Consider the following 109,978-nt stretch of genomic DNA (forward strand, 5'->3'; position numbering starts at 1 on the left):
GGGGACGACCCGAGGTGTTCTACACATCAGCTGCTTTGATTCACGATCCGCTAATTGGCTATGGCTATAAGCCCGAGCTAACTGATGATCTGTCGCAGTCGGCGCGTGATTCGATGCTGGATCTCGGATACCGATCCCTGGCCCTGCGGAGTCCGCATCCGGGCGTTGACCTCCCCACACATTCGTATATCTTCGGTGCGTGGGTCATGTTTGGCTTAGCAGGACTCGTCTTTTGGCTAGGCATCATGAAACATTTGGCCAGGAATTTGCAGACCGTGGTGCGTTCGAGGAGGGGCTCTATGCCTCTTTGCGTCCTGCTCGCCGGCTTGACCTCGTGGAACGTCTTTTTCTCACCTTTTGGTTCTACTTCCCGCATGCTTGCAGCCATGGCCATAGTCGTAATAGGTATATCCGCCGCTAGGGCGGAAGGGGAGGAGAAAAATGATCATTATTTCTAATGGGCTTGGGCACTTTCACCTAAGGCAGGCTGCTGAAGCGGCGTTTGAGTCAAACGCTTTACGAATCTTCGTTACCGGAGCTTATCCGAAGGGTCCTCTCTGGGGAAACGTTGCCAAGCTGCCGGCAGCACGCCTCCAACGGCTGGCCGGGAGGGGGGCAAGTTTGCCCGATCAGTTGGTCAGCACAAGCTCCGTACCTGATGTTTTTAATCAGTTGGCGGGCCAAGCCATGAGGCGACCTTGGCTCCGGCCGGCCTACGAAAGTATCTCGGCTAATGTGCTTCGCGCCTATCAACGACGCCTAGTGGGAGTGCTTCGCGCTCATGGTCGGCCTTGTGATGTGTTCCACTACCGGGCCGGTTACAGCGGCAAGGCTGCTCTGGAGGTCGCTCGTTCGAAAGGAATGTTCTTGCTCTGCGACCACTCGATTGCCCATCCACAGGTGCTTAGTTCCTTGGCGCGTGGAAATGGTATGACCGAGGTCGCAGCCAAGGATCAACTCGGCCCGTTCTGGGAGCAAGTCATGGGAGACATTGATCTTGCTGACCATGTTGTAGTCAACAGTCATTTCGTGCGTGACACCTTTGCAAGGGTGGGTGAGAGCACTGAACGAGTATCGGTCGTCTACACGTTACCCGAAGACAATTTCGTCACACCCAAGGAGCTTGCGCGCGGAAGCTCGGCAGGAGCAAAGCTCCGTGTGCTATTTGCGGGTACTTTGAATGAGCGAAAAGGTTTGCATGATCTAGAGAAAATTATTAAGGCCTCGTCCTCAGAAATTCTTTTTGAGCTTGTCGGACTGGTTGACGTGCAGCTCGCCTCCGTCGTCGGAGGCCTAGAGAAGATGGGTAACGTTCAGGTGCTAGGCGTTAGACCGCGGAGCGAGCTTTCGCGCAGGATGCGGGATGCTGACGTCTTTCTGTTTCCATCAAGGGCTGAGGGCAGCGCCAGGGTTGTAGCGGAGGCCATGAGTTCAAACTGCGCGGTCCTGACCACGGTGGAATCCGGGTCGCTGCTTCCAAAAGATGATTGGCAAGTATCCGGATCCGGTGATTGGTCCTTGATGGCGGGAAAGCTAAGACAGCTGAGCGAGGACAAGAAGTTGGTTCAGCAACTGGCAACGCGGAATGCCCTTGTGCTCGAGCAGTACCGCGAAACATCCTATGGCGATAGATTGCGGGACGTCTATGACCTGGTTCGCGAACTGCAGCGTTGAGAAACTGGCCAACGCTCACGTGTGTTACTCGTGATTATTCCACCGATTGCCCGAGGTGCGGCTGGAACGATTCGTTGATGCTGAGGGCAGTGCAGTACAAAGCACTATCCCGACCTGCATGATTCTCTGCATGTCGTTAGAGCAGAGACAACAAGGTTCTCGTCGGATCCGCCATCTAGATGGGCTTCGGGGAATGGCCGTTCTGATGGTGCTCGCTTGTCACGCCAGTGGAACCTTGGCAGGGGAGCTCGGAGGAACAGGCGTTACAGTGTTTTTCGTGTTGTCTGGCTACCTGATCACGACGTTGTTGATCAGGGATCTATCTCGGGGTTCGATCGATTTCCGACAGTTTTATCTGCGTCGTACTTTGCGGTTAGTGCCAGCGCTACTTCTTGTCGTAGCTCTTGTGCCATTCTTGTATTGGGTAGTTGACGATCCTGCTCTTACTGGAGTCTCGACCGGCTTGTTGGTCGCTGTGACCTACTGTATGAATTACGCCGTCTTTTTCATGGACTTCGATACTGTCTTATATCAGACTTGGTCCTTGGCCGTCGAGGAGCAGTTCTACCTCGTTTGGCCCGTTGCATTAATGGGTCTTGCCAGTCGGCAGCGGTCGCCTCTCGCGCGCGAACGAATAGTATTGCTGGCAACGGTCGTTGCGTTAGCGTGGCGTCTCCTCGCGGCTTTCATTATTTCTCCGAAGTGGGCCCACGATACGTTTGACTCAAACGCAGGGCTCCTATTGCTGGGCTGCTGGCTTGCGTTACGCCTGAATCGAACTGGATATGACATCCGGGCCTCTCATCGAGGCGCGCGTAACACCATTGCTTGGATTGCTCTAGCCGTGATGATAGTAGCGCCGCTAGCGGTCACGCATCTGTTTGACCTCCCTCCGTATGGGGGGAGCTTTATTCTTGCGGTACCAATCGCGCTTCTTTCGCTTGTGTTGATTGTCTACGGTCAACATATTTGGGTCTTGACCAACCCGGTACTGATGTGGTTCGGCACTATTTCATATGGTCTCTATCTGTGGCATGCCCCCTTGCTTGGCCTGGCTCCAGGAGGCGAAGGGTTTGTTGGTTGGGAGCGCATCGCGGCCACGCTAGCCGCTGTTCCCGTGGCCGCAGCTTCTTGGTATCTGTACGAGCGTCGTATTCTCAGTTGGCGTCAGCCTCAGCATGGACCAGTCGGACTAGAAATCGATTTGAGGTCCGAGGGGCAGAGTTTGAGCGAGTCGCGTCATCGGACCTGATTCCCGGCCGATCGGTCCTGGGGGCACGTTTGCTCGCTGTTCTCGGTCTAGGTGAGTTGCCCGCAGATGCGGACGCTGCCCCCGCACAGTCAGATCGGGCCGGCCAATGTGGCCGGCTCAGACGGGCAGGTGGGCATATAGACGAAGCACTCTCCGGGCTGGAGCGCGGGTGGCTGATCGGGAGCGGTTGCTGGGACTTGAGCACCTGCACGCGTTGAACACCCAGGCGGATCTGGCCAGCTCTTAACGGCCGGCAGGGCGTTTGGGTGACGCAATCGCCCTGCTGGAGCGGGCGTTGGCCGCTCAGGAACGGCTATCGAGTATAGAGGGCCCGCACATCGATGCTTTCCGTGCGGCCCTGGACGAGTGGAAATCGGCGTCCTGATCAAATGGGCCCACGTCCCTGCAACAAGATGGACAATAGTGGATGGCAAGGTGTGCGTTCGCTGGAGGGCGTCGTTGGCCCCCGGGTAGGAGACCCTCCCGGGGGCTAGTCGCTGGACCTCAGCGGCCCAAGTCGTCGTACTCGCCCAGCTTGGCGCCCTGGACGAAGGCGGCCAGGCCGGAACGGCCCAGGGCCAGGACCGGGCCCTGCTTGTTCTTGCTGTCGCGCAGGTAGACCACGCTGGCCTGGCCAGCTTCGACGCCCAGCTCGACGCAGTTGCCGGAGTCAGCGGACTTGGTGGCCTTGAGCCAGGTGATGCCGTCGGTGCTCATCGCTCGTACTCCTTGAGGTCGATCGCCTGAGCCATCAGACTCGCATATCGGCCCCTCAGCTCGTCGAGGACGGTCGGTTTCACTGAGTACTGCCCGGCAAGATACGTCTCGACGTAGGCGAGGTCTGGCTCTTTCACGTTGTCGAACTCCAGAATCGTGAAACTTCCCTTATGGGCGGCAGTGGCTCCTTCGTCGAACGGCAGCACCCGGATCCTGACGTTGGGGTGACTGTCGATGGCGCGCAGATGAGCGACCTGCTCGGCCATGGTCTTTGCCCCGCCGATCTGACGCAGTAGTGCGGCCTCGTCGAGGATGATGAACACCTCGTTCGTCCGGCGACCGAACACGTTCTGCGCTCGACGCCCGCGGATCTCGGCGACCCTGCGCGCGTAGTCCGGATCGTCCACGTGCTTGGGGTTCTTGGAGGCCAGGGCAGCGGCGTACGCCGGCGTCTGGCAGACCCCCGGGACAAGTGATTCGACGATGTGGATCCGGTCGGCGACGGCCTCTAGGTCGAGGAGCTGCACCAGCCAGGGAGCGATGTCTTGGCGGTACTTCTCGTGCCACTCGTCCTCATCGGCCTGGTCGACCATCTCGAGGATGCGCGCTGCGGACTCGGGTGGGATGCCGTACAGGCGGCAAGCGCTCTCTACGAGGGTGTAGTTCGGTTTGACTTCGCCGTTCTCCAGACGGCGGATCGTACGGGGATTGACGCGCAGGGCGGCGGCTGCGTCGGCGACAGGCATCTCTTTGTTGCGGCGGTCAGCGTAGTGAAGCTCCCTTGCAGCCTTCAGCTGCCGTCCCACTGATCTGCGCTGGGTAGCAGCGCTCGCCCTTTGGGTCATACACCCATTGTAATGGCGCATAGGGGAGGACATTTCGAGTAGGACTTCGTGTCCACGGCAGTCGGCCCCAGACGGATTGCCGAGTTGTTCTGGACGGAACCAGCCACTGATGCTGGAGCCACTCACCTCGGTGAGTCCGGCGTCCAAACGCCGGTTTCCAGACCCGCCCACCGCGCTGCGAATCCCTCCCGCCCGCGCGGTGGGCGGCTGGAAGGTCGGATGGTTTCAGACGGGGAACAGCCGGCCGCAATGGGCGGAGTCGGTGCCCAGCCGATTCAGGGCACCGACTCCGTCCTAAGTCCGACGAACACGAAAGCACGGGGGTATGAGCATGCGCGAGGTGCAGCATCCGGAAGATCATCCGTGGGTGACGACATCTGTGGTGGACGAGGAAGCGATCGATCACGAGCGCATCGTCGGCATCGTTGCTGTCACTGGGGAGACGGTGAGCGTGCGCATCGCCCAGCGAGTCGACTTTGACCTGCTCACCGAGCCCATCGGTATCCGCGTCAGCCCGCCTCGGATCACGTTGGGCGGCACGTTCGAGATGACGGTTGCCCAGGCTGCGGAGATGGCCGAACGCCTGGGAGAAGCGGTGTCTCGGGCGGAGCGACTGCCCGGGACGGTTCAGAGGCCCCGCCTGGTGGCCACAACATGATTGATCAGGCTCCGAACGAGATCCTTGCCGTCTGCCCGCATGTTGGCCGGAAACCTCACTGCGGTGTTCGTCTCCAGGTGGTCAGCATCGGGCGATAGCCCGCCTCCGCCCACAGTGGCCCGGCTAGTGGATTGTGCACGGTGTGGTGCAGCATTGCGGCCCGGATGGCGTTCTTGTTCAGTACGTCATGTGCCGCCGCGATCAAACTGCGCCCCACCGACTGGCCTCGGGCCTCAGGGTCGACGTAAAGCCGCGAGAGGTACCCCGACGGTCCTACGGATGTCTGGCTCTCGATCCAGGCATTGTGCGGCAACTGCCCATGTATGAAGCCAACCGGCCGGCTGGCGCTTTCCGCGACCAAGACGAAGTCTGTCTCGCTGCCCAGTACTAGGGTCAGCTCAGCCAGTAGATGAGTGCGCAGATTCGCTCGGTCAGGCAGAGCTCCCAGCTGTACCTCGAACTGATGCAAGCGCTCGGCCCGGTCGGTCAGCCAGTCCACGTCGTCCAGGCCAGCGGGTCGCACCCGGTGCCGGGTCGCCTGGTCGTCTCGCCGGCCCGCAAGCGCTGTCCGCATGACCAGGGAGGTCACGGGAGCGAATCCGAGCCGCAGCAGCGGCGCGGCGCACATGATGTCCCGGCTGGGCCACGTAAGCAGGAGAGCCACGTCGTGATCTGAGCTTGGGATCGGCTGGATGTCACTCAGGAGTTGCTCGACAACTTCGCCGAACACCCTGGCCGGAGCTGGCCCGGCAACGCGCACGTCGAGGATGTAGCGATGTAGGGCACCCCAGATGGCTTCGTAGGAGTCGGCCCCGAAGTGGAGCTGTTTGTATGTCCCAACCGCGTGATTGCCAGACTCATCCTGCACGTAGAGCGTGTGCTGCTGCGACGGCTTCTGCCCAGACGCTGTTCGGGCGTCGATGTGCTGCATTCGGTCGTTGTGGGCGCTTACCAGCTCGGTCAGTTCAGTCACGTCGATCACTCTTGTGCTGAGCGGGTTATCGATCATCGGATGAGAGCATGCGCTTCCGCGCGCAGGTTCAGGGCGCGCGGATCATGGAAATTGTCCAGCAGTTCCACGGCATCATTGATGTGCGTACGGGCTTCCACCTGTTGCCCGTCAGCAACCCGCTCGCGGGCGAGGTGAACGAGGGCGCCGGCCAAGGCCCATCGGTCCTGGCTCTCGCGATAGAGGGCGATCGCCATACGGAGAAACTTGCTGGCATCCTGTGGCCGCTCCAGGGCGGAGTACGCCTCCCCGGCGCAGACGTACGCTGCTGCCTCTCGGGTGCGGTCACCGATCTGCCGCTGTATGACCGCTGACTGCTGGGCCACCACCAAGGCCTGCCCGGGATCGCCGAGTGCGACTTGAATGCGGGCCATTTCGAGCTGCCAGAAGGCTCCCCAGGCGACGAGTCCGTCCTCGTGGGCGATGTCGAGAGCCTGCTGAACGGTGCCCAGAGCTGTTTCCGTCTGACCGAGTTCCCGCTGCGTCATGGCCAGGAAAAACAGTGCATTGCCCTCGTAGGGGCGGTCTTGCACTTCGCGGCTGATCCGCACCGCTTCGGTAAGGTGCTCGGCCGCCGCTTCCAGGTCGCCTCGGTCCTGCAGCGCCATCCCTAGATTTGCCAACTGCAGAGACTCGCGCCGACGATCGTTCAGACCTCGGAAAATTTCTCGCGCGTCGTCGAACCACCTGCTTGCCTCGGAAAGGCTGCGGCGGCGCCATGCCAGCAGCCCCAGGGCGTTGGCTGCGACCCCCTCACCGTAGGAGTCGCCGATCTGGCGGCGCAGGTCGAGCGCCTGACGGTGGTGCAGTTCCGCCTTTTCCAGCCGATGCGATTGCAGATACGCCTTGCCCAGGCTGTCGTGCATCTCAGCCTGGGCGTTCCGGTCCTGCAGGGTCACGGCCGAGGTCAGGCCGATGGTTGCGGTAGCAATCCAGTCCTGGAAAGGATTTCGGGTCACATAGACGCTGCGCAGCAGTGCTGCGGTACGCCAGGCCACGTCGTGGTGGCCGCTGGCTGCTGCTGCGCGCACGACGGCGACCAGGTTGGTCTTCTCCCGCTCGAACCACTGCGTCGCCGCGTCGCGGTCTGCCGGTGTTTCGCGGACCAGATCGGCCGGAGGCTCTGGCAGGACGACCGGCCGGTCGAACGGGGCGAGAACCGTGACGACGTGCGCCAAGGTGAACTGGTAATAGTTCAGCACTCGCGCCACAGCGTCATCCCTGGCCTCCTCGTCCTCGTAGTGAATGGCCTGCTGAGCTGCGTAGATACGCAGGAGATCGTGGAACTGGAACCGACCGTGGGTCGGTTGCTCAAGGACGTGGGATCCGGTGAGAACGTCGAGAAGTTGCCGGGCCTGCGACAGACTGATCGCTGCGAGTGCGGATGCAGCCGCTGCGGAGAAGTCCGGTCCCGGGTGCAGACCCAACAGGCGGAAGAGTCTTGCCGCTGCCTCGGAAAGGCCCCGATAGGACCATGCGAAGACCGTGCGTACGGCGTCGGATTCCTCGTCCGATTCGGCGGTCAGTGCGTCCCAGAGGCCCGAGTCGTCACGCAGGTCGGCGATCAGCTCGTCCAAAGGCATCATGGGCCGGCTGGCTGCCCGCTCGGCGGCGATCCGTAGAGCCAATGGCAGGCGGGCACACAGGCCGGCCAACTCGGCCAGAGCCTGCTCGCTGTCGGGCGTTCGGTACCCCGAGGTGACGACCCGGAGAAGACGGACGGCATCGTGTTCTGCGAGGACGTCCAGAGCCAGCCGTTGCGCCCCGTCGCGGGCAACCAGGCCCGAGAATCGATGGCGGCTGGTGACCAGGACCAGGCACTGAGTATTGCCCGGTAGTAGAGGGCGTACCTGCCCGACAGTAGCCGCGTTGTCCAGGACGATCAGTACACGCCGTTCTGCCAGCGTTGTGCGGAACAGAGCCGCGCGATCTTCGAGATGGACCGGAATGCTGGCAGGAGGAACAGATAGCGCTCTCAGGAAATTCTCGAGCGCCTGTTCTGCGGTGACCGGCTGGCCCGGGTCGTACCCGCGCAGGTTCACGTAGAGCTGGCCGTCGGGAAAATGACTGCGAACGCTGTGAGCCCAGTGCAAAGCCAAGGAAGTTTTTCCGACCCCTGCGGTGCCCGTGATCACATAGAGCCCGCTGGTGGACGAACTGCTGAGCTCTTGCCGTAGGACCGCGTCCAGCACACGTACTTCGCTCGTGCGGTTGACGAATCCAGCGACGTCACCCGGCAGCTGCCGAGGGACCGTTCGCTGTGATTCTCGCTCTGCGTGGAAATGGATGCCGCCATGAACATTGCGGGCCTGCACCACGTCGTGGGCCGAGCCGGAGAGGTGTGCAGCACTTTCCCCATGATGGGGCTGATCGGGCGGACGCGTCATCAGGGCTGCCGACGGGCCGCCAGGGCTGGGTGACGGGCCGCGTACTGCGCAATGTCTTCGCCCATGCTGTAAAGCTCCTGGATGAGATCACGCGCCGATGCGACCTGGTCCGGCTGGGAGTAGCGGATCCCGCCCTCCTGAAGGCCGTCGTCGTTGTAGAGCAGTTCGTACATCACGTCGTCACCCAAGGTGACCAACTCGGGAAGCACCTGGCCCGTCTCGTACTCGGCAAGGTCGCCTGCATCGATGACCCTGGTGTGACCGCCCAGTTCATGGCGCAGACGCAGCAGTTGCAGCTCCCAGCGCATGTAGTCGCTCAGCGGTTCCTGTACGACGCGAATACGCCAGGTCTCGAAACCGTGGGCGCGCATCTTGCTGTAGTGCTGAGTCAGCGCTTCACGCCGCTGGTCGAGCAGGGCCATGGCCTCCTGCCAGTTCCCGCGGGAGAACGCAACCCAGCTGTCGTCGCCAGGCTCCTGAAAATGCTGTAGGCGCTCAAGCTTCCAGAAGCCCTCAGTGCCGATACGCCAGAAATGATCGTCGAAGTCGGACCAGTAGGCGTCTCCCAGAAGTCTTTCGCCCGCAGTTATTTTGGACAGATCAAGCATCCGGGATGTCCGCCTTCGCTGCCCTGGCCATCCCCCTGGGAATCACGACCAGCCGCTCGCCCGCGCCTACACTCACGCCGTCCGGCAGACGCGCAGCGTAGTGGTCGGTCAGATCGCGACCGATGACCACCACATCGCCGTTGTCCAGTTCCCAGAGATCCGGGCAACCGCCTTCACCACCGCTGCCTGTTTCGCCTGGTCCTCGGCCGCTACCCGGATCGGTCGGAGCGATTCCCAGTCGGCGGGAGAATGAGGCATCTGGGTCTGGCCGCCACACGTTTTCCACGATGAACCCCCGGGCGCGTCAGTAGGCGAGTGCCGGGACAAGGTTAACGGCCGGTCCGGGGAAAGGTCCATCACGATGCAGCGAGCTGGTGCTTGCTTGAGATTCCCAGGTAACTGCCGCAGATGACTGTTCAGCAACCCTTCGGCCCTGGCGAGCGTCGAGGTAACCTCAGCCTGGACGCAGGAGGCTACTGGCCAGGAGGTGGGCGCATGCTGGAGGTCCTGAACCCGGAGCAGGCTTTGCCACTGCTGCAGGGATTGGCCAATGGAGCCCTCGGAGAAGCCGGTAGGCAAGCCTGGCAGGCGCTGGGGCAGCTCATTCGAGGTAAACGACCTGCCGCAGAAGACGGGGCAAGCACCGAGGTGGCTCTGCCCGAAGGTGCGGAACTTCCGTCGCTCGTCGACCACCTGAACACCTGGGCCGCGCAGGATCCGTCTTTTGCAGCGGCGCTGCACTCTTGGTGGCAGAATACAGCCCCACTGCGTGTTTCCCAGGACAGCGTCACGAACACAGTGGACGGCACTGTCTCAGGTCATGTGGTTCAGGCCCGTGACATCTCAGGCGGGATCTCGTTCTGATCTTGGGCCTCTTCGCCTCGCCGTAGTGCCAGGGCCTGACTCACCCCTGAGACGTACCGGCGGCCCACCCCCGACGAGACGGATGTCCGCCGGGCCAGTAGCGATGTGTCCGGACCGCTTCCGGCGCAGGCTCGGCTCAGCCATCATGAGGCGTGCACCGCTCGGTGCCACCCAGCGTCTGAAAGGCCCTCACGTGCGTCGTCCCGCTTCCCTCGTCCTCGCACTGGCGGCCGTCCTCGCGTCCTCGACGATCGGCATGAGTTCGGCCCAGGCCAGCCAGGCCAGCAGCAAGTCTCCGGAAGTGACCAGCGCGGCCGCTCGCACGACCACCGGCAAGGCGTTGCTGGGCAAGCTCAAGGTGCGGGCCGTGCACCGGGGCGGCTACAAGCGGGACAAGTTCGGCGAGGACTGGCTCGACGTGAACGACGACTGTCAGAACACCCGGTCCGAGGTGTTGCAGCGCGACTCCAAGGTCAAGGTCACCTTCTACTCCGCCAGCCAGTGCGCGGTGCTGACCGGGCGCTGGACGTCCCCGTACGACGGCCGCACCTGGACCGATGCCCGGAAGCTGGAAATCGACCACGTGGTGGCCCTCAGCGAGGCCTGGAAGTCCGGCGCCTCGAAGTGGAAGAAGGCCAAGCGTCTCAGCTACGCCAACGACCTGGGCTACGGCTGGACGCTCAAGCCGGTCACTCGCAGCGTCAACCAAGAGAAGGTCGACCAGGATCCCGCCGAGTGGATGCCGGACAAGAACCAGTGCACGTACGCCCGGCAGTGGGTGGCGATCAAGTACCGGTGGGGCCTGAGTGTCGACACCGGCGAGAAGCGCAAGCTGGCGAAGCTCCTGTCCGGAGATTGTGGGCGCATGAAGATGAAGGCTCCGGCCCGGGTTAAGTAGTTAATCTGCAGCTGGCCAGCTCGGTCTGTTCAGCAGCGGCTGCGTCTCGCTCACCAGGCTTCGGCGGCTTCGTGCGCTCTGCAAGCGTGCAGTGTCGTACCTGCCAACTGAGCACGCCGGGTCGGCGGCGAAGTTCACCGTCGTGGCGAAGAAGTCATGACCTCAAGCACCAACTGCGAACGGCGCACCCTCCGACGGGAGGGTGCGCCGTTCGTGCGAGCCCTGAGCTGAGGGCACCTCAGTGGTGCGTGCCCGCCGCCCATTTCACGCGCCAGTTGCGGTCGTAGATGACGACGTTACCGTCAGCCTGAACGGCCAGGCGGAAGCCCGGGTTCGGGCGTTGCCGCGTGTTCGAGGCCCACAACGGCTGGTGGTAGATGGCTCCCGCGCCGTAGTGGAAGGCGTACACCACGAGATTACCGTCAGGCTGGAAACGCAGGTGATTGCTTCGCGCAAGCCAGGGTACCTTGGTCTTGGAAGCCCAGCGCGGCCGGTTGTTCTCGTCGTAGATGACCAGGTTCCCGTCTCGCTGCATGCGCAAAGAAGCCTTGCCGATCTGGCAGGCCTGGCCTTCATGAAGATAGAAGTCCGGCGAGATCAGGAACATGCGCACGCCACGCCAGGTTGTTGTCGGTTGTCTGTGGCAGCTTGCCGAGTAGCCGGCGGCGACCCGGGCCGGCGCAGCCTGAGCTGAACTCGACACCCCCAGCCCTCCGGCCAGAGCCACGGCCAGGAGCACTGCGGAAATACCCCGCATGCGTGGGAAACGCCCTGCCAAGCCTTGCATTCCGAGTTTCACTGTAGCCCTCTCGTTGATCGGTTGGTGCCGTGACTTCAAGGTGACGGAGTCGGCCACCGATCGGTTAACAAGAGGTCTGAGGTAGGCGGTCAAGCGTCGAGCAGGCGCAGGTCATCCCACTGCACAACGCCGAATCGCATTGCGTACTTGACGATCTTGAGCCGCTTCTGGCCGTCGAACTTGACCCGCTCGCCGGCGTTGGGGTCCTTGCCGCACTTGACCGCCAGGTACTCGATCTGGGCGTTCACCGAGCTCACGGTCGCGTCGCTGTAGCGGACCGAGCCCTGAAGTCGCGCCACCAGAGCGTCGATGCCCGGCACCTCGACGCAGTCCTCGTTGCGCAGCTGCGGTTCGCACAGCGCCGTGAGCACGAGGAAGTGCTTGGACTCCTTGCTCCAGTTGAAGGCCACAGTGTTCGAGGGGTTCCGCGTGACCTGGTCGCGAAAGCCGGCGTCCATCGAAAATGCCTCGAAAAGCACGATCTCACCGCCCTTGCAAGGCCACATGAGCCGCGAGATTTCGAATGGCACGGGTGCGTCCAGACGCCCCGGCGGGATGCGGGCGAACGCGCCGCCCTCGTCTACGGAGACAACGCTGACCCAGCGGTCGGTGTGATTGCTGATCGTCCAGTGGTCCCCAGCGGTCGAGATGATCCCGAGGTCTCTCGAGACGTCGTGACGATTGCTGACCGGGATGTCGACCGGTGAGTCCGGCGTGGGGCGTCCAAAAGTGAGACGGTCGCCCGGCAGAAGCTTCCACTCGGACCGCCACGTCTTCGGAACGTCGGCGACCTTCAGAACAACGACCATCATGAAACTCCCTCACTGGGCGCGAGTCGCCGGACCCTCAGAGGTCATGGGTTGTACTCCGACGGAGTAGGGAAAATTATGCATGGCATTGGTTTTCACAAAAACTAGGGGGAGCAGTGAAGAAGCAGAGCATGGCCAGGATCGCCGCAGTACTCATGATTGCTGCCGCCTCGACGGGTTCGACTGCTGTGACGGCACAAGCAGCAACCACGCGTTGTGGTAGCTCCGCCAACGGCTTCGACTCCTACTGGGCGGCCCGGGACGCGAGCCGCGACAACCGAACCGTCACCCTGCAGAGCGGGCGCGTCTTCGACGAAAGTCACTCCAGTATCACGAGAGGGTATTACCGGGGGCGATGGGACTGGCGCAGTTGGAGGTATGTCGGCGGTGATCGGGCCTGGGTCGATCGGCGTTCCCCTCGGGCCTCCAGCTGGTTCCAGTGCGGCCCATTCGTCGGTTGGAAGTCCAACGAGATGCCCAATATCGGCTACGAGATGCGGGCCTGTATGGACTACAGCTGGGGTAGCGGGCGGCGCGTGCTCTGTACGGGTTGGTACGAGGATCATGCGCAGTGAACCGGTGAGGAACAGTGGGCATTGGAAGGTGCACCTATAGCGGGCATGCTGAGCCGTCCATCGACCTGAACGGCGCGCTGGCCGGCGACCGGTCAGCGTCCGGAGTACTGGGATCCCAGACGTGCAGGGCCAGGCAGATGCCGTCTTCCTGCGAGGGCCAGCGCTGGTACGGAGCAGCGATCGAGTACGGATTCGTAGGTCCCAACGGGGGTATTTGCAGCGCCTGATCGGCAATGGTGGTGTGCTGCGACTGGCCGGAACGGACCGCGAGCAGCTTGAAGTGGACAGCGGACGCCGGGGACTGTCGGGCGCCCACATTGCGTACCAGGACTCCCGCGTTCCACAGATTGGGGTTGTCGGTCCGGTGGTAGAGACAGGGGCGGAACTGCAGGCCCGTTCCCGGCTGTCCGGTGACCCAGTCATTGCCGCAGTCGCGAGCGGTGAAGCCACCCGGGATCACGGTGCCTATTCCCTTCGGCGGTGCATCGTCGTTGGTCGCGACATCCCAGCCGGTGGGATGGGTGCAGGGGGTCGAGGTGAAGGTCAGCAATGGTGAGCGAGCTACTCTGTCGGGCATCGACTGCAGGAATCCGCTGGTGCCGACGCATCGTAGGTCGCGCATGACCTTTGGCGTGGTCAGGACCGTGACCGTGTCCCCGGGGCCGAGGATCAGTTCCTGCTTCCACTGCGAATCAAGTTTCGGACGCTCACCGGCGTTCGACGTCACGTAGTCACCCCAGGCGGCCTCGACCCGCTGGGTTGAGTCCGAGGCCGAGTGGATCACCATCCCGCCGTAGTAGCTGCCCTCGCTGTGATGCACGCAGCTCTTGAACTGGAAAGCGCCCACCGTGCGGAACTTGCTGCACAGATCCCGTCCGCCAAAACCAGAATTGCTCTGGACGCGGCCGTAGGCAGCCTTGTCCACCGCCATTTTCGGCACGTCGGGACGGGCCAGTCGGAAGGTTGTAGCGCCGGCGCCACCACCGATCAGAAGGCTCAGAAGACAGCCGACGACAACGGTCAGGTAGCCGAGGGACCGCGGCACCGGTCTGGGGCTGATGCGCTCGGGCTCTACGGCCAAGCCAGCCCCAGGCGGAGGGGGTGTGGTCGGACGTCTGGGCATCGGGGCCGGCGGTTGTCTGCTGCCCCGGCTCGCCGCCTCTACGCGCCGGACGAGCTCCTGCGCCGTGACCAGACCTCGTCGTTGTCGGTCCGGGTCGAGGCAGTCCCGTACGACGTCACTCCAGACCTGCGGGAAGCGGGCCAGGTTCTCGTCCAGCTCGAGCGCCCGCTGGCCATCGGCATACTCCCGCAGGGCCTTGGCGCGCTCACCGGTCTCTACCGGGAACGGGTGCCTGCCTCCGGAGAGAAGCTTGTGGGTGATGACCCCCAGGGCCCAGATGTCGTGGGTGGCACGGATCAACGGCTCGTCGTCGAGTGTTTCTGGAGGGAGATAGTCGAGGGTCCCGGGGTGCCCACCGAAGGTTTCCAGATGGGTGTCCTCGGTGGTCTGGATGAGGTCGAGGTCTCCGATGCGGACCGAGCCGTTCTCCAGGACCAGGACGTTGCTGGGTTTGAGGTCTCCGTGAAAGATCGAGCCCTCACCCTCGACAAACTCGTGCATCCCCGCGACGGCGCGGTAGGTGTCGACGAGCAGGCGCTCGACGTTGATTCCCGGGATGCCCATGAGTTCGTCGAGGTTGCACTCGGCCAGTTCCATGACGACAGCTGCGGCCCCGTCCAGCCGTGGCATGTGCTCGTCGCGGATGTCCAGCACGTCGTAGATCCCGATCGACCAGGGGATCTCGCCCCGGTCCCGGATCGCCCGGTCGCGGTCCATGCACAGATGGAGACCGCGGCGCCCCTGCTCGCTGAGTGAGCGGGTGAACTTGAGCGCAACCCGGTCAGGACCTGCCGAGCGGGTGCCGGTCGGCGTGGAGACGGTGAGATCGGCGTGCTCGCGGTAGGCCGCATAGACCGTGCCGTACTGGCCCGACGCGATCAGCCTGCCCACCGTCCACGGCCCGATCCGGTATCGGGCGGGAACGTCCAGTGCTGCGGGCGTCATAAAACGCGTTCTGCCATCGGTCACCATGTGAGGCCCCCTGTCCACTTGGCAACTGAGCGTTGTCCAACTTGGGCGTGACCCGGCAGTAAGGCAAGAGCGAACAACGAATACGGACACCATCAAACTCTGCTGAAGTCCGACGGTGCGGTTCTGTAGACGGTGTAGGTGGCACGATTGGCCTTCTACGTGAAAATTCTTGTCTAGGATGAATTTAGAGGCGTCCTGTCATCGGAATTCCGCTTTTGGCCGGGTCGTCGTCACAGCTCCAGCGGTTGAGCACCGTGTCACTTCGCGTGGTCTTCCACGAAGGCATGCGCCCGCATCGTCCCCTGCCTGCCCGGCGGCAACTGCGTAATCACGAGCATCGCCCAACGCCCCTCACTGGTCTGCACGCAGATCCGTGTCCCCGCGCGCATTTCCGCCACCTTCACATTGCCGCCTGCCCCCGGCGCCAGTTCTCGGCACGCCTCGGGATCGGCGTCCCAGCCGACCTCTTCGACCCGGTTGTAGCGCTCGGTTTGCGTGGGGTCCCAGCCGCCGACGAAGTCTGGGCCGGTCCGTGTGCGGTAAAGGTCGGGGCGGGCGTAGTCGGGGGAGTCGGTGGGCATACCTATGCCCATTTCGGTCTGCTGCACGGCGGGGAGGTCCAGGTCATGAGCGAAGCCGGCGCGTAGGTCCAAGTCGAGCTCGCGGAACCCGTCGTCGGCTGGCTGCCGGGCGGCATTGATGGCCAGCGTGCGGTTGGGGTCGCCGGGGAGGACCAGGGCAAGAGCAACGCCGCACACGGCGGTCAAGGCGAGCGCGCCGCTGACCAAGGCGGCCGGTCTCCAATAACGTACGTTTGTGGGTGCGGCGGTCGGTGAGGTCGCCGCCGGGGTGGCTGGGTCTGCCCTCGGCGGGTGGGAGACGGCGGTAGGGGTGGGGTCGGCCAGCACCTTTCGGTGCGCTTCCCAGAGCGCGGGGCCGGGGTCTACGCCGAGTTCGTCGCGCAGTCGTCGGGCCGTGGCGTCGTACAACTGCAGAGCTTGGGCGGTGTGGCCGGCCTGGTGCAGCGCGCTCACGCCCAGCTCGGCGAGTTCCTCGTCCAGGGGGTGGCGGGACAGCAGGGGCTGGAGATTGCCCACCACTTCGTGAGCCCGCCCGTCGCGCAGCTGCGCCCGCAAGCGGGCCTTGCTCACCGACGTCCATTGTTGGTGCAGTTCGTGGGCGCGCTCGCGGACGCAGGCAATGTCGGGGACGTCGGCGAACGCCTCTTCGCCTCGCCACAGTGCGAGGGCCTGGGCCAGACGGGTTTCGGCGGCTTCGTGCTCGCCCTCGGGCAACAAGGACAGGCCCCAACGGCTGATGTCGTCGAAGCGGTAAAACGCCGGGGTCAGTGTCGTCGAGGGTGAGGCGGTAGCCCTGGGGTTCGGTGCGCAGGATCTGCCAGGGCTGGCCCGGCAGGCGTTCGGGTTCGAGCAGGTCGCGCAGGTGCCCCACGTAGGTCTGAATTGTGATTGCGGCACGTGCGGGGGTGCCTTGCCTGCGCGCATAGGCAAGCGCCTATAGATGCACCGATTCGTTAGATACACATATCAGTTTCCCAACGCAACTAAACTATTTGAGACACTCGCCACAAGGTCAATGGGCTATGTGTCGAGTTGGCTTGTCGCCATATGTGCGACCTGCTAGGTTTCAACCCGCTTGCATGAATTACGGCCGGGGCGAATTCGCGACAGCAAGGTTCTATACGCACCCCCGTTTCGATCGCCCGGCTGTATGCATGCGCTCTCATTGAGCGTCAAGCGCTTAGCACTACGAATGGCCTGTAGTTGCAGGCCAATCCGACAAGGGGTAAGGCACGTGGCAAGAACCAGAATCGCAGCCGTGCTGTCACTGATGGTGATCCCGTTTGCAGCGCTGCCGGCGTCTGCTGGCTCAACGGGAGACTCGCCTTCGTCTTCGTTCCAAGGCTTGGAAGCCTCGACTGAGGTCGACACTTTTAACCGACGAAGACTGTCTGCGAACGCTACCCAAAAATATGGATGACGCTGTCTGTCAGGCAAAGATGATCACCGAAGTCTCGGAACCCGAGGCAGTCACTGCGGCTCAAGCCAAGGGGCAGAGTGAATCGGTCATGCGGGCGGCGGCTGAGGGTACGCTCAAGAGTCGCCAATGGTCACAGAGCTCCAAATCCAATCTTGGTGGCATCGCCTGGACGGAAAAGCATGAGGGCGTCTTCTGGTACAGCGGTCAGTACGCCTGGATCAAGAAGTACAAGAACAAGACAGGCTGGCACGAGTGCGATCTTGGGCAGTCCGTCGGCTACAGCATCAGCGTGAAGAAATGCAGTCAGCCTGCGGGGCATGAACGTGGATTCGATCTGTACGACCGGTTTCAGGTTCACCTGATCCTCAAGCAGATTCCGCTGAAGACAAGTCAGTGCATGCTGGTTCACCCGAACGGTGATGGCACTCTGGCGCGAACGGCCGACTGCCGCTAAGGAGATCGATGAACATGGCTGTGCGATCACGGAATGAGACGTTGGCCCTCGTTGCCATCGTTCTCGTTGGACTTGTGGTGCCTCTGGGAGGCATCCTCACCGCCGTCATTCTCAGTTTGACTATGTTTCGGGACAATCCCGCGATGAAGCGAAGCGCTCTGATCGTCGGCCTGGGCGTCACCGTAGTGGAACTCGTGCTGTTCGGACTGGCCGTTTGGGGGCTTCAACCACAGTGAGTCACGCTCGGATCGCGGATCGCGCCGGTTGCTGCGAAAGCAGGTAAGCCGAAGGCACGTCAGTGCCCACCGCGGGCAGCGCACGGTGGAGAACAGCCCGGTCTCGGACTGCTGCCCCAGGTTCGGTATCGGCGCGCGGACCACGCCGTGCTACACCGAGACCCCAGCTTGGGCTGCCCTGAGATTCTTCCGAACTTTTCCTGGGGCCGGTGCATCGAAGTGGTTGGAAGCAAGAGCCAGTCCCTTCGCTGCACCCCCCTGGAGGAAGCAATGTTCAGCGCCCGTCTCTCCCGCCGTACCAAGGTCGCGACCGCCGTCGCCGGCGTGCCCGCCGTTGCTGCAGGGCTGTGGCTGAGCACCGGCGTTGCCGCTGCCGACGACAAGCCTGCTGTTCAGAGCGTGTCGGCCGCGGTGGCCGCGCCGAACACCGACGACCCGGTGCTGATCAAGGCCCCGAAGTACAAGGGCAAGGACCGGATCCTCACCGTGAACAAGGGCGGCACGATCTCGCTGAAGCGCTCCAAGCCCACCGCCTCGAACGGGCTGTCCACCGAGGGCACCTGGATGGGGCTGACCAAGGTGGGCAAGAAGTACCAGATCATGAGCCTGAACGACAGCCACGAGATCGACGCCTACTGCATCCAGCAGAAGCAGAACGGCACGATGAACCTGGCGCTGTGCGACAGCCAGAAGAAGAACCAGCTGTTCTCGTTCAAGCCCACCGGCAAGCAGTACACGATCCACGGCAAGTGGGGGCACCTGGAGACCTACAAGCGCCAGGTGACGTACCTGCCGGCTGAGCACGCTGGGCCGGCGGCGAAGTTCACTGTGGTGGCGAAGAAGCAGTAGCAGTTCTCAGCTCGCCGGTGGAGTGCCGAGGAGGATGGCGTAGCCATCGTCCCGGCACTCCAGCCGGTTTGTACGTAGGGCTGCGATCCGCTCGCGTTGTACGGCGGTGGGCTGGCTGCGCAGCGCGGTCCAGGCCGTCTCGGTCAGCTTCTGCACCTCGGGAAAGCCGGTGTCGAGCGGTTGCTCGCGGTTGAGCAGCCAGGAGGCGGCGATCGTGCGGGCTGCGTACTCCTGGTCCAGGGTGCGCGAGTCGTCAGCTTCGGCGCACCACATCGCGCCGGCACCGTCGAGAATGCTTTCTTTCAGGCTGGTTCCGCCAGTTACCAGGTGGCCGTCGCGGTCTAGGACCAGGTCTACGAGAACGGTTTCCGGCGGCTGACGTTCGCTTGTGCGGGGATCGCGAGAGTCTTGAAGGACGGCTGTGGGCGCGTTGGGTAGTTGAGCCAGCGCTCGCAACGCGGCCCGGGCCGGAGCGGCCAGCTCGGGCAGGGATTTGGCGTAGGGGCGGGCGACGCAGACCCGGGGCAGTCCTTCGGCGCAGACCAGCTTCGTTGCGCTGGCGTCCTGTATCTGCGCCTGATTCGGCGACGGGAACAGCAGCAGGGCGGCGGTGAGGCCAGTGATGAGGACGGCGCCGGTGACGCTGAGAGTCCGCCGCCGGTCCCACTTCGTGACCGAGCAGAGCAGCAGGCCGGCGATGCCGAGGGCCAGGAACCAGGTGGCTTGACCGGCGTTCGTGCGGGCGGCGGTGGTGGCGAACTGGCCTGCGTCCGGTCCCAGGTACGAGGGGAAGAGGAGCCAGGCTCGGGACGGGTGGTACTCGGCCAGGAACAGTCCGAGCCCGATCGTGGCCATGGCTACCACCCCGACCACCGGTACCAGCAGGCGAGAGGGCAGCGACCGGCCCAGGGCCAGTCCGAGCAGTGCGGCTGCGGCGATGGCGAGCGCCCCGGCCAGCAGTGACCAGGCCCAGCCTTTTGGCCAGTACGTGTCTGTCTGGGCCGCAGCGATCAGTTGGTCGGCCGGTGCCACGAGGTAGGCCGCAGCCAGGCCGAGGGTGAGCAGGGCTGCCCGCGGCACGATCCGGGTCCAATGGCGGGTTGTGGTGCTGAGTAGTTCGCTCACTCCCGCGGCTCTGTCCCGCCCGCCGATCGCGGTGCCGATCGCCAGGGCCAGCGGCCAGAGCAGGAAAAGGTTGTTCTGGTGGCCGGAAAGGACCGGCATCACCAGGCCGGGCCAGCTTCCGGACATCGGGTCTTGGGCGAGGAAGTTGGCCATCACGAGGAAGCCCACGCCGAACGGCAGAATCATGGTGCGGCGCACCTCGCGCCAGAGGATCCGGGCGATCACTGGATCACCCGCTCCAGCAGGACGGCCAGGCCGTGCTCGAGGCTGCTCCCGGCTTCCCGCACCTGTGCGATGCCGCCCCGGAACGCGAATCGCCCGGTGTTCATGATGAGGACCTCCGCCGAATCGGTGGCCACGTCCTCGATCAGATGGGTCGCCATGACTACGCAGGTGGATTCAGCCAGACCCCAGAGCAGCTCGCGGATCTTCTGCCGGGTCTGCGGGTCCAGCCCGGTGGTGGGCTCGTCTAGGAGCAGGATCGGCGGGTCACCGACCAGGGCCTGAGCCAGCCCGGCCCGGCGCACCATTCCGCCGGACAGTGTGCGCAGGCGGGCGTCGGCCTGCTCGGACAGGCCGACCAGGTCGATCGCGCGTTGACTGGCGGCCGGAACATCACTGGTGGAGACGCCTTTCAGCCAGGCCAGGTACTCCACGAACTCGCGCACGGTGTAGCTGCGGTAGTACCCGAAGTTCTGCGGCAGGTATCCCAGCGAACGGCGGACCGCTCGCAGGTCGCCCCCGTCGTGCACCGCCTGGCCCACCAGTTCGAGGCGCCCACCGGTCGGTCGCTGCGCAGTGGCGAGAGCACGCAGCAGCGTTGTCTTTCCCGCTCCGTTGGGCCCGAGAATGCCGTAGACGCCGTTGGTCAGGGCCAGATCCACGCCGGAAACTGCGACCTTGCGTCCGGCCCGGACGGTCAGGTTCTCGGCCCAGACCGGCCAGGCGTAGCTGATCGGTTCCATGTCCTGCTGGGATACGCCCTGGACCACCAGTTCCTCCAACGTGCGTCGCGACTCAGAAATGACGTGGGTCCTGCTGGTATCCGTCCCGCAGCCGGGTCAGCGCCGCTGCTGACACCAGCGCGACGGCAGCCCAGAACGGGGCTGCCGCGGGCTCGAGCGGCACCGGCGTGGAGCCCTGGGCGAGCACCGGCAGGATCACCGCCAGAGTCCACAGTCCGACCAGGGCCGCGGTTGCCCGGCCCACTCCGATCACCGCGCCGAGCGTGAGCGCGGCCGTGGTCATGGCCAGGCCGGGCAACAGCCAGAGCGCCGGTGAAGCACCGACCAGAAGTCCGGCCAGTGTCAGCGGAGGCAGGATGACGATCAGCGCGGCAAGCGTGCGGCGTAACACCAGGCTCAGCCCGGCCTGGGCGGTGACCGAGACCAGCGCGTGCGCCCGGTCGGTGAACCGGTTCCATGAGGCCGCCACCCCCAAAGCAGGGACGATTGGCGCCACTAGGAGGAGCAGTGGCGTTTGGTCAGTGCTCGCGTTGAGGTCCAACAGCATCGCGGCCAGGGGGATGGCCAGCACACACAGCAGCCAGGGCATCGCTGCCGGGGCGGCCCACCGGGCCATCTGGCGGCGGAACCGATGCCTCAGCCCCCACCACCGGCCGTGGCCGGGACCGAGGCGAGGCTCCAGGGCCGTTCTTACTGATTGGACGAGTTCGGTCACCCTGGGATCGGTCGTTACCTGCCCCACCTGCTCCCGGCAGGCCGGGCAACTGTCCAGGTGCGCCTCCAGCACCCAGAGCGCCTCGCTGGGCAGGTCCTCACCCGAGGCGTAACGGGTCAGCATGGTTGCGGACACGTGAGTGGTCATGACAGCGCCCTCCGCAGGTGCAGTCGGGCCCGGCGCACGCGCGTCCTGACCGTTGCCTCCGGAACCCCGAGCAGGCCCGCCGTCTCCCTGGCGGTCAGCCCGTCCAGGACCATCAGTTTCAGCGCCGTGTGAAGTTCGGGGCTCAGCCCGGCCAGCGCGTCGGTGAGCGCGGCGTCCGGGATGCCCACGAGGACCTCGTCCTCTGCCGCGGGCTCGGACCGAACGGGCTCAGCGATCACTGCCTCCCGCTGCCGGGCCCGGCGGCGGAAGGCGTCGATCAGTCGGCGGGAAGCGATGGTCCACAGCCATCCGCCGGCGCCCCCTTTACCGGCGGGTGCGCCCACGTAGCTGGCTGCGGCCTGCCACACCGCCAGGTACGACTCCTGCATGACCTCGGCCACGATGTCGTCATCGGCGCAGCGTCGGTGCAGGCGGACGGCGAGCCACGGCGCGGTGCGCCGGTAGAACTCGTCGAAGGCGTGGCGGTCGCCGCGAGCAATCCGCCGCAGCAGTTGCTCCTCGTCGACCTCGCCCAACCCCGCACTCTGGTTCACACAGCGCCTGACGCCCTACCCCTGGCCGAATGATTCACTTGGCGTTGTGACCTGGCTCACTTGCCTTGAGCAGGTGCTGTTCGGTGCGGGCGACGATGCCGAGGAACGTTGCGTTGTCGCCGTACGCGCGGGCCAGGATCAGCCCGCCCTGGATTGCCGCGACCGCGTCGAGCGCACGATCGGCCGCCTCCTGAGCGGGGAGCCCGCCGGTCCGCAGTGCCTGCGCGAGCGCGTCGACCCAGTCGGTGAAGTAGGCCCGCACTGCTTCGGCGAAGGTGTCCTGTTCCTGCCCCAACGTCATCGCGGCGAACAGGCACACGCTCTCGCGGGAGGTGAAGTAGTCGGCCACCTCCCGCGACATCGCCTCGATCGCCTGCGGGACGTCATGGGCCGTGCGCAGGGGCGTGAAGATCTGTTCTTCGAACCATTCGCCCACCTGCTCGAGGACGGCCCGAGCCATGTCCGTCTTCCCGTCGGGGAAGAAGTGGTAGAGGCTCCCGCGCCCCAGGCCGGCCTCCCGCTGGATCACCGACAGGGAGGCGCTTTCGAAGCCCCTCTTGCGGAAGACGCCGGCCAGGGCCCGGACCGCGTCCGAGCGGTCGAGAACAGTTCGTGCCATTACAGTCCGAGTTCGCTCAGGCCGGGGTGATCCGCCGGACGGGGGCCTGAAGTGTCCCAGAAGAACTTGCGCTCGGACTCCTCAATGGCCACATCGTTGATGCTCGCGTGGCGGTGGGTCATCAGCCCGTCCTGGTCGAAGCGCCAGTTCTCGTTGCCGTAGGCGCGGAACCACTGGCCTTCCGCGTTGTGGTATTCGTACGCGAAGCGCACCGCGATCACGTCGCCGGTGTAGGCCCACAGCTCCTTGATCAGCCGGTAGTCGAGTTCGCGCTCCCACTTGCCGGTGAGGAACTCGACGATGGCGGCGCGGCCCTGCGCGAAGGTCGAACGGTTACGCCACCAGCTGTCCTCGCTGTACGCGAGGGAGATGCGCTCGGGGTCACAGGTGTTCCAGGCGTCTTCGGCGATGCGGGCCTTCTGGATGGCGCTGGCCTCGGTGAAGGGCGGGAGGGGAGGACGAGACATGATCTTGCCTTTCGAGAGTCTGTACCGATCGGTTCGGCCTGTACTGAAAGGTACAGACGCGCTGGTGGAGGTGTCAATCGCGGGCGGCTCGGGCAGACGCAAAAGTTTTTTCGGTCGAAACCCATCCGAAGCGGGGTGGGCACCGAACCCAGCCCGCAACGTCAGTCCATCGATCACTCGGAGGAACAAAAATGCGTCTGCGTCGCCGCGTTCTTGGGGTTGCCACCGCTGTCACGGCCACCATCGGCGTGTCCTCGGTTGCCCTCATGGCCTCCCCGGCATCCGCTGACACGACCGGCAAGGCCGCCGCCCCGGGCGAGAAGGCCCTGGCCTCGGTGCTTCTCGCCGACAAGGGCAAGTTCGACCACAACAGCAAGGACTTCGACGTCCTGCGCTCGGCCGTGCTGGCCGTGCTGAAGGAGAAGCCGAAGTCCCCGGTGGGCGTGCTGACCAAGGGCGACACCGCCCTGACCGCGTTCCTGCCCAACGACCACGCCTTCAGGGTCCTGGTCAAGGACATCACCAAGGCGCACAAGCTGCCCTCGGAGAAGGCCGCCTTCAAGGCCGTGGCCGGCCTCGGAATCGACACTGTCGAAACGGTTCTGCTCTACCACGTCGTGCCCGGCGCCACCCTCAGCTCCAAGGCCGCGCTGAAGTCCGACGACGCGGTGCTGAAGACCGCCCAGGGCGGCACGGTCAAGCTCAACGTGTCCCTGCGCTACCCCAAGGTCGGCTTCCACCTGATCGACGCCGACAAGAGCGACAAGAACGCCCGCGTGATCGGGGTCGACGTGAACAAGGGCAACAAGCAGATCGGCCACGTCGTGGACCGCGTGCTGCGCCCGGTCGACCTTCCCTAAAGACGCCTGTCTGGGGCCGGAGCTGAAGTGTGCTCCTCACACTGAAGTTCCGGCCCCGGCCGGGTCTGCCGTCTATTCGGGTGTGCTCAGCTCTGCCATGTGCCAAAGCATGCGTTGGGTCTGCTTATTCGTTCCCTTGGCCCAGATGATCGTGTCGTGTGCGGGGTCACCCTTGACGACGCTGTACCCCCGTTGCTCCGCGATGGAGTGGAGCTTTCGGGTGGACATGTTGAGGTAGTACTCCGTGGGATCGCCGTTGCCCGACCCGTTGCCCCAGAGCACGCCCGTCCTGGTCAGCGACAGGTTCCTCTGGCCCGCCACTTCGTCGGCCGCGATGACGGTGCCCACTTCATGGGTGGCCAGATCCAAGACGAAGATCTGCCCAGGCTCAGACTTGGACGACCACCCCGCTTCGCCGACCTTGGGGGCGCTCACGCCCCAGGCGACGTAGGAGTCCGAGGCCACCAGATCAACGATTTCCGTTTCCCCGTAGGGGATGCCGCGAACGATTGTCTTTTCGGTGCCACCGTCCGACACCGCCCTACGGCGGATCTCGTAGCCCTTGGATGCCCCTGGGGTTCGCGTAACGTAGACCAGGTCACCACCAGCGGCCGCAGGCAACACCGAGTTCTTGGCCACAGTCTCCACCTTGGACCTGCCCGACAGCTTGGTCCGGAGAATATTGAACTCCCAGTCCTTCTCGGCTGCCGGATCGGGCGTCAAGGTGGTAGCGACGGTCGCCGCCCAGTACACCCAGTCCCCGATGACCACCGGATCGGTGCCCCCGAACACGGGGAGCGGGCGCGCCGGGGGCTTCAAGGGCTGGCTGTGCGCCAACTCGCGTACGCCCGATCCGTCCGTCTCGGCCGTTCGCAGACTCCATTCTTGGAACATCAGATCCGTGCTTGGGGTCTCCATCCAGACCAGGCGATCCCCAACGCGCTTCATCCCGTCCGACTGCCGTTCAGCGCCCTTCAACACGCCCCTGGCCTCCCGCCCGGTCTTGGCCGCAGGAACGAAGCCCTTGGTCTGACTCCACAAGCCCACCCTGCTGAAGGTGTTCAGCGTGTGGCCGGCCCCGTCCAAAGACCTGAGGCTGCTCTCCTCAACGAGAAGATCCTTCTCGGCGGAGATACCCCCGGGCGCAAGCATGCGATCGGCAGAATCAGCCTTCAGCCGCACACGGGCCGCCGGTTCTTTGAACTGCACCGGCGTGGCCTCGGCAACGTCAAGGACGAACGACAGCTCCCGGTCAACTTCGATCCGACCGCCAGTCGGTGACGGGTCGGCGCTCGATGACTCCACCCGAGATGGCCGGGTCGCCTTCGCTGTCTGCGGATCGCCTGTGCAACCGATCAGGCCCGCAACGCAGGGCAGCACCAACAACAGCGTCAGGTTCCGAGACCTCATGACTGCTCGAACGCTCCATCACTCTGTGGTCAAGACGGGCTCGCGCCACTCCGGCCGGATCCCCACGGTCATTCCTGTTTCGATGCGCCCAAGTTCGCAACCCCCATCGTCCCTGATGACCGTCGTCGTATTCTCGCGCGTATGAACGTTGACGGTCTGCCTCTTTCGGAGTTCGCGTTCCCCGGGCCGCTGCGCGACCAACTGGTGGCGGCGATCCTCTCCGGGGCGAAGACCTCGACCTCCGGCCTCGTGCTCTTCTACGAGCGGGAGAACGAGCCCTTGCCGCAGGTCGGGCGACGGTCGGCGGTGGTGGACTCGCAGGGCCGGCCGGTCGCGGTGATCGAGCTGACCGAGGTGCGCGTGGTTCGGCTCGCCGACGTCGACCTGCAGCACGCGGTGGACGAGGGGGAGGGGTTTGCGAGCGTGGCGCAGTGGCGGGCCGGGCATGAGGAGTTCTGGCACAGCGCCGAGGTACGGGCCGAGCTCGGTGATCCCGGGTTCACGGTGAACGACGACACTCTGGTGCTGGCTCAGCGCTTCCGGCTGGTGAGCGCGGTGACCAAGCTGTGACCCCGTTCGGAGGCGGAAAGTCGCATACTCACGTCCATGGAGAACGGCCGCCCGCGGGCGCGATCAGACTGGATCATCGAAAGCGTCCTCGCTGTGCCCGGTGTGGTCGGCGTGATCTTCTTCCTGATCCAGGCGGTCATCTGGGCGGGTTCGGGGGATCAGACACACATGGCGCCGGTCGGGGTCATGGGGGCGCTCATGATGGCCGGCATCTCGGCTGCGTTCGTCGCTCCGCTGGCCAGCAGCCTCTACCAGCACAGGCAGTCACGGCCACAGCGGTAGGGCTTCACTGCCCCTCGCGGGCGGCCCGGACCGCCTTGACGTTGTCCGACGACGAGGAAAGTTCCCACTTTCTGCCGAAGTTCACGTACAGCCCGCGCAGCTGGATGTGCACCATCAGGGGGCGCGGGGTTGCGGTCAGCACCGATTTCAGGTGGGCGAGCAGGAGCAGGTAGGCGCCCCGGTCGCCGGTCTCGTCGGGGAACAGATACTGGCCCTGTTCGTACACGTAGTCGAGGTAGCGGGCGAGCTCGTGGGCGTCCATTACCATCGCGACCGGTGGGCGGAACTCGTTCAGCCCCCAGCTGTGGATGCGCACGAACGGCTGGCGGCGCATGATCAGCCGCTTCAGCCCCCGGTCCACGATCAGCTCGACTTCCCCACGTTCTTGCAGGTCGAGCAGCAGGCCGTTGATGCCGGGCATGGCGGACCCTCCTGAAGCCGTCAGTTAAAGGTCATTTTAGACATTCACTGGGCTCGTGGGCCGAGAGCTCACTCCACGAGCGCCCGGGCATACCGACGCCGGTACGCGGGCTGGAGCAGGAGGGCAGCGGGGAAGGCCAGGCGCCACAGCCCCTGGGGAGCCCGGGTGAGCGAACGCAGTGTCAGGTGCACCGAACCGTCGGCCTCGCGGTGCAGAACGAAGGCCTCTTCGCCGCTCACGGGATGCCCGTGTGCGGTGCCGTAGGCAAATCCCCGCCGGTCCGGCTCGTCGGCCACCGCCACGATCTGCACCGGTTCCCGCACTCGGAGCGGCCCGAGGTGGGCTGTGAGCTGGTACTTCTGGCCAGCCTCGACGACAGTCGTGGGCTGGGGATCGACGGTGAAGCCGCTGCGGGTCTTCACGCCCCAGCGAAGCAGAATTGAAGACGTCGTTGCCCAGTAAGCGTCTCCCTCACCGAGGCGCACGGTGCGTTCGAAGTCGCGGTAGCCGTCTTGGCGGCGCGAAGCCCACTCGGGGTCGGCCGGCTGGGTCGCCCCGACCACGTCGTAGTTCAGCACCAGCCGCCCCCACCCAATCTGGGCTCACAAACGTCCATAGGTAGTAATGCTTTTCGATCAGATGGAGCGGGCGACCCACTCGGCCACCGGCAGCCCGTACACCTCGCCGGCGCCGCCGACGCTGCCGATCGACAGCACCGAGCCGACCGAACCGACCGAGAGCACTGAGCCGACCGAGAAGGCCGAGGCCAGGCTGCCGACGCTGGCGAAGGAAGTGGCGCTCAGGAGTGACGCGGCCGAGAAACTGCCCCCGATCGACGCCCAGCTGAACGCCGACAGCGCCGAGTGGGCCGAGGCGAAGGACATCAGGGAACGGTGCGACTTCGGCAGCTGCTTGTGGGGCCCCGGGCGGGTAGGCGGCTGCGAGGCTGCGGCGGCCTCGGGCGACCCGTACTCGGGCTGGGGTGTGCTGGCGTCGGGCATCGGGTCTCCTCCGTGAGTCGCCGAACCGGATCAGGCGAGGTAGCCAGGCTACTGCGTCCCTCCCACAGGCCGACCGGGTGACTGCCGCCTATAACGTTCTAGTCGCCGAGGGCCTAGAACGTTATAGTCGAAGAGCGCCCCCGTCTGGCGGGCCCACATCACCCGTCACCGGAGGAACAGTGGAACAGCTCACTCCACTGCGTCGTTTTGGCGCCCTTTTCGCCCTCGCGCTCGGCGGTTTCGCGGTGGGCCTGACCGAGTTCGTGGTCATGGGCCTGCTGCCCGACATTGCCCGCGACCTGCTGCCCGAGCAATACGCCACCGACCGGGAAGCGGCCATTGCCCGGACCGGCTGGCTGATCAGCGCCTACGCCCTGGGCGTGGTGGCCGGCGCACCCACGATCGCCGCGCTCACGGCCCGGGTGCAGCGCAAGCCCCTGGTTCTGGGGCTGCTGGGCCTGTTCGTGGTGGGTACGGCGGCCTCCGCGCTGGCCCCCAGCTTCGAGTGGGCGTTGCTGGCCCGGTTCATCGGCGGTATCCCGCACGGCGCCTACTTCGGCGCGGCCGGTCTGCTGGCCTCCCGGCTGCTCGGACCGGGCGCCCACGCCAAGGGGTTCTCGCTGGTCATCGCCGGGCTGACGGTCTCCAACGTGGTCGGTGTCCCGGCCATCACCTACCTGGGCCAGGCCACTGACTGGCGGGTTGCCTACCTGGCGGTGGCCGCCGCGTTCGCCCTCACGCTGTTCGCTGTGCTGGCGATCGTGCCGCCGGTGACCAGCACCGTCATCGGCTCCCCACGCGCCGAGCTGGGTTCGCTGCGCTCCGGTCAGGTCTGGCTGACGGCGCTCGCCGCGGCTATCGGGTTCTCTGCGTTCATGGCGATCTACACCTACGCAGCCCCGATGACCACGTCGGTTGCCGGGCTCTCGGAGTCAGCGGTGCCCTGGGTGCTGGCGACGGCCGGTCTGGGGATGACCGTGGGCAATGTCCTGGGGGGATACTCGGCCGACCGTGACCTGCCGCGCTCCATGACCGGCGGCTTCGTCGCTCTGCTCCTGGCCGGGGCCGTGTTCTGGGTGATCGCGCGGAACCCGGTGGGCCTGTTCGTCGGGGTCTTCCTGGTCAGCGCCTGCGGCCTGTTCCTGGCTCCCGCTCTGCAGGCCCGGCTCATCCAGGTCGCTCCCGGCGCCCTGCTGATGGGTGCGGCGCTCAGCCAGTCGGCGATGAACACGGCCAACAGCCTCGGCGCCTGGCTCGGCGGTCTGGTCATCGCCGGCGGCTTCGGTTACCTGTCCCCGGCCGTCGTGGCCGTGGTCCTGTCTGCGGTCGGGCTCGGGCTCACGGTGTTCACCTTCAACAGCCAGAAGAACAATGGACGGGTCGGTCACCAGGCGTACGAATCGGTCCAGTAAGGCATTGGTACGGTTCTGCGATGCGGCCCCAGCGCAGCGGCGCCTCCCGAGTCACGCTGGCCGATGTGGCGGCCCGGGCCGAGGTCTCCACCGCGCTGGTGTCGATCGTGATGCGCGATGCACCCGGAGCCAGTCCGGCCACGCGCGAGCGGGTGCGCAAGGCCGCCAGCGATCTGGGCTACCAGCCGGACCGCCGGGCGCGGCTGCTGCGTAGTGGGCGCACCCGGCTGCTGGGCGTGGTGTTCAGCGTGCGGCACGCCTTTCACGGTGATCTGGTCACTGGTCTGTACGAGGCCGCCGAACGGGCCGGTTACGAGCTGACGCTGAGCGCGATCACCCCCAGCCGCAGCGAGGCTCAGGCGATTCGGGGCCTGCTGGCCGAACGCTGCGACGCCGTCATCGTGCTCAGCCTGCAGGGCGCCTCGGCACAGCTTTCGGAGCTGGCCGCGCAGGTCCCGGTCGTGGTGTTGGGCCGCCCGGTCCGCGAATCCGCGGTGGATGTGGTGCGTAACGACGACCGGGCGGGCCTGCACCTGGCGGTGGATCATCTGGTCTCTCTCGGCCACGAGCGGATCGCCCACGTGGACGGCGGGCGCCATCCCGGCTCGGCGGAACGCCGGCGGGGGTACCGGGAGGCCATGGAACGCAACGGACTGGCGTCTCAAATTCGGGTTGTCACCGGCGGAGTCAGCGAGGCGGAGGGCGCCGAGGCAGCCCGCGCCCTGCTCGACGAACCGCCCACCGCCGTCGCAATGTTCAACGACCGCAGCGCCACCGGCCTGCTGGAGGTGGCGCGCGGCGCCGGCCTGGCCGTGCCGGAAGACCTGAGCGTGGTCGGCTTCGACGACGACCGGCTGGCCCGCCTGGGCTACATCAACCTGACCACGATCGGCCAGGACGCCACCGCGATGACGACGCTGGCGATCGAGCGGGCGATCGACCGGATCGAGGGCCGTGAGGTGGAGCAGCGGGCCGTCGTCATTGCGCCGCATCTGGTGGTGCGGGCGACGACGGGGGAGCGGGGGAATGACTAGCTGAGCGCAGCTTTGTCCTCAGCGGGAGGGACGATCGCGGGGTAGTTCTTCTCCAGGAACTCGCGGTAGCCGGTGGGACGGTAGCCGATGAGCCGCTCCAGGTCGTCGGTGCTCTTGCTGAACGCGCCCAGGCCGACGCCCGCGACCCAAGCCGTCAGGAACTCGGCGACCGGCTGAGGGGTGCCGTTCTGAAGGTAACTTTGGAGGTGGGCCTCCCGCTCGACGGGTTCGTAGGGAACCGGCTTGCCGTGGATTTCGCTCAGCACGGCCGCGATCTCGCGGAACGACGCCGCCTGGCTTCCGTTCAGGGTGTAGGTCTGGTTCTCGTGGCCCTCCTGGGTGAGCACGGCCACGTTGCCAGCTGCGAGGTCGCGGAGCAGCGCGGGCGCCATCGTGCCCTCGCCTGAGGGAACGCGCAGGCCCTTCTCGTACGTGCCGGGCGGGATGTAGAGCTCCAGGTGGTCGAGGTACATCGGGTTTCGGAGAATGGTGTAGGTCAGACCGGACGCACGCAGCGCCTGCTCGGTGAACACGTCGGACTCGGTGACCCCCACCTGAACGATGCCGAGTTCCTCGTCGCGTTGGATTGACGTGTAGATCACGTGCTTGACCCCGGCCTGCTTCGCGGCCGCAATGGCGTTGAAGTGCTGAGCGCTGCGGTCCGTGAAGGCCAGGGCCGAAACGAGCAGCAGCTTGTCCACACCTTCAAAAGCCCTCACGAGTGAGGCGTAGTCGAGGTAGTCACCCTGGCGGATGTCCACACCCCGCTCGGCCAGATCGGATGCTCGCTCGGGGGCGCGCGAGAGCCCAGCCAGTTGCTCAGCGGGCACGCGCTCGAGCAGGAGTTCCAGGGTCAGGTGGCCGAGGTTTCCCGTGGCGCCGGTGACGAGTAGCTTTCCCATGTTCTTGTTCCTGTTCTGTGGTTCGGTCAGACGGTGATGACGGTCTTGCCGATCGTGCGGCCACTTTCGGCCAGTCGGTGGGCTTCTTGCATGGATTCCACCGACAGGCCGTGCAGTTCCGTTGTCACGATGGGCCGCGCATGTTCCGCCAGTTCGGCGAGGACCTCGCCCTGGCGGTGGAGGTTGTGGTCGGCGATGATGCTGCTGAAAACCATCTCCGTGTGCACGGATATGGACTTCTGAATCAGTGGTTCGATGTCGGTGGAGCCGGCCAGGTCGGTGGTGGCCAGGTGGCCGAACGGTTTGAGGACGTCCGCGAGCCAGTTGATGTTCGCGGCTGTGCCTTTGGTGGAGAGCACCAGATCGATCCGTTCGACTCCGGCGGTGCGCAGCTGCCCGGGCACGTCTGCGCTGTGGTCAACCACCAGGTCAGCTCCCATGGCGGTGCACCACTCGCGGGATTCCGGGCGCGACGCGGTGCTGATCACCAGGGCGGATGTCTTGGCCTTGAGCAGTTGAGTCCCCAGCGAGCCCACGCCACCGGCGCCGCCCACGACCAGCACGTTCTCCACGCCGGGCGGCAGCTCGCTCCGATCGCGGAACAGGGCTTCCCAGGCGGTCAGGCCGCCGATCGGCAAGGATGCGGCGTCGGTGAAGGAGAGCCGATCCGGGATCCTGGTGACCACTCGATAGTCAACCGCCAGGCGTTCGGCCCAACAACCGTCTCTAGTTATGTCTCCGGTGCCCATCACCCGGTCGCCGACGGCAAAGCCATTGCCTGCCTTGGCCACCACCCCGGCGAACTCCCAACCAAGGATGACCCGCCCACCCGGGGGTGCGCTACGCATCTGCCGGATCGACGCCTCGCCCGGGTTCACGCCCACGGCCCGAACTTCAATCAGCAGATCGGTCTCGCGCAGCTGGGGCTCGTCCACCTCCCTGAGTTCCAGGGCAAACGCTTCGAGCGGATGCGCCTTCTCGTAGGCCAGTGCCTTCACTCAGCACTCCTCTCGCAGTCTCTGGGGTCAGTCTTGTTTCAGGGCGTGCAGGGCAGACAACAGGCCTCCTCCGACCTGCATCAGCCGTCCGCCTTCGCCGAGCGGTCCCGCGTCCACCGGCGCAAAGCCGACGCCCGCAAACGTCCTCTGGAAAATGGTTTTCGCCTCGGCGTCATCGCCTGCGTAGAAGAGAAGCTGACGCCCCTCGGCATGCCGCGGGTCCGCTGCGATGTACTGCCCGTACAAGGTGCTGAACGCCTTCACCACCCGTGCGCCAGGCGCGTGCCGAGCAACGATCTCGCTGCTGCTCTCCCCACCGAGATCGGCCAATTCCGACGGTGTTTGGCCCACAATGTGGTTAGTGGGGTCCACCAAGATGCGCCCGTTCCAGTCAGGCAGATCCTCCAGCGCCGCCGGCACATCCCTCCACCTGACCGCCAGAATTACCATGTCAGCCGCCGCAGCCTCGGCCGCCGTACCTGCACTGGCCAACGGCCCCAACCGAGCGACCACGTCCTCGAGCGACGCCGGCCCCCGACTGTTGCTCAGCACCACCCGGTGCCCCGCCGCCACGAGATGACCCGCGACGGCCTGCGCCACCGTGCCCGCCCCGATCGTTCCCACATCCATACCCAGACCTCTTCCGGCTTCGATGACGCCCGTCATCGATAAAACAATGATGGCCGTCATCGTTCGCTGTCAAGCCGGGGCTCGGGCGCGACGGTGCTGAATGATGACGGGTATCATCAAGGGTTGAAGCGGCGTTGGACCTGGTCAGACGCCCGCCCGGGAAGGAGACGCACATGCCCCGCCTCACGCAGGAGCAGAAGAAGCTCAACCACGACAAGATCATCGAGGCCGCGGGCCGGGGCTTCCGGACCCACGGCGTCAACGGCATCGGCATCGCCGACCTGATGAAGGCCGCCGAGATGACCCACGGCGGCTTCTACAACCACTTCGACTCCAAGGACGACCTCGCCCTGGCCGTCATCCGCGAGGGCTTCACCAGCTCCCTCACCGCCTTGGCCGGCATCCGCGAACAACACCCCGGCTCAGCCCGCGACGCCCTGGACCACATGTTCAACCAGTACCTCGACCCCGAGCACCGCGACCACCCCGAATTCGGCTGCGCCTCAGCCGCCCTGGTCACCGACGCCGGCCGCGAAGGCGTTGCTGCGCAGTCCGAGTACCAGCACGGCCTCGAGGGCTTCTTCACCGCCATCACCGAGATGGTGCTCGAGTCTGATGCTGATCTCACCGCCGAGCAGGCCCGAGAGCAGGCGATCGCCCTGTTCAGCCAGATGGTCGGGGCGATGCTCCTCTCGCGCGCTGTCGCTCAGTCCTCCCCTGGGCTGGCGGACGAAGTTCTGAAGGCGAACAACGCGCGGCTCAAGCAGGTGTGATGGAGGGCCCGAGCCCTGAGCAGGGCGACACAGAAGCGGGGCTGCTACCCGGCCGTCCCGCCCGTCGGCTGCGCTCCGCGGTGATCGGCGGTTCGGCCGCGCTCGTTGTGCTCGCGGTCAGTGCCGGGGCGCTGGCCGGGCTCGTTCCGGGTGTGCCGCTACGCAGTGGCCCGCTGGACGGGGGGAGCTCCACGGAGATCCTGGCCCCCGTCCGCGAAGGAGACGCTGGGGTGTTCTGGGGTGTGCTGGAGCTGCGTGGTCCCTCGGACGGATCGATGGTTCTGGACGGCGTGAAGATAGATGAGAACCCTGACAAGGTTGGGCTACTCACGGCTCCGTACGTCTGGGACGAGTCACGTTTCGAAATTCTGACGGACGGCGGCGTCAGCGCCTACCCGATTCCTTTCCCCGAAGACATGACACTTCCGCCAAGGCAGAAGGTGAACGGGTTCGCCATGAAGCCGGGGGAGTCAGCGCAGGTTGCGTTCGAGTTGGCAACGCCTGAGAAGGCCGCCACAGTAGAAGGAATCAAGGTTCGCTATCACGTCGGCTGGATGGCCTACGAGAAAACCTTTGACATGTCCCTCACGCTCTGCCCGCCAGTGGATCCGGAACTCTGCCAGTAGGGCGTATCTTTCGGGTCCAGGAGGATGGTGGTGAGCCCGATACCTTGTGGCTCGGCGAAGCCGGCCACCTTGGGTGCTGGCCGGCCAGACCGCAGGTCAGCACCGTCAAGGCCACACGAGAACCCTCACGATCCATCTTTCTCACGGGCGGCCTGCTCGCGCGCTGCAGAGATGAGGGGCTGAAGCTTCTGGGCCTGCTCGGCGGCTGGTGCGTACAGCGCTTCGCATTCCTCTTTGGTCAGGTAGTCGTTGCCGAGAACTATCAGTGCCTCGAGCTGGACCTCGCCGATGACGTCGCCCGGGATTCCGACGAGGTAGTCGGCGCCGTCGGTCTCGGCGGCTCGCAGGCAGGCCTCCACCATCCAGATCTGTGCCTTCGTTTCCAGCCGGCCCGCCAGGTCGCGGCACAAGTCGTGCCGCTGAGTCTCGTTCATCTTGGGGAGCTGGCGGCGTGCGGCCAAGGCAAAGCACGCAACCATGGCGGAGATGAAGTCGGCCTCGGGCAGTTCGTCGAGGACGCCTTCCGGGAGGTCCGGATCAAAAGGAAGGAAGTGAGGAACGATGGCTGCGAAATCGGTCGCCTGGTCAGGCATCAGTCCTCGTCCTCCATCTCCTCCAGTTGCCTCAGAGCGTCTTCTACGAACTGCTCCAAGGCGTCTCCAGTGATTTTCAAGTCGTTCACCAGGGCGTACGTCAGCAAGTTCTGCGTGTCTGTCAATTCGGGGATAGGAACGTCGTCGACCAGGCCATCGTTACCCATGGCATCAAGGAGTACTTTTTCGGCAAGCACCGGGTTCAATGCTTCCGGCTTGATCCAGGCGCCTCGCGCCCGCCTGACGAAATCTTGTAGCTCCGTAGTCGTAGCGCCGTCTTCAAAGCGCTTACTGAGAGCGAGATGAAAAGCAGAGAAGCTGTAATTGACCGCGTTCTGCAGTCCGAGGTCGGCGATCCGCACGCCAGGAACGTTGTCCATCCCGACAATCCGGCGTAGGTAGTTCTTGGCATCCTCTGACATTCGTTCCTCATTTCAGCGCGGTCCAGATGCGCAGATCCTACCCGCGCGGTGGCTACTCTTTAGGGAACTGCTTTGGCGTCCTGACCATTCGTCGCCCGCGGCGGCGTATTTCATCGAAGCCGAAAGTCGCGACGAGGAGAGCAATCAGACCTCCGGCCAACGAAGACCCCTCAACGCCGTGCGCAGACGCAGGCGTACCCGCAGTCGAACTGGGGGCTTGTGTGCTGGTCGACGCCACGTCCGTGGGGTCGGGAGGGCGCGTCTCCCGTCCGGTCAGGGTGTCGAAGCGTTCCTGCGCGGTGTCAACCTGATCTTGAACATCTTCGACCCGCTTGGCGGTTTTCGTGGTCCACCTGCGGACTGAGCCAACCTTGTTCTTCTTCTCTGGTGGGGCGTCGTCCGACCGTACGTTCGAGGGGACGCCTGCGGGGTCTGCGGTGGCGGGCGGTACCTGAGGCGCCCCGGCGCCGGGTGCCTTCTTCGAGTCACCGACCTGTAGCGCCAGAGCCTGGACCGCTGCTGCCTGGTCCGAAGCGTTCCTGAGGGCTGCTTCCACCGCCTCCAGTTCGTCCTTGACCTGCAGCATGCCGTCCGCGAGCGACTCCGAACCGATCATCTCCGCGACTGCTGCCACATCCTCGGCCTGCTGAGCAGCGCCGACCGCTTCGGAGGCAGCCGCGTCGATCTTGCTGGCTACCTCGCCGATGCTCTGGGCGAGGTCATCGATGTCGGACATCAGGACGTCCTTGGGAGGAGGCGGCGGGGCAGCACGGTCGGCATAGGGGGTCGACCAAGCCGTCAGCCGTTGTCGGCCAAGCTGAGCGTCAGGGTCTGGATCTCTGCGGCCTGCTGCGAGATGCCCTGTAGGAGTTCGGTCAACTCGTCGAGTTGGGCCTTGACCTGGGCCAAGCCTTCGACCACGTTCCGCGCGCCCAGGTCGGCCGCGACGGCGCCGGCCTCTTCGGCTCCCTGCGCAGAGCCGCCGCTCGCGGTGCTGGCCTCGTCGATCTTCAGCGTCAGGCCGCTGATTGCTTCCGCCAGCTCGTCGATCTTGGACACCCGTTGGCCCCTCCGCCGCGAACGATGTCTTCTCGACGGTGAAGCTACCGAAGGGCAGCGTTAGCCGCTACCAAACGTCATTAATTGTGGCTTTTCGTGCGCATCTGATTGGGATGAAGCCGATGGGAGCGCCAGAAGAACGAGCCAGTTGGGAAGTGTGTCCCTGAGGTCCATTCTCCGGCGACATCCCTTGGGTGAAGATGATCAGCGTGGACTATCTGGCCGTGATCGAACAGGGCACTCGGGACTTCGCCGAACTGCTGGAGCGCAGTGATCAGGAGGCGTTGGTGCCCTCGTGCCCGGGGTGGACGCTGCGCAACCTGGCCGAGCATCTTGGCGAGGTGCATCAGTGGGCGGCGCACGCGATTGTTGCGGGGAACCTGGATGCGAGCCCGACGGTGGCTCCGGAGGGCGCGGTGTGTGGGTGGTATCGCGACTCGGCGCGTCTGCTGGTGGAGACGTTGAGGGCTACGCCGGTGGATGCGCCGGCCTGGCATTTCGGGGCGAAGCCGCAGGTGGCGGGGTGGTGGCGTCGGAGGCAGGCGCACGAGGTGACGATTCACCTGCACGATGCTCAGTCGGCGGTGGGGAAGGTGCTTGCGATTGATGCGGCGCTGGCTGCGGACGGGGTGGCGGAGGTGCGCAGCGTCTTCTTTCCTCGGCAGGTGAGGCTGGGGCGGATTCCGGCCCTGGAGCACGCGATGGCGCTGGTGGTAGGCGAGACCGGGGAGCGGTTCGTCTTCGCCGGTGATGGGCTGAGTCCTGACGCTGAAGTTGAAGCAACCGTGGCGGGTCCGGCGGAGGCGCTGTATCTCCTTATCTGGGGCAGGCTTTCGGTGGAAGATCCCCGTCTGCAGGTTTCGGGGGACGGCGCTGCGGCGCGAGCGGTTTTGGCAGCGGGCCTGGTGCCTTGATGCGTTGGGTTGGCCGCCTGGGTTTACGTCTCAGGCGGCCAACCACTAACAACTAAGGACGTCGGTACGCCCGGATCGAGGGAAGCGCACGACCGCTGAAGTCGAACTGGGTGAGGTTGTCGTTGGGTGCGCCGGCTCCCGGTTCCCAGCCAACACCGGGCACCCACGCCGGTTCCCAGGCCAGGAAGCCCAGGCCGTTGCCGCCGGGGATGCCGGCCAGGATCTCGCGCAGCGCCTCGTAGTAGCCGGCCTGCCCGGCCGGGGTGGCGGGGAAGCGGGCTACGTCGGGCAGGGCCGAGGCGTCTTTGATCAGGTTCTCGTAGCCGTCGCCGTCTTCGATGGTCCACGGATAGCTGGTCTCGGCCAGCAGCACCGGCTTGCCGTAGCGGCTCACCGAGTCTTCGAGGTTGGCCTTGAGGTCGGCCAGGGAGCCGTGCCACATCGGGTAGTACGACTGCCCGATGATGTCGAAAGGCACGCCCTGGGCGGTGATCTGGTCGAAGAACCAGCGGGTGTCGCCGAGCTTGCCGCCCCGGTCGATGTGCAGCATGACCTTCAGCGGACGTTTGCCGGCCCCCTGCCGGGCACCTTCGATCCCGGCCTTGAGCAGCGTGGCGAACTCGCTCCAGCGCTGCGGGCCCTCTTCCGGGTAGAGCTTGCCCACCGGCCAGAGGATGCCGGCGGTGATCTCGTTGCCCATCTGGAACATGTCGATCGGCGTGCCCTGGGCGGCGAAAGCCCGCACCAGGTCACGGGTGTAGGTGCGCACCTTCTCGGTCAGCGCAGGCAGCTCGGTGGGCCAGCCGGCCGGGATCGGCTGCTTGCTCGGGTCTGCCCAGAAGTCGGCGTAGTGCGGGTCGAGCAGGATCTTCAGCCCGGCCTGCTTCGCACGACGAGCCAGGCCCAGCGCCCGCTTCTTGTCGGTGTAGCCCTTGGGCGGGTTCACCCACACCCGAATGCGCTGGTAGTTGGCGCCCGCGTCGGCCAGGATCCGCTCGGCCGGACGCACCCGGCCCTTCAGGTCGCGGTACTTGACCCCGGCTTCTTCGAGCTGAGGCAGGAACGACAGGTCGGCGCCGCGAACGCTCAGCGCGCCACCCGATCCGCGGGCCGCGGTCGAGGCGGCGTGGGCGGGGGTGGCGGCGAAGCCGGCCAGGGCCAGGCCACCGGCAGCAGCGAAGACGGAACGACGGCTGAGGCCGGGACTCTGCTCTTCAGCGGTGCGGGAACTACGTGAGGGCATCAGTGACCTCCGGAGGGAACGAGCGGGACCGTGAGCGCTCACAGTCCACGGTGTCCTGTCCGGATTGTCAAGAGTGGGTAGCTCGGGCTCCGCGCCGAGCGGCTAGGGTGCAGCCGAGGACGTCGGTAAAGGGTTGGGTGCATGTCGGACGAGGCGAGTGTTCACCCCAAGTCCCGGGGCGCGGCCCGCCGCGCCCAGCGCCGAGGGCCCACGATGGAAGACGTCGCTGAGGTCGCCGGAGTCTCTCGGGGAACGGTCTCGCGGGTCCTGAACGGGGCCCACCACGTCAGCGCCGAATCGCTGGCCGCCGTCGAAGCAGCCATGCAGCAGACCGGTTACGTGGTCAACCAGAGTGCCCGCAGCCTGGTCACCCGCCGCGCTGACGCCGTGGCCTTCGTCCTGTCCGAGCCCCACGAGCGCCTCTTCGAAGACCCGGTGTTCGACGTGCTCCTGCGCTCGTGCACCCAGATCCTCGGCGAGCAGGACTGCAGCCTCGTCCTCATGCTGGCCTCAACGGCGCAGGAACGAGCCCGGGTCATGCGCTTCGTCCGAGGCGGGCACGTAGACGGAGTTCTGCTGGTCTCGACCCACCACGGAGACCCGCTCGCTGCCGAACTGGACGAAGCCTCAGTCCCCGTAGTCGTCTGCGGCCGTCCGCCCAACCCGGCCTTGCGCATGCCTTACGTCACCGCCGACGACCGCGGCGGCGCCCGCCTGATCACCGAGCATCTGCTCCAGCAAGGCCGCTCCTGCATCGCCACCGTGGCCGGCCCCCAAGACACGGCCGGCGGCGCCGAACGCCTGGCCGGCTACCGCGACGTGCTGGGGGAGCGGACGCCGGAGCACGGCATCGCCCGAGCCCGCGACTTCAGCATCGCCGCCGGCCACCAGGCCATGACCCAGCTGCTGACCGACTGCCCGCAGCTGGACGCCGTTTTCGTGGCCTCAGACCTGCTCGCCGTAGGCGCCCTGGAAGCCCTCGCCGACGCCGGCCACCGCGTGCCCGAAGACGTCCTCGTCGGCGGCTTCGACGACTCCGTCATCGCCGCCGCCACCCACCCACCCCTCACCACCGTGCGCCAACCCCTCGACCAGGTCGCCGCCGAACTCGTCGAGGTGCTCATGCAGCTCATCGCCGGACGGCCGGCCTCGTCCCGCGTGCTGCCGACCACCCTCGTTCGTCGCCGTTCGGCCTAGACGCACTGGGAGCGCTCACAGCGAGGTCGGTCGGCGTGCGAGCTGTTGGCCCCTCCTGGCCACCCCTCACCCTTTGTGGGATCAGAGTTCCGATGGGTGATCGTGGCGGAGGGAACGATGCGGGTTTGCGACGTCGATACGATCCATAACGCGCAGGCCCAAATTGTTTACGCATAGTCCAGTCCTCGGTCGACTAGTCACGTCTGATGGCGCTCCAGGCGTGGGTCGGTAGCTGTAAGCACTCATTTGGTCACGCGGGGAAGATCGCCCTTCTGTTGCGGCTCACGGAGATCTGCCAGGACGCGCACGTGGGTGGTCGTTGCTTCGGTGTGCCTGAACCGGGCGCCCTGTGCCTCGCACCCCATTCGATAGAGTGCCCTCTAGTCAAAAGTGATGGCTCTACCGGAGGTGAGATCATGCAGGCGGTGTGGTTGAAGGAGTTCGGCTCGCCCGAGGTTCTGCACGTGCAGGAGACGCCCGACCCGCGCCCCGGGGCCGGGCAGGTTCTGGTGGAGATCGAGTTCGCGGGGATCACCTGGATCGAGACCATGTTCCGGGCGAACGGGTTTGGGCCGTTCCCGGCTCCGCCGATGATCCCGGGCAATGGTGTGGGGGGCACGGTCGTCGAGGTGGGGTCGGTCGAACACGAACACCTCAGAGGACGTCGGGTGGTCACCGGAACCGGTGGCTCGGGTGGGTATGCCCAGCGGGTGGTGGTCGGGGCCGAGCAGGTGATCCCGATTCCGGACGGCGTGGGCACGGCCGACGCTACGGCTCTGTTGGCCGACGGGCGTACAGCTCTGATGATCCTGGCCGCAGCGAATGTGCAGCCGGGCGAACGGGTTCTGGTTGAGGCTGCGGCCGGTGGGGTGGGCTCGCTGCTGGTGCAGCTGGCGCGGTCGGCGGGTGCGCAGGTGACAGGTGCGGCGGGTGGTTCGGCCAAGGTGCAGGTGGCGAGCGAGCTGGGTGCCCATCTGGCCGTCGACTACCGAGAGGCTGGCTGGGCCGAAGCCGTTCGAAGCGAAGTCGGAGGGGTGGACGTGGTGCTGGACGGGGTTGGGGGTGATGTTGCCTTGTCTGCTGCGACTTTGCTGGGGCGGGGCGGAAGGCTGATCAGCTTTGGGTTCAGCTCGGCCTCCGGCTGGCCTGACATCTCCGACGAGAACGCTGAGCGCCGCGGTATTCGGGTGCAGCGAGGAGTGTTCGGCCCGCCCGAGGAGCAGACCCGGCGTGCTGCAGAGGCTCTCGCGCTGGCTGAGAGCGGTCTTCTGAAGCCGCTCATCGGTCAGCAACTTCCGCTAGAGCAGGCCGCTGAGGCCCATGCTGCGATGGAAGCGCGCACCGTGCTGGGTAAGACACTCCTGGTGCCCTGAAGGCCGTTTGGGTGTGACTTATGGCCACTTTGACGCGGCCGGGCGTCCAAGATCGCTATAAGAGAGCTATGAAGCGCAAAACCCTGACTGCCGCGGGGGCGGGTCTGCTGGCGGTGGTCGGCCTGACGTCGTTCTTCGCCACCCAGTCGGCCACCGCCACCCCGGCCACCACCACTTCGGCCGCCGTCAAGGCCACGCCCACCAAGTCGGGCAACGGCGCCTCGATCGCCACCGCCCCGCCGGTCAGTGCCTCGACGGCCACTTTGCGCAAGGCGATCGACCAGGGCTTCTACGTCGACCCGAAGTCGCAGTCGGCCCTGTGGACGGCGGCGAACCCGAACGACAGCCGCACCCCGGCGATCAGCGCCAGCCTGGCCAAGCAGCCGATGGCGCGCTGGTTCGGTGACTGGTTCACCAGCATCAGCAAGTCGGTCGGTGACTATGTCGATGCGTCGGAGAAGGCCGGCAAGGTGCCGATCCTGGTGGCGTACAGCATCCCGAACCGCGATGTGTGCAGCGGACATTCGGGTGGTGGCGAGAGCAGCGCGGCCGCGTACCGCACCTGGATCTCGTCCTACGCCGGGGCGATCAAGAGCCGGCCTGCCGTGGTGGTGCTGGAGCCCGACGCCCTGGCCGACTACTCGTGCCTGAGCGCGGCTCAGATCACCGAGCGCGAGAGCCTGCTCAAATACGCCACCGAGCAGTTCCGCAGCAAGGCGCCGAACACCGTGGTCTACCTCGACGCGGGCAACTCGAAGTACGCCAAGGCCACCGACATCGCCGCCCGCCTGTCCAAGGCCGGGGTCGACAACGTGCGCGGGTTCGCGCTCAACGTGTCCAACTTCCACACCGAGGCCGAGGAGAAGGCGTTCGGCACCGCGGTCAACAACGCGCTGGCGGCCAAGGGCAAGGCCAAGAAGCCCTACATGATGGACACGAGCCGTAACGGCAACGGCTGGAACGGTAACTGGTGCAACCCGGTCGGCCGGAAGATCGGCGTGACGTCACGGGTGGACAGCACCACCGGCACCGGGCTGGAGGCGCGTCTGTGGATCAAGACGGCGGGCAACTCCGACGGCGAGTGCGGCAACGCGCCCACCATCAAGGCCGGCACCTTCAGCCCGCAGATCGCCTACAACCTGATCTACGGCAAGTGACCGCCGGCTGAGGGCGGCCGGCCGCCGACGTGGCTGCGGGTGGGTTATTCGTCCATATTGTGTGAATGATCCCCCGCCCCGAACCCGCGCAACCGTTCGCCGAGCTCCTGCGCCGGCACCGGCTCGCGGCCCGGCTCACCCAGGAGCAACTGGCCGCGAAGGCCGGTCTGAACGTGCGTTCGGTGAGTCAGCTCGAGCGGGGCAAGGTGCGTTACCCGAGGCCAGAGTCGGTGCGGCTGCTCGGGCAGGCGCTCGAGCTGGCCGACGACGAGCTGGCCGCGTTCACCGAACTGGCCCGCTCGGAGTGGTGGGCCGACCACAACGCCCACGCCGACGTCCTCAATTGGTCCCGCCCCACCCAGTTGCCGGGGAGCATCCCCGGCTTCACCGGGCGCAAGACCGAGCTGCAACAGCTCGACCAGCTGCTCGAACGAGTGGCAGAAACTACGGACGTCCCCGAGGCCCCAGCCGTCATAGGTGTGGTTTCAGGGGCGGCCGGGGTCGGGAAGACCACGATGGCGTTGCAGTGGGCGCGTACGGTGGCCGCTCGTTTTCCGGATGGGCAGCTGTATGCCGACCTGCGCGGCTTCGACCGCTCGGGCGCGGTGGCTGACCCTGCAGATGTGCTGCGGGGGTTTCTGCAGGCGCTTGGGGTAGAGGCCGGATCGGTGCCCGTGTCGTTGGAGCAGCGGGCGGCGCTGTACCGCAGTCTTCTGTCGAACCGTCGGATCCTGGTGGTGCTGGACAACGCGCGCGACAGTGATCAGGTCAGGCCGCTGCTGCAGGGGTGGGCCGGTTGCCTGACCCTGGTCACGAGTCGGAACCAGCTGACCTCGCTGGCGGCCACGAGCGGCGCACAGTTGCTTACCCTCGAGCCGCTGCCCTCCGTAGAGGCGCAGGAGCTGCTCACGGCTCGGCTGGGTGTGCAGCGCATTGCGGCTGAGCCCAGTGCGGTAGAGAAAATTGTGGACGCTTGTGGCGGGCTACCGCTGGCACTGGCCGTTGCGGCGGCGCGGGCTCAGCAGAGCAGCTTTCCGCTGGCCGTACTCGCGGCCGACCTCGGGGAGGCCGCGCAACGGCTCACCGTGCTGGAAGCCGGGGACGAGGTCACGGACGTACGGGCGGTCTTCTCCTGGTCGTTCGAAGCGATCTCGGCCCAGGCGGCGGATCTGTTCCGACTGCTGGGTCTGCACCCCGGTCCCGAAATCTCTCTCCCCGCCGCAGCCGCACTCAGCGGCCAGCCCGTGACCGACGTCCGTAAGCTCTTGATCGAATTAGTTCGCGCCAGCCTGCTCAGCGAACGCGCACCCGGCCGCTACCACCAGCACGATCTGTTGCGTGTGTACGCCGCCGAACTGGCCGCCACGCTGGACCAGGGCGAGCGCCGCAGCGCGATCATCCGCCTGCTGCAGCACTACGCGCACACCGCATACAACGCTGCACGGCTGATCGACCCTACCCACGACCCCATCGAGATACCCCTGGGGCCGGTGCTTCCGGGTACGAGCGCAATCACCGTCGCCGACGACCGACAGGCCCTGAACTGGATCGGCGGCGAGCTCCCCTCCCTGCTCGCCGCCGTCCATCTGTCGGCCGAGGCCGGTCTGGATGATCTGGCCTGGCAGCTGGCCTGGACCCTGGAGTCCTACCTACGGCGACAGGCCCGGTGGAGCGATCTGCGTGACGTCACCGCAGTCGGGCTGCGCGCCGCCGAACGCCTGGGCACCCCCGCCGCCCAGGGCTACTCGCAGCTGGTCATGGCCACCGCCGCAGCCGAAGTCAGCCAGCTCGCCACCGCTCATGCTCACGCGGCCGAAGCCCTGGAGCACTACGCCCGGGCTGGAGGAGGCTCGGCCCAGCTCGGCCAGGCTCGCACTCACCGCATGATCGGCTGGCTCTACGAACTGCAGAACCAACATACGGACGCCCTCGCGCACGTCCGTATGAGCCTGGCCGGCTATCGGGCGGTGGGACATCGTGACGGGGAGATGTTCGCGCTGAACGCCGTGGGCTGGGGACTGACGCTGACCGGCGAGCACGCTGAGGCCGTGATCAGCTGCCGGCAGGCGCTGGCGCTTGCCGAGGAGGCCGGTGATCGTAATGCGCAGGCGATGATCCTGGACAGCATCGCGTTGGCCGAGCATCACCTCGGCCACTACGGCACCGCCATCGACTGCTACAGACGGGCTGCTGACCTCTTCCGGGAGCTGGCCAGCCCTCGGGGAGAGGGATCCACCCTCGCCCGCCTGGCCGACTCCCAGGTCGCTGCCGGAAGCCTGACCGCCGCGCACGCCACCTACCAGCAGGCGTTGCACCTTCTTCGCGCCCAGAATCATCCCGACACCACAGCCGTCCTCAAACGATTCACCGACCTCCCTCCGGCCCCCACCGAAGCGCCCCCGGGGTGAAATGGTGGACGCGGGGGAGCCGGGTGAACAGGACGAACGACTTGACGTTCGGCCGGAGGTTCGCTGCTTCTCGTCGGGGGAGTGGTACTCAGGTACCACGTCGGGCCGGTACCCCGAGGTGGCGACAGCAGGGGGCGGGATTCGCCAGGGTCGTAGTCACGCACGCAGTCAGGCCTCTGACCAGCCTTGGCAGGAGAATCATGATTGAGACCCGGATCGAAGCCGCCCTCATGCCGCTCTACCTGCGCCTGCGCACCCTTGGGCCGTGGGACCTGGCCGCGACCGCATTAATCCTCGGCGTCGGCGTCTTCCTCGCCCAGTCCTTCTCGCCCGCGTTCGCGCTGACGTGCTGCCTGCTACCCCTGGTGCGCGTCTTCCCCACGGCTCTGGGGCCGGTGGCCGCCCTGCTCAGTGGGCTCGGCTACTCCTGGTGGCAGAACCAGGGCCAGGGAGGCCTGTTCAGCGAAGCCGGGATCTGGTGCCTGGTCGCGGGCGTGGCGGCCTGGCACGTGGGGCGTCGAGGGGTGGCCGGGTGGATTCTGCCCCTGCTCGCTGTGGCCGCTCTGATCGGCACAACCCCCTGGCAGCTGTCCGCGACCCCCGTGGGCGTGATCGCTTTCGCCTACGTCGCCGGGCGGATCCATGCGTTCCACGATCGTGTGGGCCTGCTGAACCAGGAGCTGCACGAGGCCCGCGACGAGGTCACGGTGGTACGCAGCGAGAACCGCAGCCTGGAAGAGCGCTCGGCCCTGGCCCGCGAACTGCACGACGTGGTGGGGCATCATCTTTCGGTGATCTCACTGGCTGCCGAGGGCGCGAACCTGAACCCGGACACCACTTCGGAATCGCTGCAGCGCATCCGCATTGCCTCGACCGCCGCTATGAGCGACCTCGACGTGCTGCTGCGCTCGCTGCGGGCAGACGGCGAGAGCGCTCCCCTTGAGCCGTACAAGGGGCTGGCCAACATCGAGGAACTGACCGGTGTGCTGCGCGAGGCCGGCATCCAGGTCGAGTCCCGCATCCTGGTCACCATTCCCGTGCCCGAGGGCCTGCAGCTCACGGCCTACCGGATCGTCCAGGAGGGCGTCACCAACATCGTCCGCCACTCCCAGGCCGGCCGCGCTGCCCTCAGCATCACCACCGCCGGCAACGACCTGCTGATCTCAATTGGAGACGACGGCGTCGGCTTCAGCGGTGGGCCCGACGAGCAGGGACGAGGGTTGGTGGGGATCGGCGAACGCGTGGCCAGTTTCGGAGGCATCTGGTCGACCGGTACCTCCGAGGCCGGCGGCAGCGTGCTCGACGTCAGACTCCCGATCGCCCTCGAACAGATCACCTCATGATCAGCGTCGCCGTCGTCGACGACCAGGAGCTCGTGCGCGCCGGTCTGCGCAGCGTGTTGTCGTCGGCGGCGGACCTGGACGTGGTGGCCGAAGCCGAGAACGGCCGCCAAGCCGTACGCCTCGCCCACGAACTCGAGCAGCTGGACGTGATGCTGCTTGACATCCGCATGCCCGTGCTCGACGGTCTGACCGCCCTCCCGCAGATCCTGGAAATCCGCCCCGACCTCGCCGTCCTGATCCTGACCACGTTCCAGGACGACGAGTACGTGGCCGCTGCCCTGGCCCAAGGCGCATCAGGATTCCTGCTCAAGCGCGCCTCCGGCACCGAGCTCATCACAGCAGTGCGGGCCGGAGCCGCCGGCGACGCCGTCCTGGCCCCCGAGGTCACCCGGGCCGTCATCCACCGCAGCACCCAGCCCGCCCCCGCTCCCGTCCAGACCCCCGCCGAACTCACCGCCCGCGAGCTCGACGTGTTCCGCATGATCACCGCCGGCGCCAACAACGCCGAGATCGCGGCCCAGCTCTTCCTGAGCGACAGCACCGTGAAAACCCATGTTTCCCGGGTGCTGCAGAAACTGGGCTGCCGTGACCGGGTGCAGGTGGCGCTGCTGGGGGTGCGGATGAACATCCTGGCTACTTAGAGGCGCTGACGGTTCCCGGTGCGTCCCGACTCGGCCACGGCCGCGATCAGTGCGGCGTTGTGGGTGGCCAGGGCGAAGTCGGGGGTGGTGCGGGAGCCGGTGCGCAGGTCGGTGGTGATGCAGGTGTACACCTGGGACACATTGAGGGCCGGGCCCTGAAGAGCCGATGCCTCGGGCGCGGCGAACTCGGCGCTGGAGGTGAGGGTGAGGTCGCCGCCCTGAACGCCGAACATCGTCCCGCCGCGCAGCCGCAGCCAGCCTTCCGTTCCTCGGACGGTGAAGTCGAACTTGGCGTCCTCGGCCGCCACGCCCCCGATGACCGACACGTTGAAGGCCGTGCCTGAGCCGGCGGTGCCGAGGATGTCGGCGTGGTCGGGCACTTCGCGGGTGGTGCTCTGCTGGGTGTCGAAGACCTGGGGGTTCGGGAAGAGGGTGGGGGTGTGGGCTTGCAGTTCGCTGACCTCGCCCAGGACCGACTCCATCAGATCCAGGGTGTGCCCGGCCGTGATGGTGAGCAGGTTGGCGCCGGACGAGGCCTGCTCGAAGTACAGGTAGCCCGACGCCGTCACCGGCCCGAAGGCGCCCGACGTCGAAACCACCCGCGCGCTGACCGGACGCCCGATCGCCCCGTCAGCGACCAGTTGTGCAGCCCGCCGAACTGACGGGTTGAGCCGACCCTGCAGCCCGATCGCGGTCACCGCGTCCTTGCCCGCGGCCTGCAGGTACTGGGCCTCGGCCAGATCGACCCCGAGCGGCGCCTCGCAGTACACCGCCTTGCCGGCCTTGAGCGCGGCCTCCACCAGGGCCCGGTGCGCCGGAACTCGCACGGCGACCGTGACGATGTCGATCTCGTCGCTGGCGATCATCTCCAGCGGGTCTGCGTACCAGCGGTCAGCGCCGAAGGCCTCGGCTGCCTCGCGGGCGCTGGCCTCGTTCCGCGTGGCCACGGCGGCGAGGTGGGTGTCGGCCAGGCTCTTGACCGCGGGCACGTGGGAGAGCTGCGCCCAGCTGGCCCTGGTGTCGGCGCCGATGATCCCGATGCGGAAAGCCTTGTTCATTGTGTGTCTCCAGAGCTGGTGGTGGGTTGGCTCCAGAGAACTGCCTGCCGCGTCGGGCCACCAGTGCTGGTCGAACCTGGGCATGGGATGACCAGGTACGACGGGACTCAGGCCCAGCGGGCGGCGTTCTGCTCGAAGGGCTCGATACCCACGCTGGCCCGGCGTTCGTTCAGCTGATCCGGGTCCACGCACGGCCAGAGCACGGGCTTGCCGTCCACGACATCGGCGACCTGGGTTCCGTACACCTGGTAGCGGCCCTCGTTCACCGCGACGCGATCTTCCAGGAAGGCCAGCTCGCGGGCCTGCGCAACGCCGCGGTCAACGGCCTCGCGTAGCAGCCGCACGGCCAGCCGTTGCACATCGAGCTGCGTATCTGCGTGCTGGGCGATGAGCCAGGCCCCGCGAGCGGCCTCTGGGCCGACGCGCTCAGCCGTTGGCCAGCCGTGGTTCTCCAACAGTTCATGCAGCCGGTCTGCGTGCCGGACGAACACTTCCCGCTGCTCACGCTTGACCTCTGCGGTCACCGGCCCGGGGACGTCGGCCCGGGTCCGGATCATGAGCTCCTTCTGCTCCGTCATCATCGCGACCAGCTCAGCGGCAATCTCATTGTCCTGCAGCATTTCTGCTCCCCCAATGCGGTGATGGAGCAGTGATTCTGCGGCACGACGGGGGCCTTGCCGCAAGGCCCCCGGTCGCCGGTAAGCTTGAGGAGGGGGCAGGAGTGGTCGGCTCCCGTTGCCCGGTCGAGCGGTGCCCAGGGGGTTGCACCAGATCCGTCGAGCGTCCATGGTCTTGGTGCACGAGGTTGATGGCCGGGAATGTGGCCGTCGGCCGTTCGCTCCTCGACGGCGGCAAAGGGGATCCGAAATGCGGGCAAACAAATGGACGACGGCGGCTGGGGCAGCGCTGACCGGTGCCTTGGTGGTGGGTGGGCTCTTCGGCTCGGCGGGTCCGGCGTCGGCCAGCCCGACTGTCCAGTCTTCGCAGGGCGTCTCGCACGAGGCGGCGGGCAAGAAGAAGGGGCCGCTGTCGGGCAAAAGGCAGGTGACAATCGTCCGTAAAGGCTCTTTCGAGTCGGGGGTGGCCCTGATGAAGAAGGCGGGCCTGGTCGAGCGGGACGACGACGCGGGGCGTCAGTTGTTCGTGCCGACCCCGCTGGACAAGGGCAAGTACCTGGTCAAGGCCTACAAGAGCGGGTCGAAGGCGAAGGCCACCTGCTGGCAGGCCTACCAGCCCAAACCTACTGCCTCGCTGCGGATCCGTGGGGCCAAGTGCAACGCGAAGAGCAAGGCCCAGCGGTTCGAGATCGTGAAGATCAAGGGCAAGGGCAAGGGGTACGTGTTCAGCAACCGGGGCGCCTACCTGTGGCACACCGACAACGGGTTCATCCTGGAAGAGATCGGTGACGCCACGCTGGACACCTATTTCAAGCTGGTGGACAACGGTAAGGCGACGGCCTGAGTCCTGATCTGCGCGTCGGTGGCTGCCGGGTCGAAACGGCCCGGCAGTCAACGGTTCCGCCTCAGGAGCTGAAGTAGGCGATGATGGCCGGCACGTCGGCGACGGTGGCGTCGGCGGGAGCCTGAACCGGTTCGGCCTGCTGGTCGATCTCCACGTCGAGCGCGAGGTTCGCTCCCTTGACCGGCTTTTCCAGGAACTGCACCAGGTCCACGTTGAGGCCGGTCAGCTTGCCGTTGTCCACGTAGAGGTCGACCGCCACGTCCTGGTCGGGCATCTCGTCGATCGAGGCGATCTCGGTGTCGCCGGTGAGCGCGGCCAGGTCGTCCTGCACCGACTCGGCGATCTGCTTGGCCGGCGCGGTCATCCGGTAGCCGCCGTCGATCGTGGTGACCTTCACGTCCTTCTCGAACGCGGTCTTCAGCGAGTTCAGCAGGTCGTAACCGCGCGTCGGGTCGGGCGCTCCGATCTCGGTCAGGTCTTCGAGCAGGCCGTCCTTGGTCAGGGCCTGCTCGGCCTCGGGCAGGTTGATCGAGATCCACCTGCTGTCCAGCAGGGCGTTCCCGGGGTCGGCGAAGACCGGCGGGACGTCGTCGAAGACCGTGCGGGCCTCGGCCACGTTCGTCCCGAACTGATCGGTCCACCAATCCGCGTCGACGCGCAGATAGAACTGGTCGTCCACTCCGACCACATCGACCAGGGACGAGTCCTTCAGCTGCACCGAGACCTGGTACGAGTCCGGTCCGTCGGACAGCGTCTTGTCTTCTGCCGCACTGAAGTTCGACGAGATCCGGCCGTCGAGCGCGGCGACGGCCAGGTCGATGTCCTCCTTCGACATCCGCTCGGTCTTGGGCTGGGCGGCATTGATCTTCACCAGATCCGCGCGCGAACTCTCCAGCCGGGCCTGCACTCCCAGCTCCTGCGTGTCGCCCAGGTTCTGAAAGGCCCTGAGCAGCTCCGCCTTCGGCCCGCTGCCGACAGTCGTTCCGGCCTTTCCGGTCTGCTCGGCTCCGCAGCCGGCCACCAGCGTGGTGGCGATCAGGCCGAGCCCGACGAACAGTGTCGTTCCGGTGCGCTTCATGGTTTCGTCCTTCGCTTCTGGTGACGGTCCTGCTTGCCTGACAGAAGGCTAGGAACGGACGGGGGTGCGCGGCGTCGGCCCGAAGTATCAGGATCGCTGGTCATCCGAAAGTTGCGATACACCCCCGGACGGGCGCCTGACCTGCGCCGATGCCGGTTCCGCGTAGGGTGCACAGATGGATGCCTCGCTCACGCAGCCCGAAGTACAGCCCGGCCGGGGCCTCGGATCGGCCTCGGCGGTGCTGTGGGACATCGACGGAACCCTGCTGACCTCGGGCGGGGTTGCAGCCCAGGCGTTCCTGAAGGCGGTGGAGCAGGTCACCGGACTCAGCCCCAGCGTGGAAGGCATCGAGTTCGAGGGCCGGATCGACCCGGAGATCGCCACTCTGCTGCTGGAGACCATCGACCACGGCACCGATCACGTGCCGGCGGTGCTGTCGACCTATCACGACCTGATCCACGGTGACCTCGACGCGCTGAACACGCGCACCCAGGTGCTGCCGGGGGTAAGGGAGCTGATGGCCATGCTGGTCGACGCCCAGGTTCACCAGACCGTGGTCACCGGCAACATCCGCAGCGTGGCCGAGGCGAAGCTGAACGCCGCCGGCCTGGTGCCACCGATCGACGTGGAGCCGGGCGGCTACGGTGACAGCGGCTCCACCCGCGTCGAGGTCGCCGAGTCGAGTCTCAGGGCTTTGTTCGGAGACCAATGGACGACGCGGGTCGGGGATTGCTGGATCATCGGCGACACCCCGCGCGATCTCGCCTGCGCACAGGCCCTCGGGCTGCGGTGTGCCTTGGTCGCGACCGGCCGTACTCCGGTCGAGGCCCTGCAAGGCCTGGGAGCGGACGCCGTCCTGACCGGGCTCGAGGTGCCCGGTGACATCAAGCGGCTCTGGGGCTGACTACTCCTGCTCCTTGCCGCACCACCACGTGGTCCGGCCTCCTACCGTCCCCTGGACCATGGACGTATGGCAGCGCGGGCAACGGGCAGCCTTCTTGCGGTAGGCGACCACCTTGAGGGTGTGAACTCCACCCCCGGCAATGGCGTCGCGGATCGCGGCCCGGGTAGCCCGGAGCAGGCGGCTGACCTCGTCGGGTGCCAGCTCGTCGGCCGGGCGGGCGGGATTGATACGGGCGGCCCAGAGGATCTGGTCGGCCAGCAGATTGCCGATGCCGGCGATGCGGTCCTGGTCCATCAGCCGCGCCTTCACCGGGGCGCCGCTCGACTCGAGCAGTGCCCGGAAGGCCGGGGGCTTGATGAACTGCGCGTCGGGCCCCAGCTTCTCCACCGGCGGATCCAGGCGCACGCGGCCCAGACGCCGGGGATCGATCAGCAGCAGGGAGCCGCCGTCTTCAAAGGTCAGGCCGAACCGCGTGAAGCGATGGTCACCGGCCTGGCGCCCCCGCTCCCAGTAGTCCCCGCCGTCGACCTCGGTGCCCTCCCCATCGCCGATCACGATCTTCCCGGACATGCCCAGGTGGATACCCAGCACCGGGCCGTCGTCGGAGGTGTCCACCCACATGCTCTTACCCCGCCGGTGCGCCGCGGTCAGCGTCCGGCCCAGCAGGGCGCTGCGGATCTGGCCGGGAGAGTGGGGGCGGCACTCATAGGTGTCGCTGTCGTCCACGTCCGCGATCGTGCGATGCAGCGCAGCCCGCTCGATGACGGCGCGAGCAGACTCGACTTCGGGCAGTTCAGGCACCGGGGAAGCCTCGCACAGTCTCCGGACTGCACAACGGCAACCGTCGCGCCGTCATAAGACGTAGAAATTTGTCTGCTGACGGGACAACCTCGAGAGGGGTAAAAGGCGTCAAGCATGGGGGGAGGACCAATGACGGCGATCGAACACCGTGCGACTGGCCATGCCAGCGCGCTCGAGCAGGTGAAGAGCTGGGTGCGCAGGTACTGCCTGGCCAGCCTGCTCGGCACCCCTGGCGCAGCCCACACCGCCGACCTGGTCACCCAGGCCGTCTACGCCGACGTCCGTGCGGCCCTACGCAGCCACCGAGCGCAGTCGCCCACCTTCGAAGCGTTCGTCTACCAGGCCATGGTCTGGCAACTGCGGCACGTCGAGCGCCCGCAGCCGGCCCCAGCGGGTTCAGCCCTGCACCACCTGCCCGACCACCTGCGCGAGGTGCTGCTGCTGCGCACCGCCGCCGGCCTGAGCGCCGAACAGACCGCCCGCGCCCTCAGCCTGCCCACCGAGGCCGTGATGGCGGCCCAGCATCAGGCGTTGCAGGTGCTGCGAAGGTTCGGCCTTCCGGGCTGACCGAGTCAGACTGCGCGGCCCAGCAGGGACATGAGCTGGACGGTCGGGTCGGTGCTGGTGGTGGGGATCGAGGGGGCGAAGATGCCGGTTCCCTCGAAGGCGGCCAGATGCTGGCGGGCAAAGCCGAGACAGATGCCCACGGCCTGAGGGTCGAGGGTCTCGTCCTGGCCCGAGCCGCGGGCCAGGTCCCACTCGTGCACCGTCAGGTCGACGAACATCTGCCCGGCGTAGATGTCTGCCGGGACGGTGCCGAAGGACAGTTCCACGGTGCCGGACAGGTCGGTGCTGAGCCAGGCCTCCCGGGAGACCTGGGCGGCCTGCTTCCAGACGCCGGCCGGGTCGGTGCCCACCAGGTCTCCTTCGTAACGATCGCCGACCTGGGCGAGGGATTCGTGAGCCAGGATGTGCGGGGCCCAGAAATGCTCGCTGACCAGATGGTTCACCAGGCGCCGGACAGACCATTCCGAGCACGGGGTGGGGTTGTCCCAGCGGTCTTGCGCAACGGCTTGGACGCGGGTGTCGAACCGGTCGATCGCGGCAATGATGGCCAGGGCATGTTCGTGAGGCACGGGTGGACCTTTCGGGGATCTGAAGCTGATGTCGGACGGTTCTACGGCCGAATCCGCCCGACGGTTCACACCTCGCCCGATCAGGCACCCGAGACGGTCGTCTTCTCCACCAGTTGCCCGTCGCGGAAACAGAAGCGGTAGTAGAGGTTGCCCGACGCATCCGTGACGTCACTGGACATGTAAAGTTCGCAGTCCGCTCCCTTGGGAGTCGGCTCCGGGTCGCTCTTGCCGGCCCCGAACACGTCGGCCTCGGTGAACTCCACCGCGTCGGAGATGTCGGCCCGCACGGCTTCCCGCGTGTCTCCCACCTGCACCGAACTGTAGGCCTGGGGTGAGACTGTGCTCTTGGTGAAGAGCTTGAACAGGAAGTAGCCGCCGCCTGCCAGTGCGCCGATGCCCAGGATGCACGCCACCAGGATTCCGGCCAGAAGCTTTTTCATGACTGTGTTTTCCCTTCGTCAGTACCTTTTCCGACCCCTTGATCGTGACAAGGCGCTGTTGACGGGCACGACCGCAATCCGGCTGATCCCCGTGCTGTCGGCGGTGATACGAAAGTGCTACGGCGCCAACACGGAGCGTTGGCAGGGGTGACTCGAAAGGGGCCTCTGGGGGCCGACCGCCCGGCGCTCGCCTATTGTGGGAAGCGGTTGCCCTGAAGTAGGTCCGATGGAAGGAACGACATGGCTGACGGTGCGGCGCAGGGGTGGGTGAAGAAGGCCGAGGTCGACGAGGGGGACGGGTTGACCCTGGCCGAGATGGGCCAGCTGACCGAGCTGGCCATAGAGGTCGAGGCACGGGTCACCGGCGGTCCTCTGGCGCCCCCGTCGGCCTGAGCGGCCCCTCTCCGGCCGGGCGGTGGTGAACCCGGGCCGGAGCGCAGCCGTGGAGGAGGGCGTCAGTCGTCCCGGGCTGTCTGGATGTGAAACAGGTCATACGGTTCTGAGCAAACGCTTTGGATCCGCCCCGACCATTACCGGGCGTGAACACCAAGAGCGTGCCGAGGGGGACCGTGGCCTCCGACGCCGATCTGATCGCCAGTTGCCTGGCCGGTGACGAGGACGCCTTCGTGCGGATGATCAGCCGGCACGAGGAGGCGATCAGCCGCTACCTGGTCCGGCAGGTCGGCCGGGAAGCGGCCCAGGACCTGCTGGGCGAGGTGTGGATCGCGGCCTACACCTCCCGGGCGAGCTACGACCGGTCGTACGCCGACGCGCGGCCCTAGCTGTACGGCGTCGCCCTGAACCAGGTGCGGCGGCTGTGGCGGAATCGGCCGCCCGAGAATCTGATCCCCGACATGGGTGAACTGCCGATCGCCTGGGACCCCTGGCCGACGGTGGAGATCCGCCTGGACGCTCGGGAAGCGCTGCGCGGCGCCCTGGCCGCGCTCAGGCCCGATGCCCGGGATGTGCTGACCCTGGTCGTCGGTGAAGACCTGGCGGTCGTGGACGCTGCGCGGGTTCTCGGGTTCTCGGGATCACGGCGGCCAAGGCCCGGCGTCTGCTGTACGAGGCGCGGGCGTCGCTGCGTCAGGACTCTCGGATCGCAGCCCTTCTGGACGAACTGAACAACGTGGGGGAGAGCAAGTGATGACCAACGAGATCGACCTGGTGAAGCAGGCCCTGGTCGCCGAACCCCTGGACCGCCAGGCCCGCGACCGGGCTCGGGCGCAGTTCCTGGCCTATCGAGAGACTGCTCGCGACACGAGCCCGGGGCGCTTCCGAAAGGTTCTGGCCGGCCGCAGGCATGGGCAGGGCGTAGTAGGGATCGGCGCCGGTATCGGGGCACTGGCTGCCGGGGCCGCCGTGGTCTTCGCTGTCACCACGACTCTCCCGGCCGAAAATCAGCGAACGCCGGTGGTGCCGAGCGCCGACCCGGCCCCCGTGATCGAGTCGGAACTGGTGGCGCTGGCCAATCGGATCGCCGACGAGAAGCCCGGCGGAGATGCGTCTTTGATCATTGAATCACGGACGACGGGTGGTTCGTCCGAGCAGGTCACCTACAACCTCTATGCCGACGACGGACGGTACTTCTTCGCCGAAGACCGGGCGTCACTGGCCGCGGCGGTGGACCAGGGTCGAGACGTCTCGGCCAGCTCTGATCATCGTAAAGCGCAAGCCGCAGCAGCTTTCGCCGCCGATGGCGACCTGACGGTGGCTCGCACGAAAATGGTCAATGCAGAACCGAACTATCTTGGCCTGGGCCTCGGCCAGGCCGAGCGTCAGAAACTCTGGGACAAGGCGCTGGCCAACAGTGCCGACGTGATGGCGGAGCTGGGGATCGAGCCCGATCCGAATCCGCCCGTCGGCAAGGAGCTGGAGATGCGCGTGGGCAGTGCGCTCTGGAACAACAGCTACGACGCTCTGGCCACTGGTGCCGGAGATCCGAAGGTGCGGGCCGGAGTGCTTCGGCTGCTTTCCACCATTCCGGATGTCAGCGTCGAGAAGTCCACCTCAGAAGGCGTATTGAAACTGACTGCTGCAGAAGAACTCTCCGGCGGCGATGTGGTGCAGGAACTGACGATCGACGCCGATAACGGAACGCCGTTGTCCTACGAGAGCGAGCCGGTGGAGCCGGGGATCGAGGCATCCAAGAGCACGTTGGAGGTTTCCCGGGTGACGGTCGCCGAGGTGCAGGCCGACTGATGAGGGCCCGGTCCGCGCCGACTGACCAAACCGGCGCGGACCGACGTCCATAATTGGTGCTCTTAGGCCCGTTTGCCCAAGGCCTCGGACATCTGGCCCAGGACCTGCTCCAGTACCGCCGTACTCGTGGCGAAGTTGAGCCTGGTCCATGAGGGCAGGCCGCCGTAGTCCGGGCCCGGGCTCACGAAAACCTTGGCCTCGCGCCGGAAGAAGGCGGAGGCGCTCTCATCCAGACCCGCCTCGGTGCAGTCGAGCCAGGCCAGATACGTGGCGTCGGGCACCCGCAGGCTCACACCGGGCATACCCTTCACCGCAGCATCGAGCAGATCCCGCTGCCGCAGCAGGTGTTCCCGCACTCCGGCCAGCCAAGGGTCGCCCTGCTCCCAGGCCGCCCGGGTGGCTGCAACCCCGAGCACGTTGGTGACGCCGTGAATGTCGGGCGGCTGCTCATCCCACAGTTCCCGCACCCGCTGAGGGCCGACGTGGGCAACGGCCGCCCGCAGGCCCGCGATGTTGAAGGCCTTGGTGGCGGAGGTGAGCGTGACGGTGCGAGCGGCGATCTCGGGGCTCAGGCTGGCGAAAGGGATGTGCTGGTGCGGGTCGTGCACCAGGTCGGCGTGGATCTCGTCGCTGATCACCACCAGGTCGTGGCGCTCGGCCAGTTCGGCGATGCGCAGCAGCTCTTCCCGCCCGAACGCCGTGCCGGTGGGGTTGTGCGGATTCACCAGCAGCAGCACCTTGGCCCGCTGACTGCTGAGCTCGGCCTCCAGCCGGTCGAAGTCGTGCTTCCACTCGCCCTGGTCGAGCACGACCGGAAGCCGGACCGAAGTCCGCTTCATGGTGGCGACGGTGGCCCGGAACGGCGGATAGTTGGGCTCCTGGATGACGACGCCGTCGCCCGGCTCGGTGGTCAGGTCGAGCAGAATCTGGAGCCCGGCAAGCAGGTCGGTGATGCCGCGCACCGCAGAAGGATCCGGTTGCCAGCCGAAGCGGCGCTGCATGCGCGCGGCGAAAACCTCAGCCAGCGGATCCATTCGGGATGACCACGCCGGGTAGCCCAGGTCGCCACGATCCAGCACGTCGAGCACGCTCTGACGGATCACCGGAGCGACCGGGAAGTCCATGTCGGCGACCCAGGCGGGCAGCAGTTCGGGGTGCCGGCTCCATTTCACGCCCTGCTTGGCGCGAAGCCAGGTGAGCGGGGGTTCGAACGCCGGTACCGAGCTGCCCAGCAACGCGTCGCGCAGGCCCTCAAGCTGGCCGTGATGCTGAGCCAGCTCTTCGTACATGTGCAGCAGCACGCCGTCTTGACTGAGTTCGCGCGTGGGGCCGATGAAATCGGGGTTGGGTTTCACGGCCGGGGGAGCCCCGGGAACCAGGCGCTTGAGGTCGGCGTGGAACTGGGCCTGGGCCGTATCGAGCGCGGCCAGAAGAGCTTCTGCCGAACCGGTGGCCAGGAACTCGGCCTCCCGGTCACGGACGATCTCACGCTGGCCCACCAGCCGGCCGCACCAGTAGTTCATTACCCCGATCACGTGCGTGACCAGGCCGAACGGCGAATTGGCGGACGGGGTGGGGCGGCGGTTGACGTGCTCGTCACCGAGCTGCGTGATCACCGAGCGGATCCCGTCGAGGGCGCGGTCGACGAAGTGGGCGAAGTCGTCACCGGGGATCTCGAGCGTGGGGACGTCTGTGGGGCCTGCCATGGCTACCTCTTCTTCGGCTCCTGGTCTGGTTGGGCAGAGCCACTGTAACCGGTTAAGGTGGTTACATGTTTGTGTACGTCAGCAATCGGCTGAGCCTGGACCTGCTCGGCACCCTGAAGTGGCGGCGCGATGTGCCCGAGGAGCATCTGCGCACCCCGGCTGACCTGGCGCTTTGGAGTGCGGGGGCACCACTGGGCATCGCCGTCGAGACCGATCCGGCGGGCCTGGAGCGGGTGCGGGTGGTGCGCGAGATGCTGTACCGGGCGATCACCGCCACCCGGCGCGGAGACGAGTTGAACGCCGCTGAGGTAGCCGAGCTGAACGAGGTGGCCGCTGGCCCAGGGCTGCAGATGACGCTGGATCGACAGGGCAATGTGGCTCGGGGCGGCACGGTGGACCAGTTGCTCACCGCAGTCGTCCGGGACGCCTTCGAGCTCATTTCCGAACCGGCGCTGGCCAAGGTGAAAGACTGTGCGAATGATCGCTGCACCCGCTTGTACGTGGATGTCTCCCGGGCGGGCAACCGGCGCTGGTGCGGGATGGCCGAATGCGGGAATGTGGCGAAGGTAGCGGCCTTTCGCTCGCGCCAGAAAGTTTGAGCGGCCCGCCTCCGGGTAGAGGCGGACCGCTTTCTGATAACTCAGGGTGCGGCGAAGAAAACGTAATGCGCCTTGTAGGGCACGCTTTGGGTAGCGCCCTCGGTGCAGCTGCCCGTGGGAGCCAGTCCGCCCTTGGTCTTGAGACGCTGAATGTAGGTCACGTCGCCGAAAATGCCGTCGCCACGGGTCTTGGTGGTCTGGAGCAGCAATAGCGGAATGGCGTTCTTTCCCGGTGAGGATGCGGTCGACTTGGCCTCCACCAGGGATCCGTCGGTCACCGACTGCCAACTCGGCCCGCGGAAGTGAATCGCCTCGTTGCGCTTGTTCGTGGCCTTCGCCCGTCCGGTCAGCGTGGCCGCCGGCTCAACGAACGTCCAGGTGTCACCCGTGCACTGGTAAATCTGCACGCCAGCCGCCTTGAATCGGGCCACCTCACTGTTACCGGCCGGTGGAATCAGGTTCTCCGGCACCTTTGACTCAGAGCTTTTGGACGTCGGTGCCGCCTGGGTGGCCGAGGCGGTGGTCAGTGCGGTGGTCACGGCCAGACCGAGGACGGCGGAGGCGCGGAACGCCCGGTTGCTGAGGATGCGCGATGTGCTCATTGAGGTTTCCTCTCACTGGGACAGATCGATGATCAACCTATGAGACAAGGCTGCCTGACTGTTCAGTAACCGCCAAGGGTTCTGGAGACAGAAGGCTACTCGGCAGTGAAGTTGCATCGATCGGTGACGAAAACGGTTGCGGCTGTGCGTCAAGGGGGAGCGCACCATCCGTGCGCCCGATTGGGCAACGTACAGAAATGCCCTTTTAACCTCTTGATGAATGCTTATGATGTTGCCGTCCGAAGTGACCGGGGGGTTGGGTTCGGACGGGGTCGACGGCCACCGAGGGGGTGGGAGGGGGAACGGGCACGCCTCGTGCGTGCACGCTACGAAGACAGCTGCCTGAGACCGATCGATGGCCGGCTTCTTCGTCATTGGCGCCTGCCTTTCTTGTGGGCGGGTGCGGGGGAGTACCAGGCGTCGTGATGCCTGGACTGAACGACTCATGTGCTGACCGCTGTTCTGGTCGGCCGTCGATGCCGGGTGCCTCAGCTTCGGGCTGCCCGTTAAATGAGCTCGGCAATGCCGTTTGCTGACAACAGATTTCAGAGGGCCTCATGCAGGGCCTCACGAAAAGGGTTGTCAGCAAAGAACTTAGATCTGCACAAACTGCTGACACGGCGCGTACTGGCGGTTAGATTGAGGGCGCGTTGGCTCAGGTGCCGAAGTGACGAGTGGGGTTCTCGTCCCGCAGATCTCCTGATTTCTCCTCGGAAGTGTACGTATTCGGGTTCTGCCCGCTCTGGTGATGAAGAGCGGGACCATCACCTGCCAGCTCCGATCGCGGAGGGTGTACCGACATGAACGATCCAGACGACTCCCGCAGGCCACCGATGGGCATGGGTCCCGAACCGGTGCGAGTGCCGGTCGGCCGGCCGCGGCGTATCCCGGTGGGGGCGGAGGGGGCTGCTGATCACGGTGGCCCGGTTCCGGTCGGCGCTGGTCCGGGGGGACCGGCTGGGCCAGGCGGACCAGGGCCCGCGGGGCCGCCGATGCGGATGAACGGCCCGATGCGACCGCGTGAACGGGGGCCCGAAACTGGCAGTCAGGCAACGGAGTCCGAGGGGGAGACTCTGGGGCCGGGCCCGGAGAACGACGAGTTCCCGGTGACCGAAGGGCAGACCAGCTTCACCTTCCGCGACACGCTGGCCCTGGCCAGTTCGTCGCTGAAGCTGGTCTGGGCAGCCGGCCGGCGCGAGCTCGTGGTCATCCTGGTGATGGACGCGCTGCAGGCGATCGCCCTGTTCTTCGTCATCTTCCAGCTGCAGCGGCTGATCACCGAGCTGATCCTGGCCGACCGCAACGGCGACTCCTCCGCCCTGGCCATGAGCATCGGTCTGTTCGTCCTGGTCAACATGGTGGCGATCGCCGCCCAGACGGTGATCTCGAACCGCCGCCCGCTGCTCAGCGAGCGCACCGGGATGTATGTCAGCGGCGAGGTCATCCGGGTGGCGGGCACGGCCGAACTGGCCGACTTCGACGACTCGGCCTTCCACGACCGGCTGCAGCGGGCCGCGGCCAGTGCCGCCACCCGGCCGTCGATGCTGGTGCAGAGCCTGGTCATGATCCTGCAGGAAACCATTGCCCTGCTGGCCATCTGGATCGCCCTGGCGTTCGTGGCCCCGGTCGTGGCGGCGGCCCTGCTGGTGGTGGTCGTGCCGATCTGGATCGCCGGCGTGCGCGGCGGGGAAGAGTTCTTCGGCTTCATCACCCGGATCACCCACACCGACCGGGGCCGCAACTACCTCTTCGGCCTGCTCACCCAGCGCGAGCCGGCCAAGGAGATCCGCGCCCTCGACATCGGCGACTACCTCACCCAGCGCTGGCGGGTCTCGATGAACCGCCGGATCGACCTGCTGGCCGAGACCATGCGCAAGCGGATGCGGGCCTCGGTGCTGGGCTCGCTGGGCAGCAACGTGGTGATGGCGATCGCCGGTTCGGCCCTGGTGGCGATGAACCAGGCCGGCTACCTCACCCTTCCCGAGACGGCGACCGTGGCCGGGGCCCTGCTGATGTTCAGCCAGCGGCTGCTGCGCTCGGTCACCATGGCCAACGACTTCTTCGAGTCCGCGCCGCTGGTGCGCGACCTGAACGAGTTCCTGGCGCTGGAGCCCTCGCTGGTGCGGGTGCGCTCCGGGCAGGCCTACGCCGGTCAGTTCGACCAGATCGAGATCGACGGCGCCTCGTTCCGCTACTTCGGTTCCGGCAAGGACGCCCTGGAGGCGGTGAGCCTGTCGATCCGGGCCGGCGAGGTGGTGGCCCTGGTGGGTGAGAACGGCTCGGGCAAGACCACTCTGGCCAAGATGCTGGCCGGACTGTACGCGCCCACCAGCGGTCAGATCCGGGTGGACGGGGTGGACCTGGCCGCGATGGACACGGCCACCTGGCGGGCCCGGGTGGCGGTGCTCTTCCAGGACTTCATCCGCTACGCCCTGCCGGCGGGGGAGAACATCCACGTCGGCGATGTGAGCCGCGAACCGCTGGTGGCCGACATCCGCGAGGCGGCCCGCGCGGCCGGGGCCGACGGGTTCCTGGCCAGCCTGCCCGACGGCTACCGCACCATCCTGTCGCCGCAGTTCAGCCGCGGGCAGGACCTGTCGCTGGGGCAGTGGCAGCGGGTCGCCCTGGCCCGGGCCTTCTTCCGCGACGCGCCCCTGGTCATCCTCGACGAGCCCACCGCCTCGCTCGACGCCCGGGCCGAGCGGGCGCTGTTCGACAGCATCCGCGACCTGTACGTGGACCGCACCGTGCTGCTGATCTCGCACCGGTTCGCCACCGTGCGCTCGGCCGACCGGATCGTGGTGCTGAAAGACGGGCGGATCGTGGAGCACGGCTCGCACACCGACCTGATGGCCTCGAACGGGCTGTATGCCGAACTGTTCTCGATCCAGGCGGCCGGGTTCCTCGACGCGGACGAGCAGGAGGAGCCGGACGAGTTCACCGCGGCCGCGGCCGCGGCGGCTCCGGCTCCGGTCGGTGGGCCGGTCGGTGGGGGAGTGCTGACTGCGGGAGCTGGGCCGGCTGGGGGGCCGTGGGCTGTGGAAGCAGGAGGCCCCCGGATGGCCGCGGCTGGTGGTGCGCGGCCTGGTGGGGCAGGGGGTGCGGGCCCGGTGGAGGCCGGTGGTCCGTGGCCGGTGGAGCCGGGGGGAGCGCGGCTGGGGGAGCCGGGTGGGCCGCGGCGGCGGGAGCGGAGAGGTGGGGCCGGTGAGCTCGGGTAGGGCGGGCAGTCGGTCGCACTCGATGCACCTGATCCGGCAAGGGCGGGCTCGGCGCAGCGGAGAGAGTGCAGGGCCGGTGGTGCTGCTCGTGCCCGGGTCCGACGGCAATCCGGCGGTGTTCGTGCGGCTTGCCGGTCTGGTTCCGGCTGGGCCTGCAGTGTTCGCCTTCCAGTCCCGAGGGCTGGAGCCGGGGGAGCAGACGCTCAGCACAGTTGAGCAGATCGCGGCCGCCTACCTGGAAGAGGCTGTGCGTACCCGGCCGCACGGGCCCTACGTGCTGGGCGGTTGGTCGATGGGGGCCTACGTGGCCCTGGAGATGGCCCGCCAAGCAGACGAGGCCGGCTTGGACGTGGCGGGGCTGCACCTGATCGCCCCGGCCGTGCCGGTGCGGGGTGGGTACTGGGCCCGCCGGAAGGCCCGGCGGGAACTGCGGGCGCGGCTGCGGGACACCCAGGCTCAGCTCGAGCAGGCGCAGGCCGCCGACCCGGCGGCGCTGCAGAAGATGCCGCTGTGGGACCTGGCCGACGACCCGCTCGACGAACCCGCCGAGCGGCCGGCCGACCAGTTGCGCCGCGATCTGGTCAACCTGGCCAACCTCGCTGCCGGAGCCCACTACCGGCCGCGCCGGGCCTGGAAGGGCCGCACGGTGCTCTACCTCCCGCAGGAAGATCCGGCCGACGTGCAGGAGCAGACCCTTTCCTTCTGGTCGCGGGTGGTGCCGCCGGGGCCGCAGGTCGTGGCCCTGAACTGCGAGCACCACCACGCCGTCTACGGGGCGGCGGCCCAGACCGTCGCCGCGTCCCTGGGTCCCCGACCCGACCGCACGACCAACCCGTACCAGACCGCGAACGGTGAGGAAGGCGTCCTCAAATGACTGCTGCAACCGACCTTCTGAAACAACTCGAGGCCGGCGGGGTGCACCTCTACCTGGCCGAGGGCAGGCTGCGGGCCCTGGCCTCGAAAGAGGCCCTCACCCCGGGCGTGCGCGAGCAGATCGCCGGCCACCGCGACGAGCTGATGGCGTTGCTGCGCGACGGGGGCCTGGACGAGGGGCCGCAGGCCTCGGTGATCGAGCCCGCCGACCGGAGTCAGGTGCTTCCCTTGTCGTTCGCCCAGCAGCGCCTGTGGTTCCTCTGGCAGCTCGACCCCACCTCGGTGGAGTACAACCTGCCGATCCCGATCAAGTGGGACGAGGAGTTCGACCTCACGGCGATGACGTCGGCCCTGACCGCCCTGGTGGAGCGGCACGAGGTGCTGCGCACCCGGCTGGTCGACGGCCCGGACGACACCCCCTGCCAGGTGATCGACCCGCCCGCACCCTTCGAGCTGCCGGTGCGCGACGTCTCCGGTGCGGCCGACCCGGAGGTCGAGATCCAGGCCGCGCTGCGCCGCGAGATGACCACGCCTTTCGACCTTTCCACCGGGCCGGTGATCCGGGCCGAGCTGCTACGGGTCACCGACACTCAGCACGTGCTGGTGCTCTGCCTGCACCACGTGGCCTTCGACGAGTGGTCGGCCCGCATCCTGCAGCGCGAGATCAATGAGCTGTACCAGGCCTTCCGCGACCACCGGCCGGCCCGGCTGCCCGTACTGCCGGTGCAGTACGCCGACTTCGCGGCCTGGCAGCGGCAGTGGCTCAGCGGCGAGGTGCTGGACGAGCAGCTGGAGTACTGGCGCAAGCGGCTGGCCGGCGCCCCGGTGCTGGAACTGCCCACCGACCGGCCCCGCCCGCCGGTGCGCTCCACCCAGGGCCGCTCCCTGGAGTTCGAGGTGCCGGCCGAGGTCACCGCACGGCTGCAGGCCCTGGCCCGCACCAGCGGCGCCTCGATGTTCATGACCCTGTTCTCGGCCTTCGCGGTGCTGCTGAGCCGCTACAGCGGGCAGACCGACGTGATGGTGGGCACCCCGATCGCCAACCGCAACCGGGCCGAGACCGAGGGCCTGATCGGCTTCTTCGTGAACACCCTGGTGCTGCGCGCCGACCTGGACGGCAACCCCTCGTTCACCGAGCTGCTGGGCCGGGTGCGGGAGACCGCCCTGGAGGCCTACGCCCACCAGGACCTGCCGTTCGAGCACCTGGTCGACGCGCTGGAGACCACCCGGGACCGCTCCCGTACGCCGCTGTTCCAGGTCATCTTCAGCTACGCCTACGCCCAGCCGGGCGGTGACGGTCCGGCCGACGGGGGTGCACCGCCCGCGCCGGAAGACAGCACCGTGCCGGTCAAGTTCGACCTGGCCCTGTCGGTCGGGGAGACCAACGACGGCACCCTGCGCGCCGGTATCGCCTACGCCACCAGCCTGTTCGACGCCGACCGGATGGAACGGCTGGTCGAGCACCTGAAGGTGCTGCTGGCCGGGATCGCGGCCGACCCGGACCGGCCGGTGGCCCAGTTGCCGATCCTGAGTGCCCCTGAACGGGCCGACCTGGCCCGTTGGAGTGTCGGTGAGGGGCCGGTACCGGCCGTGACCGGCGTCCATGAATTGATCACTGCACGGGCCCTGGTGGCTCCGACCGCGGTGGCGATCCGTTGCGGGGACGAGGTTCTCACCTACGCCGACCTGGAGGAGCAGGCCACCCGGCGGGCCCGGCACCTGCGCTCGCTCGGGGTGGGGCCGGAGAGCCTGGTCGGGCTCTGCCTGCCGCGCAGCGCGCAGATGGTGGTCTCGATGGTGGCGGTGTGGAAGGCCGGGGGCGCCTACGTGCCGCTCGACCCGAACTACCCCTCCGACCGGCTGGCCTTCATGCTCGAGGACAGCCGGGCCGAGGTGCTGCTGGCCACCACCGAGGGCCTGAGCCGGCTCAGCGCCGAGCTGATCCCGCCGGGCTGCCAGATCGTCCTGCTCGACGACGAACCGCGCTCTTCCGACGAGGGGGAACTGCCCGGCTGCGTGTCGGGAGACCAGGCCGCCTACGTCATCTACACCTCCGGATCGACCGGCCGGCCGAAGGGCGTGCAGATCGCCCACGGGGCCGTGGTGAACATGGCCCTGGCCCTGCGTGACGTGCTGGGCGCGGGGGAGGGCGTCACCGCGTTGCAGTTCGCCTCGTTCAGCTTCGACGCGGCCGTGCTCGACGTGGCGGTGGTGCTCACCGCCGGTGGCACCCTGGCCATCGCCACCGACCCGGAGCGCGGTGAACCCGAGGCGCTGGCCGCACTGATCGAGCGGCACCAGGTCGACGTGGCCAGCGTGGTGCCCTCGCTGCTGGCCGTGCTCGACCAGCCCGCCGTCTCCCGCGTGCGCAACTGGGTGGTGGGGGCCGAGCGCCTCACCGCCGACCGGGCCCGGCCCTGGACCAACGGCTCGCAGCTGTGGAACACCTACGGCCCCACCGAGACCACGGTGATCGCGACCGCCGGGCTGCTCCCGCCCACTCAGGCCGGTGCCGCGCACCCGCCGATCGGCAGCCCGATCGGCAACATCCAGGTGCGCCTGCTCGACCGGGCCCTGCAGCCGGTGCCGGTCGGGGTGGAGGGGGAGGTCTACATCGGCGGCGCCGGGGTGGCCCGCGGCTACATCGGACGCTCGGCCCTGACCTCGGAGAAGTTCATCGCCGATCCGGTGGCGGGGGACGGCTCCCGGCTCTACCGCTCCGGAGACACCGCCCGCTGGCGCCCGGACGGCCTGCTGGAGTTCGTCGGCCGCATCGACCACCAGGTCAAGGTGCGCGGCTTCCGGATCGAGCCGGGCGAGATCGAGAAGGTGCTCGCCACCCACCCGGCGGTCGCCACCGCGGTGGTGATCGCCGACGGTCAGGAAGAAGACCGGCGGTTGGTGGCCTACGCGGTGCCGGCCAGCGAGGACGCCCTGCCCCCGGTGGAGGAGCTGCGCCAGCACATCCGCCAGCAACTGCCCGAGTACATGGTGCCGGCCGTGTTCGTGCCGATCCCCGAGCTGCCGCTGGGCCCCAACGGCAAGCTCGACCGGGCCGCCCTGCCCGCCCCCGACAGCGCCCGGCTGGCCCCGGTCACGGTCTACCAGGCGCCCCGCGACGGCACCGAAGAACTGCTGGCCAGCATCTGGGCCGGGCTGCTGAACGTGGAACGGGTCGGGGTGGCCGACAACTTCTTCGACCTGGGCGGGCACTCGCTGCTGGCCACCCAGGTGATGTCCCGGGTGCGCTCGACCTTCGACATCGAGATCCCGCTCGCGGCGCTGTTCGACCGGCCGACCGTGGCCGGGCTGGCCGAGGCGGTGCGCGAGGCCCTGGCCGCCGCCGACGGCGCCGAGCTCGAAGGGTTCGACCTGTGAGCTGGCCGGTTCATCCCGCACTGGGCGATCCGGTGATGGACACGATGAACTTCCTGAACGAGATCGCGGCCCGCTACCCGGCGGCGATCTCGTTCGCCCCCGGCCGCCCGTACGACGGCTTCTTCGACGTGGAGCAGATCTTCGGGCATCTGCGCGGCTACCTCGATCACCTGGCCGCCGGCCTGAACCCGGCTCAGGTGCGGGACGCCCTGTTCCAGTACGGCCCGACGGCCGGGCGCATCCAGGGCCTGATCGCCGAGGCACTGCGTCAGGACGAGGGGTTCGACGTTCCGGACGAGTCGATCGTGGTCACGGTCGGCGCGCAGGAAGCGATGCTGCTCACCGTGCGGGCACTGTTCTCGCGGCCGGAAGACGTGTTGCTGGTCTGCAGCCCCTGCTACGTGGGCGTCGTCGGCGTGGCGCGGCTTCTCGGGGTCACCGTACGCGCTGTGCCCGAACGTGAGAACGGTCTGGACGCGGGCGATCTGGAACTGGCCATCAAGGCCGAGAAGGCGCTGGGCAACAACCCCCGCGCGGTCTACGTGATCCCCGACCACTCCAACCCGTCCGGCAACACGCTAGGTCTGGAAACCCGTGAGCAGGTGCTCCAGATCGCCCACCGCGAGCAGGTTCTGGTGCTGGAAGACAGCCCGTACCGCTGGGCCGGGCCGAGTGAGCCGGTTCCGTCGCTCAAACGGCTCGACCAGCACCGGCAGGTCGTTCAGCTGGGCTCGTTCTCCAAGACGGTGTTCCCCGGAGCCCGGGTGGGCTACGTGGTGGCCGATCAGGAGGTGGCCGGCGGAGGGCTGCTGGCTGCCGAACTGGCCAAGGTCAAGAGCATGGTCACGGTGAACACGCCTCCGCTGAGCCAGGCCGTGGTGGCCGGGGCGCTGCTGTCCGGCGGTGGGGGAGTACGCGACCTCACCGCGCAGACCCGCCGGCACTACCAGCGGGCCATGCAGCTCACGCTGGATCAGTTGGAGCTGCGCCTGGCTGGTCTCCCGGTGCGCTGGAACCGCCCCAGCGGCGGATTCTTCCTCAGCCTTCAGGTCCCCTTCCCGGCCGACGATCGCGAACTGATCAGCTGCGCCGAGGAGTTCGGGGTGCTCTGGACGCCCATGCGTTACTTCCATCCGGATTCCGGCGGTGAGCACGGGATCCGGCTCTCGATCAGCTGTCTCAGCGACGAGGAGATCGTCACCGGGGTCTCCCGGCTGGCCGTCTACCTCACGTCCAGGTGTTCGGCTACTTCCCGGCAGTGAAAGGAATCCGTCATGAAGTTCGACAGCCGCCCGACGCACCGTAAGCGCATGTGGGGGTGGACGTACCGATGAGCGCCGTCCTCGAGACCCCGGTAACCCGCGCCACCGTCTTCGACACCGACCCCTTCTCCGACCTGCGCCCCCGGATCCTCTCGATCGGCCTGGCCACCCCGCCGTACTCCTACACCCAGGCCGAGATGATCGACGCCCTGGGCATCACCGACCCCAAGATCCGCTCCATCTTCCTGAACAGCGCGATCGAGCGCCGGAACCTGGTGCTGCCGCCGGTCGGGCCGGCCGGCGGCCTGAAGATCGAGAGCCAGGGCGACCTGCTGGACAAGCACAAGCGCGCGGCCCTCGAGTTCGGCGCCCAGGCGCTGCGCCGCTGCCTCGACCAGATCGGCCTCGAACCGGCGGATCTCGGGCACCTGTGCTGCGTCACCTCCACCGGTTTCCTCACCCCGGGTCTGAGCGCGCACCTGATCAAAGAGGTGGGCATCGGCCGCCACTGCAGCCGCAGCGACATCGTCGGCATGGGCTGCAACGCCGGGCTGAACGCGCTGGGCGTGGTCTCCGGCTGGGCCCAGGCGCACCCGGGGCAGGTGGCGGTGGTGCTCTGCATCGAGAACTGCTCGGCCGCCTACGCCTACGACGCCACCATGCGCACGGCCGTGGTGAACAGCCTGTTCGGGGACGGCGCGGCGGCCGTCGCGATCGGTGCGCGCGAGGCCGGTGCCGACGACATCGGGCCGATGGACGCGCCGGTCGAGGGCCCGCGGATCCTCAAGTTCGCGAGTTGCCTGGTTCCCGAGGCGATCGACGCGATGCGCTACGACTGGGACCGGGGGTTGGACCGGTTCAGCTTCTACCTCGACCCGCAGATCCCCTACGTGGTGGGCGCGCACGCCGAACTGGTGGTCGACCGGCTGCTGGCCGACACCGGGCTCTACCGCAGCGACATCAAGCACTGGCTGGTGCACTCGGGCGGCAAGAAGGTGATCGACGCGGTGATGGTGAACCTCGGCCTGAGCCGCTACGACCTGCGCCACACCAGCGGGGTGCTGCGCGACCACGGCAACGTCTCCAGCGGCTCGTTCCTGTTCTCCTACCAGCGCCTGGCGCAGGAGAACGCCGGTCAGCCGGGGGATTACGGCGTGATGATGACGATGGGGCCGGGATCGACGCTGGAAACAGCTCTCCTGCGCTGGTAAGGGGGAACCGACATGGGGGTACCAGAAATGACCACAGAGACAGTTGTCAGGTTGCGCATCGACGGCGCCGCTTCGCCTGGCCCCGACGCGCTGCGGGCCGTCGAGGCGGCCTGCCAGCAGGCCGAGGCCACGCCCGGCACACCGATCGTGGTGGAGGTGTCGGGCACGCCGCACGAAGACTGGCTGGGCGGCCTGGACGTCACTGCGGTGTCGCGGTGGGAGCGCGCACTGCGCCGCCTGGAGTCGTCGGTGGCGGTCACGCTGGCCGTGGCCACCGGTGAGTGCGGGGGCATCGCGCTCGATGCGCTGCTGGTCACCGACTACCGCATCGCCTCGGCCGAGGTGGCGTTGTGCGTGCCGGTCGGCCCGCAGGGGCCCTGGCCGGGGATGGCCGCGTACCGGCTGGCCGCTCAGGCCGGAGCCGGGCCGGTGCGCTCAGCGGTGCTTTTCGGTACTCCGATCCCGGCGGCGCGAGCACTCACCCTGGGCCTGCTCGACGAGGTGCACCCCGACCCGGAAGGCGCGGTTCCCGATGCGCTTTCGAGGATCACGGGGTTCGGCGGCGAGATCAAGGTGCGGCGCCAGCTGATGTTCAACGCCCGCACCGTGGGGTACGACGAGGCTCTGGGATCGCACCTGGCCGCCTGCGATCGGGTTCTTCGGCCGCGGGTGACCCGGTGAGCCTGGACACTCAGACGTTCTGCGAGCCGGCCGGCCTGGTGGCCGGCCGGCTTCGTCTGCGGGACACACCCATAGGTTGGGCAGGACGAGATTTTCGAGCATGTTTTGCCCGCAGTTTCGTCGAGCCCGTCTATGAAGAACTCACACAGGGGTACGTCCGCAGCCTTCGCCTGGACGAACTGCTGTTCGAGGCCTCCCAGGTGTTCCCCGGCCTGGTTCCCGATGCCTCCAGCCACGCGGCCGACCCGGCCGGCGCCGAGCTGGACCAGGCCATCTTCCTGCGTGAAGTGCTGCGCTCGCCCCGGGCCGGTCGGCATCTTCTTCGCTCCCTGCAGGCCCCCAGCCCGCGAGCCCTGATGTTGCAGCAAGAGTTCGAGAACAATGGACGGGTCGAGCTGGCATCGGTGACATTGGAACGTCGCGATGGGGTCGGGTATCTGACGTTCTCGGCCGGCGATCGGCTGAATGCCGAGGACGAGCAGCAGGTGGTGGATTTCGAGACGGCTGTGGACCTGGTGCTGCTCGACGACCAGATCCGCGTCGGGGTGCTGCGCGGCGGCGTGATGACGCATCCCCGCTACCAGGGCCGCCGCGTGTTCAGTGCCGGGATCAACTTGAAGGCGCTCAATGCCGGGCGGATCACTCTGGCCGGGTTCCTACTCCGCCGCGAGCTGGGCCCGCTGCGCAAGCTGATGGCAGGTCTGCAGCTGGGCGGTGTGACCCGTGAAAAGCCCTGGATCGCAGCGGTCGACGGCTTCGCGATCGGCGGTGGCATGCAGATCCTGCTCACCGTCGACCACGTGATTGCCGAGTCCGGCGCCTACGCCAGCCTGCCCGCGGCCAAGGAGGGCATCGTGCCCGGGGTGGCAGCTTTGCGGCTGCCCAAGGTCGGTGGCCCGCGTCTCGCCCGGCAGGTCATTCTGGCCGGTCGCCGCATCGAGGCTACCGAGCCGGCCGCTGCGGTCATCTTTGACGAGGTGGTCGAGCCGTCGGCGATGGACGAGGCGATCGCCCGGGCGGTGAGCCGTCTGGCGGCGCCCGCGGTGGTGGCCAACCGGCGCATGCTGGGGCTGGCGATCGAGCCGGAAGACGAGTTCCGCCTGTTCATGGCCGAGTTCGCCTACGAGCAGGCCCAGCGGATCCACGCGCCCGACGTGCTGGCCAAGGTGGGCCGGTTCGCCGGGAAGGGAAGCAAAGAAGGGCCGGGTGATGGGGATGGCTGAGACGGCCGCGGCCGGGATGGCCGGGATGGCCGGGATGGCCGGGATGGCCGGGATGGCCGGAGTGGTCGGAGTGACTGAGGTGACTGAGGTGGCCAGAGTGACCGAGATGGCTCATGTGGCCGGGGTGACCGCAATGACTGGGGTGGTTGGGGTAGCCCCGGTGGCTGATGTGGGCAACCGGGTCGAGGCAGCCAATCCGGTTGAGGTGACCAACCCGGGCCAGGTGGCGGAACCGGCTGAGCCGGTCGGAGTGGCCAATTCAGTCACGTTGGCAGGGGTGGTCAAACTGGCTGGGGCGGAACCGGCTCCGGCGCCAGACGAGAAGTGGGGCCGGCAACCGGGCGAGAAGAGGGGGCCGGGGCTGGACGAGAAGCGGGGGCTGGGGCGCGACGAGAAGCGGGGGCGGGGGCTGGACGAGGGGAGGGGGCCGGGGCTGGAAGTGGAGCCGAGCACCGTGCGGTACGAAAAGCGGGGGGCGGTGGCCTGGGTCACGTTGAATCGGCCGCGGGTGCTGAACGCGATGAACCTGCAGATGCACGCCGAGCTGGCCCGGGTCTGGGACTGCGCCGAGGCGGACGACGAGGTCCGCGTCGTGGTGCTGACCGGTGCCGGCGAGCGCGCTTTCAGCGTGGGGCAGGACCTGACCGAGCGGGCGCGGCTGACGCGGGAGGGGGCGGGGCCGAGCAGTTTCGGTAGCCGCGGTCTGCCGGGGTGGCCTCGGCTGACCGAGCGCTTCGGGTTCACCAAGCCGGTGTTGGCCCGGGTGCAGGGTTACGCGCTGGGCGGGGGTTTCGAGTTGGCGCTGGCCTGCGACATCGTGGTGGCTTCAGAAACCGCCCAGTTCGGCCTGCCTGAAGTAAGGCTGGGGCTGGTGCCGGGGGCGGGCGGGGTGTTTCGGCTCGCCCGGCAGGCGCCGCTGAAGGCTGCGATGGGCCAACTGCTCACCGGGCGCCGGATGGATGCGTTCACCGCCGCCCGGTACGGCCTGGTCAACGAGGTGGTCGCCGCCGACCGGCTGGACGCCTGCGTGGACGGGTGGCTGGCCGATCTGCTGGAGGCCTCGCCCTTGGCTGCGCAGGCGGTGAAGGAGGCTGCGTTGCAGTCTCTGGATCTGCCGCTGGAGCAGGCCTTCCGCACTCGGTTCAGCGCGGAGGAACGGCGGCTGGCCTCGGACGAGCCGGCCGAGGGGGTGGCTGCTTTCGTGCAGAAGCGACCGCCCCGCTGGAGTGCCCGCCTCGCCGGGCCCTCATCACCGGAAGCACACCAAGGAGGAGAACACCGATGACCGCACTTCTCGACGATCCCGAAGGCACGTTCTGCGCACTGGTGAACGAGGAGGGGCAGTACTCCCTCTGGCCGGCCAGCGTGCCGGTGCCGGGCGGCTGGCAGGTCGCCTTCGGTGCGGCCGGGCGTCAGGCCTGCCTGGACCACATCGAGCGGAACTGGACCGATCTGCGTCCTCGCAGTCTGGTCTGGCAGTTGGCCCGAGCCGGGTACGCGACCAGTGGCACCCCGGAGATCGAGGTGGCCACCGCGTCCTGAGTTCTGCATGACTCCCTCTCCGCAGTGGCGGTGCCCGACGAACAGTTCGGGCACCGCCACTTTCGCGTTTCAGACCGTGCGCAGAGCCTCGGTGGGCGACAGACGGGCCGCCCGCATGGCCGGCAACAGGCCGGAGACCGCGCCGATCAGGATGGCCGCGATGATGCCCCCGGCCCAGGCCTGTACCGGCACCACCACCGTCCAGTCTTTCGCCTCGGCGTAGACCACGGTGGCGAGCACCCCGGCCAGTTCGCCGACCAGACCGCCGAGCAGAGAGAGCATCACGGCCTCGGACAGGAACTGGGTGCGGATCTGCCCGGTGGTGGCGCCCAGGGCCCGGCGCAGCCCGATCTCGGACCGGCGTTCCAGCACCGAGATCACCATGATGTTGGCAACTCCCACCGCGCCGACCACCAGCGCCACGGCCCCCAGCCCGAGGAACAGGCTGTTGAAGGCCCCCGCGGCAGCGGCTCGCGCGGTGAGCGTGTCGGAGGGCTGGCTCACGTCGACCTCGTTGGGCGAACCCGGATTGGCCGTGCGAGCCAGCAGATCCTGTACCGAGCCGACCTGGTCGGTGTCGGTGCGCACGAAAATCGTGGTGGGCGGCCCGTGCGTGGACTCCCCGGCGACCAGGCTGGTGTGGTTCAGGTACTTCTGCGCGGCCGGGAAGCCGATCAGGGCACTGGCGTCGATGTCGGACGAGAGGGTTGCGGGTTCGAGAATGCCGGCCACGTAGAACCACTGACCGCCCAGCCAGATCCGCTGCCCCTCGTAGACCCGGCTGATGCCCAGGCGCTCGGCCGCCACCGAGCCCAGCACCACCACCGGCTCGTTCTGCGTGGCCTCGTTCAACCAGGCGCCCTGGGCAACGGAAGTGGCCACCACCGGCAGCAGATTCAGGCTGGTCGCCTGCACCCGCAGCGCATTGGTGTTCACCTCCGGGATCAGCGGACTGCGGTAGACCTTCGCAGTGCCCACTTCGCCGACCTCGGCGACCTGCTCCACCCCGTCCAGCCGGCCGATCATCGCGGGGGCGGTGATCGGCAACTGTGCGTCTTCCCCGCTGAACGACTGCCCCGTGCCCACGGTGAGCAGATTCGTGCCCAGTTTGTCGATCTCGGCCAGCAGCCCGGCCTGAGAAGACGACGAAAGTCCCAGCACGGCAACGATCGAGGCCACCCCGATCGCGATGCCCAAGGCCGAGAGGCCGGCCCGGGTGGGCCGCGCGCGGATGCCGACCGCGGCCACCCGGGCCGCGTCGCGCAGCGAAAGCCGCGCCGGAACCAGAGTCTCCGCCCCGGTGGCGACGCTCATGAGACACCCCCGGCACTGTCGTCCATGATTTGACCGTCGAGAACCCTGACCTGACGAGGCAGATCGGCGGCCAGCCCGGAGTCGTGGGTGATCACCACGATCGTGGCCCCGGTGGCGTTCAGTTCGTGCAGCAGACGCACGATCGAGGCGCTGGTGGCGCTGTCCAGGTTGCCGGTCGGCTCGTCGGCCAGCACGATCGCCGGCCGCCCGACCAGAGCCCGGGCAATGGCCACCCGCTGGCGCTCACCGCCGGACATCTTGCCCGGCCGGAACCCGGCCCGGTGCTCCAGCCCGACCTGCGCCAGCGCCTCGGCGGCCCGTTCGCGCCGCCCCCGCAGCGGCACGCCCGCGTAAAGCAGGCCGTCGGCGACATTGTCGAGCGCGGTGGAGTGCTCGGCCAGGAAGAACTGCTGGAACACGAACCCGATGTGATGGGCGCGCAGGGCCCCCATCCGCCGGTCGTCCAGGCTGGCCACGTCGATGCCGTTGATCCGCACCACGCCGCTCGTGGGGCGGTCCAGCGTGCCCATGACCTGCAGCAACGTGCTCTTGCCGGAGCCCGAGGGGCCGACGATGGCCAGCAGTTCACCGCGGTTGACGGTCAGGTCGACGCCGCGCAGGGCGTGCACCGGGGGCTGCGACCCGTAGGTCTTGACCACGTTGGCCAGTTCCAGCACCACCGGCCGACTCGGGTCCAGAGCCGGATCGGGACGGGGGGCGAGCGTGGTTCCGGTCATGTCCGCGGCACCACCACTCGGTCGCCGGCCGCCAGCGAACCGGTCACCTGCACGACCCCGTTGGCGTTGTCGAACAGACCGACCTTCACCGGCACCGTCTCGTGCCGTCCGGCCTGGTCGACCCGCTCGACCGCATAACCGCCCCCGGCATGCCCGAGCAACGCGGTCACCGGCACCGACAATGCCTTCTCGACGCCGTCGGAGGTGATGAACACCTGTACCGGCGCCTCGTCGAGCGTGCCCGCGTCTTTCGGTTCGTCGAGGGTGACATACACCGGGACCGTCGCCGAGGCGTCCTCTTCCTGCTCCGAGGACGACTGCGCGACCGTGCCGATCCGGCTGACCTTGCCGGTGGTGGTGCGGTTGTTGGGCAGCACGATCTGCGCCTTGTCGCCGACCTTGACGGCAGCCTGCTGGCTGGCGCTCAGAGGCACGGTGACCTCGCGCTCGGTGGTGGTCGCGGACAGCACAGGGGCGCCCGGACCGGCCCTCGCCCCCAGTTCGGCCAGCGTCTTGCTGACCCGCAGCGGGCCGTCGAGGAAGAGTGCGTCACCGAGGCGAAGTTCGCCGGTCTCTTCGGCGTTGACCTCGTCCTGCAGCTCTTCCAGGGCCTCGTGAGTCTCCCAGCTGAACGTACGCGACTCCGGGTCCAGGTCGTCCTTGTCCGCGTACCCCAGCTCGACCAGGTTGCGGTTGAGCTGCCGTACGTCCCAGCCCTTGTCGCCGATCTGCAGGTCGCGGTAGGCCGGGGCGTCGGCGCAGAGCAGGATCACGGGCTTCGACTCCACGCGGTACAGCTCTTCGCCGCACTCCACCGTGTCGCCGGCCTGGGGTAGGCGCGTGTACACGCCCGACGCCTGGTTCAGTGCCCGTAGATCAGAACCGTCGGCGGCGGCCGCGTAGGACAGGGTGCCGCCCTGGTTGATCTGGCTGCGCACCGCCCCTTCCTTGACGGTGGCCAGATTGACGTCGGAGCTGGTGGTGCTGGGCGCAGCTTCGGCTTCTTCGCCCCACGGATCAGCAATGGCCAGCGCCGCAGCTCCCGCGCACACCACCACCAGAACGCCGGCCACGACGGCGAGCCGGCGGCGGTTGCGGGGTGGTGGGCTTTCAACAATGTACGGGGTGCTCGCCTCGGTCGGGTCCGGAGCCGAGGCGGTGGTCGCCTGGGTAACCGATGGGCCGGTCGGCTGCGTGATCGGCTTGGTGGCCTCGGCGACGTCGGGATCGGGCATACGTGCACTCATCTGATTCCCCCTCCTAGGACGACCGCTCAGGCCCCGCCCGGCGCCTGCGGGCCGCCGGGGCCACCCTCCTGCTGGCACTTCTCGTCGGCCGCGAGGAACTGCGGTGACTCCGGGTCGACGCCCTCGTTCGGGTTCAGCAGCAGACGGCCGTCGGGCTGCGGGTCGGGGAAGTTCGGCACGCCGTTCTCACGCATGCAGCTGACGTAGGCCAGCAGGTTCTCCTGTGCCTGCCCGTCCGGGCCGCCACCCTGCTGGATGCCGGGGGGCTCCTTGTCCTTGCAGGCCTGCTGCGCGGCCTGGAACGAGGAACTCTCCGGGTCCATGTCGCTGCCCTGCCGGCCGCGGATCTGCAGCCGCCCGTTCTCCGGGTCGGGGAAGCTGGGCACCCCGTTCTCGCGCATGCACTGGGAATAGGCCACCAGAGCGGCGTTCGCGTCCTCGGCCGAGTCCGGCTGGGCGTCGCTGCTCTGGGCCCCCGCCACCGTGCTGTCGGAGTCGCCCGAGTCGCCCCCGCAGGCGGCCGTGCCCAGCCCCAGCGTGACGGCGGTGGCCAGGACGAAGATCATCCTGGGAAGACGGTTGCGGTAGTGCTTCATGACGTCGGGCCCCCCGGCTCGGAGTGGTTGTGCTGACCGTGGTCCGGTCCAGCGGGTTCATTTCTAGCGAGGAGGCGGTCACAGCACGGTCCGCCCGGTTGTGACCCGGGTGTGACCGGAACCCTGCGATCGTCGTCGGGATTCGGGGGCCTCTGTCATCCTGGGAAGGTCCGTGCGTGGGGGAGGGACAAGGGGGACGCTGTGCGTGTGCTCGTCGTCGAGGACCAGGCCGAGCTGGCCAATTCGGTGGCCCGGGTGCTGCGCCGCGAGGGGATGGCGGTGGATGTCAGCCTGAACGGGCAGGAGGCGCTGGAGCGCACCGTCGAGGTGGAGTACGACGTGGTGGTGCTCGACCGCGACCTGCCGCTGGTGCACGGTGACGAGGTGTGCCGCACGCTGATCGCCCGGGAGCAGGCCACGCGGGTGCTCATGCTGACCGCCTCGGCCACCATCGACGACCGGGTCGACGGCCTGAGCCTGGGCGCCGACGACTACCTGCCCAAGCCCTTCGCCTACGCCGAGCTGATCGCCCGGGTGCGCGCCCTGGGCCGGCGTACCCAGCCCGCGCTGCCGCCCGTGCTGGTGCACGACGACGTGCGGCTCGACTCGGGCCGGCGCACCGCCACCCGGGCCGGCAGCCGGCTGCCGCTCAGCCCGAAGGAGTTCGCGGTGCTGGAGTTCCTGCTCGCGGCCCAGGGCCGGGTGGTCTCGGCCGAGGAACTGCTCGAGCGGGTCTGGGACGAGGCCGCCGACCCGTTCACCACCACGGTCAAGTCCACGGTCAACCGGTTGCGCACCAAACTCGGCAGCCCGCCGCTGATCGAGACCGTGCCGCACGGCGGGTACCGGATCTGATCATGAGCCAGTTCAGGAACCGGCTGCGAAGTCTGGCCCGGCGGCGTCCCAGCCGTATCCGCCTGCGGCTGACCCTGCTCTACGGCGGGCTCTTCGCCGTTCTCGGGGTCGCGCTGCTGGTGATCACCTACGTCCTGGTCAGCAATGCGCCCACAGAGCAGTACATCTCGACCAGTGCGGCCCGGGTCCCGATCCCCGAAGGCGGTGAGGCCCCCGCGCCCAGCGCCTCTGAGATGCCCGGTCCCGAAGCTCTGCCGCCCGGCCGGTTACCGGATGCGCTGGAGCACCAGCGGGCCGACTGGATGCACTCGCTGCTGGTGCGCTCGGCCGTGGCGCTGAGCATCATGGTGGTGCTCTCGCTGGTGCTGGGCTGGCTGCTGGCCGGCCGGATCCTGCGCCCGATCCGCTCGATGACGTCGGTGATCCAGCGGATTTCGGCCTCCAACGTGCACGAGCGCCTGGCCTCCACCGGTCCGCGCGACGAGATCCGCGACCTCTCCGACACCGTAGACGGTCTGCTGATGCGGCTGGAGACGGCGCTGCAGGCGCACAAACGCTTCGTCGCCAATGCTGCGCACGAGATGCGCACCCCGCTCACCCTCGAACACGCGCTGCTCGAAGAGACGCTGATCGATCACGAGGCCGGGCTGGAGGCGTACCGGGCCACGTTCCAGCAGGTGCTGCAGATCAGCCGGCAGCAGGGCCAGTTGCTGGAGTCGCTGCTCACCCTGGCCGGCAGCGAGCGCGGGCTCGACCGGCGCGATCCGGTCGACCTGGCCCAGGTCTGCGAACAGGTGCTGGCCACCTACCGTTCCGGGTTCGAGCGCCGGGGGTTGGAGGTGCGTGCCGACATCGCCCCGGCCGTCACCACCGGGCACGCCGGCCTGCTCGAATGCCTGGCGGTGAACCTGGTGGACAACGCGATGAGCTACAACCAGCCCGGCGGCTGGGTCAGCGTGGCCACCTCCAGCGCCCCGGCCGACCAGGGCCACACCGAGTCGGCCGACAGTGCGATCGGCATCGGCACCGGCACCGTCGGCGCAGCGGGCCGGGCGGTCCTGCGCGTGGCCAACTCCGGTCCGCCCGTCCCGGCCGACCAGGTGGACCGGCTGTTCGAACCCTTCCACCGGCTCAACCGTTCCGACACCGGCCAGGGCGGCCACCACGGCCTGGGCCTGTCCATCATCTCGGCCATCGTCAGCGCCCACGGCGGCCGGGTGCGCGCCGAGGCCCGGCCCGAAGGTGGCCTGCTGGTGGAGGTCTCGCTCGAGGCCGCTAATCCGCCCGCCGCACAACCGCGCGCCGCGCCCGGGCAACGGGCACCGGCGGGCGCGTAGCGTGCCTAGGGCCTGTCCTGTGGATCAGCGCCGTAGCGAGGAGGTGCCCGGTGACGGCCTGGGCGTGCCCGGTGGGCGCCCTCGTAGTGGTTCTACGTGGGCGCCCGCCGGGTGCGTCCAGGCTGCCCACCGGGTGCCCCGCAGTAGGCGAGTGATCCGCAGGACAGGACCTGGAGGTCAGGAACGGCGGAGCTTGCCGATCACGGCCTTGTACTTGGCCGCGGCCTTGCGGTTCTTGGTGGCCGAGATGGCGCACCCGCAGTAGGCCGAGCTCTCGTTGAACACCGACACGAACCGGATCGAGCCCGGGTCGGACTTCTGCCTCTGCGCCAGCCACGTGTAGGTCGCGTCGAAGAACCGGGGGTTGTCGCCGCCCGAGGCGCCGGCCTGGCCGGTGCCCGACGAGACGCTGAACTCGGCCAGGGCGAAGGGCAGGCCGCGGTCACGGGCGAAGTCGTACCAGTAGTTCCAGCCGTACTTCTTGGTGAAGTGACTGTCGATGTTGGCCTTGCTGGTGAAGGGCGCCCACCAGTCGTAGGCGTCCAGGGCGATGATGTCGACCTTGCCCTTCACGTACAGGCTCTCGACCTTGGCCACGGTGCCGTTCTGGGCCGGCCCCTCGTTCGGGTTGAACACGATCTGCAGCCGGGGAGCGGTGGAACGCAGCAGCGTCACGGCCCGGGAGAACTGCTTACGCCACTTCTGGGCATTCGTGGCGTGCGAGAAGCAGCAGTTCATCTCCCAGCCCAGGCGCACCAGGCCGTCCGGGTCGACTGCGGCGATCTTGCGGCCCAGGTCCTTCCAGTTCTGGTCGGTGCCGGCCCGGCCGTCGTCGGTCCACAGCGGCACCGACAGGATGAAGTCGTCGCGCCGGGCCCGGAACGACGACGGGACGGAGCCGGCCCACCAGTCGTTCAGTTGCTCGTTCCAGTTGGTGCGGGTGGTGTAGGCGGTGATGTTGTCCACCGGGGCGCCCCGCCACCGGGCGAACGACTGCGCCTGGGCGGCCGAGTGCTCGAAGAACCCGCCGTCGCTCCACGGCATCCCCGACGCGTACTTCGGGCTCGCGGCCTGCGCCGGGGTGATGCCGGCGGCGACGAGGGCCACCGTGGCCACGGCGGCGGCCATGAACCGGCGGGCGCGTCTCATCAGGTCTCCTGTCTTGGGCTGCTTCAGACCAGTTCGGAGAGACTTCCGCCCAACTCGCGCGTAGCTGAGGCGAGTTCACCCAAATGCGCCGACCACAAACGTCCTTGGTTGGTTTTCAGGAAGGTATGTGCGAGTTGGTGACGAGGTTCGGGAGCTCGACCCGGCCCACCTCTTTGCCGGCGCTGTCGTAGCCCACCAGTTCCGGCGGATCGACCTTCTCGTCGGCCTGGTACCAGAAGGCGAAGTTCGCCCCCGCGGCTATCGCCTCGCGCACGCTGCCGTCCTTGAACTGCAGTTCGGCCCGCACCGCGTCTCCGGCCGCCGAGACCATGGTGTGGATGCCGCCGTCGCTGCCGCCGCCCAGGTTGCCGAAGCTGCTCATGGCCTGCTGCTCGGCCGTGGGACAGGCGGAGGTGGTCCAGCTCGGCGTGGTGTCGGCCGGCCGGTCGAGGGGCCCGGCCTTCTCGAAGACGGTTGCGTAGCAGATCGTTCCGTCGGCTCCGGTGGCCTGCCAGACGCTCAGCACGGTGCCCGGTTCGGGCCCCGGACCCTGGGCGATGCGGCGAGCGTTCAGTTCGTTCACCGCCCCGTCGGTGTGGTCGCTCCAGAAGCTGAGCTGCTCGGCCAGCGGGCCGGAGATCAGCCCCTGAGCGGTAGCGACCCCGACGCCGGTGGGGATCAGCACCGCCGCCAGCGCACCGGCCAGGATCAGGCGGCCGCGCCGTCGAGGCGGCTTGGTGGCCGACCTGGCTTCCAGGATGCGCTCGAAGGCGGCGTTGCGTGCGGGAGTGGGCCAGAGCTCGTCCACGCTGGTTCGAGGCCGGAGCTTCTCCAGCTGGGTCTGCTCGTTCATTCGATGCCTCCTAGAGACGGGGACGGGCGGGGTTCGAGGGTTTCCCGGCCCTGACGAAGCCGGCTCCGCGCTCGGAACAGGCGGGTGTGGAAAGCGGGTACCGAACAGCCGGCCACCGCGGCGGCCTGCCGGGGCGACAGGCCGTCCCAGGCCGTCAGCAGCAGCGCTTCCCGTTCGGGAGCGGTCATCGCCGCCAGGATCTGCAGCATTGCCTCGCGCTCACCGGCCAGGACCTCGGCGGCCGGCGCGGGCTCGGCCACCGTGCGCAGGCGCTGCAGCTCATCGGCCACGCGGCCCTGCCGGTCGCGGGACCGGTGCTGGTTGGAGATCACGTTGCGGGCCACCACGAGCAGCCACGGCAACGGTTCGGCCGGCACCGAGTCCAGCCGCCGCCAGGCCACCAGGAACACCTCCGACACCACGTCCTGGGCGACGTCGGGGTCGGTGTGGCGCAGCGCGTAGGCCATCACCCGAGGGCCCCAGCGCAGCCAGAGCGCCTCGAACCGGTCGTCCGGCGACGGGGTTGATGTCTGTCTCACATTAGGTAATGTCCGGCCGGGGGTCAGGCTTACGCCAGGTTCTGGCACCCTTCCGGTCATTTCACCCCTCTAGCGTCCGGCCCCATGCGAACAGTCCTGCGTAACGCCCTGGCCGGTACCGGTGTGCTGGCCCTCACCCTGTCCCTCACCGCCACCGCGTCCCACGCCGACGGTCGCGGGGTCTCCAAGCCCACCCTCACCGGCTGGGCCTCACTGCCCGCCGGAACGTTCGTGCCGGGCAGCGAGCCCTCCGGAGCCAAGGTCACCGGAGACACCCACGGCTTCGCCACCCCCTTCGCCGACCAGCCCGTTCAGGGCTTCTCCGGGATCGCGGACAACGGCGACGGCACCTTCGACGTGCTCTCCGACAACGGCTACGGCACCCAGGCCACCTCGGCCGACTTCCTGCTGCGCATCCACCGCCTCGCCCCGGCCTTCGCGAGCAACCAGGTCGACGTGCTCGGCGGCATCAACCTGACCGACCCCAATGGCAAGGTGCCGTGGAAGCTGACCCGCGACGACCGCGTCCTCACCGGGGCGGACTTCGACGTGGAGTCGATCCAGAAGATGGCCGACGGCTCCTACTGGATCGGCGAGGAGTTCGGGCCCTACCTGCTGCACTTCGACCGCGCCGGCCGGCTGCTGTCGGCCCCGGTCGCGCTCGACGGCGCGGTCTCGCCGGAGACCGCCACCCGCACCGGGGCCACCGCGACCCTGGCCAGCAGCAAGGGTTTCGAGGGCCTGGCCCAGTCACCCGACGGCAAGCGGCTGTACGCCCTGCTGGAGGGTACGGTCACCGGTGACCCGGCGGGCACGCTGCGCTTCAGCGAGTTCGACCCGCGCAAGGGCGAGTACACCGGCAAGAAGTACATCTACAAGCTGGACGACGCCGCCCACGCCATCGGTGACGCGATCGCGGTGGACGGCAACCGCTTCCTGGTGATCGAGCGGGACGGCGGCCAGGGGGCGACCGCCAAGGTCAAGAAGATCTACCTGGCCGACAAGCGTGACCGGGACAAGGACGGCGCGCTCGACAAGACCCTGGTGGTCGACCTGATGAACGTGGCGAACCCGCAGGGCCTGGGCGGATTCGGCAAGACCTTCACCTTCCCGTTCCAGACCATCGAGGACGTGGTGATCCTCGACAACCACACCATCGGCGTGCTGAACGACAACAACTTCCCGTTCTCCACCGGCCGCAGCGCCACCGAGGCCGACAACAACGAGTGGATCACCGTGAAGCTGCCCAAGTCGCTGGACGTGGACCGGCGTCTGCTGCGCTGATCCAGGGCTGACCTAGGCGTTTCTCCCGACTGGCTCAACCGGGCCCCGCCTCCGGCCGATGTCTGCTGGGTGTGGAGGCGGGGCGCACGTCATGACGCCGGTCTGGCCCGATGATGGCCAGAGGGGGGCGCAGCTACCGGGGGATGCCCCTGTGGCTGGCTCTGGCTGCCATCACCCTGCCCCCGTTGATCGTGGCCGCGGTGATGGGCGGCCTGCTGGTCCGGCGGGCCCAGGCCGACGCTCAGGAAGCCGCCGAGGCGCAGGAGCTCGTCGCCTCGGTGAAGCTGCTCGACGCGGCCCGCCGTGCCTCCGACGCCGAGGTCCTGCCCACTCTGCTGCTGGACGTACTGGCCGAGAAGGACGCGGCCAGTGAGCTGGGTTTCCAGGCCACTCGGCGCGACCTGCTGAGCACCACCGAGCCCGCGGTGGTGCGGCAGCGCCGGGTAGCCACCGACCAGGCCCTCGAGGCCGTGCTCGACGCACCGCTGCCGCTGCAACTGCGGGGCGTGGTGATCGAGGCCCGTCAGACCCTGCTGGCCGCACGCCGGGCCGCCGACAACAGCAGCCAGGTGCTGGAGACCGTGGCCTCGGGCTACAGCCGCACCTCCGCCACCCTGGCCGCCGGTCAACGCTGGGCCACGGCCCAGGCGGTGGCCGCCGGACTGAGCAGCCACAGTGTCGCCGCGTTGCAGGATCTGACCCAGGTGGCCCAGCTCAGTGAGGCCGCGAGCCGGCAGCTGGGTCTGCTGTTCGCCGCGCGGGTGCTGCCGGGCGCACTGCGGGAGGAGGCCGAGCGCGGCTGGATGGCCGCGTGGGGCAAGTACACCGAGCTGGCCGACCAGGGCAACGAGCTGTCCAGCGCCCGGGTGCGGGAGGGCTACCAGCTGTTCCAGAGCACCCCCTCGGTGGCCGCCTTCTCCGACCTCCTGGCCCGTCAGGCGCTCGATCCGGGCACCGAGGTGGTGCGCACCGGGGCGCTGCCCGGGCTGGTCGACCGCAGTGGCACGCGGGACGACGCCGTGGCGGTGGTGCTGCAGGACGCGGTGGCCGAGGTCACCGACTCGGCCCAGGCCGACCGGGACGCCGCCCAGGCCCGCGAGCGCGCGGCGCTGGCCGGCTGCCTGGCCCTGGTGCTGCTGTCGCTGCTGATCGCCGGGCTGTTGTCGCGCTGGCTGACCCGCTCGATGAGCTCCCTGGCGGGCAGTGCCCAGCAGATCAGCCAGGGTCACCTGGTCGTTGCACAGGCCCAGGGCCCACGCGAGATGCGCACCGCCGCAGCTGCTCTGACCTCGGCCGTGGCCGGTCTGCGGCGTGTGCAGGAACAGGCCCGGGCAGTGGTCGACGGCGATCCGGAGGCGGCCCTGAGGCTACGGCCGTTGCCTGGACCGCTGGGGGAGGTGGTGCACGCCTCGATCGAGCAGATCGTCGACACCTTCCGGGCCCGCGAGGCCCTCCAGGAGGAGCTGGCCCACCAGGCCAACCACGATCCGCTGACCGGCCTGGCCAACCGGGCCCAGGTGCTGGAGCAGCTCACGGCCCTGCTCGGGGACGACGAGCCGGAAACCCACACCGGCGTGCTGTTCATCGACCTCGACGGGTTCAAGGCGGTCAACGACACCCATGGGCACGCGGCCGGCGACCGGGTGCTGATCGAGGTGGCGCAGCGCCTTTCGGCCGGGCTGCGGCCCTCTGACGTGGTGGGCCGGTTCGGCGGTGACGAGTTCGTCGTGCTCCTGCCCAAGGTGCCGGGGATCGCCCCGCTGGCCGAGCTCGCCCAGCGTCTGGTCGCCGCGGTCAGCTGGTCGGGGCCGCTCGACGGGGGCGCCGACGGCGACCGCGGCGCAGTGCGGAACGTGCAGGTGGGCGCCAGTATCGGCGTTGCTCTCTCATCGCCCGACAGCACCGCCGACACCCTGCTGGCCGAGGCCGACCTGGCCGCCTACCGCGCCAAGCGGGCGGGTCGGGGCCGGGTCGAGGTCTTCGACGACCGGCTGCGCGCCGAGCTCTCGGAGCAGGCGGAGATGGAGGTCGCCCTGCGGGAGGGGCTGGAGGCGGGAGAGCTGCACCTGCACTACCAGCCGGTGGTGAACCTGCACACCGGCGTGGTGGTGGGTTTCGAGGCTCTGGCCCGCTGGGAGCGGCCCGGCGTCGGCCCGGTGCGCCCCGACATCTTCATCGCCGCCGCCGAGGCCTCGTCGCTGGTGTGCGACCTCGGACGCTGGGTGCTGCACGCGGCGCTGGCCCAGGTGACCCGCTGGAAGACGTTCGGCGAAGCCGGTTTCGGCACTGGAGAGGACGAGCCGACCATGGCCGTCAACATCTCTGGGCGGCACCTGAGCGACAACCGGATCCTGAACGACGTCTACGACGCGCTGAACGCGGCCGGGCTGCCCGCTTCGGTACTGGTTCTCGAGATCACCGAGACCGTGCTGACCACCGACCCGCAGGTGCGTGAGCACCTGCGGCAACTGCGGGCCAGCGGGGTGCAGGTCGCGATCGACGACTTCGGCACCGGATTCACTTCGGTGGCGGCGCTGGTCGACACGCCCGCCGACATTCTCAAGATCGACCGCAGCTTCGTCGACTCCGACGATCCCGGGCACCACCAGCTGGCGACCCTGATCACCCGCGCCGCACAGACCTTCTCGCTGCGAGTGATCGCGGAAGGTATCGAAACACCCGAACAACTGGCCCGGGTCATGGCCGACGGTTGCGAAGAGGCCCAGGGGTACCTCTTCTCCCGGCCCCTGCCGCCCGAAGCGGTAGGGAGGCTTCCGGCGTCTCTAGTGCCACAAACGTCCTCTGGTTCGCTCTTGAAAGATCTGCCTCGGCAGGCCGAGGCGCCGGAGAACAGCGAACAGAGGACGAGTGTGCCTGGGGGTCCCGCATGAGCCTGTCGCGTCGAAGCTTCCTGCTCGGGACCGGGCTGGTCGCGCTGAACCTCTCCGGCTGCGGTGATTCGGGTGAGGCGGAGAGCTCGCAGGAGCTGACGTTCTGGTACTGGGAAGGCGCCCTTTCGGCCGCGGTGGTGAAGGACGTCAGTGCCAAGTTCGCCGACCGCGCCCGGATCAGCACCTCGTTGGTAGGTGGCGACTTCGCCCAGCGGCTGAGCACCTCGCTGCGCGCCGGTGAGGCGGTGCCCGACATCAGCGGGGTGAAGGGTGAGGACATGGCCTTCTTCCAGACCCAGGCCGACTACTTCCTCGACCTGAACACGCTGGGCGCCGAGGACATCGCCGGAACATTCGTGGCGGCCAAGTTCGCCCAGGCCACCACCGACGACGGCCGCCAGATCGGCCTGCCCATCGACCTCGGCCCGACCGCCCTGTTCCTGCGCGAGGACCTCTGGCGCAAGGCCGGCCTGTCGGTGGAGATCTCCGAGGTCAGTGAGAAGATGGCCGACTGGGACGGCTGGTTCGACACCGCGCACGAGCTGAAGTCCCGCCTGCCCGGCACTTTCGCCATCCGCAACTCCAACGACGTGTTCGGGGTGGCGCTGGCCCAGCAGACCAAGACCTTCGTCGACCGGACCGGTGCCTTCGTGGGCGACCAGGACGAGGTCAGGTCGGCCTGGGAGAAGGCCGTGCAGGCGATCGTCGACGGGCTGCAGGCCGGGATCTACGACGACACCGCTTTCGGAACCGCGCTGACGTCAGGCACTCTCACCGGACACTTGGGCCCGGCCTGGAACGGTCTGGACATAGCGTCGGCCGCGCCGAGCACCTCGGGGCGCTGGCGGGTTGCGGCCTGCCCGGGTGGTCCGGGGAACATCGGCGGCTCCTACCTGGCCATCCCCGCGCGCAGCCGCGACCCCGAGACCGCCTTCGCCTACATCGCGGAGCTGCTCTCGGCCGCCAACGAGGCCCGCGCCTTCACCGACTCCTCGGTCTTCCCGGCCGTGACCGCCGCCTACGACCTGCCTGCCCTGACCGAGGGCCAGAAATTCTTCGGCGGCCAGTCGACCATCGAGGTGTTCGGCCCCGCCGCCGAACAACTGCCCATCGTCTACGAGAGCCCCCTCAACGCCGCTGCCATGACTTCTTACTACAGCGAACTGGCGAACATCGAGGGCGGCAAGGCCCCGGCCCAGGCCTGGAAGGACGCCGTCGAGGCGGGGCGGCGCACCGTCGAGGCCGGCCAGTAGCCGAAGTGCGGGAGATCTGGCCGCCGCCTACTGTCCGATGTGTGAGTTCTGCCGGAGACGATCAGCCCTCGGAGCCGGATGCCGTCCCGGACCTGTGGAAGTCATGGCTGTACGGGGTCTTTCTGTCGCTGGTGGGGGCGGTGGTCACCGTCGTCTTCCTGGTTCAGGCCATCACCGGTGGTCGTGAAGACAACCACTTCTACGCCTTCGCGCTCTGCTCGGGCATCATGACGGCCCTGTTCGGCGGGGTGACCTGGAAGGCCCGGCATATGGGCGCGCGCTCCTGGCGGGGGCGGAAAGAGGCTGGGCCTGCGCAGCCCGCCCAGAGGCCGGTGAGCCTGAGCCAGGGGATGAAAGATCCTGTGGTCTGGCTCCTGCTCGGCCTGACCTTGAGCTTCGCGACTTTCAACATCTTCCTTCTCATCACCCGTGGCCCTGAGGACTCGTTCTGGCGGCCCGTGATCTACCTGGTTCTTCTGTCGTTCTTCAGCTGCCAGCTGGTGCTACGAAGGCTGCGCCACCTGGCCGGCCAGCTCGACGTGAACCGCCAGCCCCGCTGACCTACGACCAGAGTTCGAAGGGTTCGTCCACGGGTTCGCCGCGCAGCAGGGGGCCGATCAGGGCGGGCAGCTGACCTGGGTAGAAGCGGTCGGTGCTGGAGGTGAGCTCGGGCAGGGGCCACCAGCGGTGGGCGAAGTAGTCCTCGAGTTCGTAGTCCAGGCGGCCGGTCTCGTCCATCTCGGGTTCGGTCGCCTCCAGACGCAGGAGGAGCACCACCTCGTCCTGCACATGGCGGGATTGGCGGTGGCGGAACGAGGCGCGCCGACGCCAGGTGGGCGGGCCGAACTGGTCTGCGGTGGCCACGAATCCGGTCTCTTCGTGCAGTTCCCGCACCGCTGCGTCGAGGTAGGTCTCTCCGGCGTCGATCCCTCCGCCCGGCAGCTCCCACCAGGTGCCCAGGTCGGGGTTCTCGATGTCGCGGGTGTGCAGCAGCAGGACCTGGTCGGCGGCGTCGATCACGACCAGGCGGACCGCACTTCGCCTGACCAGCGGCAGGTCATCGGGGTACATGGCGGCACGGTAGCCCGTTCACTCGCTGGGAACCCGCGCCGCCAGCAGGCCACCCCGCCAGGCCGACCCGGCCTTGGCCGCGGAGGCCCGCTTGTTCTCGTACATCCCGGCGTCGGCGGCCCGCATCAGGCTCTCCGGGTCCTGCGGGGGTTCGGTGCTCCAGGCCATCCCGGCGCTCACACCCACGGTCACCGTCTCGGGGCCGAGCCGGAACGGGTCGTGGAGGCAGTTGCAGAGGGCGGCGGCCAGGGCCGAGGCCTCCTCGGCGGCGCGCAGGCCCGGGGCCACGACGACGAACTCGTCGCCGCCCATCCGGGCCAGGAAGCCAGGTTCGGGCACGACCAGGCCGAAGCGCTCGGCCACCTGCACCAGCAGGGCGTCGCCGACGGCGTGGCCGTGCTGGTCGTTCACCGCCTTGAAGCCGTCCAGGTCGAGGTAGATCACCGCCAGGCCGGGGGAGCGGCCGGCCGGCCCCGCCAGCACCTCGCTCAGGCCGCGCCGGCTGAGGGTGCCGGTCAGCGCGTCGTGGGTGGCGGCGTGCCGCAGTTCGGCGTGGTGGTGGGCCTGCTCCTCGGCCAGCTTCTGGCGCAGGGCGTCGGACTTACGGGCCCGGCCGACGCCGCGCACCGTCATCAGGCTGCCGAACAGGGCCAGGATCACCGAGAGGTGGTGGCTGGTCGCGGCCGGGAACGCGCTGGGCATCACCCCGGTCTCGACCAGGTAGCCGGTCAGGCCGGTGCCGAGCAGCAGCATGACCAGGGCGACCGAGGCGGTGCGCCAGGAACTGTCGCGGCCGGCGATCTCGAGGGCCACGATGCCCATCAGGATCGGGTACATGCTGGGCAGGTGGGTGGTGGAGGCGGCCGCCCAGATGGCGATGCTGACCATGAACACGAAGAGCGCGCAGCTGCGGCCGTCGTGCGACCAGGCGGTGATGGCGGCCTGCACCGGCGAGGCGTAGAGCAGCAGGCAGCCGCCCCACACCACCATGGTCACCGGGAAGGACGCCTGGTGCTGGCCGAGCCCGTCCAGGATGAACCAGGCGAGCGCGCACAGCAGCAGTTCCAGGGCCAGAAACACCGCGGCCAGCAGCAGTTTCGGCCGAGCAGCCGGTTCCGGCTCCATCCCACCCTTTCGGCAGTCCCTGTCTGGCGTCGGCTGCCCGTCGGCCGGAGGAGGGCAGGCATGAACCCGGTTCACCTGTTCGCCGCACCGGGAACTCCGCATCACAACACGACAGCTGCCGGACAGGAAGACGGTCGGGTGTTCTGCCACTCCAATGGGCGGCTGCCCTGAGGCGGCCCGTGCCCCAGAGTGGTTACGGTGCGTGTATCCACGAATTCGGAGCGGAGTCGGTAGTGCAAGAGCAGTGGGTGTTCCTCGCGGTGATTGCGCTGCTCGTCGTCGGCGTGGCCGGAGGCGGGATCTGGGCGCGCCGGGCCTACCGGCGCCTGTCCGACCGGCACCAGTCGCTGGTGGTGGTGCACGAGTTCGTCCAGCAGGCCACGGTCACCGCCAGTGTGCGGGAACAGGCCCGCGGACTGCTGCTGCGCACACGTCAGCTCCTGCGGGCCGGCCGGCTCGAGCTGATCGTCTTCGACTACCACGACTTCGGCGACCGTCACATCCGGATCGGGGCGAACGACGCGTACGCCTCGACAGCCGTGTCCGGCGTCGGCGACCGACTGCTCGACCGGGTGATGGACACCGGGGAGCCGATGCTGCTGGCCCGGGGCACCCAGGACGTGGAAGCCCGGCAGTGGCTGCAGGCCCGAGGGGCCCGCGACGCCCTGGCGGTAGCGCTGCCCTCCAGCACCCGCGGTTGCATCGTCCTGCTCGACCGGCTCGACGGGGACACCTTCACCGACGACGACCTGACCATGGTGCAGACCCTGGCCAGTCATCTGGTGATGTCGCTGCGCGGTTCCCGGCTGGTCGAGCAGCTGACCCACGACGCCACCCACGACGCGCTCACCGGGCTGGGTAACCGCACCTTCCTCAGCCAGCGGGTCGAGACCGTCCTGTCCGGGCCCGGCCAGGTTCCCGAGGCGGCCGTGCTGCTGCTCGACCTGGACAAGTTCAAAGAGGTCAACGACGCGTTCGGACACCATGTCGGCGACGCGCTGCTGCGTGAGGTGGCCACCCGGCTGGTGACCACGGTGGGCGACCTGGGCACGGTCTCCCGGCTGGGCGGTGACGAGTTCGCCGTGCTGGTGGTGGGGCGCGAGGCGACCGACGCCGCGCCCACCCTGGCCCACAACATCCTCGAGGCCCTGGGCCGGCCGATCTCGCTGGTGGACGCCGTGGTCACGACCCAGGCGAGCATCGGGATCGGGCTGGCCGGACCGGATCTCAGCGAGGCGGACGTGCTGCGGCACGCCGACACCGCCATGTACGCGGCCAAGGAGGGCCCCGACCCGGTGGTGGTGTACGGCGAGCACCTGGAACGCGGCCGCACCGAACGCCTGCGGCTGCTGGCCGATCTGCACATCGCGCTGGAGCGTGACGAGATCAAGGTGCTGTACCAGCCGCAGCTGGACCTGCGCACGAACGCGATCCACAGCGTCGAGGCGCTGGCCCGCTGGGAACACCCGGTCCTGGGCTGGGTCAGTCCCGAGGTGTTCGTGCCGCTGGCCGAGTCCAGCGGCCTGATCGAGCAGCTCACCCACCAGGTGCTGGACCAGGCGCTGGCCCAGGCCCGGCGGTGGCAGGACGACGGCCTGGACCTGGCCGTGGCGGTGAACCTCTCGCCGCACAACGTGAACACGATGAGACTGGTCGAGGATGTGGCCTCCGCACTGGCCCGGGCCGGGGTGCCGGCCGACCGGCTGGTGCTCGAGATCACCGAGAGCAGCGTGATGGCCGACCCGGACCGGGCCGTCTCCCTGCTGCAGCGCCTGGTCGACCTCGGGGTGACCCTGTCTCTGGACGATTTCGGCACCGGCTACTCGAGTCTCGCCTATCTGCAACGGCTTCCGGTCAGCGAGGTGAAGATCGACAAGGCGTTCGTGATGGGGCTGGCCGATCCGGAGCAGGCGCACGCCAGTGCCGTCCTGATCCGCTCGATCCTCACACTGAGCGCGAACCTCGGCCTCGAGGTGGTGGCCGAGGGCGTGGAGGACGCCCAGACGCTGGAGCTGCTGCGCTCCGGCGGGTGCGACCTGATCCAGGGCTACCACCTGTCCAAGCCGGTGCCCGCCGACCGGGTGGCCGCCGTGGTCGAGCGGCACGGTGGCCGTGAGGCCGTCCGGGTGCCGGGGCCCCGCTCGCACCTGAGCGCGGTGAACGAGGACGGGACGCTCGGACGTCACCTCGCCTGATCTCTTACATGTGTTAAAGTTTTTACATGCGTAAGATCCGCCGCGAGAACCCGCTCGCCGTCCGCTCCCGGACGGCGCTGGTCGAGGCGGCGACCGGTCTGCTCGACGAGCGCAAGGCCGCCGAGATCTCGATCAAGGACGTGGTGGAGGCCGCCGGAGTCAGCCGGCCCACCTTCTACCAGCACTTTCCTGATCTGGGAGCGGTATTTGCGGCGGCCGGCCTGATGCGGCTGGAGCAGTCGTTCGCCGACCTCGAACCGCCCTCGCAGGCCCCCGACGGGTTGCAGAGCGCCTTCGCCCCGGTGCTCGCGGTCATCGCCGACCGGATGCGCGAACACGCCGTCTTCTACCACCGGGTGCACGCCAGTCCGGGCGGTCCCGCCTACCACGCCCAGGTCGTCGCCTTCAGCGCGCAGCGGTTGCGCCGCGAGCCGTTGTTGCAACCCTGGGCGGGGCGGGACGAGGTGTTCTGGGAGTTCCTGGCCGCCGGTCTGGTCTGGGTGATCAACCGGCAGCTGGCCGCCTGGTGCACCGGCGAGCCCGGCCCGACCGAGGCCGACCTGGCCGGCGTCTTCGACTTCGTCTTCCGCACCACCACCTGAATCCCTCCGAAAAGAAAGCCGAGGCACTTCATGCGCGCCGTCGTCCACCACGAGTTCGGTGACCCGTCCCAGGTTCTGAATGTCGAAGACGTCCCCACCCCCGAACCCGGCGCCGGTGAGGTCCGCGTCCGCACGGTGCTCTCCGCCGTCCACAATCATGATTTGTGGACGATCCGGGGCACCTACGGTTTCAAGCCGGAACTTCCGGCGCGGGCCGGCACCGAGGCCGTCGGAGTGGTGGACGCGCTCGGTGAGGGGGTGGACAACCTCGAGGTCGGCCAGCGGGTCGCCTCCAGCAGCACCTTCGGGGTCTGGGCGGAGTACTTCGTCGCCCCGGCCGGCCGGCTCACCCCGGTGAACGACGAGCTGCCCGACGAGGTCGCCGCCCAGCTCGTCGCCATGCCGTTCTCGGCCCTGGCGCTGATCGACTCGCTCGACCTGCAGGAGGGCGACTGGCTGGTCCAGAACGCCGCCAACGGTGCCGTCGGCCGCCTGGTGGCCCAGCTGGCCAAGCCGCGCGGGATCAACGTGCTCGGCCTGGTGCGCCGGGCCGCCGGGGTGGAGGAACTGGCCGCCCAGGGCATCGGCAACGTGGTGGCCACCGATGGTGAGGGCTGGCGCGAGCAGGCCGAGAAGATCACCGGCGGCGCCTCGGTCAAGGTGGGCGTGGACTCGGTCGGCGGTCCCGCCGCCAACGACGTGCTCTCGCTGGTCGGGCAGGACGGCACCCTGGTGGTCTTCGGCGCGATGGGCGCCCCGGTGATGGAACTGTCGTCCGGCGACATCATCTTCAAGAACGTCACGGTGAAGGGCTTCTGGGGCAGCAAGGTCTTCCCGGCCCTGGCCCCCGACCGTCGCGCCGCGCTGTTCGGCGAACTGGTCACCCGCGCGGGCGACGGGTCGCTGACGCTGCCGGTCGAGGAGGTGTTCTCGTTCGCCGACGTCCGCTCGGCCAACGAGGCCAACTTCCGGCCCGGCCGCAAGGGCAAGATCATGCTGCGGCCCTGATAAGGGTGCGCGTCCGCGGTCTTCGGTGTCGTATCGTGACGGTCCGAAGAACGGAAGGACGCACCATCTCCAGCCCGCCTGAACCGAACATCACGAACGTCCCCGGCTCGCCGGAGGGTTCGTGATGTTCGCCCCGCACGCCGAGTCCGCCCTGTTCTTTCCACCCGAACTAGGCACGACGGCGCTGGTTCTGTTGCTCCTGGCCGCCTTTGCGGCGGGCTGGGTCGATGCGGTGGTGGGCGGCGGTGGGCTGCTGCAGTTGCCGGCCCTGCTGCTGGTGCCCGGGCTGGCACCGGTGCAGGTGCTGGCCACCAACAAGCTGGGCTCGATCTTCGGCACCGCCACCAGCGCGATCACCTACTACCGCCGGGCCCGCCCCGACCTGCGTACCGCGCTGCCGATGGCCGGGGTGGCCCTGGGTGGCAGTTTCGCCGGGGCCTCGATCGCCTCGGCCCTGCCGGTGGCCGTGTTCAAGCCGGTGATCGTGGTGGCGCTGGTGGTGGTCGCGGCGATCACCCTGGCCCGGCCCGCCCTGGGCCAGGCCACGGCCCTGCGCTACTCGGGGTCGGCGCACTACCGGGCCGCCGTGGCGGTCGGCCTGGCGATCGGCGTCTACGACGGGGTGCTCGGCCCGGGCACCGGCACCTTCCTGGTGATGGCCATGGTCAGCCTGATCGGTTACGACTTCCTGCAGGCGAGCGCCAAGGCCAAGATCGTCAACTTCGCCACCAACCTGGGCGCCCTGGCGTTCTTCGTGCCCACCGGTGCGGTGGTCTGGGGCCTGGGCATCCTGCTCGGCCTGGCCAACCTGGCCGGTGGCTACCTGGGCGCCCGGATGGCGATCTCCAGCGGTGCCAAGTTCATCCGTGTGGTGTTCCTGGTGGTCGTGCTGGCCCTGATCGTCAAGGTCAGCCACGACATCTACGCGGAGAACTGGGGCTGAGCGGCAGCCTGGTGGGCCTCGCTGCCCTCCCGGTAGAACAGGTAGCCGCCGTGGTGCAGCACGTCTCCCTCGAACCGCCCGTCGGCTGAGAAGCCGGTGTCGTCGCGGTAGTCGATCTCGGTGCCGTTGACCCAGTAGCGGCCGGTGTAGGCCTTGAGCCGCCCGCCCCGGGCCTCCTCGTAGCGGCCCTCGGGCAGGAGCTCTTGGCGGATGTGGTTGTCGGCCGTGACCCACATGCCGACGTAGGGGTGCGTGGTGTTCTGAGTGCTCATGCCTCCAGACTAGGAAGACCGGCCCGATCGTTCCTGGCTGTGCTGCTCCCACCCAGTTCCCGCAGGGCCCGCAGGAACTGGTCGTTCTCGGCCGGTGTGCCGGTGGTGACCCGAAGGTGGCCGGCGACCCCGACGTCTCTGATCAGGACCCCGGCGTCCAGGAGCCGACGCCAGACGCCAGGAGCGTCGGGTACTTGGAAGAGCACGAAATTGGCGTCCGATTCGACCACCGTCAGCTCCAGGAAACGCATTTCGGCAATGAGCCGGTCCCGTTCCTTCTTCGTGTCCTCGACGTGCTGCAACAGGCCCTTCCGGTGACGCAGGGCCGCACCGGCAATGGCCTGGGTGACCGTGGACAGGTGGTAGGGCAGGCGCACCAGCTGTAGTGCGTCGATCACGCGCGAGTCGGCGGTCAGGTAGCCCACGCGTGCCCCGGCGAAGCCGAAGGCCTTGGACATGGTGCGACTGACCACCAGCCGCGGCCGGTTCTCCAGCAGGCTGAGAAGCGATTCCTCGTGGGAGAACTCGATGTAGGCCTCGTCCAGCACCAGAAGCCCGCCGAATGCGTCGTGCACCGCCAGTACCGTCTCTGGATCGAGGGAGAGGCCGGTGGGGTTGTTCGGCGTGCAGAGGAACACCACGTCGGGTTGTTCTTCGCGGATGACCGCCACGGCTGCGTCCGGGTCGAGCGTGAAGTCCGGGCGGCGCGGTCCCGAGATGTACCGGGAACCGGTGGATTCGGCGATGGTGCGGTGCATGGAATAGGTGGGCTCGAAGCCCAGAACTGTCCGCCCCGGACCGGCGTAGGCCTGCATCAGCTGCTGGAGGACTTCGTTGGAACCGTTGGCGGCCCAGACCTGTTCGAACGTGCGGGTCACGCCGGTGGACTCGCTCAGATATGCGGCCAGGGCGGTGCGCAGTTCGACGGCGTCGCGGTCGGGGTAGCGATTCAGATCAAGGACGGCCTTGGTCACCGACGCGGTGATGTCGGCGACCAGTTCGGGGCCGGGTGGGTAGGGGCTTTCGTTGGTGTTGAGCCGCACGGGCACGTCGAGCTGGGGTGCTCCGTACGGAGACTTGCCCCTGAGCTCCGGCCGGATCGGGGCGAGGGTCATGACGGGCTCTCCTTCGGTTCCAGGCGACTGCAAAGGTATGTATGTTTAAGACCCTGAGGGACGGACACGGCTTCGCGCAAGCCCGGATCTCGGTGCATTAAAGATCTAGATGTTCCAGGCCAGGCTGATGAGACCGGGAAGAGACAAGTCGGATGACCAACGACACCGCGAGAACGGTTGCCGTGCTGGGCAGCAGTGGCGGGAATCTGCGCAGCCACGGCGGTGACGACCCGGCCCGGCTGCTCGCCGAGGTGGCCCGCCAGGTCCGGGCGGCCGGCCTCGGTCTGGGCGCGGTCCAGTTCGTGGCGGCCCAGGCCTCGATGGACGGGATCGACGACTCGACCGCCGCTGAGCTGTGGGCCCTGGTCGAGGGGCGGCCGACGGTGGTCGCGCAGGGGCCGCTCAGCGAGGTCAACGTGGCCGCACGGGCTGCCGACGCCCAGCTCGCCGAGCGGGTGGAGTCCGGCGAGATCGACGCGCTGATCCTGGTCAGCGCAGATCCCACCGACACCAATGCGGCCACGGTGAGGGCCGCCGTGGCCCAGGGGCTGCCCGCGGCCGGTACCGGCGGCACCTCGATCGCCAACGCCCAGCAGGCGGGCCTCAACCTGGTGGCGGTCTCCGGCACCACCGGCACCACCTCGACCACCCGCGCGGTCTCCTACGTCGCGGGCCTGGCCCGGCACTGGAAGATCCGCTACCAGCCTCTCCTGGGCGGCTCGTCGGAAAGTTCAGCCGTCGAAGGGCCGGCCTGGAGGCGAATCAGCATCCGCGGGATCATGGTCGGTTCGATCCCTGCCTTCATCGCCCTGGCCCTGGTGCTGGCGATCAGCAAGATCCCCGGCCTGCAGAGCCTGACCGAGGTCTTCGACCTGCTGATGGCCGGTCTGCCGGTGGTGGTGGCCGCGGTGGCCGCCCGCCGGGTCTCCGCCCTGGACGAGGTCGGCCTGGTGGCCGGCGCCGTGACCGGGGTGCTGGCCGTCGAAGGGGGAATCCTCGGTGGGCTGGTCGGCGGTGTGCTGTCCGGCCTGATCGCGGCCCGGCTGATCGGCTGGACGCTGTCGAACCGCTTCCCGGCCACCACCGCCAACATCGTCACCGGGGCGGTCGCCGGCCTGCTGCCCGGTCTGCTGGTGCACTACGCCCTCGCCCCGGTGACCAGCGCGGTGGGGGACGGGGTGAAGGACGGCATCGAGGCCGCCCTGGACTTCTCCCCGGTGATGGCCGGGGCCCTGGCCGGTGCGGCGATCTGGTTCGCGATCATCGGCGGGGTCTACCACTCGGTGATCCTGCCGCTGGTGCTGCTGGAGATGGGGCAGAAGGGCCACAGCTTCTTCGGCGCCGTCGACATGGTCGGCCTGGTCATGGTCAGCCTGGGGATCACGCTGGCCAACGCGGTGAAGCCGCGCACCAGCGGTGAGCGTGCCCTGGCCGGTTCCGGGGCGGCGGTGAACTTCTTCTTCGGCACCTTCGTCGAGGCCTCGTACCCGTTCATGTTCGGCGACAAGCGGATCTTCGCTACGGCGGTCGGTGCCTCCACCGTAGGTGGCGCCCTGGTCGGGGTTTTCGGAGTCGAGGCCTCGGCCTACCTGCCGGCGTTCATGGCCCCGTTCATCGCCACCAGCGCGGGCGGGATGGTCGTCGCGATGCTCGCCGCCGCAGGCCTGGCCTTCGTGTTCACCCTGCTGATCAATCTGCACCACCTACGCCGCACCGCCGCCTCGGCCCCGGAACCGGACTTGGCCCCGGCCGTGGTGTAGTAGACGGGAGATCCGGACGGGGCGAGGAGCAGGATGAGTCGGCGAGCGGGGGCACGGGTTCCGCTGCACGAGCAGATGTACACGGTCATCCGCGCCCGCATCGAGTCCCGCGAGTGGGGCCGGGGCCACCAGCTCCCGCCGGAATGGCAGCTGGCCGAGGAGTTCGGAGTCAGCCGGGGCACCACCCGTCAGGCCGTCACCCGCCTGGTCAACGAGGGCCTGCTCGACCGCTCGGCGGGCCGGGGCACCTTCGTGACCGGCGGGCGTCCACTGGCCTACCGGGTCAGCGACCTGCTCGGGTTCGGCCGCCGGATCAGCGAGAGCGGCCGGACACCGAGCTCCCGGGTTGTCCGGGTGGAGGTGACCGAACGCTCGGCCGCGCACGACAGCTTCGCCTTCGCCACCGGCGTCCACAAACTGCTCCTGATCGAACGGGTGCGCCGGGCCGACGACGTGCCGGTCGCGCTGGAGCAGATCCACCTGCCCTGGCCGCGTTTCGCCGGCCTGGCCGACATGGACCTGGAGAAGGCCGGGGTGTACGACACGCTGGAGGCCGACTTCGGCGTGGAGATCCAGCTCGGCGACTTCGACCTGACCATCGCCGATCTCGACGAGGAACAGGCCGGGCTGCTCACCGAGAGCCCGGGGGCGCCGGTGTTCCTGATGCAGGGCTCGGTGGTCGACTACCAGGAGACGGTGATCGCCGGGATCCGCTCGTACTACCGGCGCGACACGTTCTCGTTCCAGTTCGCGATGACCCGGCGCGGGCCCGGTCAGACCCCTGCCCGGCCGCTCAACCCGGTGCTCAGGCCGGGGGCAGGACTTCCCTGACCAGCTGCTGGTGGAGCCACTCGGCCGCCTGGGGCGGTGACCAGGCCAGCTCGTCGGTCAGGGTGAAGTACGAGGCGTTGCCCAGGTAGTACCAGAACACGTCGGCCGCCCGGTCGGCGCTCACCCCCGGCCGCAGGCCACCGAGTTCGTCGAGCCGGCGGGCGGCCAGCACCATTCCCTGGCGCATGCCCGCATTGGCCAGCGCCAGCGTCTCGCGTACCGCCGCCTCCTGCGGGGCCGCCGCGATCACCTGCCGCATCAGCGGTGACCAGCTCTCGAACATCGCCCGGGTGGCTTCGACCAGGTACGCCACCAGCTCGGCGGGATCGCTCTGGGCCAGGATCTGCTGGTACGCCTGCTCGGCCTCGCTGCTGTTCACGCCCTCCTGGATGAGGGCCAGCAGAAGCCCGCTCTTGCCACCGCCCACGGCGTACACGGTGGGGGCGGCGACCCGGGCCTGAGACGCGATGTCGTCGACCTTGGTGCCGAAATAGCCACGTTCCACGAAGAGTTCGCGAGCTGCGGTGAGGATGGCCTGCCGGGTGGCGGCTGCGTACTCCGCCCGTCGGCCGCCGGCTTTCTGAGGTGTCACTCCGTGATCGTAGCCTCGACCGGTCAGGAGAGTGCGCTACTGTCGATATAGCCCACTCTATTGAACTGGCCGAGATCAGGGAGTTGATCGACGTGCGCATCCTCTTCAGCAGTTGCCCGGCCTTCGGGCACCTGCTGCCCATGCTGCCGCTGGCCCGCGCGGCCGGACGGGCCGGTCACGAGGTGGCCTTCCTGACCCATCCCTCGATGGTGCAGCAGGTGCCCTCGTTCCCGGTGCTGGCCGCCGGGCCGAGCATCGAGCAGACGCTGGCCGAGGTGTTCCGTCGCTCCGGGGTAGACGCCCGGGACGTGCCGCTGGACGACAATGCCGCGGCCGCCCAGGCCCCGATCGACTTCTTCGTCCGGGCCCGGACGGATCTCGGCGCGGCCGAGGCGCTGGCCGCGGCCAAGGACTTCGTTCCCGACCTGGTGATCGCCGACATGGCCGACCAGCTTGGCCCTTTCGCGGCCGACGCCATCGGGGTGCCGTGGGCGCTGCACGGGGGCAGCCTGCCGCTGAGCCCAGCCCTGGCCACCTACATCGAGCAGGCTGCCGTCGAGCGGTTCGCACAGGAAGGCGTGGTGCGCACGCAGCCGGTGGCCTACTTCGATCCCTGGCCCGATGTGCTGCTCGAGCCCACCGACGCGTACCCGGCGGAACGCATTGCCGTGCAGGCCGAACCGCATGCGGGGGAGGGCCCGGTCTGGCAGCGCCCGCCGTTCCCGGGCCGGGAAGACCGCCCCACCGTGCTGCTGACCCTGGGCACCATCGTGGAGGAACCGCAGGCGCTCGCGGCGGCGCTGGATTCGCTGTTGCAGCAGGACGTCAACGTGGTCCTCGCCCCGCACACCGACGTCGATCTCGAGGTGGACCCGTCCCGCGTGTGTGTGGCCGGGTTCGTGCCGATGCGCGATCTGCTCGACAGCGGCATCGACGTGGTGGTCAGCGCGGCCGGGGCCGGCACGGTGCTCTCGTCGCTGAGCGCGGGCATCCCGATGGTGCTGCTGCCCTTCGGTCTGGACAAGCCGATGAACTCCGCCCGGGTGCAGGCGGCCGGGGCGGGCCGGGTGGTCTCGTCGGCTCAGCAGGTCGGCCCAGCCGTGCACGACGTTCTCGCCGAACCTTCGTTCGCTGCAGCGGCCGCGCGGATCAGCGCGTCGGTGAAGGCGCAGAACACGCCCGACACGGCCCTGGCCCTGCTGCTCGAGCGTCAGGCGTAGCGCGAGGCCAGCAGTGCGGCCCGGCGGTGCAGAGTTGCCCGCAGCGACTCGGGGGCCAGGGCCTCCGCGTCACTGCCCAGTTGCCACAGCGACCATTCGGCGTGCTGCGCGTTCTGGAAGGTGACCTCCAAGTGCAGCCAGCCCTCCTCGTCGGGATCGAGGGCCCGCACGGCCAGGGCGCTGTCGGCCAGCTCCTCGCGGCGGGTGGGGTTCACCCGGATCCAGGCGGTGAGCTGGTCGGCCGAAAGGAACCGGGCGCAGTGCTCACGCCACATCCGCTCCAGGTCGACGGCGGTGGAGCGCTGCGCTGTCTCCGGCAGACTCTCGGCGGCCAGCACCCGGGACAGCCGGTACGCGCGCTCCTGGCCGTTACGGGTGGCCAGCAGATAGCCCCGGCCCCGGGCGGTGACCAGGCCGACCGGCTCGACCGTGCGCCACTGCGCCGTCTGGTCGGTCGCGGCGTAGCGGATGCGCAGCCGTAGCCCTTCCAGCACGGCCCGGCGCACCTCACCCATCGGCGTCGGCTCGGCCGGCGCCAACCCGTGGGCCAGGAGGTCGTGCTCCGGATCGACCAGGAGCCGGCGGGCCGCGTCTCCAGCCATCACCCGGTGCTCCTCCGGCAGCGCGTCCAGAACCTTGCGTACGGCCGAGGCCAGCGCCGAGCCGAGGCCGAACACCTGCTCCCCGCGACCGGACCCGGCCACCACCAGGGCCAGGGCCTCTTCGCGGTTCAGACCGGTGAGCTCGGTGGCGAAGCCCGGCAGCAGGGCGAACCCGCCGTTGCGGCCGCGCTCGGCGTAGACCGGCACGCCGGCCGCCGACAACGCCTCGACGTCGCGCAGCACGGTGCGGGTGGAGACCTCGAGCTCACGGGCCAGCGTGGGGGCGGTCATCCGGCCCCGGGTGCGCAACAACAACACCAGCGCCACCAACCGGTCTGCCCGCACGGGAAAAGCGTAACCAATACCTGACAGTCGGTGTCAGGTATTGGCTGGGATGGTGCTGCCGGTGGAGATTCCGAGGGGGATGGAGCACGACATGACAGTGCAGCGAAGTGCGGTCAACCCGGTGACCTGGTCGCTGGCCATGGGTTTCAACCAGGGAGAGCTGGTGTCGGGGCACACCCGCACGCTGTTCGTCTCCGGGCAGACCGCGATGAGCAGCGAGGGCCGGCCCGAGCACGAGGGAGACATGGCGGGCCAGCTGGGGCTCAGCCTGGACAACCTCGAGGCCGTGCTGCGGGAGGCCGGCCTGGCCCTGGGCGACCTGGTCCGGCTCAACGTCTACACCACCGACGTCGACCTGCTGTTCGAGCACTACGGGGTGCTGGCCGGCCGGTTGGCGGCCGTCCCGGTCGCCCCGGCCACCACCATGCTCGGGGTCACCCGGCTGGCGATCCCCGGGCAGCTGGTCGAGCTGGAAGGCACCGCGGTGAGCTGAAGGGTGGGCTGAGTCCGGGGAAGAAAGGCCGAAGGGCGCCACCGGTGACGGCAGCGCCCTTCGGTGAGAACTCCTGCGGCTCAGGCGACTCCGAAGCCGTCGGCGATCCGGTGGAAGCGGGCCGACTCCACCTTCTCGTTACGCCGGTACAGGGTGCGGGCCAGCACCCGGTGCGCCCAGCCGTTGGCCGGGTTCTGCTCGATCAGCCGGCGCAGGACCCGCTCGGCCTTGTTCAGCTGGGCGGAGTTGAAGTAGATCCGGGCCAGCAGCTCGAGGTACGACTCCGGCAGCGACTCGTACTTCTCGAGCGGGGCGGCGACCTGCGCGGCCTCGATCACCAGGCCCAGTTCGATCAGGGTCTGCGCGCGCCGGTAGCGGTCGTGGGTGCTCTCGTCGATGGTCAGGTTCTCGCTCACGGCCTGCTCAACCAGCCCGGGGCCCTGCGCATTCCAGGCTCGTTCCGGGGTCAGAAGTTGCCGGAGGCGAGGTCCTCGGCGGAGATCGGGTCGGCCGGGGCCTTGATCTTCAGCTTCTTGTTCCAGTTGGTGTAGATGCCGCTGGCCTCGGGGTCCTGGTAGGAGACCAGCTCGCCGGAGCCGTCGGCCGCGATGTAGGTGGTGCCCTTCTCCGACTCGGTCTTCAGGCCGATGGTCTCGCGGCCGGCGATCTTCTTGCCCTCCACCCGGACCAGGTCGTCACCCTCGTACGAGAGGTCGACCAGGTCGGTGACCACGAAGTCGACGTCCATCACGTCGTACATGTCGGCCATGTCCTTGTCCTTGCGGGAGAACTCCATCCACCGCCCGGACATCAGGTCGATCACCGCCTGGTCGCCGGCCGCGATGTCCTTGAGCATGTCCTTGCCGGGACGGAAGTAGCCCTGCTCACCGATGATGGTGAGGTTCATCGAGCCTTCCTTGGGCACGGTCAGCTTGCCGGTGGCCCGCCCCGCCCGCGAGATCTTCATGTTGTAGCGGATCTTGCCGCCCTTGTCGGCGTAGGCCAGCTTGACCTGCACGGTCTTGGCCTTCTTGGCCTTCTCGTTGGCCAGGGCGAGGATCTCCTGCGGCTCCATCCCGGCGTACGGTTCGGCCGCGGCGTCGTCACCCTCACCCTCGGCGGCCGGCTGCGAGGCCTTGGACTCCGCGGTGGCCTTCGAGGCCGGCGCCTCGTCGTCGCCGCCACCGCAACCGGCCAGGATCAGGGAGCCGGCCAGGGCCGAGGCGATGGTGACGGTGATGGAGCGGGCGGTGCGGGACCGGCTGACACTGGCAGACAAGGCGAATCCGTTCGCTGGGACTGAGCGCGCCTGTCCGGATCGGCCGGGGCGCCGCACTACGCACGTGCCCGCCGAGCTTAAGTTTCGCTTGAGGCGAGTGAGGCCTGTTTACCCAATTTCTCCCCGGCTGATTCTCAGCCGATTCTCAGGTTGCGCCGAACGGATGAAGCCGATCATGAAACGCATTCCGGCGATCACCCGGCGCCTCTCCAGGGGCGCCTCACCCTTCCTGTGGGGCTCGACAATCCCGCCCGGAGGGCTGAGATGAAGAGTTACTGGCGTACTTTGGGGATCCCCGCAGTGGTGGTCGGGTGCCTGGTGGCCACCCCGTTCACCGCCAGTGCGGCCTCGTCGCAAGGAAAATCGGCCGAGGGTAAACCGACTCAGACCGAGAGTCGCCCCTTCCAGTACGTCCCGGCCGCCCAGAAGGCCCGGATGGCGAAGCAGGCTCCGCTGGTGAAGGCGGCCCAGCAGTTACGCGACGCCCTCGAAGGTGGCCGTCACGCCGGGTACACCGGAATCTCACTGACCGGTGACACCGTGAGTGTCTACTGGAAGGGAAAGGTGCCCACGAGCGTCCGTAAGCTCGTTTCCAGCACCGCGGCCGCCGAACTCCGGTCGGCCCGTTACTCGTTCACCGAGCTCAAGGCCGCCGAGAAGGAGGCGATCAAGTACATCGCCGCCCATGACGGCCCGGTCTTCGGCGTGCGGGTGCCCGCCGACGGCAGCGGCCTGGTGGCCCAGACGTCCTCGCCCCTGGGAACGGCTCGCGCCGCCACGTTCCGGGCCCGCGCGCTCGACGACTCGGCCGTGCAGATGAAGGTGGAGGTGGCCCCGGCGCCGCAGCCCACCGGCCGGGTCGACGACTATGCGCCCTACTACGGCGGTGGCCGGATCACGAATCCCGGCGGAGGTGGCTGTTCCACCGGTTTCGCGGTGCAGCGCAACAATGTTCAGTACCTGCTCACGGCCGGGCACTGCGGCTGGCCGGGCGGGACCTTCCTGAACGGCAACAGTTCCCGCACGGTCGGCACGGGAGACAGCGAACACGTGGCCCACGACATCATGCTGATCCGGGCCGGCTCGTCGGGGCGGATCTTCGACGGGGGCGGGCTGAAGCTGTACGAGGACCGCGGCCAGTTCACCAAGGCGGTGAGCGGCTGGAACGACGCCTTCCCCAACGAATGGGTCTGCCAGTCGGGGATGACCAGCGGCGCGCAGTGCAACATCCAGAACTCCAACGACTTCTCGTACAGCTACAGCTTCGCCGGGGAGACGTACACCGACCTGGTACTGGCCCACTCGCGCGGAGGCATCGGCTCCCGTCCGGGTGACAGCGGCGGACCGGTATTCACCCTGGATGGCGCCAAAGTGACTGCCAAAGGCACGATCTCGGGCGGCAGCTCGTTCTACCCGATCAAGATCTCGTACAACGGCAAGTGCCTGGACGCCGACGCCGGCAACCTGAACCGCGACGGCACCCGGATCCAGCTGTGGGACTGCAACAACTCCACGCAGCAGAACTTCGTGTTCCGCAACGACGGCACGATCCGCAGCGCCACCAACGACGGCTTCTGCCTGGACGCCGACCTGGCCACCATCGGTGGCAACGGCACCCGGATCCAGCTCTGGACCTGCAACGGCACCAACCAGCAGAAGTGGAAGTTCAACGGCTCGGTGGCCGGGCCGATCCAGTCGATCTACAACGGCCGCTGCCTGGACGGCGACCTCGGGCAGATCAACAACAACGGGGCCAAGGTGCAGCTCTGGGACTGCAACAACACCGCCCAGCAGGGCTGGGGCCCGCAGACCCGGATGCTCTACCAGGACTTCCGGACGGCCAACCGGGACTTCGGGATCACGGTGCTGACCCAGTAGACACGCTCGCGCCAAGAGGTGGTCCGGACGTCCGGACCACCTCTTCGTGCGAGCCGGTGGCCTCCAGCGGGTAGGTCAGGGCCGGGACCTTGACCTGGATCTTCTCGTTCCAGTGGCTGAACACGGCCCGGGTTCCGGCATCCACCGAGGCGACCAGTTCACCCGAGCCGTCGGCGGACACGTACAGGGTGGCGCGCAGGTTCTTGCGCCGGATCCCGATCGTCTTCCGGCCGTCGAAGATCTTGCCCTTGACCTGGAGGAGGTTGCGCTGGTCGCTGGTCACGCCGATCAGGTCGTCGAGCAGGAACCCGAGGTCGAGCACGTCGAACGTGCCGCCCCAGTCGGGGTCGTGGTCCAGCGGAGCCTCCAGCCAACGGCCCCGCAGTTCGCGGCGTACCGCCTGGTCGTCCCCGGCCAGCTCGTCCAGCAGCGACGAGCTGGGCAGCAGGTACCCGATGTCGTCGACGACCTTGATCTTGAGCAGCCCGCCCGCCGGATCGGTCATCTCACCCCGGCCCTGGCCGTTGCGGCCCGCGCGCAGGTCGTACTCCTGGGGCCCGTCGCCCTCGTCGAAGCTGATCTGCACCTGGGCCGAGCGGGCCTCGGTGAAGTTCTGCTCGGCCAGCTCGAGGATCTCCCGCGGCTTCAGACCGGCGTACGGCTCGGCGGCGCCGGACCGGAGCCTGGCTCTCGGCTGCGGATCGGGCGAACCGGTGCAGGCGGCCAGCACCAGTGCGGTGAGGGTCGCGGCAACTCCTCGGCGCAGCCGGGGCCGGACTGCGGGCCGGGCGGTGGGCATGGCGAATCCGTTCGCTGGGCTCGGGGTCATCCTGAGCCTAAAGTTCCGGATGGGGCGGGGGAGGGGTTTTCGTCGGTCCTCCGGAACCGGCGTACCGAGCTGGGGGCCGTTTCGTGATGTGAGCTTCCCCGGCCGGTGCGATGCTGCCCACCATGCCGATGAGCTCAGCTGAGGGTAAGGACTGGATTCACGACCGGATCGCCGGCCTGACTGCCGAGGGCGCGGTGACGGTGCTCGACATCGGCCCCGGCGTGGGCACCTACGCCAAGCTCCTGAAGGATCTGCCGATCGACCGGATCACCGGGATCGAGATCTACGAGCCCTACGTGACCACCTACCGCCTGCGCGACTACTACGACGAGATCGTGGTGGCGGACGCCCGCGAGGCCGACCTCCCGGCCGCCGACGTGGTGATCCTGGGCGACGTGGCCGAGCACATGAGCGAGCCGGATGCCCTGGCGCTGTGGGACAAGGCCCGCAAGGCGGCTCGCCGCGCGGTGTACCTGTCCATCCCGGTGGTGCACTACCCGCAGGGCGAGATCGAGGGCAACCCGCACGAGGTGCACGTGGTGGAGGACTGGAACCACGAGCGCATCCTGGAGACGTTCCCCGGTATCGGGCGCTCGTGGACGGGGACCGAGGTCGGCGTCTACGAATGCCTCACCTCGTGAGGCGCGATCCCGTCCTCGACCGGCCCGTCGGCAGTTCGCCGCGGGTGCTGCAGATCCCCGGTGACCACCCCTACGTGCACCAGGTCTGCCCCAGTCCCTTCCGGTTCGAGGGTTCGCCCGGCGCGGTGCCCAGCCCGGCCCTGACCCCGCAGTGGCTGTCGCAGCACCGGGGCGAGTTCGACGTGGTGCACGTGCACTTCGGCTACGAGCACCTCGACGTGGACGAGATGCGGCACTGGATCATGCATTTGGGACGCCTGCGGGTCCCGTTGGTGCTCACGGTCCACGACCTGCGCAACCCGCACCAGGACACCCCCGAGGCCCACGACCGCCATCTGGACCTGCTGGTGCCCGCCGCGGCCGTGGTCCTGACCCTCACCGCGGGCGCGGCGGCGGAGATCCGCCGGCGCTGGGGCCGGCGGGCCCAGGTCGTGCCGCATCCGGCCATCTTCGACCGCAGCCTGCTGAGCCGGCGCCCGGCGCCCGGCCCGCAGAAGATCGTCGGCATCCACCTGAAAGACCTGCGGCGCAACGTGGTCGGGCCCGACCAGGTGGTGCGGGCCGCGCTCAGCGGCGCGCAGGCGGCGGGGGCGCGGCTGCGGATCGACCTGCACCCGGGGGTGCGGAACCGTCCGGAGCTGCAGCTGACCCGCAGCCTGGCCGAGCAGGGGTTGCTCGACCTGGTGGTCCACGAGCGCTTCAGCGATGCCGACCTGGCCGGCTACCTGAAGGGCCTGCACACGTACGTCCTGCCCAACCGGTTCGGCACCCACTCGGGCTGGCTCGAGGCCTGCCGGGACACCGGCACCCGGATCGTGGCGCCCTCCTGCGGCTACTACGCCGACCAGTGGGACGAGGTGCTCACCTACCAGCACGACGAGGTCACCGGGCTCCGCGCCGCATCGCTGACCCGGGCCGTTCGCCGGTCGCTGGAGGCCGGCCCGGTCCAGCCCGCGACCCCGGGCTTCCGGGCCGCACAGCTCCAGCAGGTGCAGGCGCAGCACGCCGACGTGTACCGGCGGGCCCACCGCCGTAAGACGCTGCCGGTGCGGGCCGTGGCGCTGCGCCAGACCGTCGGCGCGGTCGGATGACGAAACCAGCCGTCCATCTGGTGGTGGGGCCGCCGGACCACGGCGTGGTGATCTTCGCGGACTGGCTGGCCCGGCAGACCGGCGGCCACCGCATCCACCTGCCGGGTCCGGAGGCTTTCGACGCCTCGGTGCTGGCCCGCATCCGCGAGCTCGGGGCCCCGGTGCACCTGCAGTACACCGAGGCCCTGTTCGGCCCGCACACCACCACGGCGGCGGCCGGGTTCGTGCGCCTGCGCTCGGCCCTGCCCGGACCGGTCGGGGTGACCTTGCACGACCTGCCCGATCCGGCCGACGAACCCGGCCGCTACCAGCGTCGTTCGGCCGGGTACCGCGAGGTGGCCCGGGCCGCGGACGTGGTCTGCGTGAGCAGCCGGCACGAGCTACGGCTGCTGAACCAGCTGGCCCCCGAGGTGACCAGCGCCCAGGTCATCCCCCTGCCGATGGCGGCCGACCCGGTGGTCGAACCGGCCGACAGGCCGCGGCCACGGCCGGAGGTGGCGGTCTTCGGGTTCATCTACCCGGGCAAGGGGCACGCGGCCGTGCTGGGTGAGATGCGTGATCTGCCAGAGGGAATCGCGCTCACCGCGATCGGCCGCCTGGCCGACAACCACGCTGACCTCGGGTCGGAGCTGACGGATGCCGCAGCCCGTTCCGGTCGTTCGTTCGCGGTAACGGGGTTCCTGCCCGAAGCGGAACTGCAGACCCGGCTGCGGCTGTCGGCGGTGCCAGTGGTTCCCGCCACCAACATCTCTGCCTCCGGTTCGCTCAACACCTGGATCGCTGCCGGCCGTCGCCCGCTGGTGGCGGAAGGCCCGTACACCCGTGAGCTGGCCGAGGACTGCCCGGGCCTGCTCACCCTCTACCGCCCCGGTGAGTTCGCCGAGGCGGCCCGCGAGGTTCTGGCCGACGCCTCGAAGTCCTGGCTATTGCAGACCCCGCCGCCTGAGCGACACGAAAGTGCCGTGGCCGAAGCGTATCTGAACGTGTTCGCACCCGCAGGAGTGAGCTCTTGATCGACCATGCCCTGGTAGCTCCCCGCGGTGAGCTCGTGGTTCCCGGAAATCGCTGGGACCTGGCCGAGCGCCCGGCCGCGCAGTCGCCTGAGGTGAGTGTGGTGGTGCCCTACTACCAGGGCGCCGAGCAGTTGGCTCTGCTGCTGGAGGGCCTGCGGGGCCAGGACTTTCCGTCGGGGCGCTTCGAGGTGCTGGTGGCCGACGACGGCTCTCCGGATCCTCTCGATCTGGGCCGGTTCGACACGTCCGGCTTGCGGGTGCGCGCGTTCCATCAGGAGGACAAAGGTTTCCGCGCGGCCGCGGCCCGCAATCTGGCTGCGGCCTCGGCCGAGGGGCAGGTGCTGTGCTTCCTCGATCAGGACACCATCCCTGAACCGAGCTATCTGAGCGCCATTTCGAGGCTTCCGGGACAGCTGCCGGACGCCCTCGTGGTCGGGCGGCGGGAACACGCCGACCTGGCCGGCTGGAATGCCGAGGGAGTGCGGGACTGGTTCAGCGGCAAGGGCCCGGCACCCGAGATCCTCACCGCGCCCGAGTGGCTCAGCCGGGAGTACCGGGACACGCGTGATCTGCTGGATGCCGGCGAGAACGGCTACAAGTACATCATCAGTGCGGTCATGGCCTGCAGCACCGCGCTTTTCCGCGAGCTGGGCGGGTTCGACGAGTCGTTCCAGCAGTACGGCGGTGAGGACTGGGAGTTCGCGCACCGCGCCTGGAATGCGGGTGCCGTGCTGGCGCACGAGCCCAGGGCGGTGGCCTGGCACGACGGGCCGGACTGGGCGGGCCGTTCCACCCCCGAGAGCCGGCAGGCGATGAAGCAGGACGAAAAAGAGGCTCTGCTGCGCCGTATCCCGGAGTCGGAGGTCTGTGCCCGACCCGACCACCCCGCCAACCTGCTCCTGACCTGGACGGGGCTCACCGACGTCCACAATCAGGCAGTTCAGGACGTCTTGGACCACTTGCGCGCCGCGCCCCTGAACATTGCCGTGCAGCAGAACGCGCAATTCGGCCCGCAGGAGCAGAGCCGGGCCCGCTTCCAGGCCACCCTGCACGGAATGCCCGAAGATCCGGAACAGCTCACTGCCTCAATTGAAGACGCTCTTACCTGGCTACGGCACTCGGGCGCCGGTGAGGTGCGGCTGGACGAACCGCGGCTCACGATCACGGCCACTCGCGCGCGGCGGCGCGCCGAACGCTGGCAGAACAGCTTTCCGGGCCGGGATCTGCTCGACGACCTTTTCGGCCGCGTGGAGTTGGCCTCCCGGCTCCGGACCCGAACGGCGTAAAGACCTCTGCGCTCGTGCTTACGCTGCCGTAGCGGATGCCGGGCGAACGGGTGACGGGATCGTCCGCGTGGCGTAGGCGGCCACGGTCTGTTCATGGGCGGCCACTGGCGGCCGACTGCCGTATTGGCCCGGAACCGCGGGGTTGCTGCGAAGGAAAGTAGACCCATGGCCCAGGTGAGGGACGCGCTCTCGGCGCGGGCACGCGTCCTTGGGCCGGCGGCTGTGAGCCTGTCCGCTCTCATCGGGGTCGTTCTGTTCCCCGGAGCGACAGCGGTTTCCAGCGCCCGGGTCGCGATAGTCACCGCGGCCACCGCAGTGCTGGTGCAACGGTCGGCCCGCGGGCACAGCGGAGACCAGCGGGTGTGGACCTGGTTCGCCTGGGCGGGTTTCGCGCTCTCGACCGGGGCAGTGGCCGACCTGCTGGTGCGGGTGTTGATCGGTACCTCGGCCGCCGCCCCCTACCTGTTCCCGGCCGGTGTGCTGGTCTCGTGTCTGCTGACGTACCAGGGACTGATCCTGTGGAACCGCAGCCGCACGGCCATCGCCGACCCGGGCGACGTGCTGAACGGCCTGAGCGCCACCCTGACCGTGGCCGCGCTGGGCAACCTGGCGCTGATCGGGCTGCACGGCGACTGGCTGGAGAACCCGGCCGGGCCGTCGTCGTGGCTCTCGGTCCAGCTGCACCTGCTGTGCCTGGGAGCCGGCGTCGTGCTGGTCGGCACGGGGGCGTTCTTCGTGCAGAGCGGATCGGTGGCCAGAGACTGGCGGACCTGGCGGGGGGTGGCGGTGCTGCTGCTGGCCGTGGTCGGCACCGCGGTCTCTCCGTGCACCGGGCTCCTGCCCGAGTCGCTGGCCTGGTCGCAGTCGGTCGCCGGGGAGAACGTGTTCACCGTCGCCTGGGTGCTGCCGATCTCGGTGATGGCGCTGAACGCGCTGGCGCCCCCGCGGGTGGCCACGCCCCAGCCGGCCTCCGCCACCGAGGTCAACCAGGGGGCGCTGACCGTGCTGCTCGCCGCGCTGGCGGTGCTCCTGCTCAGCAGCCGGCTGGATCCCGGGCTGACCGGGGCCGCCGTGGTCCTGGCCGGCCTGGCCATTCTCGGCGCCGGGGCCCGGAGCGTGCACCTGGTGCGGGACCTGACCAACCTGGCCGTGCGCCGCCAGGAGGCCCTCACCGACGAACTCACCGGCCTGGCCAACCGCCGCGCGTTCACCCGGGAACTGGCCGAGCGCACCCGCGCCGGGCGGCAGGCCTCGCTGCTGGTCATCGACCTGAACGACTTCAAGGACATCAACGACGGCCTCGGGCACGCCGCCGGTGACCAGGTGCTGGTCGCCACGGCCGAGCTGTTGCGGCAGGGCACCCCGGCCGGTGGCCTGACCGCGCGGCTGGGCGGCGACGAGTTCGCCGTGCTGCTGCCGGGCACCGTCACGGCCGACGCGGTGGCGGTGGCCTGGCGGCTGGCCGAGGCGGGCGAGCGCCGGTCGGTGGCCGTTCCGGTGGGGCTGAGCATCGGGGTGGCCAGCCGGGAGGCGACCTTCGGGACGGACCGGCTGATCGACGGCGAGGAGCTGCTGCGGCGGGCCGACGCCGCGATGTACGTGGCCAAGACCACCCGGGCCCAGGTCAGCGTCTACGACCAGGACCTGGACCGGCTGCGCCGCGACCAGAACCAGCTCACCCACGACCTGCTCGATGCCTTCGAGGGCGACCACGGGCTGCCTTTCGAGGTCTACTACCAGCCGCAGGTCTCGATGCACACCGGGCA

The 109,978-nt window shown here is 68.1% G+C and carries 113 protein-coding genes (2 of these 113 only partly in view); 61 read left to right on the forward strand and 52 right to left on the reverse strand.

All coding sequences use genetic code 11. From position 1 onward, the window contains the following. The 3 genes from LWF15_RS19900 to LWF15_RS19910 form a co-directional block, all read left to right on the forward strand. On the forward strand, positions 1-458 hold the 3' end of the coding sequence (locus LWF15_RS19900; RefSeq protein WP_232812368.1) for a hypothetical protein. Its footprint begins 754 nt before the window's first position; the window shows 458 of its 1,212 coding nt (coding positions 755-1,212); its start codon lies beyond the left edge, outside the window; it ends in the stop codon at positions 456-458. Continuing rightward, positions 442-1,674 (forward strand): glycosyltransferase family 4 protein, encoded by a 1,233-nt coding sequence (locus LWF15_RS19905; protein WP_232812369.1) that lies wholly within the window; start codon positions 442-444, stop codon positions 1,672-1,674. The genes LWF15_RS19900 and LWF15_RS19905 overlap by 17 nt, the downstream gene beginning before the upstream one ends. Positions 1,675-1,804: 130 nt before the next feature. Next, on the forward strand, positions 1,805-2,926 hold the full coding sequence (locus LWF15_RS19910) for an acyltransferase family protein (protein WP_269810526.1): 1,122 nt from the start codon (positions 1,805-1,807) through the stop codon (positions 2,924-2,926). A gap of 504 nt (positions 2,927-3,430) precedes the next feature. On the opposite strand, the gene LWF15_RS19915 is transcribed toward LWF15_RS19910, so the two are convergent. Together LWF15_RS19915 and LWF15_RS19920 are read right to left on the reverse strand one after the other, a co-directional pair. Then, positions 3,431-3,643 carry a DUF397 domain-containing protein gene (locus tag LWF15_RS19915; RefSeq protein WP_232812371.1) on the reverse strand — a complete coding sequence of 71 codons (213 nt, stop codon included), beginning with the start codon at positions 3,641-3,643 and terminating at the stop codon, positions 3,431-3,433. After that, positions 3,640-4,488: a helix-turn-helix domain-containing protein gene (locus LWF15_RS19920; RefSeq protein WP_232812372.1), complete on the reverse strand. Its 849-nt coding sequence runs from the start codon at positions 4,486-4,488 to the stop codon at positions 3,640-3,642. Before LWF15_RS19920 ends, LWF15_RS19915 begins: the two co-directional genes overlap by 4 nt. 325 nt (positions 4,489-4,813) lie before the next feature. On the opposite strand from LWF15_RS19920, the gene LWF15_RS19925 reads away from it, so the two are divergent. Continuing rightward, the gene (locus tag LWF15_RS19925; protein ID WP_232812373.1) at positions 4,814-5,146 is read left to right on the forward strand and encodes a hypothetical protein; all 333 of its coding nucleotides are present in this window, start codon (positions 4,814-4,816) and stop codon (positions 5,144-5,146) included. Between the two features lie 55 nt (positions 5,147-5,201). Here the strand turns inward: LWF15_RS19925 and LWF15_RS19930 are convergent, their stop codons facing one another. The 4 genes from LWF15_RS19930 to LWF15_RS38175 are packed head-to-tail and all read right to left on the reverse strand — an operon-like array spanning position 5,202 to position 9,436. Further along, positions 5,202-6,155 carry a GNAT family N-acetyltransferase gene (locus tag LWF15_RS19930; protein WP_232812374.1) on the reverse strand — a complete coding sequence of 318 codons (954 nt, stop codon included), beginning with the start codon at positions 6,153-6,155 and terminating at the stop codon, positions 5,202-5,204. Beyond that, positions 6,152-8,542 carry an ATP-binding protein gene (locus LWF15_RS19935; RefSeq protein ID WP_232812375.1) on the reverse strand — a complete coding sequence of 797 codons (2,391 nt, stop codon included), beginning with the start codon at positions 8,540-8,542 and terminating at the stop codon, positions 6,152-6,154. Before LWF15_RS19935 ends, LWF15_RS19930 begins: the two co-directional genes overlap by 4 nt. Further along, the gene (locus tag LWF15_RS19940) at positions 8,542-9,150 is read right to left on the reverse strand and encodes a DUF6879 family protein (RefSeq protein WP_232812376.1); all 609 of its coding nucleotides are present in this window, start codon (positions 9,148-9,150) and stop codon (positions 8,542-8,544) included. The genes LWF15_RS19935 and LWF15_RS19940 overlap by 1 nt, the downstream gene beginning before the upstream one ends. Then, positions 9,143-9,436 (reverse strand): hypothetical protein, encoded by a 294-nt coding sequence (locus tag LWF15_RS38175; protein ID WP_408623613.1) that lies wholly within the window; start codon positions 9,434-9,436, stop codon positions 9,143-9,145. The genes LWF15_RS19940 and LWF15_RS38175 overlap by 8 nt, the downstream gene beginning before the upstream one ends. Positions 9,437-9,645: 209 nt before the next feature. Between LWF15_RS38175 and LWF15_RS19945 the strand changes: the two genes are divergently transcribed. Beyond that, a complete protein-coding gene (locus LWF15_RS19945) occupies positions 9,646-10,014 on the forward strand; it encodes a hypothetical protein (protein ID WP_232812377.1) in 369 nt (122 codons plus the stop codon). A 193-nt stretch (positions 10,015-10,207) separates the two neighbouring features. After that, complete coding sequence (locus LWF15_RS19950) at positions 10,208-10,912, forward strand: HNH endonuclease family protein (RefSeq protein ID WP_232812378.1); 705 nt, start codon at positions 10,208-10,210, stop codon at positions 10,910-10,912. A gap of 238 nt (positions 10,913-11,150) precedes the next feature. Here LWF15_RS19950 and LWF15_RS19955 read toward each other — a convergent pair whose 3' ends face one another. Both LWF15_RS19955 and LWF15_RS19960 read right to left on the reverse strand, forming a co-directional pair. Further along, on the reverse strand, positions 11,151-11,525 hold the full coding sequence (locus LWF15_RS19955) for a hypothetical protein (protein ID WP_232812379.1): 375 nt from the start codon (positions 11,523-11,525) through the stop codon (positions 11,151-11,153). Positions 11,526-11,800: 275 nt separating this feature from the next. Further along, positions 11,801-12,520 (reverse strand): hypothetical protein, encoded by a 720-nt coding sequence (locus tag LWF15_RS19960; RefSeq protein ID WP_232812380.1) that lies wholly within the window; start codon positions 12,518-12,520, stop codon positions 11,801-11,803. A gap of 116 nt (positions 12,521-12,636) precedes the next feature. Between LWF15_RS19960 and LWF15_RS19965 the strand changes: the two genes are divergently transcribed. Next, entirely contained in the window at positions 12,637-13,095 is a 459-nt protein-coding gene (locus LWF15_RS19965; RefSeq protein WP_232812381.1) for a hypothetical protein, read from the forward strand. Between the two features lie 34 nt (positions 13,096-13,129). On the opposite strand, the gene LWF15_RS19970 is transcribed toward LWF15_RS19965, so the two are convergent. Both LWF15_RS19970 and LWF15_RS19975 read right to left on the reverse strand, forming a co-directional pair. Then, entirely contained in the window at positions 13,130-15,280 is a 2,151-nt protein-coding gene (locus LWF15_RS19970) for a serine/threonine protein kinase (protein WP_232812382.1), read from the reverse strand. 167 nt (positions 15,281-15,447) lie between these two features. After that, entirely contained in the window at positions 15,448-16,695 is a 1,248-nt protein-coding gene (locus tag LWF15_RS19975) for an AfsR/SARP family transcriptional regulator (RefSeq protein WP_269810505.1), read from the reverse strand. 515 nt (positions 16,696-17,210) lie between these two features. Between LWF15_RS19975 and LWF15_RS19980 the strand changes: the two genes are divergently transcribed. The 3 genes from LWF15_RS19980 (at position 17,211) to LWF15_RS19990 (ending at position 18,730) form a co-directional block, all read left to right on the forward strand. Beyond that, positions 17,211-17,645: a hypothetical protein gene (locus LWF15_RS19980; protein ID WP_232812384.1), complete on the forward strand. Its 435-nt coding sequence runs from the start codon at positions 17,211-17,213 to the stop codon at positions 17,643-17,645. Positions 17,646-17,653: 8 nt separating this feature from the next. Beyond that, positions 17,654-17,881, forward strand: coding sequence for a hypothetical protein (locus tag LWF15_RS19985; protein WP_232812385.1), 228 nt, complete (start codon positions 17,654-17,656; stop codon positions 17,879-17,881). Positions 17,882-18,151: 270 nt separating this feature from the next. Next, entirely contained in the window at positions 18,152-18,730 is a 579-nt protein-coding gene (locus LWF15_RS19990; RefSeq protein ID WP_232812386.1) for a hypothetical protein, read from the forward strand. Positions 18,731-18,736: 6 nt separating this feature from the next. Here the strand turns inward: LWF15_RS19990 and LWF15_RS19995 are convergent, their stop codons facing one another. The 6 genes from LWF15_RS19995 to LWF15_RS20020 are packed head-to-tail and all read right to left on the reverse strand — an operon-like array spanning position 18,737 to position 23,322. Then, a complete protein-coding gene (locus LWF15_RS19995; RefSeq protein ID WP_232812387.1) occupies positions 18,737-20,080 on the reverse strand; it encodes a hypothetical protein in 1,344 nt (447 codons plus the stop codon). Then, a complete protein-coding gene (locus LWF15_RS20000) occupies positions 20,077-20,847 on the reverse strand; it encodes an ATP-binding cassette domain-containing protein (protein ID WP_232812388.1) in 771 nt (256 codons plus the stop codon). Before LWF15_RS20000 ends, LWF15_RS19995 begins: the two co-directional genes overlap by 4 nt. A 25-nt stretch (positions 20,848-20,872) precedes the next feature. Continuing rightward, the gene (locus tag LWF15_RS20005) at positions 20,873-21,682 is read right to left on the reverse strand and encodes a zf-HC2 domain-containing protein (protein WP_232812389.1); all 810 of its coding nucleotides are present in this window, start codon (positions 21,680-21,682) and stop codon (positions 20,873-20,875) included. After that, on the reverse strand, positions 21,679-22,218 hold the full coding sequence (locus tag LWF15_RS20010) for an RNA polymerase sigma factor (protein WP_232812390.1): 540 nt from the start codon (positions 22,216-22,218) through the stop codon (positions 21,679-21,681). The genes LWF15_RS20005 and LWF15_RS20010 overlap by 4 nt, the downstream gene beginning before the upstream one ends. A gap of 52 nt (positions 22,219-22,270) precedes the next feature. Continuing rightward, positions 22,271-22,855 carry a TetR/AcrR family transcriptional regulator gene (locus LWF15_RS20015; protein ID WP_232812391.1) on the reverse strand — a complete coding sequence of 195 codons (585 nt, stop codon included), beginning with the start codon at positions 22,853-22,855 and terminating at the stop codon, positions 22,271-22,273. After that, the gene (locus LWF15_RS20020; RefSeq protein ID WP_232812392.1) at positions 22,855-23,322 is read right to left on the reverse strand and encodes a nuclear transport factor 2 family protein; all 468 of its coding nucleotides are present in this window, start codon (positions 23,320-23,322) and stop codon (positions 22,855-22,857) included. Before LWF15_RS20020 ends, LWF15_RS20015 begins: the two co-directional genes overlap by 1 nt. Before the next feature lie 191 nt (positions 23,323-23,513). Here LWF15_RS20020 and LWF15_RS20025 point away from each other — a divergent pair, with 191 nt between their 5' ends. Then, on the forward strand, positions 23,514-24,182 hold the full coding sequence (locus tag LWF15_RS20025; protein WP_232812393.1) for a fasciclin domain-containing protein: 669 nt from the start codon (positions 23,514-23,516) through the stop codon (positions 24,180-24,182). Positions 24,183-24,254: 72 nt separating this feature from the next. On the opposite strand, the gene LWF15_RS20030 is transcribed toward LWF15_RS20025, so the two are convergent. Continuing rightward, on the reverse strand, positions 24,255-25,592 hold the full coding sequence (locus LWF15_RS20030) for a hypothetical protein (RefSeq protein ID WP_232812394.1): 1,338 nt from the start codon (positions 25,590-25,592) through the stop codon (positions 24,255-24,257). A gap of 141 nt (positions 25,593-25,733) precedes the next feature. Here LWF15_RS20030 and LWF15_RS20035 point away from each other — a divergent pair, with 141 nt between their 5' ends. Next, positions 25,734-26,162 (forward strand): ASCH domain-containing protein, encoded by a 429-nt coding sequence (locus LWF15_RS20035; protein ID WP_232812395.1) that lies wholly within the window; start codon positions 25,734-25,736, stop codon positions 26,160-26,162. Between the two features lie 36 nt (positions 26,163-26,198). Next, positions 26,199-26,444: a hypothetical protein gene (locus tag LWF15_RS20040; RefSeq protein ID WP_232812396.1), complete on the forward strand. Its 246-nt coding sequence runs from the start codon at positions 26,199-26,201 to the stop codon at positions 26,442-26,444. A 4-nt stretch (positions 26,445-26,448) separates the two neighbouring features. On the opposite strand, the gene LWF15_RS20045 is transcribed toward LWF15_RS20040, so the two are convergent. From LWF15_RS20045 to LWF15_RS20055, 3 genes are all read right to left on the reverse strand, one after another. Continuing rightward, a complete protein-coding gene (locus tag LWF15_RS20045) occupies positions 26,449-26,865 on the reverse strand; it encodes a hypothetical protein (protein ID WP_232812397.1) in 417 nt (138 codons plus the stop codon). Between the two features lie 68 nt (positions 26,866-26,933). Then, a complete protein-coding gene (locus LWF15_RS20050) occupies positions 26,934-27,440 on the reverse strand; it encodes a DUF1990 family protein (protein WP_269810530.1) in 507 nt (168 codons plus the stop codon). A gap of 60 nt (positions 27,441-27,500) precedes the next feature. Continuing rightward, the gene (locus LWF15_RS20055) at positions 27,501-27,866 is read right to left on the reverse strand and encodes a hypothetical protein (RefSeq protein ID WP_232812399.1); all 366 of its coding nucleotides are present in this window, start codon (positions 27,864-27,866) and stop codon (positions 27,501-27,503) included. A 179-nt stretch (positions 27,867-28,045) separates the two neighbouring features. Here LWF15_RS20055 and LWF15_RS20060 point away from each other — a divergent pair, with 179 nt between their 5' ends. Then, the gene (locus LWF15_RS20060) at positions 28,046-29,278 is read left to right on the forward strand and encodes an MFS transporter (protein ID WP_232812400.1); all 1,233 of its coding nucleotides are present in this window, start codon (positions 28,046-28,048) and stop codon (positions 29,276-29,278) included. Positions 29,279-29,298: 20 nt separating this feature from the next. After that, positions 29,299-30,312 carry a LacI family DNA-binding transcriptional regulator gene (locus LWF15_RS20065; protein WP_232812401.1) on the forward strand — a complete coding sequence of 338 codons (1,014 nt, stop codon included), beginning with the start codon at positions 29,299-29,301 and terminating at the stop codon, positions 30,310-30,312. Here LWF15_RS20065 and LWF15_RS20070 read toward each other — a convergent pair. Genes LWF15_RS20070 through LWF15_RS20080 form a run of 3 tightly spaced genes read right to left on the reverse strand, consistent with a single transcriptional unit; the run spans position 30,309 to position 32,842 of the window. Beyond that, positions 30,309-31,214: an SDR family oxidoreductase gene (locus tag LWF15_RS20070; protein WP_232812402.1), complete on the reverse strand. Its 906-nt coding sequence runs from the start codon at positions 31,212-31,214 to the stop codon at positions 30,309-30,311. The genes LWF15_RS20065 and LWF15_RS20070 overlap by 4 nt on opposite strands. Positions 31,215-31,240: 26 nt before the next feature. Continuing rightward, positions 31,241-32,212 carry an alcohol dehydrogenase catalytic domain-containing protein gene (locus LWF15_RS20075; protein ID WP_232812403.1) on the reverse strand — a complete coding sequence of 324 codons (972 nt, stop codon included), beginning with the start codon at positions 32,210-32,212 and terminating at the stop codon, positions 31,241-31,243. A 27-nt stretch (positions 32,213-32,239) separates the two neighbouring features. Then, a complete protein-coding gene (locus LWF15_RS20080) occupies positions 32,240-32,842 on the reverse strand; it encodes an NADPH-dependent F420 reductase (RefSeq protein WP_408623658.1) in 603 nt (200 codons plus the stop codon). A 173-nt stretch (positions 32,843-33,015) separates the two neighbouring features. Here LWF15_RS20080 and LWF15_RS20085 point away from each other — a divergent pair, with 173 nt between their 5' ends. Together LWF15_RS20085 and LWF15_RS20090 are read left to right on the forward strand one after the other, a co-directional pair. Further along, positions 33,016-33,615, forward strand: coding sequence for a TetR/AcrR family transcriptional regulator (locus tag LWF15_RS20085; protein ID WP_232812405.1), 600 nt, complete (start codon positions 33,016-33,018; stop codon positions 33,613-33,615). Beyond that, positions 33,615-34,241, forward strand: a complete 627-nt coding sequence (locus tag LWF15_RS20090; protein WP_232812406.1) for a hypothetical protein — start codon at positions 33,615-33,617, stop codon at positions 34,239-34,241. Before LWF15_RS20085 ends, LWF15_RS20090 begins: the two co-directional genes overlap by 1 nt. Before the next feature lie 125 nt (positions 34,242-34,366). Here the strand turns inward: LWF15_RS20090 and LWF15_RS20095 are convergent, their stop codons facing one another. From LWF15_RS20095 to LWF15_RS20110, 4 genes are all read right to left on the reverse strand, one after another. Further along, positions 34,367-34,834 carry a hypothetical protein gene (locus LWF15_RS20095; RefSeq protein WP_232812407.1) on the reverse strand — a complete coding sequence of 156 codons (468 nt, stop codon included), beginning with the start codon at positions 34,832-34,834 and terminating at the stop codon, positions 34,367-34,369. Next, complete coding sequence (locus LWF15_RS20100; RefSeq protein WP_232812408.1) at positions 34,834-35,256, reverse strand: hypothetical protein; 423 nt, start codon at positions 35,254-35,256, stop codon at positions 34,834-34,836. Before LWF15_RS20100 ends, LWF15_RS20095 begins: the two co-directional genes overlap by 1 nt. Positions 35,257-35,308: 52 nt before the next feature. Further along, positions 35,309-35,992: a hypothetical protein gene (locus LWF15_RS20105; protein ID WP_232812409.1), complete on the reverse strand. Its 684-nt coding sequence runs from the start codon at positions 35,990-35,992 to the stop codon at positions 35,309-35,311. 62 nt (positions 35,993-36,054) lie between these two features. Further along, positions 36,055-36,315, reverse strand: a complete 261-nt coding sequence (locus tag LWF15_RS20110) for a hypothetical protein (RefSeq protein WP_232812410.1) — start codon at positions 36,313-36,315, stop codon at positions 36,055-36,057. A gap of 200 nt (positions 36,316-36,515) precedes the next feature. Between LWF15_RS20110 and LWF15_RS20115 the strand changes: the two genes are divergently transcribed. Next, positions 36,516-37,229 carry a maleylpyruvate isomerase family mycothiol-dependent enzyme gene (locus tag LWF15_RS20115; protein ID WP_232812411.1) on the forward strand — a complete coding sequence of 238 codons (714 nt, stop codon included), beginning with the start codon at positions 36,516-36,518 and terminating at the stop codon, positions 37,227-37,229. 52 nt (positions 37,230-37,281) lie between these two features. Here LWF15_RS20115 and LWF15_RS20120 read toward each other — a convergent pair whose 3' ends face one another. Then, positions 37,282-38,472 carry a glycoside hydrolase family 53 protein gene (locus LWF15_RS20120; protein WP_232812412.1) on the reverse strand — a complete coding sequence of 397 codons (1,191 nt, stop codon included), beginning with the start codon at positions 38,470-38,472 and terminating at the stop codon, positions 37,282-37,284. A 141-nt stretch (positions 38,473-38,613) separates the two neighbouring features. Here LWF15_RS20120 and LWF15_RS20125 point away from each other — a divergent pair, with 141 nt between their 5' ends. The 6 genes from LWF15_RS20125 to LWF15_RS36615 all read left to right on the forward strand — a co-directional run bounded on the left by LWF15_RS20125 (position 38,614) and on the right by LWF15_RS36615 (position 46,591). Beyond that, complete coding sequence (locus LWF15_RS20125) at positions 38,614-39,669, forward strand: LacI family DNA-binding transcriptional regulator (protein WP_232812413.1); 1,056 nt, start codon at positions 38,614-38,616, stop codon at positions 39,667-39,669. A 206-nt stretch (positions 39,670-39,875) separates the two neighbouring features. Further along, a complete protein-coding gene (locus LWF15_RS20130; protein ID WP_232812414.1) occupies positions 39,876-41,042 on the forward strand; it encodes a zinc-binding dehydrogenase in 1,167 nt (388 codons plus the stop codon). Between the two features lie 68 nt (positions 41,043-41,110). Next, the gene (locus tag LWF15_RS20135) at positions 41,111-42,199 is read left to right on the forward strand and encodes a glycoside hydrolase family 6 protein (protein ID WP_232812415.1); all 1,089 of its coding nucleotides are present in this window, start codon (positions 41,111-41,113) and stop codon (positions 42,197-42,199) included. 65 nt (positions 42,200-42,264) lie between these two features. Next, complete coding sequence (locus tag LWF15_RS20140) at positions 42,265-44,607, forward strand: tetratricopeptide repeat protein (RefSeq protein ID WP_232812416.1); 2,343 nt, start codon at positions 42,265-42,267, stop codon at positions 44,605-44,607. 200 nt (positions 44,608-44,807) lie between these two features. After that, on the forward strand, positions 44,808-45,950 hold the full coding sequence (locus LWF15_RS20145; protein ID WP_232812417.1) for a sensor histidine kinase: 1,143 nt from the start codon (positions 44,808-44,810) through the stop codon (positions 45,948-45,950). Beyond that, positions 45,947-46,591 (forward strand): response regulator, encoded by a 645-nt coding sequence (locus LWF15_RS36615; RefSeq protein ID WP_269810506.1) that lies wholly within the window; start codon positions 45,947-45,949, stop codon positions 46,589-46,591. Before LWF15_RS20145 ends, LWF15_RS36615 begins: the two co-directional genes overlap by 4 nt. On the opposite strand, the gene LWF15_RS20160 is transcribed toward LWF15_RS36615, so the two are convergent. Then, positions 46,588-47,649, reverse strand: a complete 1,062-nt coding sequence (locus tag LWF15_RS20160) for a Gfo/Idh/MocA family protein (protein WP_232812418.1) — start codon at positions 47,647-47,649, stop codon at positions 46,588-46,590. The two genes, LWF15_RS36615 and LWF15_RS20160, sit on opposite strands and share 4 nt — an antisense overlap. A 107-nt stretch (positions 47,650-47,756) precedes the next feature. Beyond that, on the reverse strand, positions 47,757-48,269 hold the full coding sequence (locus tag LWF15_RS20165; RefSeq protein WP_232812419.1) for a DUF6624 domain-containing protein: 513 nt from the start codon (positions 48,267-48,269) through the stop codon (positions 47,757-47,759). A gap of 247 nt (positions 48,270-48,516) precedes the next feature. Between LWF15_RS20165 and LWF15_RS20170 the strand changes: the two genes are divergently transcribed. Then, entirely contained in the window at positions 48,517-49,110 is a 594-nt protein-coding gene (locus tag LWF15_RS20170) for a hypothetical protein (RefSeq protein ID WP_232812420.1), read from the forward strand. Between the two features lie 61 nt (positions 49,111-49,171). On the opposite strand, the gene LWF15_RS20175 is transcribed toward LWF15_RS20170, so the two are convergent. Beyond that, positions 49,172-50,188, reverse strand: a complete 1,017-nt coding sequence (locus LWF15_RS20175) for a hypothetical protein (RefSeq protein WP_232812421.1) — start codon at positions 50,186-50,188, stop codon at positions 49,172-49,174. Between the two features lie 175 nt (positions 50,189-50,363). Between LWF15_RS20175 and LWF15_RS20180 the strand changes: the two genes are divergently transcribed. After that, on the forward strand, positions 50,364-51,092 hold the full coding sequence (locus tag LWF15_RS20180; RefSeq protein WP_232812422.1) for an HAD family hydrolase: 729 nt from the start codon (positions 50,364-50,366) through the stop codon (positions 51,090-51,092). Here the strand turns inward: LWF15_RS20180 and LWF15_RS20185 are convergent, their stop codons facing one another. Further along, entirely contained in the window at positions 51,093-51,893 is an 801-nt protein-coding gene (locus LWF15_RS20185; protein ID WP_232812423.1) for an Fpg/Nei family DNA glycosylase, read from the reverse strand. A gap of 129 nt (positions 51,894-52,022) precedes the next feature. On the opposite strand from LWF15_RS20185, the gene LWF15_RS20190 reads away from it, so the two are divergent. Next, positions 52,023-52,460, forward strand: a complete 438-nt coding sequence (locus LWF15_RS20190) for a sigma factor-like helix-turn-helix DNA-binding protein (protein WP_232812424.1) — start codon at positions 52,023-52,025, stop codon at positions 52,458-52,460. Positions 52,461-52,465: 5 nt separating this feature from the next. Here the strand turns inward: LWF15_RS20190 and LWF15_RS20195 are convergent, their stop codons facing one another. Together LWF15_RS20195 and LWF15_RS20200 are read right to left on the reverse strand one after the other, a co-directional pair. Then, positions 52,466-53,029, reverse strand: coding sequence for a TIGR03086 family metal-binding protein (locus tag LWF15_RS20195; protein WP_232812425.1), 564 nt, complete (start codon positions 53,027-53,029; stop codon positions 52,466-52,468). Positions 53,030-53,109: 80 nt separating this feature from the next. Further along, the gene (locus tag LWF15_RS20200; RefSeq protein ID WP_232812426.1) at positions 53,110-53,469 is read right to left on the reverse strand and encodes a hypothetical protein; all 360 of its coding nucleotides are present in this window, start codon (positions 53,467-53,469) and stop codon (positions 53,110-53,112) included. 240 nt (positions 53,470-53,709) lie between these two features. On the opposite strand from LWF15_RS20200, the gene LWF15_RS20205 reads away from it, so the two are divergent. The 4 genes from LWF15_RS20205 (at position 53,710) to LWF15_RS20220 (ending at position 55,671) form a co-directional block, all read left to right on the forward strand. Next, on the forward strand, positions 53,710-53,862 hold the full coding sequence (locus LWF15_RS20205) for a hypothetical protein (protein WP_232812427.1): 153 nt from the start codon (positions 53,710-53,712) through the stop codon (positions 53,860-53,862). 146 nt (positions 53,863-54,008) lie between these two features. Then, the gene (locus tag LWF15_RS20210) at positions 54,009-54,251 is read left to right on the forward strand and encodes an RNA polymerase sigma factor (RefSeq protein ID WP_232812428.1); all 243 of its coding nucleotides are present in this window, start codon (positions 54,009-54,011) and stop codon (positions 54,249-54,251) included. A gap of 72 nt (positions 54,252-54,323) precedes the next feature. Then, positions 54,324-54,593, forward strand: coding sequence for an RNA polymerase sigma factor (locus LWF15_RS20215; RefSeq protein WP_232812429.1), 270 nt, complete (start codon positions 54,324-54,326; stop codon positions 54,591-54,593). A gap of 22 nt (positions 54,594-54,615) precedes the next feature. After that, positions 54,616-55,671: a hypothetical protein gene (locus LWF15_RS20220; protein WP_232812430.1), complete on the forward strand. Its 1,056-nt coding sequence runs from the start codon at positions 54,616-54,618 to the stop codon at positions 55,669-55,671. Between the two features lie 62 nt (positions 55,672-55,733). Here LWF15_RS20220 and LWF15_RS20225 read toward each other — a convergent pair whose 3' ends face one another. After that, positions 55,734-57,377, reverse strand: a complete 1,644-nt coding sequence (locus tag LWF15_RS20225) for an aminotransferase class I/II-fold pyridoxal phosphate-dependent enzyme (RefSeq protein WP_232812431.1) — start codon at positions 57,375-57,377, stop codon at positions 55,734-55,736. Between the two features lie 65 nt (positions 57,378-57,442). Between LWF15_RS20225 and LWF15_RS20230 the strand changes: the two genes are divergently transcribed. Beyond that, positions 57,443-57,976, forward strand: coding sequence for a CGNR zinc finger domain-containing protein (locus LWF15_RS20230; RefSeq protein ID WP_232812432.1), 534 nt, complete (start codon positions 57,443-57,445; stop codon positions 57,974-57,976). Between the two features lie 41 nt (positions 57,977-58,017). On the opposite strand, the gene LWF15_RS20235 is transcribed toward LWF15_RS20230, so the two are convergent. Next, positions 58,018-58,578 (reverse strand): DUF3455 domain-containing protein, encoded by a 561-nt coding sequence (locus LWF15_RS20235; protein ID WP_232812433.1) that lies wholly within the window; start codon positions 58,576-58,578, stop codon positions 58,018-58,020. Positions 58,579-59,588: 1,010 nt separating this feature from the next. On the opposite strand from LWF15_RS20235, the gene LWF15_RS20240 reads away from it, so the two are divergent. The 9 genes from LWF15_RS20240 (at position 59,589) to LWF15_RS20280 (ending at position 71,966) form a co-directional block, all read left to right on the forward strand. Continuing rightward, a complete protein-coding gene (locus LWF15_RS20240) occupies positions 59,589-61,796 on the forward strand; it encodes an ABC transporter ATP-binding protein (protein WP_232812434.1) in 2,208 nt (735 codons plus the stop codon). After that, a complete protein-coding gene (locus LWF15_RS20245; RefSeq protein WP_232812435.1) occupies positions 61,783-62,670 on the forward strand; it encodes an alpha/beta fold hydrolase in 888 nt (295 codons plus the stop codon). The genes LWF15_RS20240 and LWF15_RS20245 overlap by 14 nt, the downstream gene beginning before the upstream one ends. After that, a complete protein-coding gene (locus LWF15_RS20250) occupies positions 62,667-66,047 on the forward strand; it encodes a non-ribosomal peptide synthetase (RefSeq protein ID WP_232812436.1) in 3,381 nt (1,126 codons plus the stop codon). The genes LWF15_RS20245 and LWF15_RS20250 overlap by 4 nt, the downstream gene beginning before the upstream one ends. Further along, positions 66,044-67,309 (forward strand): aminotransferase-like domain-containing protein, encoded by a 1,266-nt coding sequence (locus LWF15_RS20255; RefSeq protein WP_232812437.1) that lies wholly within the window; start codon positions 66,044-66,046, stop codon positions 67,307-67,309. Before LWF15_RS20250 ends, LWF15_RS20255 begins: the two co-directional genes overlap by 4 nt. A 68-nt stretch (positions 67,310-67,377) precedes the next feature. Then, positions 67,378-68,520, forward strand: a complete 1,143-nt coding sequence (gene dpgA, locus LWF15_RS20260) for a 3,5-dihydroxyphenylacetyl-CoA synthase DpgA (RefSeq protein ID WP_232812438.1) — start codon at positions 67,378-67,380, stop codon at positions 68,518-68,520. Positions 68,521-68,547: 27 nt separating this feature from the next. Continuing rightward, positions 68,548-69,201 carry an enoyl-CoA-hydratase DpgB gene (dpgB, locus tag LWF15_RS20265; protein WP_232812439.1) on the forward strand — a complete coding sequence of 218 codons (654 nt, stop codon included), beginning with the start codon at positions 68,548-68,550 and terminating at the stop codon, positions 69,199-69,201. Next, complete coding sequence (locus LWF15_RS20270; protein WP_232812440.1) at positions 69,198-70,424, forward strand: enoyl-CoA hydratase/isomerase family protein; 1,227 nt, start codon at positions 69,198-69,200, stop codon at positions 70,422-70,424. The genes dpgB and LWF15_RS20270 overlap by 4 nt, the downstream gene beginning before the upstream one ends. Before the next feature lie 439 nt (positions 70,425-70,863). Then, positions 70,864-71,709: an enoyl-CoA-hydratase DpgD gene (dpgD, locus tag LWF15_RS20275; protein WP_408623660.1), complete on the forward strand. Its 846-nt coding sequence runs from the start codon at positions 70,864-70,866 to the stop codon at positions 71,707-71,709. After that, positions 71,706-71,966, forward strand: coding sequence for an MbtH family protein (locus tag LWF15_RS20280; RefSeq protein ID WP_232812442.1), 261 nt, complete (start codon positions 71,706-71,708; stop codon positions 71,964-71,966). The genes dpgD and LWF15_RS20280 overlap by 4 nt, the downstream gene beginning before the upstream one ends. Before the next feature lie 69 nt (positions 71,967-72,035). Here the strand turns inward: LWF15_RS20280 and LWF15_RS20285 are convergent, their stop codons facing one another. From LWF15_RS20285 to LWF15_RS20300, 4 genes are read right to left on the reverse strand one after another with little or no spacing between them, the layout of a single operon-like run. Next, positions 72,036-73,280, reverse strand: a complete 1,245-nt coding sequence (locus LWF15_RS20285) for an ABC transporter permease (RefSeq protein WP_232812443.1) — start codon at positions 73,278-73,280, stop codon at positions 72,036-72,038. Then, positions 73,277-74,017: an ABC transporter ATP-binding protein gene (locus LWF15_RS20290; protein ID WP_232812444.1), complete on the reverse strand. Its 741-nt coding sequence runs from the start codon at positions 74,015-74,017 to the stop codon at positions 73,277-73,279. Before LWF15_RS20290 ends, LWF15_RS20285 begins: the two co-directional genes overlap by 4 nt. Beyond that, a complete protein-coding gene (locus LWF15_RS20295; protein WP_232812445.1) occupies positions 74,014-75,264 on the reverse strand; it encodes an efflux RND transporter periplasmic adaptor subunit in 1,251 nt (416 codons plus the stop codon). Before LWF15_RS20295 ends, LWF15_RS20290 begins: the two co-directional genes overlap by 4 nt. A 26-nt stretch (positions 75,265-75,290) precedes the next feature. Next, the gene (locus tag LWF15_RS20300; protein ID WP_232812446.1) at positions 75,291-75,860 is read right to left on the reverse strand and encodes a hypothetical protein; all 570 of its coding nucleotides are present in this window, start codon (positions 75,858-75,860) and stop codon (positions 75,291-75,293) included. Between the two features lie 201 nt (positions 75,861-76,061). Between LWF15_RS20300 and LWF15_RS20305 the strand changes: the two genes are divergently transcribed. Together LWF15_RS20305 and LWF15_RS20310 are read left to right on the forward strand one after the other, a co-directional pair. After that, positions 76,062-76,715 (forward strand): response regulator transcription factor, encoded by a 654-nt coding sequence (locus LWF15_RS20305; RefSeq protein ID WP_232812447.1) that lies wholly within the window; start codon positions 76,062-76,064, stop codon positions 76,713-76,715. A gap of 2 nt (positions 76,716-76,717) precedes the next feature. Continuing rightward, positions 76,718-78,052, forward strand: a complete 1,335-nt coding sequence (locus LWF15_RS20310; RefSeq protein ID WP_232812448.1) for a sensor histidine kinase — start codon at positions 76,718-76,720, stop codon at positions 78,050-78,052. Between the two features lie 177 nt (positions 78,053-78,229). On the opposite strand, the gene LWF15_RS20315 is transcribed toward LWF15_RS20310, so the two are convergent. The 3 genes from LWF15_RS20315 to LWF15_RS20325 form a co-directional block, all read right to left on the reverse strand. After that, the gene (locus tag LWF15_RS20315) at positions 78,230-79,201 is read right to left on the reverse strand and encodes a glycoside hydrolase family 26 protein (protein WP_232812449.1); all 972 of its coding nucleotides are present in this window, start codon (positions 79,199-79,201) and stop codon (positions 78,230-78,232) included. A gap of 115 nt (positions 79,202-79,316) precedes the next feature. After that, a complete protein-coding gene (locus LWF15_RS20320) occupies positions 79,317-80,054 on the reverse strand; it encodes a hypothetical protein (RefSeq protein WP_232812450.1) in 738 nt (245 codons plus the stop codon). Continuing rightward, positions 80,051-80,593, reverse strand: coding sequence for an RNA polymerase sigma factor (locus LWF15_RS20325; RefSeq protein ID WP_232812451.1), 543 nt, complete (start codon positions 80,591-80,593; stop codon positions 80,051-80,053). Before LWF15_RS20325 ends, LWF15_RS20320 begins: the two co-directional genes overlap by 4 nt. A gap of 84 nt (positions 80,594-80,677) precedes the next feature. Here LWF15_RS20325 and LWF15_RS20330 point away from each other — a divergent pair, with 84 nt between their 5' ends. The 4 genes from LWF15_RS20330 (at position 80,678) to LWF15_RS20345 (ending at position 86,581) form a co-directional block, all read left to right on the forward strand. Beyond that, positions 80,678-81,877, forward strand: a complete 1,200-nt coding sequence (locus LWF15_RS20330; RefSeq protein ID WP_232812452.1) for an esterase-like activity of phytase family protein — start codon at positions 80,678-80,680, stop codon at positions 81,875-81,877. Positions 81,878-82,020: 143 nt separating this feature from the next. Continuing rightward, positions 82,021-84,768 (forward strand): EAL domain-containing protein, encoded by a 2,748-nt coding sequence (locus LWF15_RS20335; RefSeq protein WP_232812453.1) that lies wholly within the window; start codon positions 82,021-82,023, stop codon positions 84,766-84,768. Then, positions 84,765-86,021, forward strand: coding sequence for an ABC transporter substrate-binding protein (locus tag LWF15_RS20340; RefSeq protein WP_232812454.1), 1,257 nt, complete (start codon positions 84,765-84,767; stop codon positions 86,019-86,021). Before LWF15_RS20335 ends, LWF15_RS20340 begins: the two co-directional genes overlap by 4 nt. A gap of 41 nt (positions 86,022-86,062) precedes the next feature. Continuing rightward, the gene (locus tag LWF15_RS20345) at positions 86,063-86,581 is read left to right on the forward strand and encodes a hypothetical protein (protein ID WP_232812455.1); all 519 of its coding nucleotides are present in this window, start codon (positions 86,063-86,065) and stop codon (positions 86,579-86,581) included. A gap of 1 nt (position 86,582) precedes the next feature. Here LWF15_RS20345 and LWF15_RS20350 read toward each other — a convergent pair whose 3' ends face one another. Beyond that, entirely contained in the window at positions 86,583-87,092 is a 510-nt protein-coding gene (locus tag LWF15_RS20350; RefSeq protein ID WP_232812456.1) for an NUDIX hydrolase, read from the reverse strand. Positions 87,093-87,110: 18 nt separating this feature from the next. Then, entirely contained in the window at positions 87,111-88,217 is a 1,107-nt protein-coding gene (locus LWF15_RS20355; protein WP_232812457.1) for a GGDEF domain-containing protein, read from the reverse strand. Positions 88,218-88,450: 233 nt separating this feature from the next. On the opposite strand from LWF15_RS20355, the gene LWF15_RS20360 reads away from it, so the two are divergent. The 4 genes from LWF15_RS20360 (at position 88,451) to LWF15_RS20375 (ending at position 92,965) form a co-directional block, all read left to right on the forward strand. Next, entirely contained in the window at positions 88,451-90,412 is a 1,962-nt protein-coding gene (locus tag LWF15_RS20360) for a putative bifunctional diguanylate cyclase/phosphodiesterase (protein ID WP_232812458.1), read from the forward strand. A gap of 26 nt (positions 90,413-90,438) precedes the next feature. Next, on the forward strand, positions 90,439-91,014 hold the full coding sequence (locus LWF15_RS20365) for a TetR/AcrR family transcriptional regulator (RefSeq protein ID WP_232812459.1): 576 nt from the start codon (positions 90,439-90,441) through the stop codon (positions 91,012-91,014). 30 nt (positions 91,015-91,044) lie between these two features. Beyond that, positions 91,045-92,022: a zinc-binding dehydrogenase gene (locus LWF15_RS20370; RefSeq protein WP_232812460.1), complete on the forward strand. Its 978-nt coding sequence runs from the start codon at positions 91,045-91,047 to the stop codon at positions 92,020-92,022. Between the two features lie 124 nt (positions 92,023-92,146). Then, a complete protein-coding gene (locus LWF15_RS20375) occupies positions 92,147-92,965 on the forward strand; it encodes a sulfite exporter TauE/SafE family protein (protein WP_232812461.1) in 819 nt (272 codons plus the stop codon). Here LWF15_RS20375 and LWF15_RS20380 read toward each other — a convergent pair. Together LWF15_RS20380 and LWF15_RS20385 are read right to left on the reverse strand one after the other, a co-directional pair. After that, complete coding sequence (locus LWF15_RS20380) at positions 92,944-93,237, reverse strand: Atu4866 domain-containing protein (protein ID WP_232812462.1); 294 nt, start codon at positions 93,235-93,237, stop codon at positions 92,944-92,946. The genes LWF15_RS20375 and LWF15_RS20380 overlap by 22 nt on opposite strands. Next, complete coding sequence (locus tag LWF15_RS20385) at positions 93,234-94,352, reverse strand: histidinol-phosphate transaminase (protein ID WP_232812463.1); 1,119 nt, start codon at positions 94,350-94,352, stop codon at positions 93,234-93,236. Before LWF15_RS20385 ends, LWF15_RS20380 begins: the two co-directional genes overlap by 4 nt. A gap of 152 nt (positions 94,353-94,504) precedes the next feature. Between LWF15_RS20385 and LWF15_RS20390 the strand changes: the two genes are divergently transcribed. After that, entirely contained in the window at positions 94,505-96,112 is a 1,608-nt protein-coding gene (locus tag LWF15_RS20390) for a hypothetical protein (protein WP_232812464.1), read from the forward strand. Between the two features lie 33 nt (positions 96,113-96,145). Next, positions 96,146-96,943, forward strand: coding sequence for a GntR family transcriptional regulator (locus LWF15_RS20395; RefSeq protein ID WP_232812465.1), 798 nt, complete (start codon positions 96,146-96,148; stop codon positions 96,941-96,943). Here the strand turns inward: LWF15_RS20395 and LWF15_RS20400 are convergent. Continuing rightward, entirely contained in the window at positions 96,918-97,535 is a 618-nt protein-coding gene (locus LWF15_RS20400) for a TetR/AcrR family transcriptional regulator (protein ID WP_232812466.1), read from the reverse strand. The genes LWF15_RS20395 and LWF15_RS20400 overlap by 26 nt on opposite strands. Positions 97,536-97,627: 92 nt before the next feature. On the opposite strand from LWF15_RS20400, the gene LWF15_RS20405 reads away from it, so the two are divergent. Further along, entirely contained in the window at positions 97,628-98,755 is a 1,128-nt protein-coding gene (locus tag LWF15_RS20405; protein WP_232812467.1) for a glycosyltransferase, read from the forward strand. Here LWF15_RS20405 and LWF15_RS20410 read toward each other — a convergent pair. Beyond that, the gene (locus tag LWF15_RS20410; protein ID WP_232812468.1) at positions 98,746-99,702 is read right to left on the reverse strand and encodes a helix-turn-helix transcriptional regulator; all 957 of its coding nucleotides are present in this window, start codon (positions 99,700-99,702) and stop codon (positions 98,746-98,748) included. The two genes, LWF15_RS20405 and LWF15_RS20410, sit on opposite strands and share 10 nt — an antisense overlap. 91 nt (positions 99,703-99,793) lie before the next feature. Here LWF15_RS20410 and LWF15_RS20415 point away from each other — a divergent pair, with 91 nt between their 5' ends. Continuing rightward, positions 99,794-100,195 carry a RidA family protein gene (locus tag LWF15_RS20415; RefSeq protein WP_232812469.1) on the forward strand — a complete coding sequence of 134 codons (402 nt, stop codon included), beginning with the start codon at positions 99,794-99,796 and terminating at the stop codon, positions 100,193-100,195. Positions 100,196-100,275: 80 nt separating this feature from the next. Here the strand turns inward: LWF15_RS20415 and LWF15_RS37675 are convergent, their stop codons facing one another. Continuing rightward, a complete protein-coding gene (locus tag LWF15_RS37675; protein WP_232812470.1) occupies positions 100,276-100,611 on the reverse strand; it encodes a tetratricopeptide repeat protein in 336 nt (111 codons plus the stop codon). 50 nt (positions 100,612-100,661) lie between these two features. Further along, complete coding sequence (locus LWF15_RS20425; RefSeq protein WP_232812471.1) at positions 100,662-101,474, reverse strand: hypothetical protein; 813 nt, start codon at positions 101,472-101,474, stop codon at positions 100,662-100,664. 264 nt (positions 101,475-101,738) lie between these two features. Between LWF15_RS20425 and LWF15_RS20430 the strand changes: the two genes are divergently transcribed. Further along, positions 101,739-103,352: a ricin-type beta-trefoil lectin domain protein gene (locus LWF15_RS20430; protein ID WP_232812472.1), complete on the forward strand. Its 1,614-nt coding sequence runs from the start codon at positions 101,739-101,741 to the stop codon at positions 103,350-103,352. Here LWF15_RS20430 and LWF15_RS20435 read toward each other — a convergent pair. Beyond that, positions 103,333-104,151 (reverse strand): hypothetical protein, encoded by an 819-nt coding sequence (locus LWF15_RS20435; RefSeq protein ID WP_232812473.1) that lies wholly within the window; start codon positions 104,149-104,151, stop codon positions 103,333-103,335. The genes LWF15_RS20430 and LWF15_RS20435 overlap by 20 nt on opposite strands. A gap of 158 nt (positions 104,152-104,309) precedes the next feature. On the opposite strand from LWF15_RS20435, the gene LWF15_RS20440 reads away from it, so the two are divergent. The 5 genes from LWF15_RS20440 to LWF15_RS20460 all read left to right on the forward strand — a co-directional run. Then, entirely contained in the window at positions 104,310-104,822 is a 513-nt protein-coding gene (locus LWF15_RS20440; protein WP_232812474.1) for a class I SAM-dependent methyltransferase, read from the forward strand. Next, the gene (locus LWF15_RS20445) at positions 104,819-105,913 is read left to right on the forward strand and encodes a glycosyltransferase family protein (RefSeq protein WP_232812475.1); all 1,095 of its coding nucleotides are present in this window, start codon (positions 104,819-104,821) and stop codon (positions 105,911-105,913) included. Before LWF15_RS20440 ends, LWF15_RS20445 begins: the two co-directional genes overlap by 4 nt. Beyond that, positions 105,910-106,926, forward strand: a complete 1,017-nt coding sequence (locus LWF15_RS20450; protein ID WP_232812476.1) for a glycosyltransferase family protein — start codon at positions 105,910-105,912, stop codon at positions 106,924-106,926. Before LWF15_RS20445 ends, LWF15_RS20450 begins: the two co-directional genes overlap by 4 nt. Further along, positions 106,923-108,212, forward strand: coding sequence for a glycosyltransferase family 2 protein (locus tag LWF15_RS20455; RefSeq protein ID WP_232812477.1), 1,290 nt, complete (start codon positions 106,923-106,925; stop codon positions 108,210-108,212). The genes LWF15_RS20450 and LWF15_RS20455 overlap by 4 nt, the downstream gene beginning before the upstream one ends. 165 nt (positions 108,213-108,377) lie before the next feature. Further along, on the forward strand, positions 108,378-109,978 hold the 5' portion of the coding sequence (locus LWF15_RS20460; protein WP_232812478.1) for a putative bifunctional diguanylate cyclase/phosphodiesterase. Its footprint extends 712 nt past the window's final position; 1,601 of the gene's 2,313 nt are visible here — the first part of the coding sequence; the start codon lies at positions 108,378-108,380; its stop codon lies off the right edge, out of view.

It is taken from the genome of Kineosporia rhizophila, assembly GCF_021277265.1.
Taxonomy (GTDB): domain Bacteria; phylum Actinomycetota; class Actinomycetes; order Actinomycetales; family Kineosporiaceae; genus Kineosporia; species Kineosporia rhizophila.

Coding starts and splice junctions, on each gene's coding strand:
- LWF15_RS19905 (WP_232812369.1), top strand. CDS start 442: ATGATCATTATTTCTAATGGGCTTGGGCACTTTCACCTAAGGCAGGCT.
- LWF15_RS19910 (WP_269810526.1), top strand. CDS start 1,805: ATGTCGTTAGAGCAGAGACAACAAGGTTCTCGTCGGATCCGCCATCTA.
- LWF15_RS19915 (WP_232812371.1), bottom strand. CDS start 3,643: ATGAGCACCGACGGCATCACCTGGCTCAAGGCCACCAAGTCCGCTGAC.
- LWF15_RS19920 (WP_232812372.1), bottom strand. CDS start 4,488: ATGACCCAAAGGGCGAGCGCTGCTACCCAGCGCAGATCAGTGGGACGG.
- LWF15_RS19925 (WP_232812373.1), top strand. CDS start 4,814: ATGAGCATGCGCGAGGTGCAGCATCCGGAAGATCATCCGTGGGTGACG.
- LWF15_RS19930 (WP_232812374.1), bottom strand. CDS start 6,155: ATGATCGATAACCCGCTCAGCACAAGAGTGATCGACGTGACTGAACTG.
- LWF15_RS19935 (WP_232812375.1), bottom strand. CDS start 8,542: ATGACGCGTCCGCCCGATCAGCCCCATCATGGGGAAAGTGCTGCACAC.
- LWF15_RS19940 (WP_232812376.1), bottom strand. CDS start 9,150: ATGCTTGATCTGTCCAAAATAACTGCGGGCGAAAGACTTCTGGGAGAC.
- LWF15_RS19945 (WP_232812377.1), top strand. CDS start 9,646: ATGCTGGAGGTCCTGAACCCGGAGCAGGCTTTGCCACTGCTGCAGGGA.
- LWF15_RS19960 (WP_232812380.1), bottom strand. CDS start 12,520: ATGGTCGTTGTTCTGAAGGTCGCCGACGTTCCGAAGACGTGGCGGTCC.
- LWF15_RS19975 (WP_269810505.1), bottom strand. CDS start 16,695: ATGCGCGCAGGCAAGGCACCCCCGCACGTGCCGCAATCACAATTCAGA.
- LWF15_RS19980 (WP_232812384.1), top strand. CDS start 17,211: ATGATCACCGAAGTCTCGGAACCCGAGGCAGTCACTGCGGCTCAAGCC.
- LWF15_RS19985 (WP_232812385.1), top strand. CDS start 17,654: ATGAACATGGCTGTGCGATCACGGAATGAGACGTTGGCCCTCGTTGCC.
- LWF15_RS19990 (WP_232812386.1), top strand. CDS start 18,152: ATGTTCAGCGCCCGTCTCTCCCGCCGTACCAAGGTCGCGACCGCCGTC.
- LWF15_RS20005 (WP_232812389.1), bottom strand. CDS start 21,682: ATGACCACTCACGTGTCCGCAACCATGCTGACCCGTTACGCCTCGGGT.
- LWF15_RS20015 (WP_232812391.1), bottom strand. CDS start 22,855: ATGGCACGAACTGTTCTCGACCGCTCGGACGCGGTCCGGGCCCTGGCC.
- LWF15_RS20020 (WP_232812392.1), bottom strand. CDS start 23,322: ATGTCTCGTCCTCCCCTCCCGCCCTTCACCGAGGCCAGCGCCATCCAG.
- LWF15_RS20025 (WP_232812393.1), top strand. CDS start 23,514: ATGCGTCTGCGTCGCCGCGTTCTTGGGGTTGCCACCGCTGTCACGGCC.
- LWF15_RS20030 (WP_232812394.1), bottom strand. CDS start 25,592: ATGAGGTCTCGGAACCTGACGCTGTTGTTGGTGCTGCCCTGCGTTGCG.
- LWF15_RS20035 (WP_232812395.1), top strand. CDS start 25,734: ATGAACGTTGACGGTCTGCCTCTTTCGGAGTTCGCGTTCCCCGGGCCG.
- LWF15_RS20040 (WP_232812396.1), top strand. CDS start 26,199: ATGGAGAACGGCCGCCCGCGGGCGCGATCAGACTGGATCATCGAAAGC.
- LWF15_RS20045 (WP_232812397.1), bottom strand. CDS start 26,865: ATGCCCGGCATCAACGGCCTGCTGCTCGACCTGCAAGAACGTGGGGAA.
- LWF15_RS20055 (WP_232812399.1), bottom strand. CDS start 27,866: ATGCCCGACGCCAGCACACCCCAGCCCGAGTACGGGTCGCCCGAGGCC.
- LWF15_RS20065 (WP_232812401.1), top strand. CDS start 29,299: ATGCGGCCCCAGCGCAGCGGCGCCTCCCGAGTCACGCTGGCCGATGTG.
- LWF15_RS20070 (WP_232812402.1), bottom strand. CDS start 31,214: ATGGGAAAGCTACTCGTCACCGGCGCCACGGGAAACCTCGGCCACCTG.
- LWF15_RS20080 (WP_408623658.1), bottom strand. CDS start 32,842: ATGGATGTGGGAACGATCGGGGCGGGCACGGTGGCGCAGGCCGTCGCG.
- LWF15_RS20085 (WP_232812405.1), top strand. CDS start 33,016: ATGCCCCGCCTCACGCAGGAGCAGAAGAAGCTCAACCACGACAAGATC.
- LWF15_RS20090 (WP_232812406.1), top strand. CDS start 33,615: ATGGAGGGCCCGAGCCCTGAGCAGGGCGACACAGAAGCGGGGCTGCTA.
- LWF15_RS20095 (WP_232812407.1), bottom strand. CDS start 34,834: ATGCCTGACCAGGCGACCGATTTCGCAGCCATCGTTCCTCACTTCCTT.
- LWF15_RS20100 (WP_232812408.1), bottom strand. CDS start 35,256: ATGTCAGAGGATGCCAAGAACTACCTACGCCGGATTGTCGGGATGGAC.
- LWF15_RS20105 (WP_232812409.1), bottom strand. CDS start 35,992: ATGTCCGACATCGATGACCTCGCCCAGAGCATCGGCGAGGTAGCCAGC.
- LWF15_RS20115 (WP_232812411.1), top strand. CDS start 36,516: ATGATCAGCGTGGACTATCTGGCCGTGATCGAACAGGGCACTCGGGAC.
- LWF15_RS20120 (WP_232812412.1), bottom strand. CDS start 38,472: ATGCCCTCACGTAGTTCCCGCACCGCTGAAGAGCAGAGTCCCGGCCTC.
- LWF15_RS20125 (WP_232812413.1), top strand. CDS start 38,614: ATGTCGGACGAGGCGAGTGTTCACCCCAAGTCCCGGGGCGCGGCCCGC.
- LWF15_RS20130 (WP_232812414.1), top strand. CDS start 39,876: ATGGCGCTCCAGGCGTGGGTCGGTAGCTGTAAGCACTCATTTGGTCAC.
- LWF15_RS20135 (WP_232812415.1), top strand. CDS start 41,111: ATGAAGCGCAAAACCCTGACTGCCGCGGGGGCGGGTCTGCTGGCGGTG.
- LWF15_RS20140 (WP_232812416.1), top strand. CDS start 42,265: ATGATCCCCCGCCCCGAACCCGCGCAACCGTTCGCCGAGCTCCTGCGC.
- LWF15_RS20145 (WP_232812417.1), top strand. CDS start 44,808: ATGATTGAGACCCGGATCGAAGCCGCCCTCATGCCGCTCTACCTGCGC.
- LWF15_RS36615 (WP_269810506.1), top strand. CDS start 45,947: ATGATCAGCGTCGCCGTCGTCGACGACCAGGAGCTCGTGCGCGCCGGT.
- LWF15_RS20160 (WP_232812418.1), bottom strand. CDS start 47,649: ATGAACAAGGCTTTCCGCATCGGGATCATCGGCGCCGACACCAGGGCC.
- LWF15_RS20165 (WP_232812419.1), bottom strand. CDS start 48,269: ATGCTGCAGGACAATGAGATTGCCGCTGAGCTGGTCGCGATGATGACG.
- LWF15_RS20170 (WP_232812420.1), top strand. CDS start 48,517: ATGCGGGCAAACAAATGGACGACGGCGGCTGGGGCAGCGCTGACCGGT.
- LWF15_RS20175 (WP_232812421.1), bottom strand. CDS start 50,188: ATGAAGCGCACCGGAACGACACTGTTCGTCGGGCTCGGCCTGATCGCC.
- LWF15_RS20180 (WP_232812422.1), top strand. CDS start 50,364: ATGGATGCCTCGCTCACGCAGCCCGAAGTACAGCCCGGCCGGGGCCTC.
- LWF15_RS20190 (WP_232812424.1), top strand. CDS start 52,023: ATGACGGCGATCGAACACCGTGCGACTGGCCATGCCAGCGCGCTCGAG.
- LWF15_RS20200 (WP_232812426.1), bottom strand. CDS start 53,469: ATGAAAAAGCTTCTGGCCGGAATCCTGGTGGCGTGCATCCTGGGCATC.
- LWF15_RS20205 (WP_232812427.1), top strand. CDS start 53,710: ATGGCTGACGGTGCGGCGCAGGGGTGGGTGAAGAAGGCCGAGGTCGAC.
- LWF15_RS20215 (WP_232812429.1), top strand. CDS start 54,324: ATGGGTGAACTGCCGATCGCCTGGGACCCCTGGCCGACGGTGGAGATC.
- LWF15_RS20220 (WP_232812430.1), top strand. CDS start 54,616: ATGACCAACGAGATCGACCTGGTGAAGCAGGCCCTGGTCGCCGAACCC.
- LWF15_RS20225 (WP_232812431.1), bottom strand. CDS start 57,377: ATGGCAGGCCCCACAGACGTCCCCACGCTCGAGATCCCCGGTGACGAC.
- LWF15_RS20230 (WP_232812432.1), top strand. CDS start 57,443: ATGTTTGTGTACGTCAGCAATCGGCTGAGCCTGGACCTGCTCGGCACC.
- LWF15_RS20235 (WP_232812433.1), bottom strand. CDS start 58,578: ATGAGCACATCGCGCATCCTCAGCAACCGGGCGTTCCGCGCCTCCGCC.
- LWF15_RS20240 (WP_232812434.1), top strand. CDS start 59,589: ATGCGACCGCGTGAACGGGGGCCCGAAACTGGCAGTCAGGCAACGGAG.
- LWF15_RS20250 (WP_232812436.1), top strand. CDS start 62,667: ATGACTGCTGCAACCGACCTTCTGAAACAACTCGAGGCCGGCGGGGTG.
- dpgA (WP_232812438.1), top strand. CDS start 67,378: ATGAGCGCCGTCCTCGAGACCCCGGTAACCCGCGCCACCGTCTTCGAC.
- dpgB (WP_232812439.1), top strand. CDS start 68,548: ATGACCACAGAGACAGTTGTCAGGTTGCGCATCGACGGCGCCGCTTCG.
- LWF15_RS20280 (WP_232812442.1), top strand. CDS start 71,706: ATGACCGCACTTCTCGACGATCCCGAAGGCACGTTCTGCGCACTGGTG.
- LWF15_RS20285 (WP_232812443.1), bottom strand. CDS start 73,280: ATGAGCGTCGCCACCGGGGCGGAGACTCTGGTTCCGGCGCGGCTTTCG.
- LWF15_RS20290 (WP_232812444.1), bottom strand. CDS start 74,017: ATGACCGGAACCACGCTCGCCCCCCGTCCCGATCCGGCTCTGGACCCG.
- LWF15_RS20295 (WP_232812445.1), bottom strand. CDS start 75,264: ATGAGTGCACGTATGCCCGATCCCGACGTCGCCGAGGCCACCAAGCCG.
- LWF15_RS20300 (WP_232812446.1), bottom strand. CDS start 75,860: ATGAAGCACTACCGCAACCGTCTTCCCAGGATGATCTTCGTCCTGGCC.
- LWF15_RS20310 (WP_232812448.1), top strand. CDS start 76,718: ATGAGCCAGTTCAGGAACCGGCTGCGAAGTCTGGCCCGGCGGCGTCCC.
- LWF15_RS20315 (WP_232812449.1), bottom strand. CDS start 79,201: ATGAGACGCGCCCGCCGGTTCATGGCCGCCGCCGTGGCCACGGTGGCC.
- LWF15_RS20320 (WP_232812450.1), bottom strand. CDS start 80,054: ATGAACGAGCAGACCCAGCTGGAGAAGCTCCGGCCTCGAACCAGCGTG.
- LWF15_RS20330 (WP_232812452.1), top strand. CDS start 80,678: ATGCGAACAGTCCTGCGTAACGCCCTGGCCGGTACCGGTGTGCTGGCC.
- LWF15_RS20335 (WP_232812453.1), top strand. CDS start 82,021: ATGCCCCTGTGGCTGGCTCTGGCTGCCATCACCCTGCCCCCGTTGATC.
- LWF15_RS20340 (WP_232812454.1), top strand. CDS start 84,765: ATGAGCCTGTCGCGTCGAAGCTTCCTGCTCGGGACCGGGCTGGTCGCG.
- LWF15_RS20350 (WP_232812456.1), bottom strand. CDS start 87,092: ATGTACCCCGATGACCTGCCGCTGGTCAGGCGAAGTGCGGTCCGCCTG.
- LWF15_RS20355 (WP_232812457.1), bottom strand. CDS start 88,217: ATGGAGCCGGAACCGGCTGCTCGGCCGAAACTGCTGCTGGCCGCGGTG.
- LWF15_RS20365 (WP_232812459.1), top strand. CDS start 90,439: ATGCGTAAGATCCGCCGCGAGAACCCGCTCGCCGTCCGCTCCCGGACG.
- LWF15_RS20370 (WP_232812460.1), top strand. CDS start 91,045: ATGCGCGCCGTCGTCCACCACGAGTTCGGTGACCCGTCCCAGGTTCTG.
- LWF15_RS20375 (WP_232812461.1), top strand. CDS start 92,147: ATGTTCGCCCCGCACGCCGAGTCCGCCCTGTTCTTTCCACCCGAACTA.
- LWF15_RS20380 (WP_232812462.1), bottom strand. CDS start 93,237: ATGAGCACTCAGAACACCACGCACCCCTACGTCGGCATGTGGGTCACG.
- LWF15_RS20385 (WP_232812463.1), bottom strand. CDS start 94,352: ATGACCCTCGCCCCGATCCGGCCGGAGCTCAGGGGCAAGTCTCCGTAC.
- LWF15_RS20390 (WP_232812464.1), top strand. CDS start 94,505: ATGACCAACGACACCGCGAGAACGGTTGCCGTGCTGGGCAGCAGTGGC.
- LWF15_RS20395 (WP_232812465.1), top strand. CDS start 96,146: ATGAGTCGGCGAGCGGGGGCACGGGTTCCGCTGCACGAGCAGATGTAC.
- LWF15_RS20415 (WP_232812469.1), top strand. CDS start 99,794: ATGACAGTGCAGCGAAGTGCGGTCAACCCGGTGACCTGGTCGCTGGCC.
- LWF15_RS20430 (WP_232812472.1), top strand. CDS start 101,739: ATGAAGAGTTACTGGCGTACTTTGGGGATCCCCGCAGTGGTGGTCGGG.
- LWF15_RS20435 (WP_232812473.1), bottom strand. CDS start 104,151: ATGCCCACCGCCCGGCCCGCAGTCCGGCCCCGGCTGCGCCGAGGAGTT.
- LWF15_RS20440 (WP_232812474.1), top strand. CDS start 104,310: ATGAGCTCAGCTGAGGGTAAGGACTGGATTCACGACCGGATCGCCGGC.
- LWF15_RS20450 (WP_232812476.1), top strand. CDS start 105,910: ATGACGAAACCAGCCGTCCATCTGGTGGTGGGGCCGCCGGACCACGGC.